The sequence below is a fragment of the Actinoplanes sp. NPDC089786 genome, from assembly GCF_040684855.1.
In the GTDB taxonomy this organism is placed as follows: Bacteria; Actinomycetota; Actinomycetes; order Mycobacteriales; family Micromonosporaceae; genus Actinoplanes.
On record NZ_JBFBGU010000001.1, the window covers coordinates 2094051 to 2209393 of the forward strand.

The 115343-nt window shown below is 71.3% G+C and carries 97 protein-coding genes and 1 pseudogene (1 of these 98 only partly in view); 48 read left to right on the forward strand and 50 right to left on the reverse strand.

The window, feature by feature from the left end:
• The first annotated feature begins 10 nt into the window (after positions 1 to 10).
• Positions 11 to 3835, forward strand: a complete 3825-nt coding sequence (locus tag AB0O15_RS10025) for a Calx-beta domain-containing protein (protein WP_364316495.1) — start codon at positions 11 to 13, stop codon at positions 3833 to 3835.
• Between the two features lie 64 nt (positions 3836 to 3899).
• On the opposite strand, the gene AB0O15_RS10030 is transcribed toward AB0O15_RS10025, so the two are convergent.
• Genes AB0O15_RS10030 through AB0O15_RS10040 form a run of 3 tightly spaced genes read right to left on the reverse strand, consistent with a single transcriptional unit; the run spans position 3900 to position 8294 of the window.
• On the reverse strand, positions 3900 to 5858 hold the full coding sequence (locus AB0O15_RS10030; RefSeq protein ID WP_364316498.1) for an ABC transporter ATP-binding protein: 1959 nt from the start codon (positions 5856 to 5858) through the stop codon (positions 3900 to 3902).
• 58 nt (positions 5859 to 5916) lie between these two features.
• Positions 5917 to 7653 carry an ABC transporter ATP-binding protein gene (locus AB0O15_RS10035; RefSeq protein WP_364316501.1) on the reverse strand — a complete coding sequence of 579 codons (1737 nt, stop codon included), beginning with the start codon at positions 7651 to 7653 and terminating at the stop codon, positions 5917 to 5919.
• Positions 7653 to 8294: a TetR/AcrR family transcriptional regulator gene (locus AB0O15_RS10040; protein WP_364316504.1), complete on the reverse strand. Its 642-nt coding sequence runs from the start codon at positions 8292 to 8294 to the stop codon at positions 7653 to 7655. The genes AB0O15_RS10035 and AB0O15_RS10040 overlap by 1 nt, the downstream gene beginning before the upstream one ends.
• Before the next feature lie 109 nt (positions 8295 to 8403).
• Between AB0O15_RS10040 and AB0O15_RS10045 the strand changes: the two genes are divergently transcribed.
• Genes AB0O15_RS10045 through AB0O15_RS10055 form a run of 3 tightly spaced genes read left to right on the forward strand, consistent with a single transcriptional unit; the run spans position 8404 to position 9988 of the window.
• Complete coding sequence (locus AB0O15_RS10045) at positions 8404 to 8808, forward strand: hypothetical protein (protein ID WP_364316506.1); 405 nt, start codon at positions 8404 to 8406, stop codon at positions 8806 to 8808.
• On the forward strand, positions 8802 to 9029 hold the full coding sequence (locus AB0O15_RS10050; protein ID WP_364316509.1) for a helix-turn-helix transcriptional regulator: 228 nt from the start codon (positions 8802 to 8804) through the stop codon (positions 9027 to 9029). Before AB0O15_RS10045 ends, AB0O15_RS10050 begins: the two co-directional genes overlap by 7 nt.
• Positions 9026 to 9988 carry an NAD(P)-dependent alcohol dehydrogenase gene (locus tag AB0O15_RS10055; protein ID WP_364316510.1) on the forward strand — a complete coding sequence of 321 codons (963 nt, stop codon included), beginning with the start codon at positions 9026 to 9028 and terminating at the stop codon, positions 9986 to 9988. The genes AB0O15_RS10050 and AB0O15_RS10055 overlap by 4 nt, the downstream gene beginning before the upstream one ends.
• Before the next feature lie 179 nt (positions 9989 to 10167).
• Here the strand turns inward: AB0O15_RS10055 and AB0O15_RS10060 are convergent, their stop codons facing one another.
• Both AB0O15_RS10060 and AB0O15_RS10065 read right to left on the reverse strand, forming a co-directional pair.
• Complete coding sequence (locus AB0O15_RS10060; RefSeq protein ID WP_364316513.1) at positions 10168 to 11319, reverse strand: hypothetical protein; 1152 nt, start codon at positions 11317 to 11319, stop codon at positions 10168 to 10170.
• A gap of 271 nt (positions 11320 to 11590) precedes the next feature.
• A complete protein-coding gene (locus tag AB0O15_RS10065; protein WP_364316516.1) occupies positions 11591 to 12592 on the reverse strand; it encodes an ADP-ribosylglycohydrolase family protein in 1002 nt (333 codons plus the stop codon).
• Between the two features lie 29 nt (positions 12593 to 12621).
• On the opposite strand from AB0O15_RS10065, the gene AB0O15_RS10070 reads away from it, so the two are divergent.
• Together AB0O15_RS10070 and AB0O15_RS10075 are read left to right on the forward strand one after the other, a co-directional pair.
• Complete coding sequence (locus tag AB0O15_RS10070) at positions 12622 to 12960, forward strand: DoxX family protein (RefSeq protein ID WP_364316518.1); 339 nt, start codon at positions 12622 to 12624, stop codon at positions 12958 to 12960.
• A gap of 66 nt (positions 12961 to 13026) precedes the next feature.
• Positions 13027 to 13542 (forward strand): DUF4262 domain-containing protein, encoded by a 516-nt coding sequence (locus AB0O15_RS10075; RefSeq protein WP_364316521.1) that lies wholly within the window; start codon positions 13027 to 13029, stop codon positions 13540 to 13542.
• 51 nt (positions 13543 to 13593) lie between these two features.
• Here AB0O15_RS10075 and AB0O15_RS10080 read toward each other — a convergent pair whose 3' ends face one another.
• Both AB0O15_RS10080 and AB0O15_RS10085 read right to left on the reverse strand, forming a co-directional pair.
• A complete protein-coding gene (locus AB0O15_RS10080) occupies positions 13594 to 14739 on the reverse strand; it encodes a PQQ-binding-like beta-propeller repeat protein (protein WP_364316523.1) in 1146 nt (381 codons plus the stop codon).
• A 59-nt stretch (positions 14740 to 14798) separates the two neighbouring features.
• Positions 14799 to 15494, reverse strand: a complete 696-nt coding sequence (locus AB0O15_RS10085) for a nicotinamide mononucleotide transporter family protein (RefSeq protein ID WP_364316526.1) — start codon at positions 15492 to 15494, stop codon at positions 14799 to 14801.
• Between the two features lie 98 nt (positions 15495 to 15592).
• On the opposite strand from AB0O15_RS10085, the gene AB0O15_RS10090 reads away from it, so the two are divergent.
• Positions 15593 to 16171, forward strand: coding sequence for a GNAT family protein (locus tag AB0O15_RS10090; RefSeq protein ID WP_364316528.1), 579 nt, complete (start codon positions 15593 to 15595; stop codon positions 16169 to 16171).
• Entirely contained in the window at positions 16168 to 16920 is a 753-nt protein-coding gene (locus tag AB0O15_RS10095) for a hypothetical protein (protein ID WP_364316531.1), read from the forward strand. Before AB0O15_RS10090 ends, AB0O15_RS10095 begins: the two co-directional genes overlap by 4 nt.
• Here AB0O15_RS10095 and AB0O15_RS10100 read toward each other — a convergent pair.
• A complete protein-coding gene (locus AB0O15_RS10100) occupies positions 16917 to 17282 on the reverse strand; it encodes a hypothetical protein (RefSeq protein ID WP_364316534.1) in 366 nt (121 codons plus the stop codon). The two genes, AB0O15_RS10095 and AB0O15_RS10100, sit on opposite strands and share 4 nt — an antisense overlap.
• 206 nt (positions 17283 to 17488) lie before the next feature.
• Between AB0O15_RS10100 and AB0O15_RS10105 the strand changes: the two genes are divergently transcribed.
• Entirely contained in the window at positions 17489 to 19744 is a 2256-nt protein-coding gene (locus tag AB0O15_RS10105) for a M4 family metallopeptidase (RefSeq protein WP_364316536.1), read from the forward strand.
• A gap of 240 nt (positions 19745 to 19984) precedes the next feature.
• Here AB0O15_RS10105 and AB0O15_RS10110 read toward each other — a convergent pair whose 3' ends face one another.
• Genes AB0O15_RS10110 through AB0O15_RS10135 form a run of 6 tightly spaced genes read right to left on the reverse strand, consistent with a single transcriptional unit; the run spans position 19985 to position 25714 of the window.
• Positions 19985 to 20563 carry a DUF1684 domain-containing protein gene (locus tag AB0O15_RS10110; RefSeq protein WP_364316538.1) on the reverse strand — a complete coding sequence of 193 codons (579 nt, stop codon included), beginning with the start codon at positions 20561 to 20563 and terminating at the stop codon, positions 19985 to 19987.
• 10 nt (positions 20564 to 20573) lie between these two features.
• Positions 20574 to 22673 carry a S8 family serine peptidase gene (locus AB0O15_RS10115; RefSeq protein WP_364316540.1) on the reverse strand — a complete coding sequence of 700 codons (2100 nt, stop codon included), beginning with the start codon at positions 22671 to 22673 and terminating at the stop codon, positions 20574 to 20576.
• Positions 22674 to 22726: 53 nt separating this feature from the next.
• Positions 22727 to 23770, reverse strand: coding sequence for an ABC transporter ATP-binding protein (locus AB0O15_RS10120; RefSeq protein WP_364316542.1), 1044 nt, complete (start codon positions 23768 to 23770; stop codon positions 22727 to 22729).
• Complete coding sequence (locus AB0O15_RS10125; protein WP_364317162.1) at positions 23755 to 24534, reverse strand: ABC transporter permease; 780 nt, start codon at positions 24532 to 24534, stop codon at positions 23755 to 23757. The genes AB0O15_RS10120 and AB0O15_RS10125 overlap by 16 nt, the downstream gene beginning before the upstream one ends.
• Positions 24531 to 25319 carry a molybdate ABC transporter substrate-binding protein gene (gene modA / locus AB0O15_RS10130; protein ID WP_364316545.1) on the reverse strand — a complete coding sequence of 263 codons (789 nt, stop codon included), beginning with the start codon at positions 25317 to 25319 and terminating at the stop codon, positions 24531 to 24533. The genes AB0O15_RS10125 and modA overlap by 4 nt, the downstream gene beginning before the upstream one ends.
• On the reverse strand, positions 25316 to 25714 hold the full coding sequence (locus AB0O15_RS10135) for a TOBE domain-containing protein (protein ID WP_364316548.1): 399 nt from the start codon (positions 25712 to 25714) through the stop codon (positions 25316 to 25318). The genes modA and AB0O15_RS10135 overlap by 4 nt, the downstream gene beginning before the upstream one ends.
• Before the next feature lie 130 nt (positions 25715 to 25844).
• Between AB0O15_RS10135 and AB0O15_RS10140 the strand changes: the two genes are divergently transcribed.
• Complete coding sequence (locus tag AB0O15_RS10140) at positions 25845 to 26843, forward strand: hypothetical protein (protein WP_364316550.1); 999 nt, start codon at positions 25845 to 25847, stop codon at positions 26841 to 26843.
• Between the two features lie 522 nt (positions 26844 to 27365).
• Here the strand turns inward: AB0O15_RS10140 and AB0O15_RS10145 are convergent.
• From AB0O15_RS10145 to AB0O15_RS10160, 4 genes are all read right to left on the reverse strand, one after another.
• A complete protein-coding gene (locus tag AB0O15_RS10145; protein ID WP_364316553.1) occupies positions 27366 to 28181 on the reverse strand; it encodes a PrsW family intramembrane metalloprotease in 816 nt (271 codons plus the stop codon).
• A gap of 83 nt (positions 28182 to 28264) precedes the next feature.
• Complete coding sequence (locus AB0O15_RS10150; protein ID WP_364316556.1) at positions 28265 to 29572, reverse strand: multidrug effflux MFS transporter; 1308 nt, start codon at positions 29570 to 29572, stop codon at positions 28265 to 28267.
• A 172-nt stretch (positions 29573 to 29744) separates the two neighbouring features.
• Positions 29745 to 31361, reverse strand: a complete 1617-nt coding sequence (locus AB0O15_RS10155; RefSeq protein WP_364316559.1) for a beta-1,3-glucanase family protein — start codon at positions 31359 to 31361, stop codon at positions 29745 to 29747.
• Positions 31362 to 31475: 114 nt separating this feature from the next.
• Positions 31476 to 33008: a ricin-type beta-trefoil lectin domain protein gene (locus tag AB0O15_RS10160; RefSeq protein WP_364316562.1), complete on the reverse strand. Its 1533-nt coding sequence runs from the start codon at positions 33006 to 33008 to the stop codon at positions 31476 to 31478.
• A gap of 186 nt (positions 33009 to 33194) precedes the next feature.
• On the opposite strand from AB0O15_RS10160, the gene AB0O15_RS10165 reads away from it, so the two are divergent.
• Genes AB0O15_RS10165 through AB0O15_RS10180 form a run of 4 tightly spaced genes read left to right on the forward strand, consistent with a single transcriptional unit; the run spans position 33195 to position 37790 of the window.
• A complete protein-coding gene (locus tag AB0O15_RS10165) occupies positions 33195 to 34346 on the forward strand; it encodes an NAD(+)/NADH kinase (protein WP_364317164.1) in 1152 nt (383 codons plus the stop codon).
• Between the two features lies 1 nt (position 34347).
• Positions 34348 to 34647 (forward strand): UBP-type zinc finger domain-containing protein, encoded by a 300-nt coding sequence (locus tag AB0O15_RS10170; RefSeq protein ID WP_364316565.1) that lies wholly within the window; start codon positions 34348 to 34350, stop codon positions 34645 to 34647.
• Between the two features lie 9 nt (positions 34648 to 34656).
• Positions 34657 to 36315, forward strand: coding sequence for an FAD-dependent oxidoreductase (locus tag AB0O15_RS10175; protein ID WP_364316568.1), 1659 nt, complete (start codon positions 34657 to 34659; stop codon positions 36313 to 36315).
• On the forward strand, positions 36312 to 37790 hold the full coding sequence (locus tag AB0O15_RS10180; protein WP_364316571.1) for an ATP-binding protein: 1479 nt from the start codon (positions 36312 to 36314) through the stop codon (positions 37788 to 37790). The genes AB0O15_RS10175 and AB0O15_RS10180 overlap by 4 nt, the downstream gene beginning before the upstream one ends.
• 9 nt (positions 37791 to 37799) lie before the next feature.
• On the opposite strand, the gene AB0O15_RS10185 is transcribed toward AB0O15_RS10180, so the two are convergent.
• Genes AB0O15_RS10185 through AB0O15_RS10195 form a run of 3 tightly spaced genes read right to left on the reverse strand, consistent with a single transcriptional unit; the run spans position 37800 to position 40448 of the window.
• The gene (locus tag AB0O15_RS10185; protein ID WP_364316574.1) at positions 37800 to 38306 is read right to left on the reverse strand and encodes a DinB family protein; all 507 of its coding nucleotides are present in this window, start codon (positions 38304 to 38306) and stop codon (positions 37800 to 37802) included.
• Between the two features lie 12 nt (positions 38307 to 38318).
• Entirely contained in the window at positions 38319 to 39089 is a 771-nt protein-coding gene (locus AB0O15_RS10190) for a hypothetical protein (RefSeq protein ID WP_364316576.1), read from the reverse strand.
• 51 nt (positions 39090 to 39140) lie between these two features.
• Positions 39141 to 40448, reverse strand: a complete 1308-nt coding sequence (locus AB0O15_RS10195; RefSeq protein WP_364316579.1) for an MFS transporter — start codon at positions 40446 to 40448, stop codon at positions 39141 to 39143.
• 174 nt (positions 40449 to 40622) lie between these two features.
• On the opposite strand from AB0O15_RS10195, the gene AB0O15_RS10200 reads away from it, so the two are divergent.
• Together AB0O15_RS10200 and AB0O15_RS10205 are read left to right on the forward strand one after the other, a co-directional pair.
• On the forward strand, positions 40623 to 42902 hold the full coding sequence (locus AB0O15_RS10200) for an ankyrin repeat domain-containing protein (protein ID WP_364316582.1): 2280 nt from the start codon (positions 40623 to 40625) through the stop codon (positions 42900 to 42902).
• Positions 42899 to 44452, forward strand: a complete 1554-nt coding sequence (locus AB0O15_RS10205) for a leucine-rich repeat domain-containing protein (protein ID WP_364316584.1) — start codon at positions 42899 to 42901, stop codon at positions 44450 to 44452. Before AB0O15_RS10200 ends, AB0O15_RS10205 begins: the two co-directional genes overlap by 4 nt.
• Here AB0O15_RS10205 and AB0O15_RS10210 read toward each other — a convergent pair.
• From AB0O15_RS10210 to AB0O15_RS10220, 3 genes are all read right to left on the reverse strand, one after another.
• Positions 44449 to 46215 carry a S9 family peptidase gene (locus AB0O15_RS10210; RefSeq protein ID WP_364316586.1) on the reverse strand — a complete coding sequence of 589 codons (1767 nt, stop codon included), beginning with the start codon at positions 46213 to 46215 and terminating at the stop codon, positions 44449 to 44451. The two genes, AB0O15_RS10205 and AB0O15_RS10210, sit on opposite strands and share 4 nt — an antisense overlap.
• A 19-nt stretch (positions 46216 to 46234) precedes the next feature.
• Positions 46235 to 48007, reverse strand: a complete 1773-nt coding sequence (locus tag AB0O15_RS10215) for an N-acetylglutaminylglutamine amidotransferase (protein ID WP_364316589.1) — start codon at positions 48005 to 48007, stop codon at positions 46235 to 46237.
• 131 nt (positions 48008 to 48138) lie between these two features.
• Positions 48139 to 50727 carry a carboxylate--amine ligase/circularly permuted type 2 ATP-grasp protein gene (locus tag AB0O15_RS10220; protein WP_364316591.1) on the reverse strand — a complete coding sequence of 863 codons (2589 nt, stop codon included), beginning with the start codon at positions 50725 to 50727 and terminating at the stop codon, positions 48139 to 48141.
• 319 nt (positions 50728 to 51046) lie between these two features.
• On the opposite strand from AB0O15_RS10220, the gene AB0O15_RS10225 reads away from it, so the two are divergent.
• The 3 genes from AB0O15_RS10225 (at position 51047) to AB0O15_RS10235 (ending at position 55920) form a co-directional block, all read left to right on the forward strand.
• Entirely contained in the window at positions 51047 to 52003 is a 957-nt protein-coding gene (locus tag AB0O15_RS10225) for a glycosyl hydrolase (RefSeq protein WP_364316594.1), read from the forward strand.
• 141 nt (positions 52004 to 52144) lie between these two features.
• Positions 52145 to 53743, forward strand: coding sequence for a serine/threonine-protein kinase (locus AB0O15_RS10230; RefSeq protein ID WP_364316596.1), 1599 nt, complete (start codon positions 52145 to 52147; stop codon positions 53741 to 53743).
• A gap of 68 nt (positions 53744 to 53811) precedes the next feature.
• On the forward strand, positions 53812 to 55920 hold the full coding sequence (locus AB0O15_RS10235) for a bifunctional SulP family inorganic anion transporter/carbonic anhydrase (RefSeq protein WP_364316598.1): 2109 nt from the start codon (positions 53812 to 53814) through the stop codon (positions 55918 to 55920).
• A 42-nt stretch (positions 55921 to 55962) separates the two neighbouring features.
• Here the strand turns inward: AB0O15_RS10235 and AB0O15_RS10240 are convergent, their stop codons facing one another.
• The 12 genes and pseudogenes from AB0O15_RS10240 to AB0O15_RS10295 all read right to left on the reverse strand — a co-directional run bounded on the left by AB0O15_RS10240 (position 55963) and on the right by AB0O15_RS10295 (position 70615).
• Positions 55963 to 56457, reverse strand: a complete 495-nt coding sequence (locus tag AB0O15_RS10240) for a helix-turn-helix transcriptional regulator (protein WP_364316601.1) — start codon at positions 56455 to 56457, stop codon at positions 55963 to 55965.
• 562 nt (positions 56458 to 57019) lie between these two features.
• Positions 57020 to 58199: pseudogene (locus AB0O15_RS10245) on the reverse strand (IS701 family transposase).
• 163 nt (positions 58200 to 58362) lie between these two features.
• The gene (locus tag AB0O15_RS10250; protein WP_364316603.1) at positions 58363 to 59106 is read right to left on the reverse strand and encodes an amino acid ABC transporter ATP-binding protein; all 744 of its coding nucleotides are present in this window, start codon (positions 59104 to 59106) and stop codon (positions 58363 to 58365) included.
• The gene (locus AB0O15_RS10255; RefSeq protein ID WP_364316606.1) at positions 59093 to 59884 is read right to left on the reverse strand and encodes an amino acid ABC transporter permease; all 792 of its coding nucleotides are present in this window, start codon (positions 59882 to 59884) and stop codon (positions 59093 to 59095) included. Before AB0O15_RS10255 ends, AB0O15_RS10250 begins: the two co-directional genes overlap by 14 nt.
• Positions 59881 to 60690, reverse strand: a complete 810-nt coding sequence (locus tag AB0O15_RS10260) for a transporter substrate-binding domain-containing protein (protein ID WP_364316609.1) — start codon at positions 60688 to 60690, stop codon at positions 59881 to 59883. The genes AB0O15_RS10255 and AB0O15_RS10260 overlap by 4 nt, the downstream gene beginning before the upstream one ends.
• Positions 60691 to 60753: 63 nt before the next feature.
• Positions 60754 to 64035 (reverse strand): CARDB domain-containing protein, encoded by a 3282-nt coding sequence (locus tag AB0O15_RS10265; RefSeq protein ID WP_364316611.1) that lies wholly within the window; start codon positions 64033 to 64035, stop codon positions 60754 to 60756.
• A gap of 8 nt (positions 64036 to 64043) precedes the next feature.
• A complete protein-coding gene (locus AB0O15_RS10270; RefSeq protein WP_364316614.1) occupies positions 64044 to 65621 on the reverse strand; it encodes a glycoside hydrolase family 13 protein in 1578 nt (525 codons plus the stop codon).
• A 37-nt stretch (positions 65622 to 65658) separates the two neighbouring features.
• Entirely contained in the window at positions 65659 to 66627 is a 969-nt protein-coding gene (locus tag AB0O15_RS10275) for a carbohydrate ABC transporter permease (RefSeq protein ID WP_364316616.1), read from the reverse strand.
• 10 nt (positions 66628 to 66637) lie between these two features.
• On the reverse strand, positions 66638 to 67519 hold the full coding sequence (locus AB0O15_RS10280; RefSeq protein ID WP_364316619.1) for a sugar ABC transporter permease: 882 nt from the start codon (positions 67517 to 67519) through the stop codon (positions 66638 to 66640).
• Positions 67520 to 67595: 76 nt separating this feature from the next.
• On the reverse strand, positions 67596 to 68945 hold the full coding sequence (locus tag AB0O15_RS10285; RefSeq protein ID WP_364316622.1) for an extracellular solute-binding protein: 1350 nt from the start codon (positions 68943 to 68945) through the stop codon (positions 67596 to 67598).
• A gap of 185 nt (positions 68946 to 69130) precedes the next feature.
• Positions 69131 to 70132 (reverse strand): LacI family DNA-binding transcriptional regulator, encoded by a 1002-nt coding sequence (locus AB0O15_RS10290; RefSeq protein WP_364316624.1) that lies wholly within the window; start codon positions 70130 to 70132, stop codon positions 69131 to 69133.
• 15 nt (positions 70133 to 70147) lie between these two features.
• Complete coding sequence (locus tag AB0O15_RS10295; protein WP_364316626.1) at positions 70148 to 70615, reverse strand: hypothetical protein; 468 nt, start codon at positions 70613 to 70615, stop codon at positions 70148 to 70150.
• A gap of 258 nt (positions 70616 to 70873) precedes the next feature.
• Between AB0O15_RS10295 and kynA the strand changes: the two genes are divergently transcribed.
• The 3 genes from kynA to AB0O15_RS10310 are packed head-to-tail and all read left to right on the forward strand — an operon-like array spanning position 70874 to position 73862.
• Complete coding sequence (kynA, locus tag AB0O15_RS10300) at positions 70874 to 71722, forward strand: tryptophan 2,3-dioxygenase (protein WP_364316628.1); 849 nt, start codon at positions 70874 to 70876, stop codon at positions 71720 to 71722.
• Entirely contained in the window at positions 71719 to 72930 is a 1212-nt protein-coding gene (locus tag AB0O15_RS10305; protein ID WP_364316631.1) for an aminotransferase class V-fold PLP-dependent enzyme, read from the forward strand. The genes kynA and AB0O15_RS10305 overlap by 4 nt, the downstream gene beginning before the upstream one ends.
• Positions 72927 to 73862, forward strand: coding sequence for an amidohydrolase (locus AB0O15_RS10310; protein WP_364316634.1), 936 nt, complete (start codon positions 72927 to 72929; stop codon positions 73860 to 73862). Before AB0O15_RS10305 ends, AB0O15_RS10310 begins: the two co-directional genes overlap by 4 nt.
• A gap of 797 nt (positions 73863 to 74659) precedes the next feature.
• On the opposite strand, the gene AB0O15_RS10315 is transcribed toward AB0O15_RS10310, so the two are convergent.
• Genes AB0O15_RS10315 through AB0O15_RS10325 form a run of 3 tightly spaced genes read right to left on the reverse strand, consistent with a single transcriptional unit; the run spans position 74660 to position 79020 of the window.
• Complete coding sequence (locus AB0O15_RS10315; protein ID WP_364316637.1) at positions 74660 to 76135, reverse strand: hypothetical protein; 1476 nt, start codon at positions 76133 to 76135, stop codon at positions 74660 to 74662.
• Positions 76132 to 78096 carry a GTP-binding protein gene (locus AB0O15_RS10320; protein WP_364316640.1) on the reverse strand — a complete coding sequence of 655 codons (1965 nt, stop codon included), beginning with the start codon at positions 78094 to 78096 and terminating at the stop codon, positions 76132 to 76134. The genes AB0O15_RS10315 and AB0O15_RS10320 overlap by 4 nt, the downstream gene beginning before the upstream one ends.
• Positions 78097 to 78156: 60 nt before the next feature.
• The gene (locus AB0O15_RS10325; protein ID WP_364316642.1) at positions 78157 to 79020 is read right to left on the reverse strand and encodes an IniB N-terminal domain-containing protein; all 864 of its coding nucleotides are present in this window, start codon (positions 79018 to 79020) and stop codon (positions 78157 to 78159) included.
• Between the two features lie 247 nt (positions 79021 to 79267).
• Between AB0O15_RS10325 and AB0O15_RS10330 the strand changes: the two genes are divergently transcribed.
• The 5 genes from AB0O15_RS10330 to AB0O15_RS10350 are packed head-to-tail and all read left to right on the forward strand — an operon-like array spanning position 79268 to position 85620.
• Positions 79268 to 80305, forward strand: a complete 1038-nt coding sequence (locus AB0O15_RS10330; RefSeq protein WP_364316644.1) for a hypothetical protein — start codon at positions 79268 to 79270, stop codon at positions 80303 to 80305.
• Positions 80302 to 82836, forward strand: coding sequence for a helix-turn-helix transcriptional regulator (locus tag AB0O15_RS10335; RefSeq protein ID WP_364316646.1), 2535 nt, complete (start codon positions 80302 to 80304; stop codon positions 82834 to 82836). Before AB0O15_RS10330 ends, AB0O15_RS10335 begins: the two co-directional genes overlap by 4 nt.
• On the forward strand, positions 82833 to 84443 hold the full coding sequence (locus tag AB0O15_RS10340; protein ID WP_364316649.1) for a nitrate- and nitrite sensing domain-containing protein: 1611 nt from the start codon (positions 82833 to 82835) through the stop codon (positions 84441 to 84443). The genes AB0O15_RS10335 and AB0O15_RS10340 overlap by 4 nt, the downstream gene beginning before the upstream one ends.
• On the forward strand, positions 84440 to 84817 hold the full coding sequence (locus AB0O15_RS10345) for a DUF742 domain-containing protein (RefSeq protein WP_364316651.1): 378 nt from the start codon (positions 84440 to 84442) through the stop codon (positions 84815 to 84817). The genes AB0O15_RS10340 and AB0O15_RS10345 overlap by 4 nt, the downstream gene beginning before the upstream one ends.
• A gap of 17 nt (positions 84818 to 84834) precedes the next feature.
• A complete protein-coding gene (locus AB0O15_RS10350; RefSeq protein WP_364316653.1) occupies positions 84835 to 85620 on the forward strand; it encodes a cellulose binding domain-containing protein in 786 nt (261 codons plus the stop codon).
• A 529-nt stretch (positions 85621 to 86149) separates the two neighbouring features.
• On the opposite strand, the gene AB0O15_RS10355 is transcribed toward AB0O15_RS10350, so the two are convergent.
• Both AB0O15_RS10355 and AB0O15_RS10360 read right to left on the reverse strand, forming a co-directional pair.
• Positions 86150 to 87391, reverse strand: a complete 1242-nt coding sequence (locus tag AB0O15_RS10355; RefSeq protein ID WP_364316656.1) for an NAD(P)/FAD-dependent oxidoreductase — start codon at positions 87389 to 87391, stop codon at positions 86150 to 86152.
• Positions 87388 to 88167 carry a TetR/AcrR family transcriptional regulator gene (locus AB0O15_RS10360; protein ID WP_364316657.1) on the reverse strand — a complete coding sequence of 260 codons (780 nt, stop codon included), beginning with the start codon at positions 88165 to 88167 and terminating at the stop codon, positions 87388 to 87390. Before AB0O15_RS10360 ends, AB0O15_RS10355 begins: the two co-directional genes overlap by 4 nt.
• A gap of 242 nt (positions 88168 to 88409) precedes the next feature.
• Between AB0O15_RS10360 and AB0O15_RS10365 the strand changes: the two genes are divergently transcribed.
• From AB0O15_RS10365 to AB0O15_RS10410, 10 genes are all read left to right on the forward strand, one after another.
• Positions 88410 to 89606, forward strand: coding sequence for a monooxygenase (locus AB0O15_RS10365; RefSeq protein WP_364316660.1), 1197 nt, complete (start codon positions 88410 to 88412; stop codon positions 89604 to 89606).
• Between the two features lie 210 nt (positions 89607 to 89816).
• Positions 89817 to 90035: a Rieske 2Fe-2S domain-containing protein gene (locus AB0O15_RS10370; protein ID WP_364316662.1), complete on the forward strand. Its 219-nt coding sequence runs from the start codon at positions 89817 to 89819 to the stop codon at positions 90033 to 90035.
• A 139-nt stretch (positions 90036 to 90174) separates the two neighbouring features.
• Positions 90175 to 90870, forward strand: a complete 696-nt coding sequence (locus AB0O15_RS10375) for a TetR/AcrR family transcriptional regulator (protein ID WP_364316664.1) — start codon at positions 90175 to 90177, stop codon at positions 90868 to 90870.
• A 422-nt stretch (positions 90871 to 91292) separates the two neighbouring features.
• Complete coding sequence (locus AB0O15_RS10380; protein WP_364316666.1) at positions 91293 to 91718, forward strand: DUF6069 family protein; 426 nt, start codon at positions 91293 to 91295, stop codon at positions 91716 to 91718.
• Positions 91719 to 91742: 24 nt separating this feature from the next.
• Entirely contained in the window at positions 91743 to 92093 is a 351-nt protein-coding gene (locus tag AB0O15_RS10385; RefSeq protein WP_364316669.1) for a YciI family protein, read from the forward strand.
• Positions 92094 to 93278 (forward strand): RNA polymerase sigma factor, encoded by a 1185-nt coding sequence (locus AB0O15_RS10390; protein WP_364316672.1) that lies wholly within the window; start codon positions 92094 to 92096, stop codon positions 93276 to 93278.
• Between the two features lie 117 nt (positions 93279 to 93395).
• Positions 93396 to 94232 (forward strand): SDR family oxidoreductase, encoded by an 837-nt coding sequence (locus AB0O15_RS10395; protein ID WP_364316674.1) that lies wholly within the window; start codon positions 93396 to 93398, stop codon positions 94230 to 94232.
• A 190-nt stretch (positions 94233 to 94422) separates the two neighbouring features.
• A complete protein-coding gene (locus AB0O15_RS10400) occupies positions 94423 to 94629 on the forward strand; it encodes a DUF5999 family protein (RefSeq protein WP_364316677.1) in 207 nt (68 codons plus the stop codon).
• 46 nt (positions 94630 to 94675) lie between these two features.
• Entirely contained in the window at positions 94676 to 97009 is a 2334-nt protein-coding gene (locus tag AB0O15_RS10405) for a LuxR C-terminal-related transcriptional regulator (RefSeq protein ID WP_364316680.1), read from the forward strand.
• 35 nt (positions 97010 to 97044) lie between these two features.
• Positions 97045 to 97416 carry a VOC family protein gene (locus AB0O15_RS10410; protein ID WP_364316682.1) on the forward strand — a complete coding sequence of 124 codons (372 nt, stop codon included), beginning with the start codon at positions 97045 to 97047 and terminating at the stop codon, positions 97414 to 97416.
• A gap of 138 nt (positions 97417 to 97554) precedes the next feature.
• Here AB0O15_RS10410 and AB0O15_RS10415 read toward each other — a convergent pair whose 3' ends face one another.
• The 4 genes from AB0O15_RS10415 to AB0O15_RS10430 are packed head-to-tail and all read right to left on the reverse strand — an operon-like array spanning position 97555 to position 99480.
• Positions 97555 to 97740: an antitoxin gene (locus AB0O15_RS10415; RefSeq protein ID WP_364316684.1), complete on the reverse strand. Its 186-nt coding sequence runs from the start codon at positions 97738 to 97740 to the stop codon at positions 97555 to 97557.
• Between the two features lie 17 nt (positions 97741 to 97757).
• Entirely contained in the window at positions 97758 to 98363 is a 606-nt protein-coding gene (locus tag AB0O15_RS10420; RefSeq protein WP_364316686.1) for a DUF3618 domain-containing protein, read from the reverse strand.
• Positions 98339 to 98755: a phage holin family protein gene (locus AB0O15_RS10425; protein ID WP_364316689.1), complete on the reverse strand. Its 417-nt coding sequence runs from the start codon at positions 98753 to 98755 to the stop codon at positions 98339 to 98341. The genes AB0O15_RS10420 and AB0O15_RS10425 overlap by 25 nt, the downstream gene beginning before the upstream one ends.
• Positions 98752 to 99480 carry a hypothetical protein gene (locus tag AB0O15_RS10430; protein ID WP_364316692.1) on the reverse strand — a complete coding sequence of 243 codons (729 nt, stop codon included), beginning with the start codon at positions 99478 to 99480 and terminating at the stop codon, positions 98752 to 98754. Before AB0O15_RS10430 ends, AB0O15_RS10425 begins: the two co-directional genes overlap by 4 nt.
• A gap of 361 nt (positions 99481 to 99841) precedes the next feature.
• On the opposite strand from AB0O15_RS10430, the gene AB0O15_RS10435 reads away from it, so the two are divergent.
• On the forward strand, positions 99842 to 99988 hold the full coding sequence (locus AB0O15_RS10435; protein WP_364316694.1) for a hypothetical protein: 147 nt from the start codon (positions 99842 to 99844) through the stop codon (positions 99986 to 99988).
• On the opposite strand, the gene AB0O15_RS10440 is transcribed toward AB0O15_RS10435, so the two are convergent.
• Positions 99978 to 101654, reverse strand: a complete 1677-nt coding sequence (locus tag AB0O15_RS10440) for an alpha-glucosidase (protein WP_364316697.1) — start codon at positions 101652 to 101654, stop codon at positions 99978 to 99980. The genes AB0O15_RS10435 and AB0O15_RS10440 overlap by 11 nt on opposite strands.
• Positions 101655 to 101751: 97 nt before the next feature.
• Between AB0O15_RS10440 and AB0O15_RS10445 the strand changes: the two genes are divergently transcribed.
• The 4 genes from AB0O15_RS10445 to AB0O15_RS10460 all read left to right on the forward strand — a co-directional run bounded on the left by AB0O15_RS10445 (position 101752) and on the right by AB0O15_RS10460 (position 106555).
• Complete coding sequence (locus AB0O15_RS10445; RefSeq protein WP_364316699.1) at positions 101752 to 102753, forward strand: glycosyltransferase family 4 protein; 1002 nt, start codon at positions 101752 to 101754, stop codon at positions 102751 to 102753.
• Positions 102754 to 102843: 90 nt separating this feature from the next.
• A complete protein-coding gene (locus AB0O15_RS10450) occupies positions 102844 to 103989 on the forward strand; it encodes a glycosyltransferase (protein ID WP_364316701.1) in 1146 nt (381 codons plus the stop codon).
• Positions 103986 to 105068, forward strand: a complete 1083-nt coding sequence (locus AB0O15_RS10455; RefSeq protein WP_364316704.1) for a glycosyltransferase — start codon at positions 103986 to 103988, stop codon at positions 105066 to 105068. The genes AB0O15_RS10450 and AB0O15_RS10455 overlap by 4 nt, the downstream gene beginning before the upstream one ends.
• A gap of 8 nt (positions 105069 to 105076) precedes the next feature.
• The gene (locus AB0O15_RS10460; RefSeq protein ID WP_364316707.1) at positions 105077 to 106555 is read left to right on the forward strand and encodes a glycoside hydrolase family 130 protein; all 1479 of its coding nucleotides are present in this window, start codon (positions 105077 to 105079) and stop codon (positions 106553 to 106555) included.
• 77 nt (positions 106556 to 106632) lie between these two features.
• Here AB0O15_RS10460 and AB0O15_RS10465 read toward each other — a convergent pair whose 3' ends face one another.
• Together AB0O15_RS10465 and AB0O15_RS10470 are read right to left on the reverse strand one after the other, a co-directional pair.
• Positions 106633 to 107622 carry a hypothetical protein gene (locus AB0O15_RS10465; protein ID WP_364316710.1) on the reverse strand — a complete coding sequence of 330 codons (990 nt, stop codon included), beginning with the start codon at positions 107620 to 107622 and terminating at the stop codon, positions 106633 to 106635.
• Positions 107619 to 108134 (reverse strand): SigE family RNA polymerase sigma factor, encoded by a 516-nt coding sequence (locus tag AB0O15_RS10470; RefSeq protein WP_364316713.1) that lies wholly within the window; start codon positions 108132 to 108134, stop codon positions 107619 to 107621. Before AB0O15_RS10470 ends, AB0O15_RS10465 begins: the two co-directional genes overlap by 4 nt.
• Positions 108135 to 108602: 468 nt before the next feature.
• Here AB0O15_RS10470 and AB0O15_RS10475 point away from each other — a divergent pair, with 468 nt between their 5' ends.
• Positions 108603 to 109286: a hypothetical protein gene (locus AB0O15_RS10475; protein ID WP_364316715.1), complete on the forward strand. Its 684-nt coding sequence runs from the start codon at positions 108603 to 108605 to the stop codon at positions 109284 to 109286.
• A 14-nt stretch (positions 109287 to 109300) separates the two neighbouring features.
• Here AB0O15_RS10475 and AB0O15_RS10480 read toward each other — a convergent pair whose 3' ends face one another.
• On the reverse strand, positions 109301 to 110131 hold the full coding sequence (locus tag AB0O15_RS10480; RefSeq protein ID WP_364316718.1) for a methyltransferase domain-containing protein: 831 nt from the start codon (positions 110129 to 110131) through the stop codon (positions 109301 to 109303).
• A 115-nt stretch (positions 110132 to 110246) separates the two neighbouring features.
• Here AB0O15_RS10480 and AB0O15_RS10485 point away from each other — a divergent pair, with 115 nt between their 5' ends.
• The 5 genes from AB0O15_RS10485 (at position 110247) to AB0O15_RS10505 (ending at position 115098) form a co-directional block, all read left to right on the forward strand.
• Positions 110247 to 111623, forward strand: coding sequence for a GGDEF domain-containing protein (locus AB0O15_RS10485; protein ID WP_364316720.1), 1377 nt, complete (start codon positions 110247 to 110249; stop codon positions 111621 to 111623).
• 122 nt (positions 111624 to 111745) lie between these two features.
• On the forward strand, positions 111746 to 112780 hold the full coding sequence (locus tag AB0O15_RS10490) for a Gfo/Idh/MocA family oxidoreductase (protein ID WP_364316722.1): 1035 nt from the start codon (positions 111746 to 111748) through the stop codon (positions 112778 to 112780).
• 43 nt (positions 112781 to 112823) lie between these two features.
• A complete protein-coding gene (locus AB0O15_RS10495) occupies positions 112824 to 113582 on the forward strand; it encodes a class I SAM-dependent methyltransferase (protein ID WP_364316725.1) in 759 nt (252 codons plus the stop codon).
• Between the two features lie 114 nt (positions 113583 to 113696).
• Positions 113697 to 114263, forward strand: coding sequence for a sigma factor-like helix-turn-helix DNA-binding protein (locus AB0O15_RS10500; protein ID WP_364316727.1), 567 nt, complete (start codon positions 113697 to 113699; stop codon positions 114261 to 114263).
• Between the two features lie 247 nt (positions 114264 to 114510).
• On the forward strand, positions 114511 to 115098 hold the full coding sequence (locus tag AB0O15_RS10505; protein WP_364316730.1) for a hypothetical protein: 588 nt from the start codon (positions 114511 to 114513) through the stop codon (positions 115096 to 115098).
• A gap of 40 nt (positions 115099 to 115138) precedes the next feature.
• Here the strand turns inward: AB0O15_RS10505 and AB0O15_RS10510 are convergent, their stop codons facing one another.
• On the reverse strand, positions 115139 to 115343 hold the end of the coding sequence (locus AB0O15_RS10510) for a PIN domain-containing protein (RefSeq protein ID WP_364316732.1). 362 nt of this gene lie beyond the right edge of the window; the window shows 205 of its 567 coding nt (coding positions 363-567); the start codon falls outside the window, past its right edge — the gene reads right to left on this strand; the stop codon is at positions 115139 to 115141.

Consider the following 115343-nt stretch of genomic DNA (forward strand, 5'->3'; position numbering starts at 1 on the left):
GAGTGTGACCGTGCGGATCGACGACGTCGACAGCGGTGCCAAGCCGGTCCTCAACCAGCTCGCCGCCCCGGTGACCACGGTCAAGGAGGGTGTGACAACCACCGCCGGCTTCACGATCCAGCTCAACCGCCCGGCCTCCGAAGATGTCGACGTCAAGGTGACGGTCACCGACGGCAGCGCCACCCACGGCGTCAGCGGAGCGGGTAAGGACGACTTCGAGGTGCCCACCAGCCCGGTCACGGTGCACGCGGGCGACACCTCGGTGGTGGTCCCGATCACGGTGAAGAACGATGGTGTGTTCGAGCAGACGGAGACGGCGACGGTGGGTATCGAGCTGGCTCCGGGGGAGGCCGACGCGGTGAACGCGCCGCAGCCGGTGTCCGCGACTCTGACCATCGTCGATGATGACCCTGAGCCGACGGTGGTGCTGAACACGGTGAACGGCGCTGAGGGCAGCACGGTGCCGGTGACGGGCACGATGACTGGTGTCACGCAGGACCCGATCGCGATCACGCTGGCGGCGGCCGGTGCTGTCGACAGCGGTAGCCACCAGGCGGATCCGCAGGACTTCACCGCGACGTTCACCGCGACCAACCTGCCCGGCGGCGCGTTCAGCAACCCGATCGCGTTGGGTTCGATCGTGCTGGAGAACGACACGGTCGACGAGTACGACCAGACGGTCAAGGTCACCCTCACCGGCCTGACCACCACTCCCACCCCGGCCTGGGTGACCATCGCGGACGCCGCCGGTGACAAGGCGCCGACCGTGGTGCCGGCCGGAGCCCAGGTGAACGAGGATGTCGGTTCCGCTGCGGTGCCGGTGACCCTCGACTTCGGGCAGAACGGCAACCAGGCTCAGACCACCGAGCGGAAGATCACCGCGTCGTACGCCACGGCGGACGGGACTGCCAAGCAGCCGGGTGACTACCTGACCGCGGCCGGCACGGTCGAGTTCAATCCGGGTGACACCGGCAAGTCGATCCCGGTGACGATCAAGACCGACGGCGTGTACGAGCTGAGCGAGACCTTCGCGGTGAACCTGTCCAGCCCGTCGCCGGGTGACGCGCCGATCGCTCCGATGAGTGTGACCGTGCGGATCGACGACGTCGACAGCGGTGCCAAGCCGGTCCTCAACCAGCTCGCCGCCCCGGTGACCACGGTCAAGGAGGGTGTGACAACCACCGCCGGCTTCACGATCCAGCTCGACCGCCCGGCCTCCGAGGACGTCGACGTCACGGTGACCGTCACTGATGGCACGGCCACGCATCAGTCCAACGTGCCCGGCAAGAACGACTTCGAGGCGCCGGCCGTACCGGTGACGATCCTGGCCGGCGCCAGCTCGGCCGTCGTCCCGATCACCATCAACAACGACGACGTCTACGAGCTCACCGAGACCGCCACGGTCAAGGTGGTGGTCGCCGCCGGTGAGCTGGACGCCGTCGACGCACCGTCGCCGGTGACCGCCACCCTGTCCATCGAGGACGACGACGCGGCGCCGGTGATCACGGCCCTGAGTGGCGTCAGTTCCGCCGCCGAGGGCAATGCTTCGGTCGCGGTGCAGGGTGCGATGACCGGTGTGGCGCAGGATGCGTACCCGATCACCGTCACGGCGGTCGGTGCGGCCAACCTGTCCGGCAGCGATCCCGCGGAGCCCGGCGACTTCACCAAGACCGGTCTGGTGACCACCCTGCCGGCCGGTCTGCACGGCCCCGTGGTCCCGCTCGGCACGATCAGCCTCCTGAACGACAAGGCCGACGAGTGGGACGAGACGATCCGTGTCTCGCTCACCGGCGCCGGCACGCCGGCCCCGTCCTGGCTGACCATCACCGACGACCCGGACGACCTGCCGCCGACGGTGGGTATCGACAGCCCGGCCCAGCCCGCCGGCGAGAACGCGGGCCCGGCGCTGGTGCCGGTGACCCTCGACTTCACCGACAGCGAGGACGCCGACTCGACCCAGAAGACGGTCACGGTCAAGTACGCCACGGCGAACGGCACCGCCCACGCGCCGGGTGACTACACCGCCGCCGTGACCAACGCGAGCGTCTCGTTCCCGGCGGGGACCACCGCGAAGAACATCTCCGTGCCGATCATCAACGACCTGATCTTCGAGCGGACCGAGGACTTCACGGTGACCATCACCGAACCGGGCCCGACCGGGGTGGCGCTCGGCGCCGACGTCGCCACGGTCACGATCGACGACGACGACAGCACTCGCAAGCCGACCTTCTCGATCTCCGACGCGTCGTTCGCCGAGGGCTCGTCCGGGAACGCGAACTTCACGATCACCCTGTCGTCGATCACCACCCAGCCGGTCGCCTTCGACGTGTCGGTCAACGACGGAACCGCGACGCACGGCGTGAACGTGCCCGGTCCCGGGCAGAACGACTTCACCGAACCAGCCACCACGGTGACCGTGCCGGCCGGCTCGGCGACGGTGTCCATCCCGGTGCCGGTCGCCAACGACAGCGCCTACGAGGGCGACGAGGAGGCGACGCTGACCGTGTCGCCGGTCACCGGTGAGAGCGATGTGGCCGGGCAGTCCGACTCCGGTGACCTGACCATCACCGACAACGATGCCCGGCCGACGATCGAGCTGACCGGGTCGTCCGGCAGCGAGGGCACCGATCTGCAGATCCGCGCCACCGTCACCGGCGTCGCACAGCGGGATCTACCGTTCGATGTGGCCTTCGACGCGGACAGCTCGGCCGAGGTCAACCCGGCTGAGAGCGAGGACTACACCGACAACGAGGTCTCCGGGGTGATTCCGGGCGGCTACTACCCGGTCAAGCCGCTCACCCTGGGCACGGTGACGCTGAACCAGGACGAGATCGACGAGCCGGCCGAGTTCTTCCGGATCAGGGCCACCGACACGGCCGACGCGGACGTGTCAGTGTCCGCCAACTACCGGATCAACGACGACCCGAACGACCTGCCGCCGACCGTCGCGATCGACGACACCACGACGATCGACGAGGATGTCGAAACGGTGGACGTGCACGTCAAGCTCAACTTCGACAGCGACGCGACGTCGACCGAGCAGACTCTGTCGGTCGGCTGGAAGACCGCTGACGGAACGGCCAGGGCGGGCTACGACTACCTGTCGAGGACCGGCGTGCTGACCTTCGAGCCGGGCGTCACCGACCTGAGCGCCAACGTGCCGATCGTCAACGACACCGTGGACGAGCCGTCGCAGAGCTTCTCCGTCACCCTGCTCAACGCGTTGCCGAAGGGCGTCGGGATCGATCAGGACACAGGTCAGGTCCAGATCAACGAGAACGACAACGAGGCGGATCCGACGCTGACCGCCCCGCCGAGCCGGGCGGGCACGGGCGCCATCCCGATCACCGGCAAGGCGAGGGAAGGCGCGCAGGTGCGGATCTACGCCGCGGCCGCGTCCACCCCGACGAAGTGGTTCCTCGCGGACACCGCCACGGCCAACGTGTACGGCATCTACGTCGCGTCGGTGCCGTTCGACATGGGCTACTACCTGCAGGCCCGGGTGGGCAGCGCCACCTCGGAGGCAGTGCTGGTGCGGGTGACCCAGGTGCCCGTCCTGACCGCGACGTCCACCACGGCCGGGGTGGTCAACCTGACCGTGGCCGGTAACCCGAAGCAGGCCGGCCTCGGGGTCACCATCCAGCGGAAGAACGCCAACGGAACCTGGTCGAACGTGATCACCGGCACGACCGCCGGGACCGCCAAGACCTTCGCCTACGCGCTGAAGGGCCAGAAGTCCGGGACCACGATCACGTTCCGGGCGACGATCGCGGCCAACGCCACGTGGGGCACGCTCCTCGGCACCTCGGTGGAGAAGCCGGTCCGCGTGCGCTGATCTACCGGTAACAAAACCGGGGGCGGCCGATCGGCCGCCCCCGGTTCCTTTCTGTCTCCCGGTGTCAGTCGACCTCGGCCGTGGCCTGGGCGAACTGGGCCGAGTAGAGCCGGGCGTACGCGCCGCCGGCCGCCATCAACTCGTCGTGCGTGCCCTGCTCGACGATCGCGCCGGAGTCCATCACCAGGATCACGTCGGCGTCGCGGATGGTCGACAGCCGGTGCGCGATGACGAAGCTGGTCCGGCCCGCCCGCAGCGAGTTCATCGCCCGCTGGATCAGCACCTCGGTGCGGGTGTCGACCGAGCTGGTCGCCTCGTCCAGGATCAGGATGCTCGGCTCGGCCAGGAAGGCCCGGGCGATGGTGATCAGCTGCTTCTGCCCGGCGCTGACGTTGGAGCCCTCCTCGTCGATCACCGTGTCGTAGCCGTCCGGCAGCATCCGCACGAACGAGTCGACATGCGCCGCCTCGGCCGCCCGCTGCACGTCCTCGAGCACGAACGAGTCCGCCCCGTACGCGATGTTCTCGGCGATCGTGCCGCCGAACAGCCAGGTGTCCTGGAGCACCATGCCCATGTGCTCGCGAAGCTGCTCGCGCGGCATGCTCGCGATGTCCACCCCGTCCAGGGTGATCCGCCCGCCGGTCACGTCGTAGAACCGCATCAGCAGGTTGACCAGCGTGGTCTTGCCGGCGCCGGTCGGGCCGACGATGGCCACCGTCTGCCCCGGCTCGGCGGTCAGCGAGAGACCGTCGATCAGCGGGGTGTCCGGCGCGTACCGGAACGAGACGTCCTCGAAGGCAACGCGGCCGCGTACCGGAGGCATCTCGACGTGCGCCGGGTCGGTCGACTGCTCGTCCGAATCGAGCAGCTCGAACACCCGCTCGGCCGACGCCACACCGGACTGCACCAGGTTGGCCATGCTCGCCACCTGGGTGAGTGGCTGGCTGAACTGCCGCGAGTACTGGATGAAGGCCTGCACGTCGCCCAGCGACAGCGAGCCGGTCGCCACCCGCAGGCCGCCGACCACGGCCACCAGCACGTAGTTCAGGTTGCCGATGAACATCATGGCCGGCTGGATCAGTCCCGACACGAACTGCGCGCGGAAGCTGGACGCGTACAGGCCGTCGTTGTGCTCCTTGAAGGTCTGCACCGCCTCGTGCTGCCGGCCGAAGACCTTCACCAGCGAGTGCCCGGTGAACATCTCCTCGATGTGCCCGTTCAGCTTGCCCGTGGTCGCCCACTGCTTGACGAACTGCGGCTGCGACCGCTTGCCGATCTGGGTGGTCACCCAGATCGAGACGGGTACGGTGACCAGCGCGATCAACGCCAGCAGGGGCGAGATCCAGAACATCATGGCCAGTACGCCGATGATCGTCAGCAACGCCGTGATCAGCTGCGCGAAGGTCTGCTGGAGCGTCTGCGCGATGTTGTCGGTGTCGTTGGTGGCCCGGCTCAGGACCTCGCCGCGGGCCTGCTTGTCGAAGTAGGACAGCGGCAGCCGGGACAGCTTGTTCGACACGTCCTGCCGGAGCCGGAAGACCACCAGCTGCACCAGGGTGGCGACGAGCCGGCCCTGGAACGCGGCGAAGACCGACGCGAACACGTAGACCAGCGCCACCCAGGCCAGGATGTGCATCAGCCGGTCGAAGTCGATGCCCTGCCCCGGCACGAAGTCGATGCCGGACAGCAGGTCGGCCCGGTTGGTCTCGCCCCGGGCGCGCAGGTTGTCGACCGCCTGCTGCTTGGTCACGCCGGCCGGGATCATCTTGCCGACGACGCCGGAGAACACGATGTCGGTGGCCTTGCCGAGCAGGCGCGGGCCGAGCACGGTCAGGAAGACGCTGGTGATCCCCAGCGCCAGGACCGCGGCGGCCATGCCCCGATGGGGTTTGAGCAGGCCGAGCAGGCGCAGCAGCGATCCTCGGAAGTCCTTGAGCTTCTCGGTCGGCTGACCGCCGGCCATCATCATCCGCCCGGGCCCGCCGATCGGCGGCCCAGCGGGCCTGCGATTAGGAGCGGTCACGCTGTGCCTCCAAAACCTGAGAAGAACAAGGACGCGATCATGAACTCGCTCCGCTCGCTCATGCCGCGGCCTCCTGCTCAGTAAGCTGGGACAACACGATTTCGCGGTACGTCTCGTTGGTGTCCATCAGGTCGGAGTGGGTGCCTTCGCCGACCACGCGGCCGTCGTCGAGCACGATGATCCGGTCGGCGTCGCGGATCGTGCTGACCCGCTGGGCCACGATCACCACAGTGGCGTCGGCGGTCTGCTCGGCCAGGGCCGCCCGCAGCGCCGCGTCGGTCGCGTAGTCGAGCGCCGAGAACGAGTCGTCGAAGAGGTAGATCTCCGGCTTGTGCACCAGCACCCGGGCGATCGCCAGGCGTTGCCGCTGGCCGCCGGAGACGTTGGTGCCGCCCTGCGCGATCGGCGCGTCGAGCTGCCCGTCCATCCGCTCGACGAAGTCGCGGGCCTGCGCCACCTCGAGCGCCGCCCACAGGTCGTCGTCGGTGGCGTCCGGGTTGCCGTACCGCAGATTGGAAGCCACCGTCCCGGTGAACAGGTAGGGCCGCTGCGGGACCAGGCCGACCACCCGGGACAGCAGCCCCGGGTCGAGCTCGCGCACGTCCATGTCGTCGACCAGCACCGTGCCGCCGGTGGCGTCGAACAGCCGCGGCACCAGGTTGAGCAGCGTGGTCTTCCCGGAGCCGGTGCTGCCGATCACCGCGGTCACCTCGCCGGGGTGGGCGGCCAGCGAAACGCCGCAGAGCACCGGGGACTCGGCGCCGGGGTAGTGGAATTCGACCCCGCGCAACTCCAGCTCACCGTGCAGGTTCAGGCTGGTGATCGGCTTCGCCGCGATGCGTACGGAGGACTCGGTGTCGAGCACCTCCTCGATCCGCTCGGCGCACACCTCGGCCCGCGGGATCATCACGAACATGAAGGTGGCCATCATGATCGACATGAGGATCTGCATCAGGTAGCTGAGGAAGGCGGTCAGCGCGCCGATCTGCATGTCGCCGCTGTCGATCCGGCCCGCGCCGAACCACAGCACGGCCACACTGGACAGGTTCACCACCAGCAGGACGACCGGGAACATCAGCGCCATCAGCTTGCCGACCCGCAGCGCCACGTCGGTCACCTCGGCGTTGGCGTCGTGGTAGCGCTGCTGCTCACGATCGTCGCGGACGAACGCGCGGATCACCCGGATGCCGGTGATCTGCTCGCGCATCACCCGGTTGATGTTGTCGATCTTCACCTGGAGAGTGCGGAACAGCGGCCGCATGGCCCGGATGATCAGGCCGACCAGCAGGATCAGGATCGGCACGATGACCAGGATCAGCCCGGACAGCGGCACGTCCTGGTGCAGCGCCAGCAGGATGCCGCCGAGGCACATGATCGGCGCCGACACCATCAGCGTGAAGGTCAGCAGCACCAGCATCTGGACCTGCTGCACGTCGTTGGTGGTCCGGGTGATCAGCGACGGCGCGCCGAACTGGCCGACCTCGCGGGCCGAGAACTCCTGCACCCGGTCGAAGATGGCGCCGCGGATGTCGCGGCCCACCGCCATCGCCGTGCGGGCGCCGAAGTAGACGGCCACGATCTGCGCCGCGATCTGCAGCAGGGTGATGCCGAGCATCTCGCCGCCGACCATCATCACGTAGCCGGTGTCGCCGTTGACCACGCCGTTGTCGATGATGTCGGCGAACATGGTCGGCAGGTAGAGCGTCGCCAGTGTCTGCACCAGCTGGAAGGCAACCACCAGCCAGATGTCTCTGCGGTACGGCCGCAGATGTGTCCGTAGGAGCTTGAGCAGCACTACTGTTCCCCGTTCCCGATGATGGGTACGACCAAGGAGCCGACCTGGCTGACCAGGAGGCCGTCGAGCAGGAGCGAGACCAGTTCGTCGGCCCGGAAGTTGTCCGGGTCGGCGTACGGGCCGAAGATGTTGGCGCCGGTGAACATCAGCACCATCCGGGCCGTCTCACCGGGCGACCGGCGTAGCTCGCCGGCGTCCGGTTCGATCAGCTCGGTGACCGCCGCGTGCAGCCGCTCACGCACCTGGTGCATCTGGGCGTGCGCCTGCTCGGCGTGATCGGTGGCCATCGCGAGCATCCGGGCCGCCTGGAGCAGCCGGGCGCTGCCCACCGACCGTTCGTGCACGATCTCGGTCGCCTGGATCAGCCGCTCGCGCAGGCTCAGCGACCGGTCGATGGCGGCCAGCCGGTCGAGCGCGGGCTGCGGGTCGACGGCCCGCAGCAGCGCGGCCACGATGAGCGAGTTCTTGTCCTTGAAGACGCCGAAGATGGTGCCCTCGGCGACGCCGGCGGCGGCCGCGATCTGTTTGGTGCTGACATCCGTCCCGTGCTCATGCAGCAGCGGGACGCACGCCTCGATGAGCGCGGCCCGGCGTTCTTCGGGCGCCAGCGCGGGCACGCGCCGACGGCGGTTCTCGTTCACGCTGACACTCTAATGAGCGAGCACTCACTCAGCCACTGACATTTGTCATGGGTCTACTTATTTTTACTTCAAGTCCGATTCTCTTGACACCATGTATAGAATATTTGACATGGGAGCGGAAGAGAGACGGGTCTGGATCCTCGGCGGCGTCGCGGTCGTGGGCTATGCGGCCTACTGGATCGTGGTCGCGGCCGGCGCGAACTACCGGGTCGCCATGCTGTGGACGGTCGGCGCCGCCATCCTGGCCGGCATCGCCGGACACATCGCGGCGACGGCCGTCTGGCCCGAGGGCGCGAACGAGAAAGATCAGCGCGACCGCGAGATCGACCGGTTCGGGCAGGCCGTCGGCCAGTCGATGCTGGTCATCGGCGGGGTCGTGGCGCTCGCCCTGTCGCTGGCCGAGACCTCGTACTTCTGGATCGCCAACACGCTCTACCTGGCGTTCGTACTCTCCGCGGTGCTCGGCTCCGTCGCCAAGCTGTTCGCCTACCGCCGGGGGTTCCACCCGTGGTGAAACCGACCCGCATCACCAACTCGATCCGCGCGCTGCGCTTCGCGCACGACGAGATGACCCAGGCCGAACTGGCCAACCGCCTCGGCGTGACCCGGCAGACCGTCATCGCCATCGAGCAGGGCCGCTATTCGCCCTCGCTGGAGGTGGCCTTCCAGATCGCCCGGATCTTCCGGGTGCCGCTCGACGACGTTTTCCAGTATCCCGAGGGGGACGAACCATGATGAAGGCCATCACCCAGCATCGGTACGGCTCGTACGAGGCGCTGACCTGCGAGGAGATCCCGAAGCCGGAGCCCCGGGCGGGCGAGGTGCTGCTGCGCGTGGCCGCGGCCGGCGTCGACCCCGGCCAGTGGCACCTGATGGCCGGGCTGCCGCTGGCCGCGCGCCTGGCGTTCGGCCCGCGGGCGCCGCGAGACAAGGTCCGCGGTCGTGACGTGGCCGGCACCGTCGTCGGCGTCGGCCCAGGGGTGACCGGCCTGGCCGAGGGTGACGAGGTGTTCGGCGTCGCCGACGGTTCGTTCGCCGAGTACGCGGTGGCGTCGGCCAAGCTGGTCGTACCCCGCCCGGCCTCGGTGTCGGCGGAGGTTGCCGCCGCGACCCCCACCTCGGGCTACACGGCTCTGCGGGCCATCGCCAAGACGTCGGTCGGTGCCGGGCAGCGGGCGCTCGTCATCGGCGCGGGCGGCGGCATCGGCACCATGCTGACGCAGATCCTCGCCGCCCGCGGCGTGTCGGTGACCGGCGTGTGCAGCGCGTCCAAGCTCGAGCTGGTGAGTTCGCTCGGCGCCGACTCCGTGATCGACTACCGGGTGGACCCGCTGGGCTCCGGCTACGACGTGGTGTTCGACATCGCCGGCCTGCGAAGCCTGCACGACCTGCGCAAGCTCCTGACCCCGGCCGGCACCCTGGTCCTGATCGGCGGCGAGGACAACGGCCGCTGGCTGGGCGGCGCGACCACCCGGTCGATGCGCGCCAACCTGATGAACATGGTGACCGGCCACCGCCTGCGTCCCGTGCTGGCCCTGGCCAACCGGGCCGACCTCGAGCAGCTCGGGGCCCTGCTCGCCGCCGGCACGCTGACCCCACAGGTAGAAAGAACGTTCGTCCTCTCTGCGACCGCCGAAGCGCTCCGCCTGCTCATGGAGGGCAAGGCCCGGGGCAAGTTCGTCATCACGCCCTGAGCAGACTCGCGATGTCGGTAGCCGCTCCCGGCGTGACGCCCTTGGTTACCAACTAGTCGGTCGGTTGGCGCTGCCCCCTTCCTACCAACTAGTCGGTCGGTTGGGGACCCTTCCTACCAACTAGTTGGTCGGTTGGGCTGACCGGGGGGGCTCAGCGCCTGATGGCTGCCAGGCCGCGATCAGTTCCAGACGGCGGCGTGCTGGGCGCTGCCCACGTTGATCCAGCCGGCCAGCTGGTCGCGCCGGTTGACGGCGGTGACGGCGGCGGCCGGGTCACCCAGGACGGTACGGCCGTCGCGCCGGAGGAAGACGCGGCCCTGGGTGATGCCGGCGATCCGGCCCGGCGCGGTGATGCCGCTGACCGTGCCGGCGAACTCCTTGCGGACACCGTTCCGCCAGGTGAACCAGCCGCCGCCGGTGATCCACCCGACGACCTGGCCGTGCTCGTCGGCCCCGACGGCGCCACCCGGTCCCAGGTCGGTCAGCCGGCCGCGCTGCCAGAGGAACGCGTGCGAGACGCCGGCGGCGACTGTGCTCGTACCTACGATCTGCCCGCCCTCGGTGATGTCGGCCGGCACCGATTCGGTGCCACCTAGCGTGCCCAGGTCGGCCAGCCGGCCACGGTCCCAGACGAAGCCGCGCCGCCCGCCGCGGGTGTAGTGGACGCCGATCACCTGGGTGCGCTCGTTGAGGCCGGTGGCGCTGCGGGCGCCGCCGAGGTCGGTCACGACGCCGTGCCGCCAGAGGAAGGCGCGGGTTCCTCCGGTGAGCGTCTGGTTGTCGCCGACGATCGCGCCCCGGTCGTTGATCGCCAGCGCGATGCCCTGACCGCGGCCGTCGATCGTGGCCAGGGCGAGCGGCCGCCCCTGCCGCCACAGGCATGGCCGGACGTCGATCGCCGCGGACTGGCAGAACCCGGCGACCTCGCCTCGTTCGTTGATGTCCCGCGCCAGCGCCCCGATGCCGCCGGGCGGCGGCCGGAGCGCGGTGACCTTCCCGGCCCGCCAGACGAAGGCGCGCGGCGGCTGGATCTCCGAGCCCACCACCGTCGTCGCCGTGATGATCGCCTCGCCGGGTCCGTTCAGATCGGACACCCAGCTGTTGTCGAACCCGGCCGGATGGACATCCTTGACCGCAAGCGGCCGCGCCGCCCCGCCGCCCGGCGCAACGCGCGCCGTATCCGTGAGCGCCGCGCTGCCCGGTGCACCGCGCGCCGTATCCGTGAGCGCCGCGCTGCCCGGCGCAACGCGCGCCGCATCCGCGGGCGCCCCGCCGCCCGACGCGACGGCGACGAGCAGGACGCAGGCGGCCTTCGTCAATCCCTTGACCATGATCGTCATACCTGCCCAACGAGCGGCCGGGCCGTCGCGCGACGGCGGCGAGGCGGCACGTCGAGGTTCAGGCCGACCCGGCGTGGCTCAGCCGGGCGGCGATCGACGCGGGTGGGCCGCGCAAACGGGCGGACGCGGGTGGGCCACGCCATCGGGCCGGGGAACGATGGCGGCCGGTGGTGGTGAGCGTGCGGTTCACGCGGTGACCGGGCGGCGCCGGCCGCCGCGATGGCGATGGGCGTGGTGCTGATTCTGGAACGAGGCGGCGCGCTCAGTCCCAGGCCGCGCCGAGGGTGGTGAGCTGGTCGGCGTACTCGATACGGGTCGCCCAGGCGGCCGGCCAGGCGGCCATGCCCTGTGCGGCGCCGAGGAAGGCGCCGGCCAGGCAGGCGATCGAGTCGGAGTCGCCGGCCGTGGCGGCGCCGCGGGCCAGGGCCGCGACCGGGTCGTCGGCGTGGCGGATGGCGCACAGCAGGGCGGTGGCCAGGGCCTCCTCGGCGATCCAGCCCTCGCCGGTGACGCGGCACGCGTCGTCGCCGTCGTCGGGGCGGCTCAGCGCGAGGTCGAGGCGGTCGAGGGCGTGCAGGCACTCGTCCCAGCCGCGGCTGATGAAGCCGGCCGGCGTCTCGACGCCGGGCTGCTGCCACAGCGGGCCGAGCCACGCCTCCCGGTAGACCTCACGCTGCTCGTGACACCGCTCCCGGAGCAGGGCCGGCAGGTCGGGGACGGCGGCGCCGTCGCGGAGGACCCGGATGGTGAACGCGGTCAGTTCGGAGGCGGCCAGCGCGGTCGGGTGCCCGTGGGTCATGGCCGCCTGGAGCTGGGCGACCCCGGCCAGCGCGTCGTCGTCGTAGGCGGCGACCAGCCCGACCGGCGCGACCCGCATGTTGGCGCCGCACCCCTTGGAGCCGGTCACCGTGGCCTCGACCCACGGCTTGCCGAGCGCCAGGTCGCCGCAGGCGCGCAGGCAGGTCATGCCGGGCGCCCGGTTGTTGTCGGGGCTCATCGCCCAGGCCAGGAACTCCTGGCGCAGCAAGGGTTCCAGGGTCTCGGCGGTCGGCGCCGGCGCGGCCAGCAGCGCCCGGCCGACGGCGATCGTCATCTGCGTGTCGTCGGTGACGAGCGCGGGGTCGCCGGTGAGCTCGCGGGGCCCGTCCGGCCCGTACCGCGACCGGATGTCGGCGTAGGTCATGAACTCGGTCGGCTTGCCCAGCGCGTCGCCGTACGCCAGCCCGAACAGACTTCCCGAAGCGCGCCCCGTCACGGGTGTCACATTACGGTGCGGCGGCTCGTCCCCCTTGCATGTATGTCGCCATCACCGTCGTTGTCGCGGTCTTCGCCGGGATCGCCGCCGTCAGTTATCTCGCCGGGCACGCCTATCCGCGGGCGCAGCTGGACATGAAACGGCTGCCGCACTCGTGGATGCCGATGCTGGGCGGGTTGCTCGCGGCCGGGTCGCTCGGGCTGCTCGCCGGGTTGGTCATCCCGGTCCTGGGCGTGGTCGCCGCCGGTGGGCTGGTGCTCTACTTCGCCGGCGCCCTCGTCGCGCATCTGCGGGTGGGCTCGGTCAAGCTGGCCGGCTGGGGGGTGTTCTTCGTCTCGTCCATCGCGGCGCTGGGCGTCAGCCTGGCCCGCTTCTGAGAAGGACAGGCAATAGACTCGCGGACGGTGGACAGGGACGGGTGCGGCTGCGAGGTGTGCGCTGACGTGCGTGGGCCGACGGACGAGACCGCGGCCATCGTGCGGCAGCACGGCTGGTGTGCCCTCCGGGTGGCCGGCGGGGACGTTGAGTTCGCGTACACCGTCGGTTTATGGCATTCGTTCCGGTTGCCGGAGATCGCGATGTTCGGGCTGGACGGCGACGCCATGCAGTCGTGGCTCAACCGGTGTGCCGACATCGTGCGCACCGCCGGCTGGCCGGCCGAGGGCGTGCCGTTCCCGGGCGTCATCGACGAGGTCGAGGTGCAGCTGCGGCCGATCGACGAGTCGTGGCGGGAGGCCTTCTTCGGCACGGCCCGCCAGTTCTACCGGGGCCGCGCGGTGCCGGTGTGGCAGCTGGTCTGGCCGGACGAGACCGGCCGGTGGGCGTGGGACGAGGGGTCGAGCGACGGCTCCCGGGTCCACCAGCCGCGGGCCTGGCTCCCGGTGACCGAGCATCCCGTGGGCCGATGGCGGCTGACGGCCGAGTTCCTGAGTGGCCTCGGCGCCATGCGCCCGCAGTGACGCGAAAGGCCGGCCACGGTGACCGGGCCGGCCCTCCACATCGAAGAACAACTACGGGGTGTACGCCCGGACGGTCGAGCCGCTTGTCGTGTAGAGCCGGCCGCCGGTGGCGATGACGTTGTCGGTCAGCATGCCGTAGGCGGCCCCCGAGACGACCGGCTTGCCGGTGGGCGGGGACAGGATCTGGAGCTTCTTGCCGGACAGCACGTAGAGCAGGCCGCCCGCGCGGATCAGGTTGTTCGGGTTCGGCATGGCCCGGGTCCAGTAGAGCTTGCCGGTCGCGGCGTTGTAGGCGTTGACCCGGTTGGCCGAGGCCACGAAGACCCGCTTGCCGTCCGAGACGAGCGCACCGGACTCCTTCTTCACCGTCCATGCGGCCTTCAGCGTCTTGGCGTCGAAGGCGCCCATGGCCGAGGTGTTGTAGAGGTAGAACTGGTCACCGGCCGGGTTCGCGGCGGCCACGTTCCAGACGCCGCCACCGGCCAGCCCGCCGCCGGTCTTGATGTCGGCCACCTGGACCTGGGGCACGACCATGTCGCGCAGCACGATCCGGCCGTTGGCCGACACCGGGCCGGCCAGGACGTAGTTGATCCGCTGCCACAGGCGCTTGCCGTCGGAGATGCGGAACGCGGTCACGCCGTACTTCTCGCCGTCGCAGATGCCGCAGAAGCCGGACACCACGAAGACGCCGGCGTCGGCGACCGAGCTGGTGATGCTGTAGCCCTGGAGCGCGTCCCAGACCATCTTGCCGGTGTTCGGGTTGATGGCCACCACGTTGGTGTCGTAGTTGCTGTTCGAGAAGCAGTTGACCTCGGTGGCCAGGACCAGGCCGCCGGCCACCGCGATGTGGTTGGCGTCGAGGTAGGCCGGGCCGGCGTTCCACAGCCTCTTGCCGGTCGTGTTGTCGTAGCCGGAGACCGTGCCGTTGTCCAGGAGGAACATCTTCCCGTTCTGGACCAGCGGCGGCTGCGGCTTCGGCTCGCAGCCCTCGGGCAGAAGCGAGGCCTTCACGGTCCAGCGCTGCTCGAGCGTGGCGATGGTCCCGGTGTTGATCACCGATTCGGACGGGTTGTATCCGGTGCGGCCGGGGCCGTAGCCGTCCTGGGTCCACAGGTCGGGACCGGCCGCCTGGGCGGGCGCGGCCGCGGCGAGTGCGGCCAGCACGCACGCGGCAACGAGAGAGTTCCTGAGTCGCATGCGCGAATGAAACCGCACTCCATGCGACAAAAGCCGCGAAAGGGCGAAAACTCAGCCGTTCAGCCGACCGCTTCCAGGCGAGGCGGGGCCAGGCGCACCCGCTGGGAGATCCGCAGCCACACCACGAAGCCCCAGATGACGAACGCGGCGTAGAACGCGTACAGCAGGGCCGAGGGGTAATACCCGAAGTGCAGCAGCTCTGGCACCCCGACCAGATCGACCGCGATCCAGCAGAGCCAGAACTCGACCCAGCCACGGGCCATCGCGTAGGTGGCCAGCATGGACCCGACGAAGATCCAGGAGTCGGCCAGGTAGTACCACCACGGGACCGGGAAGCCGGCGCCGATCGCCCGGAAGGTGAAGAAGCAGGCCACCACCGCGACCAGGGCCACGCCGAGCAGCGCCACCCGCTGCCGGGCGCTCGCCCAGCGCGGGGTGACCGCCACCCCGTCGGCGACCCGCCGGTTCTGCCGCCAGCGCCACCAGCCGTAGACGCTCGCGATCAGGAAGAACACCTGGCGGGAGGCCTGGCCGTAGAGCGGGGTGCCCTGGTCGTTGCCGACCGCCTGGCCCATGAACACGGTGAACAGCAGCACGTTGCCGACGATGCCCACCGGCCAGGCCCAGACCTGGCGCCGGAGCCCGAACAGCGCCGAGCCGAGACCGAACGCGTTGCCGACGATCTCGCGCCAGTAGATCGACTGCGTGTCGGTGACCTGCCAGGTCGCGTGGTAGAAGGCGTCGAGCCAGTCCATGAGCGGAAGTCTGCACCGCGCTCGATCAACCCGCCACGAGTTATCGGCCACACGTCACCTCGACTACCCGCGGCTGACGTTGCCCTAGGCTCCGCAGTGTGTTCGTGACCGATCTGGGCGAGGGGGCGCGGCTGCGCCCCCTCGAGCCGTGGCAGGCTCCGGAGTTCCTGGAGCACATCGACCGCGCCCGCGACTACGTGGACCCGTGGATCCCCTGGACCTCCCGCAGCACCGACCTCGCCTCGGCCCGCGCGGTCCTCCAGCGCTACGCCGACCAGCAGGCCCAGGACAAGGCCCGGCTCTACGGCATCTGGCTGGACGGCACCCTGGTCGGCGGCGTCATGCTGATCAACATCGACGCCGACGGCGGCCAGTTCGACGTGGGCTGCTGGCTCGAGCCGGCCGGCGCCGGACGTGGCCTGGTCACCCGGGCCGCGGCCCGGCTGCTCGACTACGGCTTCACCGAGCGCGGCTGGCACCGGGCGAACTGGAAGTGCCGCCCCGACAACGAGGCGAGCCGCGCGGTCGCCCGGCGCCTGGGCATGCGGCTGGAGGGCACCCTCCGCGAGGACTTCCCGCACCTGGGCCGGCGCCACGACACCGAGATCTGGGCGATCCTGGCGCGCGAGTGGACGTCAACGGCTCAGCTCGCGCGGGAGAAGCGCGGCGCCCGATGAGCTGGCGGGGCAGGGCGGTGGTCGCGGCCGTGGCGGTGCTGACCGGGTTCGCCGGGTCGGCGCTGGCCGTGCGGGTCAGTGGCTACCCGGGACCGCCCGAGCAGGTGGCCGCCGTGGCCGCGGTGTCCTCATCGGTCGGCCGGGCGCCGTCCGCCACCACCGGGCCGACCGTCCACTGTTCCTTCTGGTGCCTCGATCCGGCCGTCCCGGTCGAGGGCGTCGTCTCCTACGATTCGCCGCCGGACCGCACGGACGTGACCACCGTGACCTTCACCTCGCCGGGCCCGTCCGGCCCGCCGGGTACCTCCGGCGCGCTGGACACCAGCCCGCGGGCCGGCCTCACCCTGGCGCTGGCCGACGAGCCCGGCAACGGCGCCGCGTTCTCGGTGATCGTGGCCAAGAGCCTGAGCGTTCCCGCCGTGGTCCTGGCCGTGGCCGGCCTGCTGATCGGCGGCGCGGCCGGCGGTCTGGCCAGCCACCGTCTGCTCCGCCGTCACCGCCGCCACAGCCGCGGCCGCCGGGCGATCACCGAGGTCCTCATCTCGATCACGGCGGCGGCCGCAGCCGGCTACGCGGCCCTGACCGTCATGCTGATCGCCAACAACACGGCCACCGGCCGCTGGCGGCCCACCGACGTGCAGACCGCCGAGTTCATCCTGACCGCGTTCTGGCCCGCGACCCTGGCCGCCGTGGTGGCCGGCGCGCTGGCCGTGCTGTCGGTGCTGGTGCGGGCGCGCCCTACCGGCTAACCCTCGTCCGGCTCGGTGAGGCGCACGGTCACGACCACCCGGCCGCGATCGTCCTGCCGCGCGAGCGCGTGGCCCGCCCGGTCGGCGTCGTCGAGCCGGAGGGTGAGCGGCCCGCCCTCGCCAAGGAAGTTCCGCCACCACGATTTTGCGCCCGGCAGCCGCACGTCGATCGCCACCCCGCCGTCGACCCGCCGATAGGCGACCGGCGTGCTGAACGTCTGGCCCGACCGCCGGCCGGTGTACGAGATGACGGTCATCCGCCGCCGGACCAGCTTCCCGACCCGGGGCGAGGCCTGCCATCGCACCGCGCACGCGTTGAACCGCGCCACGCCACGTTTCACCAGCTCATTCTCGGTACGCATAGGAGGACCGTAGCCCGCCTCACCGCGCGGTGACCGGAAGCGGAACGCGGGTCGGCGAAGTGCTCCACTTCCGTCCGGCGCCGCCGTGAAACCGGCCCGAAACGTAAAAACTTTTATTGACCTCAGTCAATGTCTTCCCTTTGATCGTTGAACCTTCCATGATGTCCGAATCGAGGAAGTTTCACCTTCTCTGTGGGGAGACTAGCTTGAAATCGGCTCTCGCCCTGGTCGGCATCACCCTGCTGACCGGCACCAGTCTCGTGGTCACCGCCGCGAGCGCGTCCGCTGCTCCGCCCGCGCCGACACCGCCGTCGCTGCAGGCCGCCGCCGACACCGCCCTCAAGACGCACACCGCGGCCGTCCGTGGGTCCACCAAGGACGCCTACGCCGTCTACAGCAGCAAGACCGACAGCACCGGCCTCGGTGTCACCCGCTACACCCGCACCTACAACGGCCTCCGGGTGTACGGCGGCGACCTGATCATCCGCACCACAAAGGACGGTGGCTTCGCCGGCTCCTCGGTCGGCCTGGCCGCCCCGCTGTCGCTCGACACCTCCCCGGCGTACGCGCAGAGCAAGGCCCGCAAGGCGGCCACCGCCGGCTTCAAGGGCAAGGTGACGTCGACCGGCAAGCCCGAGCTGTTCGTCGACGCGAGCAGCGGCACCGGCCGGCTGGCCTGGGAGACCGTGGTGACGGGCTGGGCGCCGGACGGTCAGACCCCGTCCAAGCTGCACGTCATCGTGGACGCCGGGACCGGCGCGGCGATCGGCTCGTACGACGAGATCGAGCAGGTCGTCGGCAGCGGCACCGGCATCTACACCGGCACCGTGGACGTGGACGCGACGCAGTCCGGTTCGTCGTACTCGCTGGTCGACCCCTCGCGCGGCAGCGGCCGTACCTGCGACATGGGTAACCGCACCTCGGGCACCTGCGCCACCTTCACCGACGCCGACAACGTGTGGGGGACCGGCGCCAACAGCGACCGGGCCTCCGCCGCGGTGGACGCGCACTACGGCGCGGCCACGACGTTCGACTACTTCACCAACGTGCACGGCCGCAACGGCATCTTCGGCAACGGCACCGGCGTGCCGTCCCGGGTGCACTACGGCAGCGCGTACGTGAACGCCTTCTGGGACGGCGCCCAGATGACCTACGGCGACGGTGAGGGCAACGCCCGCCCGCTGGTGGCGATCGACGTGGCCGGCCACGAGATGTCGCACGGCGTCACCGAGAACGTGGTGCCGGGCGGCCTGACCTACTCCGGCGAGTCCGGCGGTCTCAACGAGGCCACCAGCGACATCTTCGGCAACATGGTCGAGTTCTACGCGGACAACGCCACCGACCCGGGTGACTACGACATCGGCGAGAAGATCGACATCTTCGGTACGGGCGAGCCGCTGCGCTACATGTACAACCCGACGCTGGACGGCGCCTCGCACAGCTGCTGGTCGACCTCGACCCGGAGCGTCGACGTGCACTACTCCTCGGGTGTGGCCAACCACTTCTTCTTCAACCTGGCCGAGGGCAGCGGCGAGACCGAGTACGGCACCTCACCGCTGTGCGGCGCCGCGTCCCCGGTGACCGGCATCGGCCGGGACAAGGCGGAGAAGATCTGGTTCCGGGCGCTGGACACGTACTTCGTCTCCAACACCGCCTACGTCAACACCACCACCCCGGCCAACACCGCCCGGGCCTACTCGCTCTCCGCGGCGACCGACCTCTACGGCCTGTGCAGCCCCGAGTTCAAGGCCGTGCAGTCGGCGTGGAACTCGGTCAACGTGGCCGGGACCGACAACGACGACTGTGTGGCCAACAACTTCAGCGCCGCCGCCTCGCCGACGTCGCTGTCCGTCGACCCGGGCGACTCGGCCACCACCACGCTGAGCACCACGGTGGTCGCCGGTGAGGCCGAGGAGGTCACCTTCTCGGCGACCGGGCTGCCGGCCGGCGTCTCGGTGGCGTTCGACCCGGCGTCGGTCACGGCGGGCGGCGAGACCACGGCCACGATCAGCACGACGGACGCGGTCGGCTCGGGCAGCTACCCGCTCACGCTGGTCGCCACGTCGCCGTCGGTCGCGCGTACGGTCACGGTGACCTTGACCGTGAACGGTCTGCCCGGCTGCGACAGCAGCACGGTGGCCAACCTGCCGATCGGCGACAACACCACGATCGAGAGCACAATCGTGATCAGCGGCTGCGAGGCCACGCCGTCGACGGTGAGCACGGTGACCGTGGACATCGACCACACCTGGATCGGTGACCTCGTCGTCTCCCTGATCGCGCCCGACGGCACCGCCTACGTCCTGCACAACCGTGAGGGCGGCAGCGCCGACAACATCAAGAAGACGTTCCCGCCGATCAACCTGAGCGGCGAGACCGCGAACGGCGCCTGGAAGCTGCGGGTGCAGGACGCTGCGGCTCAGGACACCGGCAAGCTCAACAGCTGGGGCCTGACGCTCTGACGTGAGACAGCCGGGCCTGACGCTCTGATGCGAGACAGGCGGCCCTGACGTTCTGACGCGAGACAGCAGGGCCTGACGCTCTGACCCGAGCCGGTGCACCCGCCCCTGACGCTAGGGGCGGGTGTACCGGTGTTTGACACCCGCCGGGAACCACGAGGGGCCATCGGCCGGCCGCAGCTCGACCTCGGGCGTAGGCCGGCACCTGTCGGGCCGCGGACCGAAACAGGGCGAGGACGTCCATCAGTGGTATTTGAGCTCGCCCGCGCGGATCTCGGCGGCGACCGTGTTCTCCGGCGGCGCCAGGGGACAGAGCCACTGGTCGTCGTACGCGCAGCTCGGGTTGTAGAGGTAGTTGAAGTCGAGCCGGACGCGGTCGGCGGCGAGCGGGACCACCCCGCGGCCGTGCGTGCCCTTGACCGTGTCGGTCAGATAGCGGCCGCCGCCGTACGACGACGGGCCGCACGTGGCGTCGCGGACCGGGAGGAACAGGCCGCCGCCGTAGGCCGCGTACCACCACAGCGACAGCTCGCCGAACGGTGTGTCGAGGATGCCGACGCGGGTGTAGCGGCACACGCCGTCGGGACCGCCGGTGTCGATCTCGATCTCGCCGTCGGCCGGCTTGACGACCGCCTCGACGACGGCCTCATCGCTGGGCGGGAAGTAGGGCAGACCGTCGAACGCCGACCCACGCGGGATGGGGGACTGCGGGTGGTCGCGGAACAGCGCGTCGCGGGCCGCCCGCCAGCCGAGGACGTCGGTGTCGGCCAGGTACATGCTCGCGACGGCGGCCCGGAAGCCGGCCAGATCCAAAGCGTCCATCCGAACCAGGCTAGCTGCCCGGGTACGCCCGCAGCAGGGTTTGCCGCACCTCGTTGCCGCGGCCGTCGGCCGACGTGGTCCGCAGTGACACCGCGGCGCCGGCCGGGGGTTTGAGGTAGGCCACCCCGCGGTCGCCGACCCGGGTGTAGAACGGCTGCCGCCACGTCGCGCCGTCGTCGTACGAGACGTCCAGCCGGAACGTCGCCGGGAGCGGCGTGGTGAAGGCGAGCGCGCCGCCCGCCCGCTTCTCGAAGCGCACCGGCCCGGCCCGCAGCGGCGCCTCGGTGGACCGGAACGACCACTCGCTCCCCCCAGCCGTCCAGCGCGCGGTCGCGACGGCGGGGCCGGGTGTGGCCGTGAAGATCTGCGCGGAACTCGCCGTCTGCACGCCCAGCGCGAGGTCGGCGAGCGTGACCGCGGCCTCGGTCGGGGTGGCGTCGGGCCGCGGCGGTGGCATCGCGGCGGTCCGGCCCGCGCGGGCGTCCAGCGTCACGTGGCCGGTCGAGGCGGCGGTGACCGTCACGCCGCTGCGGCGCAGCAGCGTCACCGTGCCGTCCGCCTCGGCGATGGCCGCGTCGATCCGCCAGCGGCCGGGCGGCATCGCGACGATCCCGCCCCGGGACAGGTCGACGAACCGGGCGCCGTCCGACGCCCCGGCCAGCACCCGACGCGTCGCGACGCCGCCGCGGTCCCGGAAGTCGACCGCGAGGGCGGCCGTGGCGGCAGGGGGCGGGACGGGGAACGCGGGGGACGGGACCGTGGCCGTGGCGATCGCCTTGGCCACGTCGAGCCGGCCCACCCCGCCGCGCAGGGGCGTGGCCGAGCCGATCAGCGCCGCCTTGATCTGCCCCGGCGCCCACTCCGGGTGTTGTTGCGCGAGGATCGCGGCGGCGCCGGCCACGTGCGGCGCGGCCGCCGAGGTGCCGCTGAGAGTGGAGTACGCCGACCCGGGCAGCGCCGAGTCGCCGGACCGGGCGGCGGTGATGTCGACACCCGGCGCCACCAGGTCGGTCCGGCCCTCGGCCGCGCGCACGAGTTCATCGTCCTCGGTGGACGCGCCGACCGACACCGCGGACGGCGCCGACGCCGGCGACAGGACCCGTCCCTCGTTGCCGGCCGCGGCGACGAACAGCGTGCCGTACGCCGAGGTGAGCTTCTCGACCGCCTCCTCGAGCAGGTCGGCGCCCGGCGTGTCGGGCTCGCCGAGGCTGAGGTTGACCACCTTGGCGCCGCGGTCGCGCACCGCCCAGGACATGCCGTCGAGGATCGCCGACTCGGGACAGCCGCCCGCCGAGCACACCGTCGCGCTGTAGAGACGCGCGTCCGGCGCCATGCCCCGGTACCGGCCTGCCGACGCCGCGCCGGACCCGGCGAGGATCGACGCGACGTGGGTGCCGTGGCCGGACCGGTCGACCGTGCCGTCGCCCCTCGTGCCGGTGAAGTCGGCCGTCTCGGCCACCACGCCGGCCAGGTCGGGGTGGTCCACGTCGACGCCGGTGTCGAGCACGGCCACCCGGACGCCACCGCCGGTCAGTCCCTCGGCCCAGGCGGCGGGCGCGCCGACCAGCGGGATGCTCACGTCGCTCTGTGGCTCGGCCAGCGCGTCCAGCCACACCTTGCGATAGCTGACCGTGCCACGGACCAGGGCCGACCACAGCGCGGCCTTCTGCGCGTGCGGTACGCGTACCGCGGAACCGTCGAGCGCGGCCAGCTCGCGGGCCGGCGCCCCGGCGAAATCCGGGCCCATCGCGGCGCGGCCGGAATAGGTCACGATCAGCGGCAGGTCGGCCCGGCGGTCGTCGTAGCCGGCCGCCAGCAGCCCGGTGACGTCGAACAGCCGCGGGTCGAGCCGGTCGTCGTTCAGCAACGGCAGCGCGTCGACCGGCAGCACCGAGAGGCGCCCGTCGACATAGCGGGACAGCAGCGCGACGCCGGACCGGGCGCCGCCCGCGACCCGGCCGGCCGTACGCCCGTCGGACGCCACCCGCACCTGGTCACCGCTGATCAGCGTGACCACGCGGGCCTCGGCCGCGGCCGGTTCGGGAGCGGGGGACGGCGCGGCCAGCAGGCCCGCCACGAGGACGCTCAGCACCGCGAAACCGGCCTGCACGTTCACCTCGCTCCGGTTGCCGCGACGTCCACGGTCGATTGACGACGGTGAGTCTACGCGGTGTAACTATGGGCTTCGGAAGCCTTGACGCTAGCCCAGATGCGCCCGCCCGGCGCCAGCCCGAGTTCGACCGCCGCGGCCGGGGTCACGTCGGCCGCCACGGGCACCGGTCCGGTCAGCTCGATCCGCAGGCTGTCACCGTGTCGCGCGATCGCCGCGACCTCGGCCGGCCAGGTGTTCCGCGGGCTGCCCGCGGGCCGTTCCCGGTACAGCGCCACCGCGGACGGCGGGAACGCCACGAACACGTCGCCCTCCTGCGGGTCCCGCGTCGTCAGATCAAAATCGTCGGCTACGCGTACGGAGTGTCCGTGCGCCACGCCCCGGTACAGGTTGAGCCCGACCAGCCGGGCCACGTAATCGGTCCGCGGCCGGCTGGTGATCGCCGCCGCGTCCCCGACCTGCACCACCGCGCCGTCCTCGACGATCACCAGCCGGTCGGCCAGCATCATGGCGTCCAGCGGGTCGTGGGTCACCAGCACCGTGGCGCCGGGATGGGCCGCCAGCCGGGTCCGCAGGTGGGCGCGGGTGTCCACCCGGGTGCGCGCGTCCAGGGCGGCGAGCGGCTCGTCGAGCAGCAGCAGGCGTGGCTCGGTGGCCAGGGCGCGGGCCAGCGCCACCCGCTGCGCCTGGCCGCCGGAGAGCTGGCGCGGCTTCTTCCGGGCATGCTCGGCCAGCCCGACCCGGGTCAGCCAGTCCAGCGCGGCCGTCCGCGCCTCGGCCTTGGCCACGCCCCGGCAGCGCGGGCCGAACGCCACGTTCTCGAGCGCGCTCAGGTGGGGGAAAAGCAGATAGTCCTGGAACACCACGCCGATCCGGCGGTGCTCCGGCGGCGCGTCGTCGAGCCGTTGACCGTCCAGCGTCACGTGACCACCGGTCTTCTCCAGCCCGGCCAGCGCCCGCAGCGCGGTGGTTTTGCCGGCGCCGTTCGGCCCCAGCAGCGCCACCACCTCACCCGGCTCGGCCGTGAGGGTCAGGTCGAGCGTGAAGCCCGGCCGGCGCACGACCAGATGCGCATCCAGGCTCACGTGGTCAGCCACCGATCGCGCAGCGCCGCCAGGATGACCACCGAGACCACGAGCAGGACCAGGCTGAGCACGATGGCCGCGTCGATGTCCTGTTCCAGGGCGAGATAGACGGCCAGCGGCATGGTCTGGGTGCGGCCCGGGAAGTTCCCGGCGAAGGTGATCGTGGCGCCGAACTCGCCCAGCGCCCGGGCCCAGCAGAGCACCGCGCCGGCCGCCACCCCCGGCGCGATCAGCGGCAGCGTCACGCGGCGGAACGCGGTCCACCGGCCCGCCCCCAACGTCGCCGCCGCCTCCTCGTACCGGGCATCGGCCGCGCGCAGCGCCCCCTCGACCGAGATGATCAGGAACGGCATGGCCACGAACGCTTCGGCCAGCACCACCCCGGCCGTCGTGAACGGCAGGCTCACCCCGAACGTGTCGTCCAGCCACGACCCGAGCAGCCCGCGCCGGCCGAACACCAGCAGCAGCGCGACGCCGCCGACCACCGGCGGCAGCACCAGCGGCACGGTGACCAGCGCCCGCACGAACCGCAGGGCGGGCAGCTCGCTGCGGGCCAGCACCCAGGCCAGCGGCACGCCGAGCACCAGGCACACCGCGGTGGCCAGCGTCGCGGTCAGCAACGACAGCCGCAGCGCGGCCAGCACGCCCGGCTCGGTCAGCCGCTGCGGCAGCGTCGTCCAGGGCGCCCGGACCAGCAGCCCGAGCAGCGGCAGGACGAGGAACGCCAGCCCGAGCAGCGCGGGCAGCGCGAGGGCCAGGGGAGCACGCCGTTTCAGGGCGTCTGGAACCCCGCGCCGGCGAGCACCTGCTGAGCGGGCTCGGACTGGACATAGGCCACGAACACCGCGGCCGCGGCCGGGTTGCTCGCGTTCTTCAGGGCGACGATCGGGTAGTCGTTGATCGCCTGCGCCGACTCCGGGAACTCCACCCCGTCGACGTCGGCGGCCGCCGCCTTCGCGTCGGTGCGGTAGACCAGCGCCGCGTCCACCTCGCCCAGCTTGACCTTGGACAGCGCCGCCTTGACATCCTGCTCCAGCGTCACCGGGGTGACCTTGACGTTCGCCGCGGCCAGCGCCTTCTCCGCGGCGGCGCCACAGGGCACCTGCTCGGCGCACAGCGCCACCTTCAGCTCCGGCTTGGCCAGCGTGGCCAGCGAGGTCAGGCCCTTCGGGTTGCCCTTGGCGGTGGCGATCACCAGCTGATTCCTGACGAAGGTGACCGGTTGGCCCGCGCCGTCGCCGGCCTCGGTCACGGTCTTCATCGTCGCCGGGCTGGCCGAGGCGAAGACGTCGGCCGGGGCGCCCGAGGTGATCTGCTGGGCCAGGGCCGAACTTCCGGCGTACGAAAAAGTGACCTTGACCCCGGGGTTGGCTCTCTCGAAGTCCTGGCCGATCCGGGTGAATGACTCGGTCAGCGAGGCCGCCGCGAGCACGGTCAGCGGGCCGGTGGCGCCGCTGCTGCCCCGCGGACCCGGTGGGGTCGCTCCGGCCTGGTTCGAATCCGGCGAACCGCAGCCGGTGAGCATGAGCAGACCCGCCAGGGCGACGATCCGCTTCTTCATGAGCTGTCCCCTCGTTCCACCACGACCGTGGTCGACTTGATCACCGCGGTCGCCCGCGAGCCGACCTCGAGCCCGAGCTCGTCGACCGCCTCCCGGCTCATCAGCGACACCACGCGATGGGGGCCCGCCTGGATGTCCACCTGGGCCATCACGGTGTCGCGGGCGATCGCCGTGACGATGCCGGGCAGCCGGTTACGCGCCGAGGACCGGCTCGCGCCGGAATCGGGCTGGTCGGCCAGCGACCGCGCGAACGCCGCCAGATCGGCGCCGGCGATCTCACGGTGCCCCTGCCCGTCGCGAGCCGCGCCGAGCCGCCCCGCGTCGATCCACCGGCGCACCGTGTCCGGACTGACACCGAGAAGTTCGGCCGCCTCACCGATGCGATACGTCGTCACAAGGTCACCTTACGGTCGCATCTGCCACCAGGACAGGCCTCCGCCACTCGCATCTGCCGGAATCCTCGTCGAGGAAATTCGGTGCCGCCCGGCGTGGTAATTCGAGACCCGGAAAGGGTAGGAACGAGTCATGCCCGTCAGAGACGACCGTCTGGAGTTGGCGGAGCCCGCCCGGAACCTCGCATCCCACCCCCTGGTCCGGCTGCGAGCCGCCGTGCCACCCCCGTCCGACCAGGCCGATCTGCCCCGATACCTGCGCGCCACCGCGGCCCGCGCCGACGCCGACGAGCTCGAGATGGCGTTGCGCAACTGCGGGGTGGCGATCGACGCCGCCGGCCGCTGGCGGTCCGGCCCCGCCCTGGCCGCGGCCTACTCCCTGCGCGCCTCGGTCGGCCGCCGCATGGGCCGGCTGTCCGGCGCCGAACGCGACGGCGAACTGGCCGCCCGCATGCTGAGCGACGACCCGTGGGACGACCCGGCCGTGCTGCTGCGCGCCCGCCGCGTCTCGACCCGCCTCGACGCCGGCGACGTCCCCGGCGCCGAGAAGCTGCTGATCGGCTTCCGCGGCGAGCTCTCCGACACCCCGAGCATGCTCGCGCTCCGCTACGCCCGTGGCCGCTTCTACGCCTGCGCCGGCCACGTCGGCGAGGCGCTGGCCGACCTCTTCGCCTGCGGTGAACGCCTCGCCGCCCGGCAGGCCGACCGCCCCGCCGTGCTGCCCTGGCGGTCGGCGGCGGCCGCGGCCCTGGTGGCGACCGGCGCCACTGAGGCGGCCGCCCGGCTGGTCGCGGCCGAGGTGGGCCTGGCCCGGCGAACCGGCCCGGCGTCGGCGCTCGGCCGCGCCCTGCGCGTCGAGGGAACGGTGCCGGGCGGCCCGGGGATCGGCGCGCTCGACGAGGCGGTCAAGGTTTTGCAGCGCTCACCCCGCCGCTTCGAGTACGCCCAGGCGCTCGTCGATCTGGGCACCGCTTTGAACACGGCCCGCCGCCGGCCCCAAGCCCGCCGGGTTCTGCGCGAAGGTCTCCAGATCGCGACCGAGTGTGGGTCCCCGGCGCTGGCTGCCCGGGCCCAGGCCGCCTACGTCGCCGCCGGCGGCAAGCAACGGCCGATCCCGGAACAGCGCCGCTGAGGCCCTTGCGCTGAGCCGGCCGCGCGCGCGGGGACGGGTTTCCGAGTGCTCGCGCCATGCGGGTGGTGGGGCTGGGTGTCCATGCGGCCGGGTTGCCCGCTCGCCCTTGTTGCGGCCGGTTGCGGTGGGCGGTGGTGGGGCTGGGTGTCCATGCGGCCGGGTTGCCTGCGCGCCCTTGTTGCCGCCGCTCGCGGTGGCGGCCGGAGCGAGCAGTGGTAGGTCCGTGCGGTGTCTGGGCGTGCGATGCCGTCTTGCGCTACCACCGTTTGCGACAGTGGTAGGTCCGTGCGGTATTTGGGCGTGCGATGCCGCTTTGCGCTACCACCGTTCGTCATAGCGGTAGGGCAGGACGGTATCCGGGGCGGCGACGGCCGCGAGCGGCGGCAGCGAGGGTGAGTGGGCAGCCACGGCGCCTGGCGCACCCGGCCTTACCATCGCCCGGCGAGAGCTGCCCGGCGAGAGCTGCCCGGGAAGGGCGGCCTGGCTAGCGCCGGCGCAGGCCTCGGGCCGGTTGGCGGGGCGTCACGGGGTGGGTGCGTTGGCGGGTAGGGGTGGGACGGCGAAGAGGCGTTCGCCGAAGGCTCGGTAGCGGTGCAGGGCCCAGAACAGCCAGCCGAGGCTGATCACGGCGAGGATCGCGAAGGTGACGGCGCCGGAGAAGGTGTCCCACAGGGTGTGCAGGATGACCGCGCCGAGGAAGGTGAGCGCGAACTCCAGGAAGCGTTTGCCCGACGGGGAAGCCAACAGGGCCCACAGGGCGCCGGCGGTCAGGCCGGTCCACGCGGTGTGCCCGGCCGGCGCGGTCAGGCCCCGGATGAAGAGTGTCTGCTCGACCGAGCCGATGTTGCCCTGGGAGGACAGGAGCGCGGTGAAGGCGTACCCCATCGTCTCGAGCGCGGCGAAACCCATGCCGGCCGCCACCCCGATGATCAGGCCGTCGGAGGGCAGCCGGCGCTGGTGCCGGGCGAGCACGGTGAACAGGAGGACGACCGGGACGATCAGCTTGGCGCTCTCCTCGATCAGGGCGACGAACAGCATCGGCAGGGCGCCCAGGTCGTGGAGCGTGTGGTATTCGAGCGATCCGGCCACCACGATGCCGATCACGCCGCCGAAGAAACCGGACACCACGAGCGCGGACGCGGGCACCTGCCAGTGCCCGGTGCGGGCCTGGGCGAAGGTGAGGAACGCCAGCGGCACCACCGTCGCGCCGAGCAGGATCAGGGCCGGCACGAAGTTGGGGTTCTGCGTGCCGACCAGCGTGCGCAGCACGACGAAGTAGAGAACCAGACCGACCACGAGCACACCGAGCCACGCCCACCGGCGCCAACGATCACGCATGCCCGTAGTCTCTGCCACCCGACCGGAAGAGGACAAGGAAGCGAGCGTCAGGATCGCTTCGCTCGGTCAGGCCGCGGATTACCTCAGTGGGCGACAGCCACGGCGGGCTCCTTCTCGTCGACGGCGATCTGCCACGGCCGGGCCACCAGGACCAGGACCACGTTCGCGGCCAGCATGCCGCCGGCGATGACCACGGCCATGCCGGTCGCGCCGGTGCCGAGGACGCCGACCAGCGGCGCCGCCAGCGCGCCGACGCCGAACTGGACCGCGCCGAGCAGGGCCGCCGCGGTGCCGGCGGTCTCGCCGTGCCGGGACAGCGCCAGCGCGGGCGCGTTGGGCAGGGCCAGGCCGGCCGAGGCGAGCACCACCCAGAGCGGGATCAGCAGGCCGACCAGGCCACCGAAGCCGGTCGAGGCGAACAGCAGCAGGACCACCCCGGCCACCGCGCCGACGACCAGCGCCGAGCTGAGCACGCGGGCGGGGCTCCAGCGCTTGAGCAGGATCGGGTTGGCCTGGGTGGCGGCGATCAGGCCGATCGCCCCGGCGCCGAAGACGAAGCCGAACTGCTGCTCGCTCAGGCCGTACTGGCCCTGGAAGACGAACGAGGAGCCGGAGACGTACGCGAACATCGCCGCCATGGCCAGGCCGGCGACCAGGATCAGCCCGATGTAGGACCGGTCGGCGAACAGCCGCCCGTAGTCGCGGAGCGTGCCCGCCACGCCGCCGCTGCGCCGGTTCTCCACCGCCAGGGTCTCGGGCAGCGCCAGCGCGGCCACCGTGATGATGCCGATGCCGTACACCGCCAGCACGACGAAGACGCCGCGCCACGAGGTCCAGGTCAGGGTGATGCTGCCCAGCGTGGGGGCGAGGATCGGCGCCGCGCCCATGACCAGCATCAGCCGGGAGATCAGCGTCGCCGCGGCGTACCCGGTGAACAGGTCGCGCACGATGGCCATCGCCACCACCATCGAGGCGGCCGCGCCGAGGCCCTGCAGGACCCGCAGCGTGCCGAGCATGGCGAGGTTCGGGGCGATCACGCACAGCACGGAGGCCAGCACGTGCACGGCGACACCGGCGAGCAGCGGGGTACGCCGGCCGAACTTGTCGGACAGCGGCCCGATCACGAGTTGCCCGAGCGCGAGGCCGAGCAGCGTGCCGGTGAGGGTGAGCTGCACCTGGGCCGCGGTGGCGCTCAGGTCGTCGGTGATCGACGGCAGCGAGGGCAGGTACATGTCGATGGTGAGCGGGCCGATCGCGATCAGCGCGCCCAGCACCAGCACGAGCTTGATGCGCTGGCGGGTGGTCATCCGCTCGCCAGGGGTCAGGTCGGGCGCGGGTGGCGCCTGCTCCGGGGCCAGGGTCATCGTCTCGTTCCGTCCGTCGCGGTGCATGTCTGACACGTTGACGAACAAGTCTCCGGGCTATCGGACAATTCCAAGAAATGATTTTTCGTGCTGCCCGTCACACCGTCGGAAAATCGCACATTACGTACAGGTAAAAAGCCCGGCGCGTCAAGCGACATTCCACGGAATGAAGCGACGCGCCGGGCTGTCCATGTCGTGCTCAGAAGGCCGTGAGCTCGATTCCCGCGGTCCGTGGGTCGCCCGAGTGCACCAGGGACTCCTGGTTCTGCACATCGTCGAAGGCGAAGCCGTACGCCTTACCGTCGACCATGTTCTGGTGAATTACCCGGGAGTAGTGATTGGTGAGTGACCCGTGGTAGAAGTCGGCCGCCGTACCCCCGGGCTGATTGTCGATCGTGCCGAGCGTCGACCGGTGCAGGGCCGCGCACAGGGTCCGTGCGATCGGGCCGACCACCTGGTCGTTCGGGGCGCCCAGGGCGCCGTCGCAGCCCCAGACGTTGCTGGTGCTGGGCCGGGTGAACGAGGCCACCGTGCGGCCCGACCCGTCGGTGAAGTTCATGACGTTCCCGGCGGTACGCCCGGAGTACTTCACCTCCGGCCGGTCACCGAACGGCGTCACGGTCAGCGTCCGGCTCGCGTACGCGTTCCAGGCCGAGGCGATGTACGGGTCCAGGTAGGTGGCCGAGAACTGCCCGGCGTCGGCCGCCTTGCCCGGCGCCAGCACCCGCAGCACCGTCCCGTCCGAGCGGGTCACCACGGTCTTCTCGAAGCCCGGCTGCGCCTTGATCGCGTCGATCACCCGCTGCCGGCCGCCCGGCTTGAGCTCGCCGGTCCGGATCGTCTTCCCGTCGCCACCCCGCACGCTGACCACGTGCGGCACCGCGAACATGTCGACCTGTGAGCTGTTCAGGAACAGGCCGCCGTCGTTCAGGGTGAACTCGGACCAGTCGAACAGGATGTCGCGGTTGGGGTCGCCGCCGGCCCACGGCGCGGGCTGCACCAGGCCGTCGGTGCTGAGCCGGAAGTCCAGCTTCTGGCCGAGCGACATGTAGAGCCGGCCGGAGAGACCCTTCGGGATCTTGATGGTGGTCGCGCCGCCGTTGCCCGGTCCGGCGATGGCGACATCAGGCGCGGGTACGGGTACGGGCTGGCCGCCGGTCCAGTTGTGGAAGGCGCCGGCCGAGTCGACGTAGCCGAGCTTGCCGGTGTTCAGGTTGGTGCCGAGCACGTACAGGAACACCTGCTCGCCGCGGCCGGTCTTGTTGGTGACCGTGAGCGGCAGCACGTTCGAGGCCGCGGGCGGCGGCTGGTCCTCGGTCGGAGCGGTCGTGGGCGGCGTGGCCGGGGGCTTGGTGGGCGCGGTCGCGCTCGGCGACGGCGCGGGCGGCGGCGCGGGCGCGGTCGTGGTCGGGACCGGCGCGGTCGCCCCGCCGGCGCACGGCGCGCCGTTCAGGGTGCAGTTCACCGGCTTGGCGCCGGAGCCGACGAAGCCGAAGGTCACCTTCGTGCCGGTCGGCACCGCGCCGTTCCAGGCCCGGTTCGTGAACGTGCGGTGCGCGCCGCTCACGGCCATGTCGGCCTCCCAGAAACTGCCGATCGCCGCGCCCGCGGGGAGGTCGAACTCGACCTTCCAGCCGGACATCGCGGCGCCGGAGTTGTCGATGACGACCTCGGTCTGCCAACCGGAACCCCAGTCGGAGACGGTCTTGACGGTGGCCGTGGCGGAGGCGGCCGAAGCGGGCAGGGCGATCCAGGCGGTGCCCGCGGCCGCGGCGACCGCGGCGACGGTGAGCAGGGTTGTTCTCAAGCGGCGCATGGCCATGGATTGTCCGAGAGAACGCTCTCTCGGCCCTTAAAGGAACATTAAAGAAGGTTGAAAGAGAGCCGAGGCCCGCCCCGAACGGGCGAGCCTCGGCCGGATAACGTCTTCTCAGCCTCGACGCCACTTCTGGTTGGCCCCGCCCACACAGTCCCAGAGGTGGAGCAGCGCGCCGTCGTTGCCGTTCCAGTCGGCGATGTCCACGCACTTGTTGGCCTGCGGGTTGACCAGGTCGCCGGCCGCGCTCAGCACGAACTGCTGGGCCGGGTTGCCGCTGCACCCGACGATCTGGATGGCCGCGCCGTTGGCGGTCGATCCCCAGGCCACGTCCAGGCACTTGTTGTTCTGCACCTGGAGCGTGCCGTTGACCGCCGCCCACTGCTGCGCGCCGGTCTGGTTGCAGGTGTACATCTGCACCCGTACGCCGTCGGAGAAGTTCGAGTTCGGCACGTCGACGCACTTGTTGTTCCAGTTGCTGATGATCGCCTGCCCGCCGCCGCCACCGCCGGTCGTGGTCAGCGACAGCCCGTACACGCCCAGGATCTCGTTGACCGGCTGGAACCACATGGTCGCGCCGGAGGTGCAGTTGCCGGAGCCGCCGGAGGTGACGCCCTGCGCCTGGTTGCCCGAGATCCACGAGCCGCCCGAGTCGCCCGGCTCGGCACAGGCGTTGCTGCGGCTCAGCCCGGAGACGGAGCCCTGCGGGTAGGTGACCGTCTCGTTGCGGCCGAGCAAGGTTCCACACCGCCACCCGGTGGTACGCCCGGAGCGGCAGATCGAGCTGCCGACGGCGGCGTCCTGCGACCCGGCCACGGTCACGTTGCCGCCCGAGTAGTTGTTCACCCACGGCTGCGAGACCCAGTTGCCGTTCGTGCGTACCCAGGCGTAGTCGTTGCCGGGGAACGACGAGCCGGCGAACGTGCCCTGCGCGACGTTGTTGTAGCCGAGCGTCGGGCTGCCCGCGCCGCCGCAGTGCCCGGCCGTGACGAAGCCGCCGGCCACCGAGAAGCCGACCGAGCAGAGCGTGTTGCCGTTGATCACGTACTGGTCGCCGCCGCGGGTGTCGTAGAGCGGCTGAGGCGGCTCGGCCAGGGTCTCGACCTGGACCGCGCCGGCGCCGCTGTCCGCCGCGAACGTCCGCGCCGCCGCCTCCCGGCCCGGCGCCACCCGCACCACCAGGCTGTTCGTGGCGACGTCGGTGTACCAGCCACGGATGCTCTTATCGGCCTTGGCGGCCCGTTTGTCGAGTTTGGCCTGGGCGGCGGCCAGCTCGTCGGCGCTACGGGACACGATCGTCACGTCGGCGCCCTCGGCCCGGGCCTTCCCGGCGGCCGCGGCCGAGGTCACCGCGACGGTGAGCTTCGTGCCGCCGGCCGGGATCCAGGCCCCGGCGAACGCCTTGCCGGTCCGGGCGCGGACGCGCTGCTCGACCACCGGCGCGGCCGCCTCGGTGGCCAGCCGGGCGCGGATCTGGTTGTCGTCGAGCTTCAGGTCGCGGCGCATCGCGGCGAGCATGCCGGGCGCCAGGTCGAACGAGGGGGTCGGGTTCGGGGCCGGCTCGGCGGCCTGACTGGGCGGGGCGATCATGCCGACCGCGACGAGAGCCGCCGCGGCGACCACGACCACCTTGAGGGGGCGGGCCATAGCTCACTCCTGGGGAGAAAGAGGGGATGGGAGAGCGCTCTCATCGGAGTCTGTCTATCTATTAACAATGTGTCAAGAAATCTCCAGGCAACATGGTGCGGGGACCGTACGAGGTGGCTCGCCGCTGAGCCGCCGACGTGCAAGGGTTGACGGCGGGCGCATTCACCACAGGGGGTTGTCGTGGGCATGGTCAAGGTGGTCGGTCTCGTGCTGCATCCGCGGCGTGACTGCGGCGCCGCGATCGACGCCATCGTGTCGTGGGCGAAGACGCGCGACGTCACCGTGCTCGGCCTGAAGGACGAGATCAACCGGATCGACTGCGACGCCGTCGCGGTCAGCTCCGAAGAGATGATCGAGCGCGCTCAGGTGCTGGTCAGCCTGGGTGGCGACGGCACCATGCTGCGCACCATGCGGCTGGTCGAAGGACGCAAGACCCCGGTGCTCGGGGTCAACGTCGGCCGGCTCGGCTTCCTGGCCGAGGTCGACCTGCCCGACCTGCCGTCGGCGCTGTCGGCCTTCGACGAGCACCGGTTCACCATCGAGTCCCGCACGGCCGTGCGCACCACGCTGCCCGGCGGCCAGGCGGTGTCCGCGTTCAACGACATCGCCCTGGTCCGGGTGCCCGGCGACGGGCTGGCCAACGTCGGCATCTCCGTCGAGGGCAAGAACTTCGTCAGCTACGCGGCCGACGCGGTGATCGTGGCCACGCCGACCGGCTCCACCGCGTACTCCTTCTCGGCCGGCGGCCCGATCGTCTCGCCCAACGTCGAGGGCCTGATCGTCTCGGCCTCGGCCGCCCACTCGTCCTTCAACCGCTCGCTCATGCTGGCCCTGGACGAGCGGCTCGACCTCGACGTGCTCCCGCGCAGCGGCCGCCTCGCGGTCGAGGTGGACGGCATCATCGAGGGGTACGTGACCGAGGGCGAGCAGCTCTCGATCGTGCCGGTCCCGGCCGCGGCCCAGGTCATCCGCCTCGGCAGCACCTCGTTCTACGAGCGGGCCCGGCGCAAGCTTCGGGTCGAGGGCAGCGCCCAGATCACCAGCGGCGACGCCGCCGACGCGGTGGTCGTCGACAGCTTCGAGCAGAGCCGGTACGAAGTGCTGCTCGGCGGCGAGGTGGCCGGCGTGCTCCACTACACCCGCCGGGGCGCCGCCGTCGACCTCACCCACACCGAGATCGACCAGGCGTTCGAAGGGCGCGGGCTGGCCGGGCGCCTGGCCACCGCCGCGTTCACCGACGCCCGCAACCGGGCGACCCCGGTCAAGGTCACCTGCCCGTTCGTCACCGGGTGGCTCGAGCGCCACCCCGAATACTCCGACCTTGTCGAAGGGACCTGACATGAGCAACAAACCGTGCGCGCACGTCGACGAGGTGCGGCTGGACGACGTGAAGCCGTCGGGCGACGGCTGCGTCGAGTGCCTCGCCGAGGGTGGCCGCTGGGTCCACCTGCGGCTCTGCGAGAACTGCGGCCACGTCGGCTGCTGCGACTCGTCGCCGGCCAAGCACGCGACCGCGCACTTCCACGAGACCGGGCACCCGCTCGTCCAGTCGTACGAGCCCGGCGAGGACTGGTGGTGGTGCTACGCCGACGACCTCGTCTTCACCGTTCCCGGCGCACCGACGTTCTCTCATCCCTGAGGTTGACACATGGGCCATCCCGCGATCCTGACCGTCGACGACGACCCCTCCGTCTCCCGCGCCATCGCCCGTGACCTGCGCCGGCGATACGGCGAGAACTACCGGATCATCCGCGCCTCGGCGGCCGCCGACGCGCTCGAGGCGCTGCGCGAGCTCAAGCTGCGCGGCGGCCGTGTGGCCGTGATGCTGGCCGACTACCGGATGCCCCAGATGAACGGCATCGACTTCCTGGAGCAGGCGATGGACCTGTTCCCGAACGCGCGGCGGGCGTTGCTCACCGCGTACGCCGACACCGACGCGGCGATCCAGGCGATCAACCAGGTCGACGTCGACCACTACCTGCTCAAGCCCTGGGATCCGCCGGAGGAGAAGCTCTATCCGGTGATCGACGCGCTGCTCGACGCGTGGCTGGAGAGCGGCGACCGTGACCTCGAGTCGATCCGGGTGGTCGGTCACCGCTGGAACGAGCAGTCCTTCCAGGTGCGCGACTTCCTGACGCGCAACCTGGTCCCGTACCGCTGGCTCTCGGCCGAGGAGCCCGAGGGCCGCCGGCTGCTCGAGGCGGCCGGGGTCGGTCCCGAGGCGGTCCCGCTGGTGGTCACCACCGACGGCCGGGCGATGTCCCAGCCGAGCACCACCGAGGTGGCCGAGGCGGCCGGGCTGTCCACCGCCCCCGACCGCGACTTCTACGACCTGATCATCGTCGGCGGCGGACCGGCCGGGCTGGGCGCGGCCGTCTACGGCGCCTCCGAGGGCCTCAAGACGCTGCTGGTCGAGCGGCAGGCGGTCGGCGGCCAGGCCGGGCAGAGCTCCCGGATCGAGAACTACCTGGGCTTCCCGGACGGCATCTCCGGCGGCGACCTGACCACCCGGGCCCGCCGGCAGGTCGGCAAGTTCGAGGCCGAGGTGTTGAATACCCGCGAAGTCACCGGGCTGCGGGTGGAAGGACCGGCCAAGACGCTGTCGTTCACCGACGGTGGCGAGGTGTCCGCCCACTCGGTGGTGCTCGCGACCGGTGTGGCCTACCGCCCGCTGGTGGCCGACGGCGTGCACGAGCTGACCGGCTCGGGCATCTACTACGGCTCGGCCTCCTCCGAGGGGCCGGCCTGCCAGGGCGCCGACGTCTTCATCATCGGCGGCGCCAACTCGGCCGGCCAGGCCGCGATGTACTTCTCCCGGTTCGCGAAGAACGTCACCCTGCTGGTCCGCGGCGATTCGCTCGAGGCGTCGATGTCGTACTACCTGATCCAGCAGATCGAGCGGAAGCCCAACATCCACGTCCGGACCCGCTGCGAGGTCGTCGGGGCGCAGGGCGAGGGCCACCTCCAGGCCATCACCATCTGTGACGGCAAGAACGGGCAGAGCACCACGGTCGAGTGCGGCTACCTCTTCGTCTTCATCGGCGCCGAGCCCCGGACCGACTGGCTGGACGGCGCCGTCGCGCGGGACGAACGTGGCTTCGTCTACACCGGGCCGGATCTTCTGACAAATGGCACCCGCCCGAAGGGATGGGATCGGGACCGCGATCCGTTCTACCTGGAGTGCAGCGTTCCGGGGATCTTCGCGGCGGGCGACGTCCGGGCCAACTCGGTGAAACGGGTGGCCTCGGCGGTCGGCGAGGGCGCGATGGCCGTGACGCTGGTGCACCGCTACCTGGAGGCGCAATGACCGACACCGGCACCGACACCGGGGAGATCACTCTCGAACCCTGTGAACCGGGCAAGCTCACCAACGACCAGCTCCGCACCCTGTTCCTGTTCGAGAAACTGACCGACGAGCAGCTGAGCTGGATCTGCGACCACGGGTGCACGATGCGGGCCAAGGCCGGCTCGTACGTGCTCCGCGAGGGCGACCCCGCGGAGAAGTTCTTCATCCTGCTCAGCGGCACCATCCAGCTCACCCGCATGGTGGGCCAGGACGAGGTGGAGACCAACCGCACCGAGCAGCGCGGCGTGTACATGGGCGCGACCAACGCCTACCTCCGCGACGACGGCGTGCAGCAGCAGTACATGGGCTCGATGCGCGCGCTCGACGAGTCGGAGTTCTTCGTCATGGAGGCCGCCGACTTCGGCCACATGATGCGCGAGTGGTTCCCGATGGCCGTACACCTGCTCGAGGGTCTGGCCATGGGGATGCGCAACTCGCAGGCCGCGGTCGGCGAGCGGCAGCGCCTCACCGCGCTCGGCGCGCTCACCGCCGGGCTGATGCACGAGCTGAACAACCCGGCCGCCGCGGCGTCCCGGGCCACCGGCTCGCTGCGTCAGCGGGTCGCCGGCATGCGTCACAAGCTGGGCATGCTGGCCGCCGGCAAGGTCGACCCGGCCCGCCTCGACGCGCTGGTCGAACTTCAGGAAGAGGTCATCGAGCGGGCCGCCAAGGCGCCCGTGCTGAGCGCCATGCAGACCTCCGACCTCGAGGACGAGCTCGGCGAGTGGATGGACGAGCACCACATCACCGGCGGCTGGGACATCGCGCCGGTCTTCGCCCAGGGCGGCCTCGACGTCGAATGCCTCACCGAGATCGAGCGCAAGGTCGGCGCGCCCGAGCTGCTCGACCAGGCGGTGCACTGGCTCGGGTACGCGCTCGAGACCGAACAGCTGATGAGCGACATCGAGGACGCCACCAGCCGGGTCTCCAGCCTGGTCACCGCGGCCAAGCAGTACTCGCAGATGGACCGGGCCGCACACCAGTGGATCGACGTGCACAGCGGCCTGGACAGCACGCTGGTGATGCTCACCCACAAGATCGGTGACGGCATCACCGTGGTCAAGGACTACGACCGCTCGCTGCCGCAGATCCCGGCCCACCCGGCCGAGCTCAACCAGGTCTGGACCAACCTGATCGACAACGCGGTCCAGGCCATGCAGGGCGTCGGCACCCTGACCATCAAGACCTACCTGGTCGGCAACCAGCTCGTGGTGTCGATCGGGGACTCCGGGCCGGGCGTGCCCGAAGAGCTGCGAAAGCGGGTCTTCGAGCCGTTCTTCACCACCAAGCCGGTGGGTGAGGGCACCGGCCTCGGGCTGGACATCTCGTACCGGATCGTGGTCAACCGGCACGGCGGCGACATCAAGCTCCAGTCCGAGCCGGGCGACACCCGCTTCCTGGTGCGGCTGCCGCTCAGCGAACCGTCCTCCGCCTGACCGCGGGGCTCACACCCCGAGCAGGCCGCGCACGTATGCGGCCTGCCCGGCGTGCTGCGCGTCGTCGTCGTAGACGCTGATCAGCCGGGCCATCATGGTGACCGGCGGATCCCAGTTCTTGTCCACGACCCGGTCGAGGTCGTCGTCGGACAGGCCGCGGAGGAACTCGATCGAGCGCTCGTGCACCGCGGTGTAATAGTTCAGCAGCGCCTGTGACGTCTCGGGCGCGACCTTCGCCACCTGCTTCGCCGAGTGGCCGTAGCCGGTGTCGTCCGAGCCGCCGGGCAGGCCGAACATCGGCGCCCAGCCGCCGGCGACGTAGACCTCCTGGCCGCCGATCAGCTCGGTGAGGTGGCTGTCCTGCACCCGGGTCAGGTGCCAGACCAGCCAGCCGATCGTGTTCGCGCCCTCGGCCGGCGTCTGGCGCAGCTGCTCGGGGCTCAGCCCCTCGACCGCGCCGGCCACCAGTTCCGGCAGCCGTCCGTACGCCTCGATCAGCACCTCGTTGGCCCGCACCGCTCGCTCCTTCTACTCGGTCGTGCTCGTGGTCGGGACGTCCGGCTCCCCGCCACCCTCACCGTTGCCCTCACCGGCGCCGCTGTCCGGGTTGGCCGGCTCGGTGGGCGCGTCGGTCGCCGGGGCGTCCGTCGTCGGCGCCGTGGTCGGCTCGGTCGCACCGGTCGACGGCGCGTCGGTCGGCTCGGTCGTCGGCGTCCCGGCCGGTGCGCTGCCCTCGTCGGTCGTCGGCTGCGTGGCCTCCGGCGACGGGGCCACCGGCGTCACCGGCTTCTCGTTGCGCGGTTCGCTCCTGCCGTCGAACGTGCTGCTCAGCGTCGTGCTGCCGGACGAGTTGCCGCCCACCATCGACGCCACCGACTTGCCGGCCATCAGCTCGATCAGGGACAACACCCCGATGGCGAGCACGAAGACGCCGGCCGTGATGAGCGCGACCCGCTTCCACCTGATCGTGCGCCCGGTCGTCCGCTCCGCTTCCGGAACGGTCTCCGACGGCTTGTCGTCCTCGGACGCCGCGGCCACGTCGGGCGTGCCCACCGCGGCGGGCGCCGTCACGAACGTGGGCGCGATCGTCTGGAGCTTCTGGGCCCCGCGCTTGATCGAACGGTGGTAGATCTCCGTCCCCACGGTGCCGATGATGCTGGCCAGGGCCGCGCCGATCAGGGTGCCGGCGACGCCCAGGAACGAGCCGATCACCGCCGCGCACACCGCGGCCAGCGCTCCGGCCAGGGTCTTGCCGATGTCGATGCCGGACCAGATCCGTTCTGCTGCCTGCTCGGACATGTCCTCCTTGCTCCACGCTCTAGTTCGGTCGCCGGAAGCCTCTGCCTTTACCTACCGGCGCATTGCTAAACCACGCCGCTCCGCCAGAATCTCGCGAATCGGGCGGACCACGACCCCGTCCTCGGCCATCCTTTGCCTGGCCAGCCGCCGGGTGCGCAGGATGCCCACGACCCCGATCGCACCGACCAGATACTGGACACTCAGCGCCACCCGGAAGTCGGCCAGGTCATAGCTCGCACCCCCACCGGTTCGCCAGTCGAGGATCAGCCCGACCAGCAGGATGGTCAGCAGCGAGGCGGTGAACCCGCCCACGTTGACGATGCCGGTCGCCGTGCCCAGCCGGGCCGGCGGGTTGAAGGTACGGGCCAGGTCGAAGCCGATCACCGACCCCGGGCCGCCCAGCCCCAGCGCCAGCACCAGCAGCACCAGCACGGGCAGCGGCGCCGGGCCCGGCCAGAGGAGCACCAGGCCCCACCCGGCGGCGGTGGTGACGACCACGCCGAGCACCAGCCACGACCGGCGCAACGGGAACCGCTGGGCCAGCACGCCCATCACCGGCCCCGCCGCCATGCCGGTCAGCACGAACACGGTCAGCAGCGCGCTGGCCGTGCCCCGGCTCAGCCCCTCGCCGGCCACCAGGAACGGGAACCCCCAGGTCAGCGCGAACACGGTGCCGGCGAACTGGGTGGTGAAGTGGGTCCACAGGCCCAGCCGGGTGCCCGGTTGGAGCCACGCCTGCTTGAGGTCGAGGGCGACCTGGCGCGGGGTGATCGCGGGACCGGCGCTCACGCGTACCTCAGGGGTATCGTGCAGCGCGACCACCGTCACCACCGCGACCAGCACGCCCAGCGCGGCCATGGCGACGAACGCGGCGCTCCACCCCTGGTAGGCGAGCAGGGCGGCCAGCGGCACCGCGCTGAGGATCTGGCCGAGCTGCCCGAGGATGCCGGTGAGCTGGGTCAGCACCGGCACCCGCCGGGCCGGGAACCAGCGCGGGACCAGGCGCAACACGCTGATGAAGGTCACCGCGTCACCCGCGCCGACCAGCACCCGGGCGACCACGGCGCCGGTGACGCCGTCGCTGAACGCCATCAGCACCTGCCCGGCCGCCATCGCGACGGCGCCGGCCACGATCATCCGCACCGACCCGAAACGGTCGAGCAGCAGGCCGGCCGGCACCTGAAGCGCCGCGTACACGAGCAGTTGAAGAACCGCGAACGACGCCAGCGCGCTCGCGCCGACCCCGAACCGGTCTTGCGCGTCGAGGCCCGCCACCCCCAGGGAGGTGCGGTGCAACACAGCGATCACGTAGGCGGTCAGACCAACGGCCCAGACGGCCCACGCTCGTCGCAGGGCCATCACAAACCTTCCAGCCGGACATCGGGGTACGTCCCCAACCCTTCTCCGGCCGCCCTCGACCTGCAACGAATCGGGCGCACGCCACACGTGTGCCTGGTCACCCCGAGTGACCCGCGCGACCGGCCGTCGTTGGGAACGGTGCGTCCCGCCGAGTGATCAACAGGAGTCGACGAGGTGCCGTACCGCGAGCTGATCGATCTGGTTCTCGCCGCACCGGGCCCGGCCGCCCCGGCCGGCGCCGTGACGGTGCTGCGTGAGCTCGCCGACGACGAGGACCTCGGGGCGGTGACGGCGCTCGGTGTGGTGCTGACGGCCGAGCTGGGCCTCGACGCCTGGGAGCCACCCGAGCTCGCCGACCCCGCGGACCTGCTGCACGTCCCCGGCGTCCCGGATCTGGTGCGGGCCTACCTGATCGGCTTCTATCCGCGGCTGTTCCACGCGAACGTCATCGAACTCAGCACGCCTGCCGCCGAGTGGCGTACCCCGGCCGGACTGATCCGGCTCCAACGGCTCGGCTGGCGCGGCGCGGCCATGCGGCACGAGGCGCTGCTTGCCTATCTGACCCAGGCGCTGACCGACCACGCGGTGTTCCGTCGCGACGTGCTCGGCATCGCCCCGGACGCCCTGGTCCAGGTCATTCTGCGGCAGATCCATCAGGGCGCGCGGATCGTCGACGGGCACAGCATCGACCACTCCTTCGAGGCCGGCCTGGAGTGGCTGCTGTCCGTCGACGCCGACACGTTCAGCCTCGCGATCCAGCACGAGTTCGGTCACTACCACACGGATCTCCTCGCGGCGGCGCCCGATGTGCCGGTCGAACCCGAGGACCGGCGACGCTTGATCGCCGAGGTGCGCCGCCTCGCCGGCGGGGCGCCACCCTTCGAACTGGTCAAGTCCGGGGCCGGGCCGGTTCAGATGCTCTGGAGCAGCGGCCCCTATCTGCACGTGTCGTTCAGCCGCTTCGGCCGGCCCATCGGCGTCGACGAGGCGGCGGAACTGGCCCTCCTGACCGGCGCCGTGGCCGGGGCCGATCCGGAGCTCGCGGCCGCCGCCTACTCCAAGGCGGGGATCTTTCACGTCGGCTTCGCCGGCGGGACCGCCCTCCGGACGGCCGGCCTCTGGTGGCCGCGTCGGAAGCAGGAGGAGCAGCGGCTGATGGACGAGGCGCGGGACCGTGCCCCCGGCTGGCTGGCCGGCCTCCGGGCCCGCGGCCGGGTCGGGCGCACCGAGCGCGACGTGTCGATGATCCTCGGCGCCACGCCACGCCAGGCCCGCTGGTTCGTCTCCGGTCCGCTGGCCCACGCCGACCTGCACGCGAGCGCATCGGGCCGGCCGCACCGCGCGAGTGTCCGGTGCGCCGACGCCGCGACGCTCGGCCGGCCGGATCCGGCCGAGGCGGGACGGTTGTTCGGTGAGCTGGCGTCGGCGAGCGGCGTGGTCCGGGACGGTTCGTCCACGCGGTATGCCGGCGCCACCGCGAACGGCGCACGCTCGGTGCTCTCCGCGCTGTGCGATGCCGGGTTCGACATCGACACGACGCTCGACGGGACCGGGACGACCTTGCTCGTCGACGCGGCCGGGCGGAACTCGGATCTGGTGGAGTTCGTCCTCGGCTGCGGTGCCGACCCGGACCGGGCGGATCGGCGCGGCCGGACGGCGCTGGTCACCGCGACGCTCGCCGGCCGGGCCGCGTCCGTCCGGCGGCTGCTCGAGGCCGGCGCCGATCCCGATCGGTGCGACGGCGACGGACGGACCGCGCTGGTCGCCGCCGTCGTCCGCGACGAGCTGGAGATCGTCGCTGTCCTGCTGGCCCTCGGCGCGCGCCCGGACGCCGCGACCGCCACCGGTCAGACGCCCCTCGCGATGGCCCGGTCGACCGGAGCGGTCGCGGCGCTGTGCCGGGCCGGGGCCTCCGTCCACGCCGCCGACCCGGCCGGGGTGTCCGCCCTGACGTCGGCCGCCGCCGCGGGCTCCACCGAGGCGGTCGCCGAACTGCTGCGCCGGGGAGCCGACGTGGACCGGCCGACGGCCCTGGGTCAGACGGCCCTGCACGGCGCGGCCGGCTGCCGGGCCGAAGGCCCGTCCGGCCAGATCATCGACCTGCTGATCGCGGCCGGCGCCGACCCGGACGAGGAGGACTCCGACGGCCACACCCCCCTGATGTACGCCGCCCGGGACATGAACCCGACCGGCGTCGAGCGGCTCGTCGCCGCGGGCGCGGACGTCAACCGCGAGGCGAAGAGCGGCAGTACGGCCATCATGTGGGCCGTCACCGCGGAGACCGGCTGGTCGCGGGACTTCATGACGGTCTTCGCGCGGCAACGGGCCACCGTCGAAGCGTTGCTGGCCGCCGGTGCGGACGTGATCGCGACCGATACCGAGGGGCGCACCGCCGCCGACCTCTCGACCTCGGCCGCGATCACGGAACTACTGCGCGAGCACGCACGCGGATGACCGATGCGAGCCGGGCGGCACCCGGCGTGGCGGAGCGGGTCGCCTCGGCCGGCCGGGACGGGACCGGGCGGGTCGACCTGAACGGTCTCGGTCTGCGCGAGGTGCCCACGGAGATCCTCGGACACCCCGGCATCCGCCGCCTCGACCTCAGCGGCAACCGGTTGCGCGAGGTGCCGGGCGAGATCTTCCGGCTGCCGGGGCTTGAGGGCCTCAACCTGGCCGGCAACCGGCTCACGGCGCTCCCGCCGGAGGCCGGCTCCGGCGCCGCCCTCCGGCATCTCGACCTCTCCGAGAACCGGCTGACCGCGCTGCCGGCCGAGCTCGCCGGCACCGGTCTCGTCGACCTTCGCCTGCGGGACAACGCTCTGGCCGACGCCGCGCCGCTGACCGGCCTGCGGCGCCTGCGCCTGCTCGATCTGTCGGGCAATCGGCTGCGCGCCCTGCCCCGGCTGGACACCACCGAACTCACCCGGCTCGATCTCAGCGGCAACGCGCTGGAGACGCTGCCCAGCTGGTTCGGCGCGTTGCGCGGGCTCCGGGTGCTGGATCTGTCCGGCAACCGGCTCGCCGACGTCCGGCCGCTGGCCGACCTGCCGCTGCGTGAGCTCTTCCTGGACGACAACGCCCTGGCCAAGGTGCCCGTGGCTCTCGCCGGGTCGCCGACGCTCCGCCGCCTGTCGATGCGGCGGAACCCGTGCGGCCCGCCGCGGGCCACCAGCCCCTCGTGCGCCGCGTGGCGGGCGGCGGCCAGGGCCGAGGAGACCGCGGGGGCGGTCCGGGCGCTCACCGCGGGGGAGAACGATCCCACCCGCCAGTACTTCGACGCGGCGATGCTCACGTTGCTGTGTGCCCTGCACGTGACCGGCCTGGGCGGCATGCTCGTGGTGGCCCGGCTCCACTACCGCCGTTACCGATCCTGTGCCCTGACCATGCGGTTCGCGGACGGGAGCCAGGTCGACCTCACGCACGTCTCGCTGAGAACCGCCACCGAACTGATCCGGCGGCACTACCGCGAGACCGGCGGGAAGCCGGCCGACGTCCGCTTCCAGCCGTCGCGATCGCGCGCTGACGTCGCGGTCGCGGCCGAGCTCGCGGTCGACGCGGTGTCCCGGTCCGCCGACATCTCCCTCCGCTCGACCGACGCGGCCGGGATCGTCATCAATCAGCACTTCGGAGATCAGATCATGGGCGACAACTACACCATCGGCGACGTCACCAACTCGAACTTCGCCATCCGGTCCAGCCTGGAGCGAGTCACGCAGACCATCACCGCCGGCGTCGCCGACGACGGCGCGCGGGCCGAGCTGAACCGGCTCCTCACCGAGCTCGCCTCGGTGGTCCAGGCGCTGCCGCCGGCCGAGCGCGCCGACGGCGAGACGGTTGTCGAGGCCGCCGAGGACCTCGTCACCCGCGCCGCCGGTGACCGCCCGAATCGAACCCTGGTCGAGCTGTCCTGCGAGACCCTTCAGACCGTCGCCGGCGGGCTGACCTCGGTCGCGCCCATCGCCGCGGCGATCGCGCAGGCGGTGAACAAACTGGTCGGGGGCTAGTTCCTCGCCCGGAGGTGGTGGGTGAGCCAGGCGACCGTCTCCTGGAGGTACTCGGCGCGCGAGTGGCGGTGCAGCAGCTCGTGGCCCTCGTCGCGGAAGAGCAGGTACTTGTGCTCGGCGCCACGGGCCCGCAGCGCGGCCACCACCTGCTCGGCCTCGATCACCGGGACGTTGCTGTCGTTCTCGCCGTGCACGACCATCAGCGGGGCGCGGAGGCGGTCGATCCGGGTGATCGGGGAGAGGTCGCGCAGCAGGTCGGCGTCGTGCACCGGGTCGCCGTACTTGCTGACCGCGGCCGCCGCGATCCACGGCTCGGTGTGCTCGTAGAAGGTGGCGAAGTCGCTCATGCCGCAGACGTCGATGCCCACCGCGAACAGCTCCGGATAGGTGACCAGCGCGGCCAGGGTGAGGTACCCGCCGTACGACCGGCCCATGATCCCGATCCGGGCCGGGTCGGCCACGCCGCCGCCGACCAGGTGCTTCACGCACGAGGCGACGTCCTCGATGGCGTCGTAGCGCAGCGGCCCGTTGTCGGCGTTGACGAACGTGCGGCCGAAGCCGGACGACCCGCGCACGTTCGGCGCGAACACCGCGATGCCCCGGTCGACCAGGGACTGGAACAGCGGGCCGTGACCGGGGCGTTCCTGCGCCTCCGGCCCGCCGTGGAACCACAGGACGGTGGGATGGGGCCCGGGCCCGGCCGGGCGGAACAGCCAGCCGGTCAGCGCCAGCCCGTCGTGCCCGGTGAACTCCTCGAGCACCGGCCGGACCGCGCCGGGCGCCGTCGCCTCGACCGACACCGGCGAGAGCTTGCCGTCGGTCCAGGCCCAGGTGCCGTGCGGCTGCCCGGGGCCCTCGACGGTGAAGGCGAGCGTGCTGCCGTCGGTGCTCCACGACGGCCCGGCCGCCACCAGGCCGGGCAGCGGGATCTCGGCGCCGCCGGGCAGGACGGTCAGCCGGGACAGGCCGCCGCGCACGTTCCACAGCACGGCCGCCCGGCTGCCGTCGGCGGTCAGCGCGAAGGACTCCACCTCGTCCGTCGGCGACGACGCGACCACCGAGACCTCGCCGTCCCGCACGTGGATCAGCACCGGGAACTCCCCGGCGTCGCAGCGGGCCCAGATCGACCCGTCCGGCCCGAAGACGGCCTCCTCGCCGCTGGCCACGTGCTCCTCGACGCCGGTCGCGAGGTCGAGCACCGCGATGTGCCGGTCACCACGGGGACCGCGCCGGATCAGCGCCCGGGAGAAGTCGGGGCTGACGTCGAACAGCGAGATCAGGTCGCCCGAGGCGATGACCCGGCGCTCACCGGTGACCGGGTCGATGACCAGGGCCTGGGTCAGGTTCTCGGTGACCGCCAGCAGCGACCGGCCCGGCAGCCAGCGCATGTTGTCGGCGGTGTCGGCGCCGAAGCCGGCCACCTGGTGCAGCTCGGAACCGTCCGGCCGGACCAGCCAGACCTCGTGCCGGGGCGCGCCGCCGGGCGCCAGCAGGCAGGCCAGCCAGCCGCCCCCGGTGGACCACTGCACCGCCATCACCGGCTGCTCGCCGGTGTCGACCAGGAAGGTCAGCTCGCTGCCGACCGGCTGGACCCAGACCTTGGGAACCCCGCTCCGGTCGGACACGTACGCGGCGTGCCGGCCGTCCGGCGACAGGGCCGGGGACCAACTGCCACTGACCTCCGTCGGGAAGGAACCCGGATCCCGGGTCATCCATCCCATCGGCAGAACAGTGACGTCGACACGGTTGAGCTGACCGGTCATCCAGGTCTCCCTTCGTGGTCTAAATCCCCTTGTCCTGCAGCCACATCTCAAGCAGTGCCAGCTGCCAGAGCTGGTTCGCGCCGAGGGTGGTGCGAGGAGTATTGGGGTCCGCGAGGAGCGCGTCAACGTACTCCGGGCGGAACAATCCGCGTGTCCGGGCCTGGGGGGCATAAAGGGCATCCCGGACCAGGTCCAGCATCGGTCCTTCCAGGTGCCGGATGGCCGGAACCGGGAAGTAGCCCTTGGTGCGGTCGATCACTTCGTCGGGCACCACGCCCCGGGCGGCGTCCTTGAGCACGCCCTTGCCCCCTGATGCAAGCTTTAGCTCGGGCGGGCACGCGGCCGCCAGTTCGACGAGCTCGTGGTCGAGGAACGGGACCCGCGCCTCCAGCCCCCAGGCCATGGTCATGTTGTCCACCCGCTTGACCGGGTCGTCGACCAGCATCACCTGCGAGTCGAGCCGCAGCGCCGCGTCCACGCTGGTGGTGGCCCCGGCCCGGCCGAAGTTCGTCTCGACGAACACGCGGCTCTCATCGGTCGCGAGCATCCACGACGGGCTCAGCTGCCGTGACAGGGTCTCGAAATCACGATCGAAGAACTCCGCCGCGTACGCCGTGACGGCACCGTCCCGCGGAACGTTCGCGAGCGGCGGGTACCAGCTGTAGCCGGCGAAGATCTCGTCCGCGCCCTGCCCCGACTGCACCACCTTGACGTGCTGCGAGACGTCCTCCGAGAGCAGGTTGAAGGCGACGCAGTCGTGGCTGACCATGGGCTCGCTCATCGCGGCCACGGTGCGCGTGACCGCGGGCAGGAACCGGTCGCGCCCGATCCGGATCTGGTGGTGCTCGGTGTCGAACTGCTTGGCGATCAGATCGGAGTACGCGAACTCGTCGCCCTGCTCGCCGGCCGCCGCCTCGAACCCGATGCTGAACGTGGTCAGCCCGCGCTGACCCTGCTCGGCCAGCAGCGCCACGATCAGGCTGGAGTCGAGCCCGCCGGAGAGCAGCACGCCGACCGGCACGTCGGCGACCATCCGCCGCTCGACCGCGACCCGCAGCTTCTGCCCGACCTCGTGGGCCCACTCCTCGGAGCTGAGATCGCGGGCGCGGGTGAAGCCGGCCTCCCAGTAGACGCGCTCGGTGCTGGTCCCGTCGGCCTTGATCACGCGTACGGTCGCCGGCGGCAGCTTGCGCACCCCGGCGACGATCGTCCGCGGCGCCGGGACCACCGAGTGGAACGTCATGTAGTGCTGGAGGGCGACCCGGTCGAGCGACGTGTCGACGTCCCCGGCGGCGAGCAGCGCCGGCAGCGTGGACGCGAAGCGCAGCCGGCCCGGGGTCTCGGCCAGGTAGAGGGGCTTGATGCCGAGCCGGTCGCGGGCCAGCATCACGGTGCCCGAGCCGTGCTCGACGATCGCGAAGGCGAACATGCCGAGGAAGTGGTCGACACAGCCGGCGCCCCACCGGTGGTACGCCTTGAGGATCACCTCGGTGTCGGAGGTGGAGAAGAACGTGTAGCCGTACCCCCGGAGCTCGTCCCGCAGCTGCTGATAGTTGTAGATACAGCCGTTGAAGACCAGGGTGAGGCCGAGTCCGTCGTCGGTCATCGGCTGCCGTCCGGCGTCGGACAGGTCGATGATCTTGAGGCGGCGGTGGCCCAGCACGACCGCGCCGCGGGTCTCCAGCCCCTCGCCGTCCGGGCCGCGGGATTCCAGGCAGGGCAGCATCGCGCGGACGGCGTCGGCGTCCGCGGGCCGTTGGTCGAACCGGAGCTCTCCGGCGATGCCGCACATGATGGGACCTCCCAGGGTCATCAGATTGTGGGTCGGATGTTGCGGATCCATGTCGTAGCCGTAACGGCCTTATCCCGTTGCCTATATGCGCTCAGAGCAAGGGCCCTGCTCTGAGCGCATATAGGCAACACTCAGCTGAGCAGCCACGTGTCCTTCGAGCCGCCGCCGCGGGACGAGTTGACGATCATCGAGCCGGCCGGGGCGACGCGGGTCAGCGCGGCCGGGGCGACCACCGACTCGCGGCCGGTGAAGACGAACGCCCGCAGGTCGACGTGCCTCGGGGCGAGCTGGTGGCCGTCGAACACCGGGTGGGTGGAGAGGTCGACGACCTCCTGGGCCACCCAGCGGTGCGGCGCGGCGTTGATCTGCCGGCGTACCGCGGCCAGGTCTTCCGGCCGGGCGTGCGGGCCGATCACGATCCGGTCGCCGCCGTAGCCGTCGACCGGCTTGCAGACCAGCTCGTCCAGCCGGTCGAGCACCTCGGCCCGCTGCTCGGGGATGCCGCAGAGGTACGTCGGCACGTCGGCCAGCAACGGCTTCTCGCCCAAGTAGTACTCGATCAGCCGCGGCACGTACGCGTACACGGCCTTGTCGTCGCCGATCCCGTTGCCGAGCGCGTTGGCCAGCACCACGGTGTCGGCGTGCAGCGCCGCGACCAGGCTGGGCCCGAGCGGCATGCCGTCGGCGCCGGGGGAGTGCATCAGACTGTCCTCGCCCATCCGCAGGTAGATCACGTCCACCCGGTGGCGTTTGCCGTCCCGGAGCCGGTGCACGATGCCGTCGTCCACGAACAGCTCGGTGCTGCGGACCAGCGGGATGCCCATCTCCTCGGCCAGCATCCGGTGCTCGAACCAGGCCGAGTCGTCCGGGCCCTGGCTGAGCAGCACCACCTTGGGGTCGTCGCCGGCCGACGGGCCCGCCGCCTCACGCAGCGCGGTGCGCAGCAGGGCCGGGGTGCCCTCGACGCTGAGCAGGCCCTCGGGCCGGGGCAGCTCGGGCAGGACGCTCTCGGTGAGCCGGCGGTTCTGCATCGAGTAGCCGATGCCCGACGGCACCCGCAGGTTGTCCTCCAGCACACACCAGCGGCCCTCGCCGTCGCGCACCAGGTCGACGCCCGCGACCTGCGCGCGTACCCCCGGCCGGGCGATCAGCGCGCCGCTGGGCCGCAGCTCGGGCGAGCCGTCGATCACCCATTCCGGCACCACGCCGTCCTTGACCACGAGCCGGTCGGCGTACACGTCGCCGACGAACGCGTCCAGCGCCCGGACCCGCTGCACCAGACCGGCCCGCAACCGCCGCCAGTCGTCGGCCGGGACCAGCCGCGGCACCAGGTCGAACGGGAACAGCCGGGTGGCCGCCTCGCCCGCCACCGAGAACGTGATGCCGCGGGCGCGCTGCTCGTCGTCGCGGGCGTCCTCACGCTTGCGCAGACCGGCGCTGCCCAGGGCGGAGAGAACATTGACGATCCCGGTGTACGAGTGAGCGACGTCCCCGCCCGGGAAGGCTTCGTCGCCCTCGGCCGCGTACGGGAACAGCCCGGCCGGCACGGTCTGCCCGTCCGGCCCGATGCCGGTCGCGCCGCCCCGGGTGTCGGCCACCACCAGGTCGATCACGTCGGAGAGCCGGCCCCGGCGCTGCATGGCCCGCCGCTGCCGGGACGCCGAACTGCCCCGGCTCAGCGCCTGCACGCTCAGGTCGAACACCTGCTCCCAGTCGCCCAGCTGCTCGAGCTGCGGGCGCAGGTCGGTGATCAGCCGCTCGACGGCCACCGCGGCCGGCACCGGCACCGGCGAGCGGGGCAGGTCGAGCAGGTCGCCCTCCAGCCCGGAACGGGCCGCCCGCCACATCGCCGCGCGGTGCACCGGCGGCCGGACCCGCGTCTGCGGGCGGCCGGCCCGGTAGTCCTGCTGGGCCCGCAGCACCAGGCCGCGGAACAGGCCGGCCAGCAGCACCACGGTGTCCGCCTCGGGGCAGGCGTCGGTCACCCGCAGCTCGACGGTGGGCAGGTGGGCCGAGGGCCGGACGTCGAAGTAGACCATCTTGGGGTCGGTGATCGTGCCGGACGCGATCAGGTCGGCGACCAGTTGGTCATGGTCGGCGGCCGAGCTCACCTCGCCGCTGTCGCCGGCCGTCGGCCAGCGCAGCCAGACCAGCGAGCGGACGCTGGCGTAGCCGGAGTCCTCGCCCATCCAGTACGGCGAGCTGGCCGAGAGCGCGAGCAGCACCGGCAGGGCGGGCGCCACCCGCTGGGCGACCGACACGGCCTCGTCGCGGTCGGCGATGCCGACGTGCACCTGCGCGCCGCAGATCAGCTGCTCGCGGGCGAGCATCTGGTATTCGTCGAGCATCCGGCGGTAGCGTGAGGTCGGCGTGACCGGCAGCGAGTCCAGGTCGACGAGCGGGACGGTGCCGGCCGCGACCAGCCCGAGGCCGAGCGACTCGGCGACGCCGATGGCCTCCCGGCGCAGCCGGACGATGCCCTCACGCAGCCCGTCGAGGGTCGCCGTGACCGGGGTGTTCGTCTCCACCACCGAGCGGTGCAGCTCGGCCGAGAAGTGTTCCGGGTCGAGCCGGTCGAGCACGTCGGGGGCCCGCGGTACGAGCTCACGGGTCTTGAGATCGACGACGTGCAGCTCCTCCTCGACCCCGAGGGTCAGATCAGTGCCGTTGCCGATGCCCTCCTCCCCGTCGTCCGCGGTGACCTTCAGTGACTCCGTCATGCGTCCGCCTCTGTACGTCCGGATGCCATCTCCGGAGCCTCGCCAAAACGTGTTCCAGGCATGTGACGTGCCCATTTCCACCGGTAGTCAAGCACCTCGCCGCACGCGAAGACCTTGATCAATGTGTGGCTGGAGGGGTATTCGTGCAGCTCAGGGGACTGTAGCGTCGGGTGATGTGACCGACGATTTACGCCTGCGCCGCCGTGGAGTGTTAACCCTGGCGGCGCTGACCGCATCGATGGCCGCGTGCTCGCGAAACGCCCCCGAGGCGGCCGCGCAGCCACGCACCGTGATCCCACCGGTGTCCACCCCTCCGGATATGCCCGTTCCGTCCCTCTCACCGTCGGCCACGCCGTCGCCCAGCGCGACCAGCAAGGCCGCGGCCCCGAAGGAGGACGGCGACGAGGCCGAGGACAAGCCGGCCGCCAAGAGGACCGGCAAGGGCGGGCCGGTGCCGGCGCTGGACCGGGTGATGCTCGGCTCGTACCTGGCCCTGGGCGGGAAGTCGCTGTCCGAGAGCCTGGCGCTGCGCCGCCGCCAGCTGGGGCGCGAGCAGAAGATCGTGCACCAGTTCTGGGGCTGGTCCGAGCGGATGCCCTCGTCGGTGTCGATCGGCTCGTCGACCCTGATGGTGTCGTGGCACGGGACGAAGCTGGCGCCGGTGGCCGGTGGCGCGCGGGACTCGGTCATCGAGGCCGCGGCGAAGCGGCTGGCCGCGTACCGGAAACCGATGTTGTTGCGCTGGGCCTGGGAGATGAACGGCGACTGGTTCGAGTGGGGCGGCCCGAACAACGGGCGTGACCCCGGGCTGTACGTGACCGCGTTCCGCCGGATCCACCGGATCTTCCGGGCGAACGGGGCGGACAACGTCGCCTTCGTGTGGAGCCCGAACTGGAACTCCTCGCCGAACACATCGGCCAACGCGATGGGCAAGTACTACCCGGGCGACGCCTACGTCGACTGGGTCGGGGTGTCCGGCTACGACTTCTACTCCGAGTCGCCGTCGACGCTGTTCCGGCCGGTGGTCTCGGCCTACGGCAGGCGCAAGCCGATCATCGTGACCGAGACCGCGGCGATCGACCACGGTCGCGGCAGCAAGGCGTCCTGGATCGGCAAGCTCTCGGCGTACGTCCGGAGCACCCCGTCGATCGGCGCGGTGGTCTGGTTCGACACCGACGTGCAGGACGATTCGAAGCACAACTTCCGCTTCGACACGTCCAGCGACGCCCTGGCCGCCTACCGCTCGATGGCCCGGAGTGCCCGGTTCTCGGGCTGAGGAACGCATTTGTCCGGAAGCGAGCACAATGGACGGTCACGCTTCGCGTAGACGACGGCCTATCTCCGTGACGTTGCCGCGTCGATCAACGAACAGACCCTGGGGCTGTGCGGCTGGCGCGGGTAGGAGACACTTTCCTGCATGTCGGGTGTGATGGAGCTGGGCGCGCGGGACCCGCGCCAGGTCGGCCCCTACCGCCTGCTCCAGAAGCTGGGCGGGGGCGGTCAGGGCACGGTCTACCTGGGCACCGACGGCGGCGACGAGCGGGTCGCGGTCAAGGTGCTCAACACCGACTTCGACGACACCGGCCGGCTCAAATCGACGCTGAACCGCGAGCTGCTCAGCGCCCAGTCGGTCGCCGCGTTCGTCACCGCCGGCGTCATCACGTTCGACCTCGACGCCGACCCGCCGTACATCGTCACCGAGTTCGTGGACGGGCCGACCCTCCAGGAAGACGTGCTCTCCGGCCGCGGCCCGCTCCGCGGCAGCCGGCTCAACGACCTGGCCATCCAGACGGTCATCGCGCTGGAGGCGATCCACGGCGCCAACGTGGTGCACTGCGACTTCAAGCCGGCCAACATCATCCTCGGGCCCAGCGGCGTCAAGGTGATCGACTTCGGCATCGCCCGCGCCTGGGAACAGGTGCACCAGGCGGCCAGCCGGGTCATCGGCAGCGCCCACTTCATGGCGCCCGAGCAGGTCGAGAACCAGCCGCTCGGGCCGCCCGTCGACATGTTCGCCTGGGCCTCGACGATGGTGTTCGCGGCCACCGGGAAATACGCGTTCCCCGGCGGCAGCCCGGTCGCGGTCGGCGTGGCCGTGGTCCAGGCCGAACCGCGGCTGCACGGGCTGAACGGGCAACTGGCCGAGCTCGTCCGTGCCTGTCTGCGCAAGAATCCGCTGGAGCGGCCGACCGCGGCCCAGGTCCGCCAGGCGCTGATGGCGCCGCCCGGTCAGCGCCCGGCCACCGGCGATCCGGTCGCCTACCAGCCCGGGTCGGCGACGCCCTACATGCCGGTGCCCCAGTCGCCGGCGCCGCCGGCCCGGCCGGTCGAGCCGACGATCTACGAGCTTCCGGTGGCCACGGCGTACCCGACCGCCGCCGGCCGGCCGATGGCGCCGCCACCGCCGCCGCGCCGCAACGGCGGGAAGATCGCGCTCACCTTCTTCCTGGTGCTGCTGATCCTGGCCGGCGCGGGCGTGTCCGGTTACCTGTGGTGGGACCGGGCGCAACGCCGGGAAGCCACCGGTTCGCCGGGCGGCTCCGACCCGGTGAGCGGCGGCGGTACGGACGACCCGAACCTGGCCGTGCTCCAGGCGTTCGCCGGCGACCAGCCGTTGGCCGAATGCGTGGTGGGCACCCCGAACGACCGGCAACTCGCCCGGCGCGGCTGCACGGTCGACGGGATGTCGGTCACCTACGCGCTCTACAAGAAGACCTCCCTGCGGGACGCCGAGCGGGCGAAGGTCCAGAACAACCACGACCACAACTCGCCCCAGGAATGCCTGAGCCAGACCGGCATCAGCCCGGACAACCGGCGCGGGCGATACATCGAGTACACGTACAAGGCCGGGGACGACAACCGGTGGTACGCGGCCATCTGGTGGGACGACGGTGAGTCCCGGGCGGATGGCGCCACAGTGCTGACGATGCGTACGCCCTGGGACCAGAAGTCCGCCGACCCCGCCCAGTCGCTGCGTCAGGCGTGGCTGAGCTGGGGTTACAGATTGGCCGACTGAGACTGTGTCTTTGCTGAGCGCACACGTCGCGTAACCCGGGGTTAACCGACGGCCTATACGGTTCCGATATGCCGGATTTGTTCCGACGAGACCTGCCAGCTTCCGTGGTGGTCTTCCTCATCGCCATTCCCCTGTCCCTCGGCATCGCCGCCGCCTCAGGCGCGCCGCTCATGGCCGGTCTCATCGCCGCCGTCTGCGGCGGCCTCGTCGCCGGCGCCCTGAGCGGCGCACCGCTCCAGGTGAGCGGCCCCGCCGCCGGCCTCACCGTGATCGTCGCCGGAGTCGTCGCCGACTTCGGCTGGGCCGGCACCGCCGCCGTGGTCGCCCTGGCCGGCCTGGTGCAGATCGGCCTCGGCGCGGCCCGGCTCGGCCGTACCGCCCTGGCCCTGTCACCCGCCGTCGTGCACGGCATGCTGGCCGGCATCGGCGTGGTGATCGCCCTCAGCCAGCTGCACGTCGTCCTCGGCGGCGAGGCCCAGAGCCACGCGCCCGGGAACCTGCTCGACCTGCCGGCCCAGATCCTCGGATCCCACACGCCGTCGGTGCTGATCGGCCTGCTGGCCGGTGCGATCATGCTGATCTGGCCGAAGCTGGTGCGCACCTCGCTGCTGCCCGCCGCCCTGATCGCGGTGGTCGCCGCGACCCTGACCGCGATGCTGGCCGGCCTCGACGTGGCGCGGGTCGACCTGCCCGACCAGCCGCTGGACGCGATCGTGCTGCCGTCGTGGCCGTCCGCCTCCGTGGGCGCCATCGCCATCGCCGTGGTGACGATCGCGCTGGTGGCCAGCGTCGAGTCGCTGCTGTCGGCGGTCGCGGTCGACAAACTGCACGAGGGCCGCCGGGCCCGCCTCAACAAGGAGCTCGTCGCCCAGGGCGTCGCGAACAGCGTGTCGGGCCTGCTCGGCGGCCTGCCGGTGACCGGGGTGATCGTGCGCAGCTCGGCCAACGTCGCGGCCGGCGCCCGTACCCGGGCCTCGGCGATCATGCACGGCATCTGGGTGGCGGCGTTCGTGCTGCTGTGCGCCGGGCTCCTGGAGCAGATCCCGCTCGCGGCCCTGGCGGCGGTCCTGGTGGTGGTCGGCCTGCGCCTGGTCGACCTCGGCCACATCCGTGCGTACGTACGCCATCGCGAACTGCCGACCTACCTGGTGACCGCCCTCGGTGTGATCGCCTTCGACCTGCTCACCGGCGTGGCCCTGGGCATGGCCGTGGCGGCCCTGTCGATGCTGTGGCGGGTGGCCCGCTGCGACGTCCGCAGCACCGAGATCCGCCCCGGCCACTGGCTGGTCAACGTTACCGGCACCGCCTGCTTCATCGGCTCGGCCCGGCTGGCCCGCGAACTGGCCGCGCTGCCCGAGGCCCACTCGGTCGAGGTGGAACTGCATCTCGACTACCTCGACCACGGCGCCTTCGAGACGATCCGCGACTGGCGCGACGCCTACGAACGAACGGGCGGCCGCGTCGCCGTCCGCGAGGTCCACGACAGCTGGTTCCACCGGGCCACCGCCGGCCGCCTCGGTTCCGCCCGCAGCCGCCCGCCACGCTTCCTCGGCTCCTGGTCCCGCTGGCAGGCCCACGACCGCGGCGGCCGCGACGCCATGGCCGCCGGCATCGACGAGTTCGAACGCTCGGTCGCCCCGCTGGTCCGCCCCCACCTGGCCGGCCTGGCCCGGGCCGGCCAGCAGCCCGAGCAACTCTTCATCACCTGCGCCGACTCCCGCGTCGTCCCCAACCTGATCACCGGAAGCGGCCCCGGCGACCTCTTCTGCGTCCGCAACGTCGGCAACATCGTCCCGGTCTTCGGCGCCCCCGATTCGTCAGTGGGCGCCGCGATCGAATACGCCGTCGACGTCCTGGGCGTCTCGGTGATCACCGTCTGCGGCCACTCGGGCTGCGGCGCCGTCCGAGCCATGATGTCCGGCGGCGCGCCGCTCGACACATCCTTGGGCCGCTGGCTCTCCAAGGCCCGAACCGACGTCGCCGACGACAACGAGGAGTCCTGCATCGCCGCCAACGTCGTCCAGCAACTGGCCAACCTGCGCACCTACCCCAGCGTCGCCGCCGCCATCACCGAGGGCCGTCTCCGCCTGGCCGGCCTCTACTTCGACCTGGCCCAGACCCGCATGTATACCGTGGACGAGGAACAAGGCCTGCAACGCCCGATACCCGCCGCCTGACAGCCTTGCCGCCCCGGGCTGGCCGCCTCCGACCTCACGCGGTCAGCCCGCCTGTTTCATCCGCCACCAGTACTCCGGCGACGGCGGCCGGGGCTCGTACCGATACTTGGCGACCCGCACTTCCCACTGGCTACGCCTTCGGCAGACATCCCGCCACTCCCGGTCCCGATGAAAGGTCTCCGGAGGCCGGCTCAGCCCGTAGATGTCCCCCCACCACTCGCCCCGCTCCGGATCGAGAATCGTGTCCAGGTGACTGGGATAGCGCCGCTCCGCGCCGTCGCGGGTGTTCTCCCAGTCCTCCATCGGCAGCACGATCCGCCCTGCGGCGTCAACCGCCACCAGCCACAGCCCCGCCGACCGCAACAGCGCGAACATCACGCCCAGGCTCGGCGTCATGGTGCCGGCCTCGATCCGGCTGACCGTCGCGCGTGAGACGCCGGCGTCCCTGGCGATCTCGCGCTGGCTGTAGTCCGCGATCCGCCGAGCACGCCGGACAAGCCCCGCAGCGGGGTAGGCGTCGGGTCTCCGATGTGGCATGCCCCCGATGCTGGCAGATCCGCGGCCCCGCCCCTCCCACCCCTGTGGACAACCCCCTCACCGCTTTGCTCTGCGCACCCATACTCACCCCCTGCCGGCGCGGGGTCGTCGATCTCGCGTCACCAGGCGGACGAACAATTCTGCCGGCGCGGCGCCGTTGACGTCGCGCCGTGGCGACCTTTGGCCAGGTCAAGCCGGGGGTTCGTATGGGTGCGCAGAGCGGGAACGGTGCGGTGCCGTTCTGTCAGACGCCGGAGCGTCACCAGCAGCGACCAAGCGGGCCTCAAAGGCTGAACGGGTCGGCCTCAACCCCAGGTGGGAGCGTGGGTGAGTATGAGTGCGCAGAGCAAAGCGTCGTGGGGTGTTAGGGGAGGATGCCGGGAGGTGACGGAACGTGTGCGTGCCCGACCTCGGATGGTCACTGTTAATACTGCAACCGCACCTATGTTGATCTTCGGTGCCAGTGGGCTTGCTGGGCTTGCCATTTCCGGTCGCGGCGGAACAGTGACCCGGCTTTGGTGTGGTCGTTGTCCGGGTGACGCTGGTTGAGGGAGGGCGCCGATCAGACGGCGGGTTTCGGGCACGGTGATGGGTATGAGCTGCTGATTCTCTGTCCGGGTACCCCTTTTTGATGTTCGGTGGCGCGGATGGGCGGCGAGCCAGGCCAGGGCGAGCATCGATAAGGTGATGTGGGCGTACCAGCCTCGCCAGGTGCGGACCTGGTAGTCGTCCAGGCCGGTTTCCTGCTTGGCTTGTTTGAAGCATTCCTCCACGGCCCATCTGCGTTCGGCGACCCAGGTCAAGGTGGCCAGGGTGGTTCGCCAAGGTGCGTAGCAGATGTAGTGGGCGATCTCGGTGGGGTCGCTGATACTGCGCCGGGCGAGGAGCCAGTACCCGCGTCCCGGCGCCCAGTAGGGCCGGATCGCGACGCGTATCCAGTCGTAGACGCGGGGTCCGTGGGCGCCGTCACCGCAGGACAGGCGTTTCCACGCCCTCGCCGGGAGTCCGGCGATGATGGTGTCGACCCGGCCGTAGCCGATGCCGGTGGACGGACACGTCGTCGTTGCAGCGGGTCGCCACCACATAGGACACATCGTGCTCCTCAAGCCAGACCCGTAGGTATTTGACCTGCCCGAAGGCTTCATCGGCGGTATACCAGGCGAACGGCACCCGCGCGTTGATCGCGCGTTGCGGCATGTCGATCGCGGCCCGCGGCTTGGTCTGCAGTTCGATGTCCTCGGGGATCCCCGCCGCGCGGCAGCGATCCGGATCACTGGTCCAGGACTCGGGCAGATACAGGTGCCGGTCGATCAGAGCGTGTCCGGCCGGAGCGACATAGGCCAGGAACGTGCCGATCTGGCAGTTGTCCTTCTTGCCGCTGGTGCCGGTGTATGCCGTTGCACCCCGGCGGATTTCACGCCTTTCTTGACGAAGCCGGTGTCGTCGTTGACCAGCACGGCCCCGGTATGACCGAGCCGGTCGACCACGTAGTCGCGGATGTCATCACGCACACCATCGATGTCCCAATCCGCACGGCGCAGTAGTCGCTGCATCCCGTCCGGGCTGAGTTCGCCGGCCTGTTCCGCGATGGTCCAGCCGTTCTTACGTTCCAACCCGGCGATCAACCCACCCACATACCGGCCTACTCGCTCACGCGGCTCTGACCTGCCGAAACGAGCACCCACCACATCCAACAGCCCGTCCAGCTCAGCCTGCCAGCCCTCGACATCAACGTCAGCCACAAGCAGCCAACGCGCAAGCGGCCCAACCCGAAACGCCAGGTGCCGTTGCAGTATTAGGGCAGGACTGAGGCGGTCACGGCGCTGTGGTGGGCGGCCACGACGATGTCGCAGGGAACGACTGAGTCGCGACGAGCGGGTCGGTCGGGGGCGCGGGAACGGGCTGTCAGCCGCGACCGGGCTGGAGGACTCGCTGGAGGAAGGTGCGGGTGCGCTCGTGTTGGGGGTTGGCCAGGACGTCGGCGGGTGGGCCGGTCTCGATGATGCGGCCGGCGTCCATGAAGACGACTCGGCTGGCCACGTCTCGGGCGAAGGACATCTCGTGGGTCACCACGATCATGGTCATGCCCTCTTCGGCCAGTTTTCGCATCACCGTGAGGACGTCGCCGACCAGTTCGGGGTCTAGGGCCGAGGTGGGCTCGTCGAAGAGCATCAGGCCGGGGTGCATGGCCAGGGCCCGGGCGATGGCGACTCGCTGTTGCTGGCCGCCGGAGAGCTGGCCGGGGTAGGCCGTCGCGCGGTCGGCCAGGCCGACGCGGGAGAGCTGGGTGCGGGCCTCGGCGGCCGCCGCGGACGACGAGCGGCGGAGGACGCGGCGCTGGGCCACGGTGATGTTGCCCTGCACGGTCAGGTGGGGGAAGAGGTTGAAGTGCTGGAAGACCATGCCGATGTGGCGGCGGGCGGCGTCGAGGTCGGTGTCGGGGTCGGTCAGCTCGACGCCGTCGACGGTGACCGAGCCGGACGTCGCCGCCTCGAGGGCGTTGACGCAGCGCAGCAGGGTGGACTTGCCGGAGCCGGACGGGCCGACCAGGCAGACCACCTCGCCGGCCTCGACGTCGAAGTCGATGCCGCGCAGCACCTCGTTGTCGCCGAACGACTTGTGCAGGTCACGGATCTCAACGAACGGCACGGGCCGACCTCCGCTCCAGCAGCCGGACCACCTGGGACAGCGGCAGCGTGATGACCAGGTAGAGCAGGCCCGCCACGACCAGGGGAGTGGCGTTGACCTGCTGGTTGAGGGCGTCGCCGGCGTACTTGGTCAGCTCGATGGTGCCGGCGGTGACGCCCAGGACGTACACCAGCGAAGTGTCCTTGGTCAGCGAGACGAACTCGTTGGTGAGCGGGGGCAGGACGATGCGCAGCGCCTGCGGGAGGACGATCGAGATCATCGCGCGGGTCGGCGACATGCCCAGCGAGCGGGCCGCCTCGGTCTGGCCGCGCGGGACGGCCTGGATGCCGGCGCGCAGGGTTTCGGCCGTGTACGCCGCCGCGGTCGCGCCGAGCCCGACCGTCACCGAGCCGAAGAGGCCGCCGGGGATCTCGCGGTCGGGGAAGGCCAGCGGGATGCCGTAGCCGACCAGGAAGAGCACCAGCAGGGCGGGCAGGCCGCGGAAGATCTCGATGTACGCCGTCGCGAACCACCGGTACGGCGCCACCGACGACAACCGGGCCAACGCCAGGGCCAGGCCCACGACCAGGCCGAACACGAACGCCAGCAGGGTGTAGATCAGGGTGTTGACCAGGGCCGTGGTGACCACGCCGGGGAACATGGAGCCGGCCACGTCGGGGCGCAGGAACGCCTCGGCGAGCCGGCCCCAGTCGGCGGCCAGCACCACGAGGAGCAGGACGCTGACAAAGACCGCGTATGCGATGCCTCGGGTCAGCCGCCGCCGGGCGCGAACCTTCACTTGGCCGCCGGCTTGGGGCCGATCCATTCGGCGTAGAGCGCGTCGTACGTGCCGTCGGTGCGGGACGCGGTGAGCACCTCGTTGACCGTCTTCAGCAGGTCGGGGTCGCCGGTCTTCTTGAGCGCGAACCCGTACTGCTCGCCGGTGTCGAAGCCGGTCGGCACCTCGACCTTGCCGGGGTTCTTCTTGATGTAGTCGTTCCACACCGGCAGGTCGCCGACGGCCGCCTCGATCTGCCCGGTGCTCAGCGCCTGCTGTTCGGAGCCGAGGTCCTTGTACGACACCACCTCGACGTCGAGGCCGTCCTTCTTCACCTGCTCCTTGACGTACGCCTCACCGGTCGTGTCGCCCTGCACCCCGAGCCGCTTGCCCTTCAGGTCGGCCAGGGATTTGTACGGTTTGCCGGTGAGCACGACCAGCGCCTGGGTGGCGTCGAAGTAGGGCTCGGAGAAGTTGAGCACCTTCTTGCGCTCGTCGGTGATGGTCATACCGGCCGCGGCGATGTCGCATTTGCCGGTGTTCAGGTCTTGACCCGACTTGATGCCCTCGAACGGGGTGTCGACGATCGCCTGCGTCACGCCGAGCTTCTTGGCCACCAGGTCGATCAGGGCGACGTCGAAGCCGACGACCTTGCCCGAGGCGTCCTTCGACTGGAACGGCGGGTAGGGCAGGTGGGTGCAGGTGGTGATCGTGCCGGCCTTGACCAGGGTCACCCCGCCGGACTCGCCGCTGGTGTCCTTCTTGGCGCAGCCGGCCGGGATCAGCAGGACCGCCACGGCGGCCGCGGAAAGAAAGTATCGACGCATCTGATCACCCTACCGATCACATAGGGATTCCGGGGGTGGCCTGGGCCACCCCCGGAGAACGATTCAGTTGCGGTTGATGGTGAATGTCGACGTGGTGTTCTCGATGTCCCGCCAGTTGTTCGAGAGGCGGAGACCGGTGAAGGTGGCCGAGCCGACCGCCGGGCCCTGACCCTGCTCGGGGCCGGGGTTGGCCCAGATGCCGAAGCCGGACTTGGCGTCGAACTCGTCGCCGCTCTTCTGGGCGCCGCTCACCGACACGTTGGTGAACACGGTGTCGGTGATCGGCTGCAGCGGCGTGGTCGGGCTGGAGTACTTGGTCTGGAACATGATGCCGTGGTAGGTCGGGTCGACGATGTCGACGTTGCTGATCCGGATGCCGCGGAGCTCCTTCTCACCGCTGTGCACCCAGAGCGCGGGGAAGGTCTGCTGACCCCAGAAGTGCCCACCGGCCCGGACGATCGAGATGTTGTCGAAGTTGGTCGTCGGCGTGGACCCGAAGCCGAGCATCGGGATGCCGAAGTCGATCGACGCGATCGTGACGCCCGAATAGACCAGGGTGTCGGCGATGTAGATGTTCTTGAACGTGTTGCCCTGGCCGCCGTAGACCGCCAGCCCGGCCGCGCGCCAGGTGAGCGTGCTGGACAGGTTCTGGAAGACGTTGCCGGTCTGCTGCTGGTTGTTGGAGTCGATCGCGGCGAACAGCGCGAAGCTGTCGTCCCCGGTGGCCCGGGCGTCGACGTTGTCGATCAGGTTGCCGGTGCTGCCGTTGGTCATGTTGATGCCGTCGGCGAACATGTTCCGGATCCGGGAGTTGCGGACCACCATGTTGTCGACGTTGGCGCCCCAGTAGAGGCACATCTGGTGCTCGGTCCAGATGTTGTCGACGGTCATGTTGGCCACGTTGTTGAAGTCGAACACCTTGCCGGGGCCGTCCTGGCGGATCGTCCAGTTGCCGAAGAACCCGAAGTTCTTGAACGTCGAGCCGTTGGCCGAGGCCTCGGCCCGGAACCCGGCGTCGGTCTCGGTCTGGTTCTGCGGCGTGAAGAACCGGGTGTACCAGGGCCCGGCCCCGACCACCTGGATGGCCCGGCCGTACACGCTGAACTTGCTGTTCGTCGCGTAGTCACCGGCCGGCAGGTAGACGCCGGCCTTGCTGGTGTCCTGACGGGCGGCGTCCAGCGCGTTCTGCACCGACTGGTGGTCGAAGCCGGCCGGCACCACGAAGGTCGACGGGTTCGGGTTGGCGATCGGGGCGACCTGCTCGGTGTTGATGAAGTCGATGGTGATGGTTCCCGCGTTGCCGCCGTCCTTCTGCAGCTTGATCGTGCTGCCGCCCGGGAACGAGCCGGTCAGCATGATGTTCGCCTCGTCGTAGATGTGCCGCGGCCCGGTGCCGGAGTTCTGCGGCTGTGCCTCCGGTCCGTAGAGCCACGCGTACTTCGAGGTCAGCGGCAGCGTCTTGTTGAGCGAGCCGTTGACGTACACGTTGATCGAGCTGGTCGTGCCGTCCGGGATGGAGAACCGGGCGACCACCGTGTTCGTGCTGGCCTTGGTGGTCCACTGCACGTACGAGCCGGTGCTCGGCAGGGTCACCGCGCGCCGCCCGGACGCCTCGCCGGCCAGGTCGCCGATCCGCCGGTTCGCGGCCAGCACCTGGGCGCCGCCGCCGGTCTGGCCGTCCTCGGCCTCGTACATGTCGTACGGCATGTTGGCGCCGCGCCCCACGAAGAACGTCCGGTCCGACGTGTTGTTGGCCTGCTTGACCGGCAGCTCGTTGGCGTCGTTGGCGAGCACCACGCGAACCGTGTACTTGCCGTTGGCCGCCGTCCAGCTGCCGAGGCTGATGGCCGGTGACGAGGCGCCGGGCGCGAGCGTGCCGGTGTACGAGCCGGTCATCGTCTGCACCGTGCCGCCCGACTCGTTGAGCAGGGTGAGCGTGATGCCGTGGGCGCCACCGGCCGAGGCCGAGGTGCCCTGGTTCTGGATGGTCACGCTGAACGCCACCGAGTTGCCGGCCGACGGGTTGCTCGGCGACCAGGTGACCACCGAGGCGACCAGGTCCGAGCTGGCCACCGGGGAGACGGTCAGGGCGGAGCCGGTGAACGCGTTGTTCGCGTCGTTCTGCTCGACCACGGTGTTCGCCTCGTCGACGACCGCGCGGAGGGCGTACGTTCCCGCGTTCCGCGCCCCGATGTTCGCGGTCACCGTGGCCGAGGCGCCGGCCGCCAGCGCGCCGACGTTGGTGGTGCCGACCTTGGTCGTACCCAGATAGAAGTTGACGTTGCTGGCCGGCGACCCGGCGTTGCCCGCGTTCCGGACCGTGGCCGACAGCGTGATCGCGTCGGTCTCGACCGGCGCCGACGGCGACGCGGAGAGGGCGGTGACGGTCAGGTCGGGGTTCGGCGCGGGGGTGCCGAAGACCTGGAACTCGGCGACCTGGCCGCTGGGCGCGCCCGAGTTGCCGGTGAAGCTGAGCCGCAGGTCGGCGGCGGTCGCGCTGACCGGAACGGTCACGGTGTTGCCGGTGGACGGATTGAACGTGTACGTCGCCGAGCCCACCAGCGTGGTGAAGGCCGACGCGTTCTGTTCCCGCCCGAGCACCGAGAACGTCTGCGTCCGCTGCCCCCAGACCGGGTCCGGGTTGAGCTTGACCACGATCGACGACGTGCCGACGTTGGCGCCGAGCTTGACGGTCAGGGTCGCCGGGTACGCGCCACCCTCCCAGTAGGTGCCGGTGTTGTCGTCGTTGGCGTTGGCCGCGACGAAGTTCTGCGTCACCGACGAGGCTTCGATGGGCTTGCCGGCGGCCAGGTTGCTGCCGGCCGGCGGCGGCGGGTCGGGGTCGGTGCCGCCGGGACCGTAGACCTCGAGCTCGGACAGCTGCCCGGCCGGCCAGCCGGTGTTGGCGGTGATGGCGACCCGGACGAATCGGACGGCGGCCGAGCTGAGGTCGATCGTCACGGCGTTGCCGGTGGCCGGGTTGAAGACCCGCCCGGCCGAGGGCGACAGAGTGCTGAACGACGACCCGTCGGCGCTGCCCTGAATGCTCAGCGTCTGCGTGCGGGTGTCCCACGCGGTCGCCGGGGGAAGCTTCAGGACGGCCTGGTTGACGCTGGTGGAGGCGCCCAGGTCGACCTGGAGGTACTGCGGGAAGGCGTTGCTGGTGCTCTCCCAGTAGGACGACGTGTTGCCGTCGCCCGCGTTGCCGGGTTGGTAGGCCTGGACCGAGCTGCTGGCGGTGAAGGCCTTGCCGGCGGCCAGGTTGGGACCGGCGGCGTGGGCGGCGGTGGGGACGAGGAGGACGGTGGCGGCCGCGACGGAGGCTGCGACCAGGGAGCGGATCATGGGGGTACCTACTTCCCGGGGTGGAGGCGGAGCCAGACGGCCGCGTCCGGCGGCAGCAGGGTGCCGTCGAGCGGGCCGCTGGCCAGCAGGCAGGAGTGGTGATCCGGCAGGGGGACGGGAATGCCGGACATGTTGAGCACACACGCGAACGCGGATCCGCGGGTGTAGGCGAGCACTCCGGGCGCGGCGTCCAGCCAGGCCATCGTGCTCCGATGCAGTCCCTCCTCCGTACGGCGAAGATGGATCGCCGCGCGGTAGAGCTCCAGCATCGAACTCGGGTCGCCGGACTGGGCCTGGACCGTGCGGTCCTTCCACTCGGCGGGTTGGGGGAGCCAGGGCGTGCCGGTGCTGAAGCCGAACGGCGGCTCGTCACCGGACCAGGGCAGCGGCACCCGGCAGCCGTCCCGGGAGTGGCCGCGCCGCTGCCACATCGGGTCGACGAAGGCGTCGGCCGGAATGTTCTCGTTCTCCCAGAGGCCCAGCTCCTCGCCCTGGTAGATGTAGGTGGCGCCGGGCAGCGAGAGGGACAGCAGCGCGGCGGCCCGGGCGCGGCGGGTGCCCAGCTCCAGGTCGACCGGGGTGCCGTCGAGGTTCTCCTCGAAGCTGAACGTGGTCTTCGCGCGGCCGTACCGGGTGACGTGCCGGGTGACGTCGTGGTTGGACAGCACCCAGGTGGCCGGCGCCCCGATCGTCTCGTGCGCGGCGAGGGTCCGGTCGATGCACTCGCGCATCAGCTTGGGTTCCCAGGCGCAGCCGAGGAAGTCGAAGTTGAACGCGGCGTGCAGCTCGTCCGGCCGCAGGTACTTCGCGAACCGGGAGACGTCCGGCATCCACACCTCGCCGATCAGCGCGCGGTCGGGATAGGAGTCGGCCACCCGCCGCCAGGCCCGGTAGACGTCGTGCACCCCGTCCAGGTCGTGGAAGGGATGCGGCTCGCCGTCGATCACCTCGGGCAGGGTGCCGTCCTTGAGCAGCAGCGCCGCCGAGTCGATCCGGATGCCGTCGACGCCCCGGTCGAACCAGAACCGCAGGATGCTCTCGAACTCGGCCCGCACGTCCGGGTGCTCCCAGTTGAGGTCGGGCTGCTCCGGGGTGAACAGATGCAGGTACCACTGGCCGTCCGGCGCCTGGGTCCAGGTCGTGCCGCCGAACTCGCCGACCCAGTCGGTGGGCATGCGGTCGCCCCGCCCCGGCCGGAACCAGAAGTACTCGCGTTCCGGCGCATCCGGAGAAGCCAGCGCCGCTTGGAACCACGGGTGAGCGGACGAGATGTGGTTGGGCACGATGTCGACGATCATGCGGATGTTCACAGCGTGCGCCTCGGTGATCAGCGCTTCGGCCGCGGCGAGGTCACCGAACACCGGGTCGATGTCCCGGAAGTCGGCCACGTCGTAGCCGGCGTCGGCCATCGGGGAGGGGTACCACGGGCTCATCCAGATCGCGTCGACCCCGAGGCCGCGCAGGTGCTGGAGGTGGGCGCGGATGCCGTCGATGTCGCCGACGCCGTCGCCGTCGGAGTCCGCGAAGCTGCGGGGATAGATCTGATAAATCACAGCATTTCGCCACCACGGGTCATGGTCAGCCACTGCTACCTCTTTCCTTGTTGTGGAACCAGGAAGGGACTCAGCCCTTCATGGACCCCGCGGAGAGCCCGCCGATGATGCTGCGCTGGAAGATCAGGAAGATGACGATCATGGGTACGGAGGCGATCACGAGCCCGGCCATGAACTCGGTCTGCGGCACCTGGCTGGTGTTGGCGAGCCGGGCCAGGGCCACGCTCAGCGTCTGTTTCTCCGGGTCCTGGAGCACCAGCAGCGGCCAGAGGAAGTCCTTCCAGATGCCGATGATCGCGAAGATCGACACCACGCCGAGGACCGGGCGGGACAGCGGCAGCACGATCGACCACAGCACCCGCAACCGGCCGGCGCCGTCGATCGCCGCGGCGTCCAGCAGGTCGTTGGGGATCTGGTCGAAGAACCGCTTGAGCACGTACACGTTGAAGGCGTTGGCGGCGGCCGGCAGCCAGAGCGCCCACGGGGTGTTCAGCAGGTTCCACCCGAAGATCGGCAGGTCGGCGACGGTCAGGTAGGCGGGCACCAGCAGCGCCGAGGCCGGCAGCATCAGGCTGGCGAGCATCCCGCCGAGCACGATCCGGCTGAAGATCGGCCGGAGCTTGCTCAGCGCGTACGCCGCGAGCACGTCGACGACGAGCTGGATCAGCCAGCCGCCGAGCGCGTAGAACGCGGTGTTGAGGAAGAACTTGCCCATCCGCATGGTGGTCCACGCGGTGGCGTAGTTCTCCGGGTGCCAGGACGACGGCAGCACGATCGCCTTGCCCTCGGCCAGCTCGGCCGGCGTCTGCAGCGCGCTGGTGGCCATCCACCACATCGGATAGAGGAAGACCGCCGCGAACAGCAGCATGGTCACCGTGATCGCCACCAGATAGGCGACCCGATGGCGCTTCAGATCAATGGCCGAGATGAGGGTACGGGTGCCCGAGCCGTTTCCCCGGGTGCGGCGCCGGCGCCTGGGGCCGGTCGGGGCGGCCGCCACCTCGGTGAGCGCGGGCGGGGGCGGTGCGGTGAGCGTCATGTCGGGCTCCTCAGTCCGCGGACCGGGTCAGGCGCAGGTAGAGCGCGGAGAAGGCGCCCAGCACGACGAAGAGCAGCACGCTCATCGCGGCGGCCATGCCGAAGTCGTTCTGGACCTTGAACGCGTAGCGGTAGATCAGCACCATCACGGTGATCGTGTCGGGGCTGGACGTGCCGGTCAGCAGGAACGGCTCGATGAACACCTGCATCGTGGCGATGATCTGGAGCAGCAGCAGGACCAGCATGATGAAGCGCATGTGCGGGACGGTCACGTGCCGGATCCGCTGCCAGACGCTCGCGCCGTCCAGTTCGGCCGCCTCGTAGAGGTCGCCCGGGATGCCCTGCAGCGCGGCGAGGTACATCAGCGTCGCGCCGCCCATGTTGGCCCAGGTGGAGACCAGGACCAGCGAGATCATCGCGGTGCTGGAGCCCTGCGCCCACTGCGACGGCGGCAGGCCGACGCCGCCCAGCAGCGTGTTGAACAGGCCCTCGCCCGGGTCGTAGAACGAGCGCCAGAGCAGCACCGCGACCGCCGGCGGGAGCATCACCGGCAGGTAGACCAGGACCCGGAACAGGCCGGTCAGGTGGCGGAACTCGTTGAGCAGGATGGCGATCACGAACGGGACGGCGTACCCGAAGACCAGCGCCAGGCCGGTGAACAGGATGGTGTTCTTCCAGGCCGTCCAGAACAGCGGGTCGTCGAGCACCGCCCGGTAGTTGTCGAGGCCGACCCAGAACGGCGGGATCACGAAGTTGTCCTGCTGGAAGCTCAGGACGACGCCCTTGACCAGCGGGTACCACGAGAAGAAGCCGAAGCAGAGCAGGCCGGCCGCGAGGAACGCGTACCCGAGAAGGTTGTCCGCCATCCGCCGGCGCGCCCGCGCCGCCGTCATCACCGCCACGGTTGTTGCCTTTCTACGAAGTGGAGACGGGCCGCCGCCGGTCGGCGTGCCGACGGCGGCCCGGGTATCACTTGACGCTCTGCAGGATCTGGTTGACCTGCGTCTCGGCGTCGGCGAGCAGCTTGGCCGGATCGGCGTTGGCGTCGGTCAGCACCTTCTGCATGGCGACGTCGAGCACGGCGTAGACCTGCTGCGCGTTCGGCGGCTCGAGCTTGACCGGGATCTTGGCCATGCCGGCCACGAACGGCGCGTAGTTGGCCTGCGGAACGTTCGCGTACTGCTTGTCCGCGGCCGCCTGCTTCTCGGCCGCCGCGCCGGTGTAGATGGCCGGCTCGGGCAGGCCGACCGGCTGGTCGGTCTCGCCGGCCCACTTGTTCTCGTCGGCGAACTTGTCCGCGGAGGTGAACCAGAAGGTCAGCCACTTGAGGCCGGCCCGGATCTTCTCGGGGCTCAGCCCGGCCTTGAACATGTAGCCCTCGCCGCCGCCCAGGGTGCCCTGGCCGTCCGGGATCGGGCCCAGGCCGTACGTCTCGTACTCGCCCTTGTACTGGTTGACGATGGTCGGGATGTTGTCGGCGGTGGCCACGTACATGCCGAGCTTGCCGGAGCCCATCTGGTTGAGCAGGTCGGCCCACTCCAGCAGCTGCTTCTGGCCCATCGTCTTGTCCGTCCAGCGCATGTCCTTGAGCTGCTGGAGGACCTGCTTGCCCTTCTCGTTGTTGAACGCGGCCTTCCAGGCGCCGTTCTCGTTGACGGCCATCTCGCCGCCCAGCGAGTTCAGCTCCGCGGTGAAGTGCCAGCCGCCGGTGTTGCTCTTGCTGTAGTCGCCGTACCCGACGGTGCCGTTGCCCAGCGCGGTGATCTTCTTGGCCGCCTCGCGGACCTCGGCCCACGTCGCGGGCGGCTGGTCCGGGTTCAGCCCGGCCTTGGTGAACAGGTCGCGGTTGTAGAGCAGGCCCATCGAGTAGTTCTTGTACGGCAGCCCGTACGTGCCGCCCTTGTCGTCCTGGAACACCCTCAGCACCTCGGGCTTGAGCTGCGAGGTGATCGGGAAGTCCTTGAGGTACTTGCTGACGTCGGCGACCTGGCGCTTGGCGATCAGGTTGGCCGGGTCGGTGAAGTAGACGTAGAAGACGTCTTCCAACTGGCCGCCGGCGAGCTTGGCCGGGAACGTCTGCGGGTCCATCTTGCCCTCGCGGACCTCCAGCTTGATCGTCGGGTTGGCCTTCTCGAACGCGGCCACGTTGGCCAGGAACCGGTCGTGGGTCGCCTTCTCGGTGGCCGGCGGCAGACCGTTGATGACCAGGGTGACCGGGCCGTCGGCCTTGTCCTCGCCCGCGTCGTCGTTGCCGCAGGCGGCCGCCGACAGGGCGAGCCCGGCGATCAGCAACGCGCCCAGCAGCCTCTTTCTCAGCATGGGGAGCAACCTTCCGTTTATGTGATGGGCGACGTCTCATGTTTCGTAGCGGTGACGGTAATTGGTCTCTTCTTGTTACGCAAGAAGTTCACTGAGCTACGAAAGAACCTGACTTTCGTGGCCCAGGGCACAAAAAAGACGGGCGGACCTCTCGGTCCACCCGTCGAAGCTTGCGAATGTGCTGGTCAGCTGGCCTTTGCCGGCCCGGTGCTCCCTCGGACGACCAGCTCCGGCTCGAAGAGGAGCTCGTCCGGCTGCACGCCGGACCCCTCGATCTGGTTGACCAGCAGGTCGACCGCGGCCTGGCCCATCATCTCGATCGGCTGCCGCACCGTGGTCAGCGGCGGGTCGGTGCAGGTCATCAGGGCCGAGTCGTCGAAGCCGACCACCGACACGTCGCCGGGCACGTCCAGGCCGAGCCGCCGGGCGGCCCGGATCGAACCGAGGGCCACCACGTCGGACACGCAGATCATGCCGGTGATGCCGCGCTGGATCAGCCGGGCCGCGGCCAGCCGGGCGCTCTCCATCGAGAAGTTGGTGCGTTCCACCCACTCGTCCGGGCGGTCCCAGCCGGCCAGCTTGGCCACCGCGGCCAGCTTGCGGCGCGACGGGATGTGGTCCTCGGGACCGAGCACCAACCCGATCCGTTCGTGGCCCAGCGAGCGCAGATGGCCGTACGCCTGCTCGACCGCGACCGCGTCGTCGGTCGAGATGTGCGGGAAGCCCAGCCCGTCCACCCCGGCGTTGACCATCACCACCGGCATCCGGCGGTCGAGCAGCTGGCGGTAGTGCCCGTGGTCGGCGGCGGCCAGCGCGTACGACCCACCGGCGAACACCACGCCCGACACCTGATGGTCGAGCAGCATCTCGATGTAGTCGCTCTCGGGCACGCCGCCGATCGTCCGCGCGCACAGCGCCGGCGTGAACCCGCGCTGGGCCAGGCTGGCCGTGACCACCTCGGCCAGCGCGGGGAAGATCGGGTTCTGCAGCTCGGGCAGCACCAGCCCGACCAGCCGGCCCCGCTCGCCCCGCAGCTTGGTCGGCCGCTCGTAGCCGAGCACGTCGAGCGCGGTCAGCACCGAGGCCCGGGTCGCCTCGGAGACACCGCTGCGGCCGTTGAGCACCCGGCTGACGGTCGCCTCGCTGACCCCCGCCTTCTTGGCCACCTCGGCCAGTCGTTTTGTCACAGCCGGAAGCTTACGTCAGCTTCCTGCAAGAACTGAACTCTGCTTCGCCCGTGCTTGCAAGAACCGACCCCACGGCTTGTAAGTGGACAGCACGGTCGCGAAGATCATCAGGCTGGTGGACACGGCCGGCGCCACCACCAGGTTGATCCGGTCCGGCCCCTCGGGGATCACGCCCGTGCTCAGCTGCGGGTAGAGCAGGAACGTGACCAGGAACAACATCAGCGTGGTGACGGCCAGCTTGACCACCACCCACCAGTGCTTGACCAGGCCCCACGGGGTGAGCAGCGCGTTCAGCACCCCGACCAGCCAGACCACCGCGCTCAGCGGCGTGAACAGCACCCGCCCGATCAGGCTCTGCGCCGGGTAGACCAGGTCCGGGTCGGCGCCGGCCAGCCCCGCGATGCCGAAGGTCAGCATCACGAGATCAACCCCGAGCCACCCCACCGCGGTGACGACGTGGACGGTCAGAACCAGCTTCCGCATCGGCGGCCTCAGCTTCATGCCCCCAGGCTGTCCTGGCCCCGGCCGCCCGTCGTTCCGCCCGCGACGTAATCCGTCATACGTCAGCGGGCGTAGTTCTTTCCACGCACGCAGAATGAAGGGTGCGCGGCTCCGTTCTGGCCGCGCCAGCGGCCTGGAGCCGCGCGCCCGCCCTCGGCGGGAGCTGCGGTCAGCACCACCCACCCGGCTACGACATCAAGCTCTTGATCTTGATCTTGATGATTGGCCTACCCTCGGATCATGGAGAGACAGCTCGAAGACGGGATCGTCCGCGACTTCAAGGTCAATCTGTCGTACGGGCGCTATCTGCACCTGGACGAGATCCTCGGCGCGCAACATCCGGTGAGCACCCCCGAACACCACGACGAGCTGCTGTTCATCCTGCAACATCAGACGTCCGAGCTGTGGCTCAAGCTGATCCTGCACGAGCTGCGCGCGGTGCTGCGGCAACTGGCCGGCGACGACCTGCGGCCCGCGCTCAAGGGGCTGGCCCGGGTCAAACACATCCAGCGCACGCTCACCGAGCAGTGGTCGGTGCTGGCCACGCTCACCCCGAGCGAGTACGCCGAGTTCCGCAGCTTCCTCGGCACGTCGTCCGGGTTCCAGAGCTACCAGTACCGCGCCGTCGAGTTCACCCTCGGCAACAAGGACGCCCGGATGCTGTCGATCTTCGACGACGACCCCGCCGCCAAGACGATGCTGACCGAGGCCATCGAGGCGCCCAGCGTGTACGACGAGTTCCTGCGCTACCTGCACCGCCGCGGCCACGACGTGCCGGCCGAGATCCTGCAACGGGACGTCACGCTGCCGTACCGCTACAACGCCGACCTGGTTCCGGTGTTCGTGAAGATCTACGAGCAGGCCGATCAGTACTGGGAGGCGTACGAGGCCTGCGAGGAACTCGTCGACCTCGAGGAGAACTTCCAGCTCTGGCGGTTCCGCCACCTCAAGACGGTGGAACGGACCATCGGCTTCAAACGCGGCACCGGCGGCTCCAGCGGCGTCGACTTCCTGCGCAAGGCCCTCGACCTGACGTTCTTCCCCGAGCTCTACGCGGTCCGGACCGAGATCGCGGTGCCGGCCCGGTGACCGACGACCTCGCCGCCCGCGCGGTGGCCCTGGACGCCGCCGACCCGCTGGCCGGCTACCGCGACCGGTTCCTGCCCGCCCCCGGCGTGCAGGCCTATCTGGACGGCAACTCGCTGGGCAAGCCGCTGGCCGAGACCGCCGCGCGGATGGATCGCTTCATCCGTGCCGAATGGGGAACGCGGTTGATCCGGGGCTGGGACGAGGCGTGGCTGGAGTGGCCGGGCCGGATCGGCGACCGCCTCGGGTCGCTCGCCCTGGGCGCCGCGCCCGGCCAGACCGTCGTCGCCGACTCCACCACGGTGCTGATCTACAAGCTGGCCCGGGCCGCCGTCGACGCCCGCCCCGGCCGCCGCGAGGTCGTCCTCGACACCGACAACTTCCCCACCGATCGGTACGTGCTGGAAGGTATCGCCGCGGAACGGGGCCTGACCCTGCGCTGGATCGAGACCGACCCGTTGACCGGCGTCCACCCGGCCCAGGTGGCCGACGTCGTCGGTCCGCAGACCGCGCTGGTGCTGTTCAGCCACGTCGCCTACCGGTCCGGGTGGATCGCCGACGTTCCCGCGATCACCCGGATCGCGCATGAGGCCGGGGCGCTGGCCATGTGGGACGTGTGCCACTCGGCCGGTTCGGTGCCGATCGAGCTGGACGCCTGGGAGGTCGATCTCGCGGTCGGGTGCTCGTACAAATATCTGAACGGCGGCCCCGGCGCACCCGCCTTCGCCTACCTCCGCAGCGGTCTTCAGGACGAGCTGCGCCAGCCGATCCGCGGCTGGATGGGCCACCGGGCGGCGTTCGAGATGGGCCACGGCCACGAGTACGCGCCCGGCATCCGCGCCCTGCTCAGCGGCACCCCGCCGATCCTCGCCATGGTCCCGCTGGAGGCCGGCCTCGACCTGCTGGCCGAGGCCGGCGTCGAGGCCGTCCGGGCGAAGTCGACGCTGCTCACCGGTTACGTGCTCGACATCGCCGACGAGTGGCTGGCGCCGCTCGGGGTGACCGTCGCCTCGCCCCGCGACCCGGCCCGGCGCGGCGGCCACGTGACCCTGTCCCGCCCCGGCTTCGGCGACCTGCTCCAGCCCCTGTGGGACGACGGCGTGATCCCCGACTACCGCCGCCCCGACGGCCTGCGGATCGGCCTGGCCCCCCTGAGCACCAGCTTCGCCGAGGTCCACCAGGGACTGTCCCGCCTGCGCGACCTCGCATGACCCTCCTCGCGCCGGACACCCTCTGGTGGGACGGCGGCTTCGTCCCCGGCGGCCTCCTCTCGGTCCTCCCGTCGGGCTGCACGCCGGTCGCCGCCGGGATCCCCGACCGCCGTCTCCCCGGAACGCTGCTGCCCGGCCTGACCGACGCCCACGTGCACCTGGCCCTGACCGACCTCGACACGATCCGCTCCGGCGGCATCACCGAGGTCTGGGACCTGGGCGGATTCGCCGACCCGGTTCCCGGCGTCCGATACGCCAGGCAGTTCCTGACCGCGCCCGGCGGCTACCCCAGCGACCGCCCCTGGGCGCCACCCGGAAGCTCCCGCTTCGTCCACTCTCCCGCTGACGGCGCCGAAGCGGTGGCCGAGCAGACCGGCGCCTCGTTCATCAAGGTCACCCTGCACACCGGCGGCCCCTTGCTTTCCCGGCCTACAGTGACGTCGATCGCGGACGCCGCGCATGCGGCCGGCCTGCCGCTGATCGTCCACTGCGAAGGCCCCGGCACGGTCGAAACGGCCCTCGCCGCCGGCGCCGACCTGCTCGCCCACACCCCCTGGACGTCACTCCTCGACGACGGTGTCCTCCGCGCGGCCGCCACCCAGACCACGTGGATCAGCACCCTGGACATCCACGGCTGGGGCACCCCCACCCCCGCGTGCGAGACCGCCATCGCCAACCTGCGGCGCTTCCTCTCGTACGGAGGAAAGCTCCACTACGGCACCGACCTGGGCAACGGCCCTCTCGTACCCGGCATCAACCCCCGCGAGATCCGCGCCCTCCAACACACCGGCCTGCCCCCCGCCGACATCCTCACCGCCATGACCCCCTCAGCCGCCACCCTCCCGCCCACCTGGATCCCCACCGGCCTGAACCTCGACCCATCCCACTTCGCCGATTCCCTGTCCACCGCCCGCCCCCTGCCCCCGCCTTAGCCCCCGCCTTAGCCCCGCCTCAGTCGCCCCCTTAGCCGCCCGTCGCGCCGGGTCGGGTCGATCCTGGCCGTGTCGGTCGCGTCGCGGCGCGATCGTGCCGGTTGGGACTGCCGTGCCGTGCCTGCCTCAACCAAGCGGTGCCGCTGTGTAGTCGCGCTGATTCGGCCGAGCTATTTCGTTCAACGTTCCCTTTGCTCTGAGCGCATATATGCATACCCGCAGTTGCACGTAACCGGAGGCTGCATCGAAGTGATGCGTATATGTGCTCAGAGCAAGCGAGGTTGTTCGGGTGGAACGCAAATTGCGGTGGTGCCTATATGCGCTCAGAGCAAAGGGCTGGACTCGGACATGAAGTCGCCGGCTTTGATGCGCGGCGGGGCGTCAAGGTGTTGGCTATGCGCGTTTAGAGCAGCGCCCAGTTCTGTTGATGCGGAACGCAAAAGTGTGTCGCGCGTCGAGGATGGGCGGGCTGTCCCGCGCGCTCAGAGCGAGAGCAGGCCGGCGAGTCGTTGTTGCGGAGCGGTAGGGCGTTGGGCCGGGTGTTGCCCATACGCGCTCAGAGCAAAGGGGCCGGTGTGGGTTGGCGCGGAGCGCCGCAGGGGGTTGCTTACGCAGAATGAAGGGTGGGCGGCTCTGTTCTGGCCGGTCACGGCCTTGGAGCCGCGCGCCCGGCCTCGGCCGGGAGCGACGGTCAGAACCACCCACCGACGTGCGACATCAAGTTCTTGATCTTGATCTGGGATGGTGAGCCGAAGAGGTGCGACATCAAGCTCTTGATCTTGAGGTGAGGAGGAGCGTCAGAGGTTGGTTTCGTCGAGCCAGGTGAGGATCATGTCGCAGCTGCGGAGGACTATTTCGGCGGCTCGGCGCTGGGCGGGGGTGGTGCCTGGGCGGTTGGGCTCGTGGCGCCAGCGGTCGGCGGCGGCGTAGGCCTCGGACCAGATGTCGTCGGCGGTGGCCTCGGCGGGCATGTTGAGGCGTTCGCCGACGCTGGTGCCGGCGCCGCCCAGCAGGCGGCGGGCCTCGGCGGCCGACTCCGCGGGCAGGTCGACGCGGCCGGAGCGCAGGGCGGACAGCAGGCGCAGCTCGCGGAAGGGGTGCACCTCGGCCATCAGGAGTTCGATCTCGGCCAGGTGGTCGCCTTGACCGGGCGGGGGTTCGGTGCGCAGCAGGTGGTCGAGCACGGTCAGGGTGGATCGTGCTTTCAGGGTGGCTCGGCGGGCGGTGAAGAGTTCGGCCACGGCCGATTGCAGTTCCTTGAGGCCGCTGTACTCCTGGAGGCGTTCGGACAGGTCGGCCCGGGTGGTGCAGCCGGTGCGGACCAGGGTGATGGCCAGGCGGACGCCGCCCAGGCCGAGGCGGCGGAGCAGGCGGTCGCGGTTCTCGACCGGGACGCCGGGGATGGCGTCGGTGGCGGTGAAACGGTCGGCCGACAGCAGGTAGGGCTCCAGGTCGGTCCGCTGGTATCGGGCCAGCTCGGCCAGGGCGCGGAACTCGTCCTCGTGCAGCATGCGGGCGGCGTGGCCGATCAGGGGGGACGCGGCGATCACGTCCTGGCAGAGGGCGCCCACCCTCGGTTCGCGGCGACGGCGGCGGGCCACCTGGCGGGCGGTGATCATGGCGTCGGGGCGGCCGCCGGAGGTGGCGTCGGCGCGGGACAGGACGACGATCACGTGCACGGGGAACACCGACGGGCCGCGCAGGCCGCGGCCGGCCCAGAGGAAGTTCAGGTCGGACTCGTCGAGGTGGCCGGTGAGGTAGAGGACCGCGTCGGCCTCGTGGAAGACGCGCTGCGCGCCGGTCTGGTCGTCACCCTCGGCCAGGCCGCCCAGGGTGTCCACGATGCGGGTACGCCGCAGCGCGCGGCTCGGCCACTCGACGATGGCCCGGCGCGTCTGGTCGGGACCGGGCGGGGAGGAAGCCGCGCCGGTGCTCAGGCTCAGGCCGGGCGTGGTGCGGACCATCGACACCTGGTGTGGCCGTTGGTCGTCGGCGAACCACCAGGCCCGCGGCTCGGGGCCGTCCTGGTAAGAGGCGAACGTGACCGGGCCGTCGGTCGGCGCGGCCGGCGCCACGTCGTCGCCGATCAGGGCGTTGACCAGGGTGGACTTGCCGGATCGGGGCGGGCCGGCGACGGCCAGGCGCAGCGGCTCGGCCAGGCGTACGGCGGCCTCCTCGAGCCGGGCGGACGCCGCGAGGTTGCCCCGGTAGGCGTGTTTCGCCTGGTCCAGCTGCCGGTGGACGCGTTGCTCGAGCTCCTCGTCCTCGATCACGACGCGCTGCGCTGCGCGGGGATCGCCTGGCGTTTCGGGCCGGCGGCGAGCGCGCGGGACTGCTGGGACAGGGCGGAGAGCTGGGCCAGCTCGTGCTGGACGGTGCGGGCGCGCTGGTCGCGGGCCGCCACCTCGCGGTCGGCGTCGGCCTTGGCGCTGCGCAGGGACTCCATGACGGCTTCCTGCAGGTCTTCGGTCACGGCCGTGAAGTGGTCACGCAGGGTGCGCTGGATGCGGCGCACGGTGTCGCGGGCGTCCTTGGTGAGGCGTACGAAGATGTCGTCGACGTGGCGCTGCACCGCCGTCCGCGCCTCGACCTGGCGCCGTTTCAGCAGCGCCTTGCTCTCGTCGCGGATGCTCTTGCCGCCGAACAGCGCGCCGCCGCCGATCGAGATCGGGTTGATCAGCGACATCCCGGTGAGGCTGGTGACCAGGCCGAACATGATGACGCCGCCGTACGAGCCGCGCAGCCCGATGAACAGCTTCTGGCTGGCGCTGAACGTGGCCACCGCCGGCGCGTCCAGGCCGCCCGGACCGTCGACCAGTTCGTCGGGCACCGCGAACATCTCGGCCGGCAGCACGTCACCGGCGTCCGGGGGGAACTCGTCGGCCACCTTCCGCGCCATCCACTGCGCCCGCTCGACCAGCCAGGTCAGGCTGGTCCGGGTCAGGTCCTCGATCGACTCGCGCAGCCAGGGCTCGAACTCGTCCCAGTTCTTGGCCGGGTCGGCCGTGGTGAAGAACTCGTCGACCTCGGACAGCACCGCCCGGGTCCGTTCCCGCAGGTCGTGCTCGATGTCCGACATCAGGTCGCCGACCTCGTCGGCCAGTTTGTTCTGCCACCGGCCGGTGCAGCGCCGCAGGTCGTCGAGCCGGCGCTGGGTGGCGTGCAGCCGGGCCACCGCCTCGGATGCCTCGCTGGCCTGGTCGGCGGTCAGTTGTGCCCGCAACGGCTTGGCCAGGCGTTCGAGCACGGTCCGGCTGAGCACCGCCGCCGTGGCCGTGGCCAGCTGGTCGGGCTTGGCCGCGAGCAGCTGCTGGAGGCGGACGATCAGGTCGGGGAAGCCCGACTCGGTGTTCAGCCCGGCGTCACCGGCCTTGACCGCGTGCAGCCGCAGCGACGCGGACACCGCGGCGATCGAGGCCGGCACCCCGGCGCGGCTCAGCCGCTCGCGGTTGCGGGTCAGGTGGTGCCGCCAGTCGGGGGCGTAGTCGGCCTTGGTCAGCACGACCATCAGGGTCGGGAAGAGGCGGGCCAGGTCGGTCAGCACCACCATCTCGGCGTCGCTCAGGTCGCGGTTGGCCTCGCAGGTGAACAGGACCAGGTCGGCGCCGGCGCCGGTGGTCAGGTCGCGGGCCTGGGCGACCGCGTCGGCCCCGCGGCCGGGCAGCCCGGTCAGCGGCGGGGTGTCGATCAGCACCAGCCCGCCGGCGAGCAGCGCGCGCGGGACGCCGATGTCGGCGTGCAGCGGTGTCGCCGCGGGCAGGCGGGCGGCGGTCTGGAGGATCGCGGTGTCCAGCTGTTCCAGCGCCAGCGGGATCCGGTCACGCAGCGCGACGTCGCCGATCCACTCCGCGCTGGGGGAGTCGCGACGGACCAGGTCGGCGACGGGCGAGTCGGCGTGCCGGATCACCGCCGGCACCGTGGTGCCGCCATGGTCCGGGACGCCGCACACGGTCGCATTGATCAAAGCGTTGATAAGCTGGCTCTTGCCCTGTTTGGCGGCCCCGGCCACCAGCACCCTCAGCTGCGGTTCGAGCATGCGGGTGCGGCGCCGGGCGAGCCAGTTGGCGATCTCCGCGCGACCGTGCGCGGAGCAGGCGCGGATGGTCGCGTCCATGACGTCCAGCCACGACAGCGGCGCGTCGGCCGCCCGCAACGGGTCGGGCATCGCCCGGTTCAGCGGGATGAGGGAGGTCGGACCCGCATACGCCGTGGGTCCGGCCTCCCAGTTACCCATCCTCGCCAATCCTGCCCTTCCGGCCTGTCATGTCGGGCTGTCCGCCGGACGGGCCACCGATCAGAGGTGCAGGTCGGTGAGACCGCCGAGGGCGCCGTGCCCGGTGTCCGTGTCGGCGTGCGCGTCGGTGCCACCGAGCAGCCCGCCGGTGACGCCGTGCACCGTGTCGACGGTTCCGCTGACCGTGCCCGCGACGGTGCCGTGCACGGAGTGCACCACATCGTCCGTCAGGTCCGGCTTGACCACAGACGATACGACCGAAGAGGTTGCCCCCTCGACGCCCGACACGTCAAGGCCCGTCACGTGGCTCAGGTCGAGCGACGTCGGAACATTGGCCACGTTGTCCAGCGTCTCGATCGGGCGCAGGTCGGTGTCCGGAAGGACGTGACCGGCGGCCGGGAGGACCGCGTCGACCGTGCCCTGGACGGCCACACCGGCGTCCAGGTCGAGGGCCGGGTCGTGGTCGACGGAGAGATCGGCCACAGTGCCCGTGTTGACGCCGCCGACACCCGGGATGTTGAGGCCGCCGCCGGAGAACACCGAACCGGTCAGCAGGTCGTCGCCGCCCAGGCCGACGGCCGCGGTGTGCACGCCCGCGACGCCCACGTTCAGGTCCTGCACGGTGCTCTGCACCGGCGAGAGCGCGGCGTGCGCGGTGATGGTCTGGAGGTGGGCGACCGCGCCCGCGACATCCAGGTTCGCCACCCCGTGCGACAGGTCGTCGACGCCGCCGAGCTCGGTGACACCGGAGACCGGCGCGTAATCGACGACGAGCGGGAGCACCTGCTGCACGTCGACCGGGCTGATGTCGCCGAGGCCCGCCTGCTGAAGGGCCGCCTGCGGGTCGGCCTCGAAGGCCGTCCGGGCTTCCGGACGGTAGAGAAGATCCAGGACGAAATCCTGCAACGTCGGCGACGCATCCATTCGAGATTTTCCTCCACTGTGGGTGGTGCATGAGTGGCGCCGGTCATCAGCGCCGGGGCAACCGTACGGTTCCCGGCAACCCCCGGGCATCGGGGCCGAGCCCCCTATCGGCCGGAGGCGTACGGTACTCGGCAACCCCATTCCGATTAGGGGATTAGGGGATTCCGGGGCCGGATTTACGGGGGCGGCCCGGGTCGGTTCTTCTGGTACGAAGGGATGTCCCATCCGGCCGAGAAGAGAGGCTGACGTGCCCTACCTCCTGGGTATCGACATCGGTTCCGGCAGCACCAAGGCTGCCGTCACCAGGCCCGGCGCCGCCCGCGACGCGCGCGGTCCACTGTGGGAACCGTTGTCGCTCGGCGTACGCACACGAACCGTGCCGTCCGCCCTCGCGACCACCCCGGAGGGCGCCGTCGCCCCGGCCGAGGCACACCGTGACAACTCGGCTGCGGTGAGTGGCTACCTGGCCCGGGTCGGCGACAGCCTGCCGATGCGGGTGGGCAGCGCCTACTACCCGGCCCACGGTCTGGTCGCGGCGATGGCCCGCTGGGTCGTCAACCAGGCCTGGGAGCTGCTGGACGAGGCGCCGGAGCGGGTCGCGCTGGCCTGCCCGACCGGCTGGGGCCCGGGCCGGGCGCGGCTGGTGCACGCGGCGCTGGCCGAGGCCGACCTGGCCGGCGCCGCCCTGGTGACGCGGGCCCGCGCGGTGGTGGAGAGCTTCCAGGCGGCCGGCCGGGTCGCGGCGTCCGGCGGGATGCTGGTCGTCTACCGCCTCGGCGAGGCCGGCGTAGAGGTCTCGGTGGTGCTCACGCACGGCCCCGGCCGGCTCGAGCTGCTGGGAAGTTCGGAGATCGAGGAGATCAGCGGGTACGAGCTGAGCGGCGCGACCCCCGACGAGGCGCGCGCGGTTCTGCGGTCCACCGTGGACCTGGCCGAGCACACCGTGCGGAGTTGCGGGGGAGTGCGGGCCGAACTTGCCGCCGTACTGATCGCCGGAGGCTCCGCGGCCGTACATCCCATCGTGACCGATCTGCTCAGTGCGGCCTTCCCGGTTCCCGTGCTGGTGGACCACGACGCCGAGATGACGGTGGCCGGCGGCGCCGCGCTCGCGGCCCGGCCGCAGATGCGTGCGGCGCCGCCCGCCGCCCCGCCGTCCGCGGCCGCCCCGGCCGTCGTCGGCACCACGCCGGCCTGGCCCGAGACGGCCGGTGGCGTGCGGGTGGTGCCGGAACGCCCGCCGCGCCCGCCGGTCCGGGTCAGCCCGGTGCGGGTGGAGGCCAAGTGAGCGCGCCCGTGCTGCCCGACCCGATGCTGAGCCCGTCCGCCCTGGTCAGCCGCCTGACCTCCGACCCGCGGGCCCCGTTGCGGCTGAGCGTCGGCGCGCCCGGCGGATACGGCAAGACGACGCTGCTGCGCGAGCTGGAGCGGGCCGGCCGCCGCGCCGGCCTGACCGTGGCGACACCCTGGCCGGCGGCCGGCGCCGCGGACGCCGACCTGCTGCTGGTCGACGACGCCCACCTGCTCGACGAGGACCGGCTGGCCGAGATCAGCCGGCTGGCCGAGCGGCCCGAGGCCCGGCTGGTCGTGGCCCACCGGCCGTGGCCCCGCTCGGCCGCCCTGCTGCGGCTGCTCGACCTGCTGCGGCGTACCCATCCTCCGGTGACGCTGACGCCGCTCGGCGCCGACCAGATCCGGGCCCTGCTACCCCCCTCGTCCACGCCGGAGCTGGTCGCCTTCGTGGCGGCGCAGACGCACGGCATCCCCCGATACGTGGAACGCGTGGCGGCCGGCCTGAGTGCGGCAGATCCCGCGTTGCCGCCACGCGTTCCCGCAGCTTCCCTGGCCCCGTTCGCGGCCGACCTCGACGAGCTGCCGGCCGCCCTGCGCACGCTGCTGCTCGCCGTGGAGGCCGGCGCCGGCCTGTCCTACGACCTGATCGCCGCGCTGCTCGGCCAGGACGCGGACCGGGTGGCCGACCTGGCCGACGCCGGCCGGGCCACCGGCATGCTGGCCGTCGACGGCACCCTCGTGCCGCTGGCCCGGCTGGCCATCGCCGCGCTCGGGCCGATCGCCCAGCGCATCGACGTGCGGCAGCGGCTGGCGGCGTCGCAGCTGGCCCGCGGCGGCCCAGTCCTGCCCCTGGTCCGGCCGCTGCTGGGCACCGCGTCCGGGGTGGGGCTGGTGCCCGGGGCGGCCGGCAACGACCTCGGACCGGTCTACGAGGCGGCCGGTGAGGAGGCGCTCGGCGACGACCCGGCGCTGGCCGCGCAACTGTTCGCGGCGGCGGCCGGCGCCGGGCGGACCACCGCGGCCCGGCGCGCCCTGGCCACCGCGCTCTCCGGCGACCTCGACCTGGCCTCCCGCCTGGCCGACCAGGCCCTGGTCGCGGGCACGACCGACCAGCGGTCCGAGGCGGCGTACGTCTCCGCGGTCGTGCTCACCCACCGCGGCCAGCCGGCCCAGGCCGTGGCGCTGTACGACTGGTCCCGGCACGGCGCCGCGCCCGGCTTCGGCGCCATCGGGCTGCTCGCGACCGGCCGCCTCGCCGACGCGCAGCAGCGGATGGCCGCGGCCGGCGCCTCGCCCGAGCCGCCGACCTCGCTGAGCGCCACCGCGTCGCTGATGGCCCGGGGCGTGCACGACTCGGTCACCGCCTCGCCCACGGCCGCGCTGTCCGCGCTGGTCCAGGCGTCGGCGCTGATCGAACCGGCCGGCCAGGGCGTGCTGCTGGCGGACAGCCCGGCGGCGCTCGGCGCGATCATCGCCGTCCAGGGCGCCGAACTGGACACCGCCGACATGCTGCTGTCCCGGGCGGCCCGCTCCGGCACCGGCGGCGCCCTGCTCCAGCCGCGGCACCGGCTGCTGCAGGCGTGGATCCTGATGCTGCGCGGCCGGCCGGTGGCGGCGGAACAGCACGCCCCCGCGGCCGAGGCCGGTGACACGGCGGTGCGGTCCGGGCGCGACGTCCTGCTCGAGGCGGCGCTGCGGGCCGGGCTCGCCCGCCGCAACAGCGACCTGGTCGCCCTGCGCGCCACCTGGCCCGACGCCTGCCAGGCCCTGATCGGCCACCCGGTCGATCTGTTCGGGCTCCTCCCGCTGGCCGAGCTGACCGTGGCGGCGGCCCGGCTGGGCGAACGACACCGGGTGGCCGACCACCTGGCCCAGGCCGACCAACTCCTGAGCAGCCTCGGCGACCCGCCGCTGTGGAGCACCCCGCTGCACTGGAGCCGGCTGCACGCGGCGATCCTGGCCGAGGACCACGCGTCGGTCGAGCGCCACGCCGAGGCGCTCGACCGCAACCGCGACTTCAGCCCGTACGCGGGCGCCACCGCCGCGGCCGCCGCGGCCTGGCGGCAGGTGCTGGCCGGGCGGATCGAACCGGAGCCGGTGATCGACGCCGCCCGCCGGCTCGGGGCGCTCGGGCTGACCTGGGACGCGACCCGGCTCGCCGGGCAGGCCGCGATCCGCACCCCGGACCGCAAGGCGATGACCGTGCTGCTCGACTGCGCGCGCACCCTGCAGGCCCCGGCCGAGGTCCGCGGCGCCCCCGAGCCCGGCGCCCCCGCCCGCACCCGGTCCGCCGACGGCGGGCAACACCTGCTCAGCGAACGGGAGCACGAGGTCGCCGCGCTGGTCCTCGAGGGGCTGACGTACAAGCAGGTGGCCGAGCGGCTCTACCTCTCGGCCAAGACCGTGGAGCATCACATGGCTCGTATCCGCCAGCGGCTGGGCTGCACCGACCGCCAGGAACTGCTGTCCCGCCTGCGCTCCCTGATCGGCGGCGCCTCCGAACCGGTGTCGGGAGCCCGCCGGTGAGCAGGGGGAAGTGGTGGGCCGGCCTGGCGCTGCTCGCGGTGCTGTGGGCCGCGGCGGCCGTGCCCGCGGTCGCCGCGGCGGTCCGGGTGATGTCCGACCGCGCCGCCGCCGACCGGCTGGAACCGCTCATCGGCCGGGCCGTCCTGGCCCTCGAGGCGGAACGCCGGCTGTCGGTCGCCGAGAACACCCGGCCGGGGACGAGTGCGGCCCCGGCCGGGCTCGCGGCCCAGCGGGCCCGCACCGACCAGGCCGGTGAGCTGCTGCGCCAGGGCGGCGACGGGCTGCTCGACCGGCTGCGGGCGACCGACACCACCCGCGCGGCCGATGCGCTCACCGAACGCATGGGCGGGCTGGCCTCGGTCCGCGCGGCGGTGGACGGCGGCCGGATGGATCGCCACGGGGCGCTGGCCGCGTACACGAAGATCATCGCTTTTGACGGGGTTGACCGCAGCCCGCTGAGCCAGGCCCGGGAGCTGCTGTCCGAGGAAGACGCCCTGCTGGCGGCGGTCGCGGGCACGCCCCGGCTGGCCGACGCCGACCGGGCCCGCCTGGCCGAGCTGGCCGGCGCCCGCCGCACGCTGATGACCGGCGCCGACATCCCCGGCGACACCCGGCTGCGGTCCATGGAGGACGCGCTGATCCTCCGCCCCGGCGCGGTCCCGGGCGGCTGGTCGGTGGCGTTCAACCAGGTCAACAACGCGCTGTGGGAGCGGTCGACCAACGCCGATCAAGAGACCCGATCCTCGGGTACGCCGTACGCGATCGCGGTGATCGCCTGGGCCGCGCTGACCGGTGGCGGCGGGCTGATCGCGGTCGCGGCGCTGCTCGTCTTCCTCCGGCGCAACCGCCGCGCCCCCGGCCTGGGCCGGGCCGCACGCAACGCCGAAACCCAGGCACTGCCGCAGGTGACCGCCCGCGGCGTCGACTCGCTGCTGCGCGACCTGGAACGCCGCAACCAGAGCCTGGTGCACCGGTTGCTGCGCCAGCTGGACGGGCTGGCCCGGCACGAGACCGACGACGCGACCCTCGGCGACCTGTTCCGGGCCGACCACCTGGCCAACCGCATGCGGCGCAACCTGGAGAAGGCGGTCCTGCTCAGCGGCGACCTGCCCGGCCGCCGCTGGAGCCGGCCGGTCCCGCTGGCCGACGTGGTCCGGGCCGCCGCGTCCGAGGTCCCCGAGTACGAGCGGGTCTCCACCAGCCGCATCGCGCCGGTCAACCTGGAGGGCGACGCGGTGACCGCCACCATGCACCTGCTCGCCGAACTCATCGAGAACGCCACGACCTTCGCCCCCGCCCAGACCCGGGTACGCGTCTCCGGCGAGCCGACCCCCGACGGCTACGAGATCACCGTGGCCGACGTCGGGCCCGGCATGACCGACGACGACCTGGCCACCGCGCACGCCGTGATGACCGACCCCGCGCCCCGGCCCGGCGGCACCTGGTGGGGCCTGTACAGCGCCGGCCGCTTCGCCGACCGCCTCGGCGTCACGATCCGGCTGCACAACGCGCCCGGCGGCGGGCTGGTCGCCACGGTGACCGTCCCCGCGAACCTGCTCGAGGTCCCCGCGGAGTTCCCCGTCGAGGATCTGGTGGGCCAGTCATGAGTCTGTGGACCGAGACCTGGTACGACGAGGAGAGCGGCCCCCTGGTCCGCCGGTACGCGCGGATCGGCGACCGGTCGGCCACCGTCGGCGACGACGATCTCGAACTCAACGCGCTGGTCACCCGCCTGCCCACCCCGGTCGAAGAGCCGCCGTCCGGGCTGTCCTCGACCGAGTCGGCGATCCTGCGCCTGTCCAGCCGAGCGGTGTCCCTGTCCGAGATCGCCGCACACCTCGATCTCCCGATCGGCGAGATGCGTAGTCTGCTCTGCGGCCTGCGCGACGCCGGCCTGGTCGTCGTGCGGCGACCGTCCGACGACGGCGACTCCTCCCCCGACGTCCTGCAGCAACTGCTCGTCGGGCTGCGCTCGCTCTGAGAGACCGGAGGCACCCCATGGCCGACAACACCCGCGGACAACGCCGTACCGTCACGGTCGTCGTCCTTGACTGGCTGCTGGGCCTGGCCGCCCGGGTGCAGGCCGGCCCGACCCCACAACCCCGCGTCCGCACGGCCGCGCTCTCCCGCCGCTCCCGGCTCTGGCGCGTCCTCCTGGCCGCCGGCGTGGCCGCCGCCCTCGGCGGCACCGCCATGCTGATCACGGTCCTGGTCCGCACGCCGGACGCGTCGCCCCTCCGCCCCGAGACCGCGGCCGGCCTGCCCGGGCCACCGTCCCCGCCGCCCGGCACGGTTGTGGCGCAGTCACCGTCGGCCCCACCGACCCGCACCGACTCCGCACCGTCCCTGCCGCCGCTGCCCTCGGTCTCCGCCTCGGCATCCTCGGGCAAGGCCGCGGTTCCCTCGTTCCCCCTGCCCGGCGGCGGCGCCCCCTCCGCCTCGGCGGGCGGCAGCGCGCCGGCCCTGACGGCCCGCTATGCGACGTCGTCGCTGCTGGTCGGGTTGCTCGGCTATCACATGGTCGTCACGGTCACCAACCCCGGCGCGGCTACCCGCAACGGGTGGACGCTGGTCGTCACGCTGCCCCGCAAATCGCTGTCGGTCGGCGGGGTCTCGGGGGCGTCGGCCGATCAGGATGGCGCGGCCTGGACCTTCACGCCGGACGACTCCACGTCGCGCATCCCGGCCGGGAAGTCGGTGAGCATTGCCTTCGACGTGCGGGGGGCCACGCTGCTCAACGCGGCGCCGGCCGGCTGCACGATCGACGGCGCTCCCTGCTCCTGACCCTTCTGCTCTGAGCGCGTATAGGCACCACCTTGTCGGTGTGGATGCGCTTCGCCTCTGGGTGGTGCCTATACGCGCTCAGAGCAAAGGCTTGCATGCGGCTTCTGTCGCCACGTGCGGTTGGTGGTTGGTCAGGTCGAGCGGCGGTGGCGGTGAGGTGCATGCTCGCGGCTTCTGGGCTCTGGCGCAGATTGTGTGATGGACGCCGGCCGATGAGTCGTTGTCCGGCTGTGCGATGCCGTCGAGCAACTCCTCCCGTACCTGGCCGGTATCAAGATCGAGGAGGTGCAGACAGGCGCTGAAGTTGTCATCACGGCCGCCGTGCGCGGTGACAAGGGCACGTGCCCTGCCTGCTCGAGGCCGTCTTTCCGGGTGCATTCGCGTTATGGCCGAACCTTGATCGGTGCTGTTCGCCATTCTGGGAACCGTCGTGTGGCACGCCGTCTGGCCCCTCGGGGCGGGTGCTCTGCTCGGCGGCCTGATCGGCCCGGCGATCGCCCGCCGGGTCCGGCCGGCGTCATGCGGATTCTCATCGCCGCTTGCGGGTTTCGTCCTCGCCGGCTGGTTGCTCTTGAGGTAGGAGTTGTCCACCCCGCGGTCCGGGCGCCTTCTTCGCGAACACGCGCTCGAACGGGCGGGTCACCTTCTGCAGCAGGAACATGCCGCGGAACAGTGCGACCAGCTTGCGGGGCGGACCGTCGGCGAACATGAGGTCGAGGCTCCTGGCCGAGCTTCCCGCGGCCTTCGCCCCGCGCCGGAACATCTTCAGCTCGTAGGCGGCGATCGCCTCGTCGACATCGGTGCGGCCGAGGATCTCCCGGGCGAGGTCGGCGCCGTCGATCATGGCCATGTTGGCGCCCTCACCGGCGAACGGCGACATCAGATGCGCGGCGTCGCCCAGCAGCGTCACTCCCGGCACGCGGTCCCACGTGTGACCGGTCGGCAGCGCGTAGATCGGGCGTGGCCAGATCGTGTCGTCGCAGTCGCGGATCAGATCGGTCAGAGCGGGAGCCCAGTCGGAGAACTCCCGCAACAGCGCTTCGCGGGCCGCCGGCGGGTTGTCCCAGTCGATACCGCTGGCGGTGACCCAGTTTTCCGGCACGCGCAGGCCGCAGGCGAACGCGATCTGGTTTCCGCCGTGCCCGCCGATGTACTTGTTGTCCGACAGCGCGAAGAGGTTTCCCGTACCCGTCGTGGCGAGTGCCTCGGGATGCCTGGTGGCCGCGTCGGACAGCCGCATCTCCACCACCGTGATCCCGGTGTACTCGGGCTTCACGGACGTGAGCAGCTCCCGGACCTTCGACCACGCCCCGTCGGCGCCGATCAGCACGTCGGCGTGGGCTGTCCGGCGATCAGCGAACTCCACCTCGTACCCGTCGCCGGCCGACCGGACCGCGGCGACCTTCCGGCCCCACCTGATCGTGCCCGGCGTCAGCGAGTCGACCAACATCTTGCGCAGGATCTTCCGGTCGATCTCCGGGCGGCCGTTGCCGCCCTCCGGCTCGCCATGGTTGAGGTAGACACGGGCCGTCTTGTCGAGCATCCGGATCGCCTCGCCTCCGGGGTGGGTGCGTTTGCGGAACTCGTCGTAGAGGCCCGCTTCCCGCAGCGCGATCTGACCTGAGTTGTCGTGGATGTCCAGGGACCCGCCCTGCTGCCGGGCCGTGTCGGACGGATCCATCTCGTAGACGACGACGTCGATGCCGTGCTGTTGCAGAATGCGGGCGCAGATCAGGCCACTGAGGCCGGCACCCACGACGGTGATGGTCATGTACCGCTCCTCTCGGTCGTTCCGCGGTTTCCGGCCGGTGGGCGTGCTGAGCCGCCGTCGGCCACGATCTGCTGGGGTCGGTGGGTCGGCCGGGTGGCCGCTGAACGCGCCAGGATGCCGTCCAACAGGACGTCCAGGCTCCAGTCGGCCCGGTCTGGCCCGGTCCCCGAGACCAGTTCCGGTCCAAGCCCGCTGATGTTGGGGTACAACCGCGGATCGAGATGATCGACCCGGTTGGCCATCTCGTACACCCGGTCGTCCTCCTGCGCGGGGGGCACCTCCACGTTGTGCTCGATGGCCGTCGCGGCGGGCAGCAGCAGAAGAAGATCGACTCCCCATGCCGCGGCGCGGTCATCGGCTCCGCCCTCGCGCAGCAGGGCGAGGATCTGCTCGACGATGCTGGTGAAGTTCGGGCCCGGAGGCTGCGTGGACAGCGCCATTCGAGCCATTTCGGGATGGCTGCGCAGCACCTTGCCGTAGCTGGTCACCAACGCCTTCAGTCGCTCGCGCCAGCCTCCCGTCCCGTCCCGCGTGACGGAGGCGAGCAGCCGGTCGAGAACCTGAGCGTGCACGTCCTCGGTGTCCCGTACGTACACGTAAAGCGAGGCGTGTCCGGTGTCGAGCACGGCGGCGATCCGCCGCATGGTCACCCGCTCCAGGCCTTCGCTGTGCATGAGGCCGAGCGCGGCGTCGATGATGCCTTGCCTGGTCAGAGGTGGTTTAGCGGGCCGATCGCGTCGGCTGCGCGGGGCCGATCCCGGCGTGTTCGCGGTCATGCGATCAACGTGACACGACCATGGTTGTTACGACCACGGACGAAGCGACCGCTGTCGTACCGACCATGGTCGTGTTATGGTTCGCCCTGATCCGTCCCTTCAACCGGCCACGCCGACCTGTCATCCGCCGGCCGGCCGAAGCCCGAAAAGGAGCCCTGTTCAACAGTGCCGACCGGCGCTACCGCATCGGATCGCAGGAAGTACCGCATGCGGCGAACGAACCCCTCGACAAGGAAGTCACCATGCCGACACCGACACCTCCCCGCCGGATACTCGCTCTGGCAACCGCAACGCTGACCGCGACGCTGACCCTCGCCGCGTGTTCATCGAGTTCCGACGACTCCGCCACAACCACCGACGGCGCCTCGGCGAGCCCGCACGGCGGTCATAGCAGCGGGCCGCCGGCACCGGCCGTGCCGTTGCGAGCCGGCGAGCGGTTCGTCAACCTGAAGACGCCCGAGCCGTACACGCCGTCGCCCCCCAGCGGTGGCACGGACGAGTACCGCTGCCTGCTGATTGATCCCCAGTTCACCGAGCCTGGGTTCCTGACCGGCACGCAGTTCGATCCGCAGAACAAGACGATCCTGCACCACGCCCTCATCAACCTCGTCAGACCCGAGGACGCCGCAGTCGCGCGGGCCAAAGACGATGCCGACCCCGGACCGGGCTGGACCTGTTTCGGCAGCCAAGACCTGGGCCCCGACCGTCCCACCTCGTGGGTCGACACCTGGACCCCCAACGGGATCGAAACCGTTCTGAAGCAGGACGTCGGTTTTCCCGTCAAGCCCGGCGGCCTGGTGCTCCTGCAGGTGCACTACAACCTGCTGGCCACGGACGGCCGCCCCGGCGAGACAGACCAGTCCGGCGTTCGGCTGCGCCTGACCAAGGGCACCGCGGCCACCACACCGCTGGAGACGACGCCGGTGCAGGCCCCGATCGAGCTACCCTGCGCCACCGGTGAATCCGGCCCGCTGTGCGACCGCGCCACCGCCATCGCCGACGTCACCAAACGATTCGGCGCCGAGGTCGGCGAAACCGAAGGACAACTGCTGCAGCAGTGCAGCAACGGCAAGCCCGTGCCGGGCAACACCCAACGCTGCGACTACCCGGTGCCGCAACCCGTGCGGGTCTACGCCGGCCTGGGACACATGCACCTGCTCGGACGCTCGATCAAGGTCGAGGTCAACCCCGGCACCCCCAACGCGAAAACCCTGCTCGACGTGCCGGCGTTCAACTTCGACGACCAGAAATACCAGGTACTCCCCACCCCCTACGACGTCAAGGCCGGAGACATCGTCCGGGTCACCTGCACCCACGACGCGAGCCTTCGAAAACTCCTGCCGCAGCTGAGCAAGCTCCCGCCGCGGTACGTCGTCTGGGGCGACGGCACCAGCGACGAAATGTGCAGCGGCATCCTCACCACCTCCGCCGTCGTCTGACCCACACCACCTCCACACCGCCCAGGAAACCCAGGTAACGGCGTCAACCCGACGTGAGACGCCGTCACCTGGGGTTCGGGCGCGCCCACGAAAGCGACTCCTCGTGTCCCTCACGCCCTCACCCGCCACCGGCGGGACAACACCGCGGCGCACGCGATCGGTCCGCTGGGCCCGGTTCCGGACTGACGCACCACCACAGACGCCGGCCTGTTGTCCATCACCGCCGCGATACGTCGTCGAAAAGGCATCGCCTCCGGCGACGACGAACGACGTACCCTGCTCTGGGCCGGCCTGATCACCGCGACGACCGCCGTCCTCGGCAGGGCCATCGCCCTGATCCTCGCCGCCTGCACCCACCAGGGCTGTCCCGTCGCCTCCACCGGCCCGGGCTTCCGCTGCCCGTGCCACGGGGTCCACCTTCGACGGTGACGGTCAGGTCACCGCCGGGCCGGCGACAAGTCCCCTCGTCAAGGTGCCCGTACAAGTCGTCGACGGGCAGGTGGTCACCAGATAGCCCGGCCATGTACGACCGTGGTCGTAACGACCATGGTCGTGCTACGATTTTCCGATGACGTCGCTGACTCCGGAACCTGTCTCGCGAAGCCGCCGGGAGCGGCCCGCGAAGCCCGCCCTGACCAGGCAGGGGATCATCGATGCCGCGCTCGGCATCCTATCCGAGGAAGGCCTGGCGAAGGTCACCATGCGACGCATCGCGGGAGTGCTCGACACCGGTCACGCGTCCCTCTACGTGTACGTGCGGGATACCGAGGATCTGCACGCCCAGATCCTCGACGCGATGCTGGCCGACGTCGAGCCGCCGAGCAGCGGGAACTGGCGTGACCGGCTGAAGGGTCTGCTGGGCAGCTACGGCGAAGTGCTGCGCAATCATCCGGAACTCGCCCGCATGGCGCTGTCGACCCAGCCGAACGGCCCGCACTTCACCGCGATCGTCGAGCAGGTGCTCGCGCTGCTGAGGGAGGGTGGCGCCGACGACCGTTCGGCGGCCTGGGGAGTCGACCTCCTGCTGCTGCTGCCGACGGCGCTGGCCGTCGAGCACAACGTCGAAGTCTCGCCGAAGCGGGAGGCCGAGCGGATCTCCGACATGGAGACCCGCATCAAGGCCGCCGACCCGGAAAAATATCCGAACATCGCCCGGCTCGGCGCCGACCTCGTCTCGGGCGACGGCCGGCTCCGCGGCATCTGGGCACTGGACGTGGTGCTCGACGGAATTCTCGCGCGCGCCGCCGCAAACCGCACGCCATAGCCGGACCACGGAACTCGCCCGGAAGGCCGCTTGTACGCTCCGCTCACCCCGGCTGCCGCCGCTCACGCCCCCTGCCCCGGGCGACAGTGATGACCGGGGCAGGCGATGCCGTGCTGTCCTACCGCTGTTTGTGGTGGTGGGCTGGGCTGCGCGGCAGGGGGAGTGGGCGGCGGCGAGGATGAGTGGGCAGGTGGGGGTGCCTGGTGCGCTTGAAGCTCCACTTCTCATCAGCGCGAGCCATGCCGGCTGGAACGAGCAGGGGAGGGCGCCGGGAATGGTGGAGGGGCTCTGAGCTGGGGGTTTGGTTGGGCGCGAAAAAAGTTGGGGAGAAAGTTGGCGAGGGTGTCGATTGGGGGTGGGGGCGTTCGTAGCCAGGGTGAGAGACCGGCACGAGGTCGGTCGCCGCCTCATCGGAGGAAGCAATGACCACCACCACTGACACCCGCATCGCTGCTGTTCGCGCTGACCGCGGCTCGATCCGGTCGGTCGTCGGGCATGGGCTGGTCGCCGCCCTGGTCGCCGGGGTCGCCACGTCGGCGGTTGCCGCTGCTGGGAGTGCGGCGGGGATCAGCCTCGACGTCGCGGGGGCGCCGATCCCGGTGACCGGGTTCGCCACGCTGACCGTGATTTTCTCGCTGGTGGGGCTGGTGCTCGCGGCGGTGCTGCAGCGGGTTGCCCGGCGGCCGCGGCTGGTGTTCGTGCGGACGACGCTGGTGCTGACGGGGCTGTCGCTCGTGCCGGATGTGCTGGCCGACGCGGCTACTGGTACCAAGGTTCTGCTGATGGTGACGCATCTCGTGGCCGCGGCCATTGTCATTCCGGCGGTTGCTCGCCGGCTGTCCGTCTGACCACCGTTGAAGAGGGAGACGATCATGAAGCAGTACATGCTGGCCGTGCAGTTCGACTACACCGCGCCGTCGCTGCCGGACGATGAGGTTCAGACGTTGTACGGCGACGTCGAACGGGTCAACGAGGAGTTGCGGAAGGCGGGGGCCTGGGTGTTCGGGGGTGGTCTGCTGGCTCCGTCCAGTGCCACCGTCGTGCGGGTCGAAGGTGGGGACACCACGATGACCGACGGGCCGTACGCCGAGACCAAGGAGACGATCGGCGGGTTCTGGGTGCTGCGCTGCGCCGACCTGGACGAGGCGCTGGCCTGGGCCGAGAAGTGCTCGCGGGCCTGCCGGGGCCCGATCGAGGTGCGGCCGTTCGAGGACGAGGACTGAGTGGACCTCGAAGGCATCTACCGCGCGGAGTACGGGCGCTGCGTCGCCACGCTCGCCCGCCTCCTCGGTGACATCAGCCTCGCCGAGGAGGCCGTGCAGGACGCGTTCACGGTGGCGCTCCAGAAGTGGGACGTGGCGCCGCCCAACCCGGGCGCCTGGATCGTGACCACGGCCCGGAACCGGGCCATCGACCGGTTGCGCCGGGAGTCCACCCGCGAGGCCCGCCACGCGCAGGCCATGTTGCTGAACCAGGCCGACGAACCCAGGGAGGTGGGACCGGTGCGCGACGACCAGCTGCGACTGATCTTCACCTGCTGCCACCCCTCACTGGCGCCCCTGGCGCAGACCGCCCTGACGCTGCGGCTGCTGGGCGGGCTCGAGGTGCCTGAGATCGCGCGGGCCTACCTCGTCCCGGAGGCCACGATCGCCCAGCGCATCGTCCGGGCCAAGAAGAAGATCCGCGACGCCGGCATCCCCTACCGGGTGCCGGGCGAGGCCGAACTGCCGGCCCGCCTTCCGCCGGTGCTGACCGTGCTGTACCTGATCTTCAACGAGGGCTACACGTCCACGGCCGGGAGCCTGGTGCGCACCGACCTGTCCGCCGAGGCGCTGCGGCTGGCCCGCGAGCTGGCCGCCCTGATGCCCGACGAGCCCGAGGTGCTCGGGCTGCTGGCCCTGCTGATGCTGATCGAGGCGCGGCGCCCGGCCCGGGTCGGCCCGTCCGGCGAGCTGGTGACGCTGGCCGAGCAGGACCGGTCGCGGTGGAACCGGCCGCTGATCGCCGAGGGCCACGAGCTGGTGCGCCGGTGTCTGCGCCGCAACCGGCCGGGCCCGTACCAGATCCAGGCCGCGATCAACGCCGTGCACACGGACGGTCCGGCCACCGACTGGAACCAGGTGCTGGCCCTGTACGACCAGTTGCTGGCCTTGACACCGACGCCGATCGTCGCCCTGAACCGGGCGGTCGCGGTCGCCGAGGTGCATGGTCCGGCGATGGCGCTGGCCGTCCTGGCCGACGTCGACCTGCCGGGCTACCACTTGCTGCCGGCGACCCGGGCCGCGCTGCTGGCCCGGCTGAACCGGACCGACGAGGCGCGCGCCGCCTACGACGAGGCGATCGCCCTGACCGCCAATGACACCGAGCGGGCTTTCCTCCGCGGCCGTCAGGCCGCTCTCGGAGGGTGACCACTCCCGCACGTGGAGCGGAGCGACCCTCGGCGGGAGCGACGGTCTGAACCACCCACCCGGCTACGACCTCAAGATTGTGACCTTGATCTGTGGTCCGCGGACGACACTGGTCAGATGACTGTGACTGTGGTGTCGGGAGCGACCGGGCGGCTGGGTGGGCGGATCGCGCGGCTGCTGGATGATCAGGGTGTTCAGCAGCGGCTGCTGGTGCGGGACGCGAGCCGGGCGCCGAGGCTGGGCAACGCCGAGGTGGCCGTGGCCGAATACGCCGACCGGGAGGCGATGCGGCGGGCGCTGGACGGCGCCGGCACCGTGCTGATGGTGTCGGGGGCGGAGAGCGCCGACCGGATGGACCACCACCGGGCGTTCGTCGACGCGGCCGCGGACGCCGGGGTCGGGCACATCGTCTACACGTCGTTCTACCGCGCCGCGCCCGACGCCACCTTCACGCTGGCCCGCGACCACTGGGCGACCGAGGAGTACCTGCGCGCGAAGGGGCTGACGTTCACCAGCCTGCGGGACAACCTGTACGCCGACTTCCTGCCGATGATGGCCGGCGACGACGGGGTGATCCGCGGGCCGGGCGGGAACGGGCGGGCCTCGCTGGTGGCGCAGGACGACATCGCGTCCGCCGCGGCCGCGGTGCTGCTGGCGCCGGAGGGCCACGCCGGCCGGGTGTACGACCTGACCGGGCCCGAGGATCTGTCGTTCGCGGAGGCGGCGGCGATCATCAGCCGGGTCACCGGGCGGCCGGTGCGGTTCCACGACGAGACCCTCGAGGAGGCGTACGCCTCGCGCGCGGTCTACAACGCCCCGGGCTGGCAGGTCGACGCCTGGGTCAGCACCTACACGGCGGTGGCAGCGGGCGAGCTGGCCGGCGTCTCGGGGGCGGTCGAGGAGCTGACCGGACATCCGGCGATGTCGCTGGAACAACTTCTGACATCGAAGTGATCACCTATCCGACAGTTACCTTGCGCTGATGTTCGAGGCAGGGATCGAGAAGAATCTTCGTCTCCGGGGTTACGCGGAGTAATGATCAGTGCCAGACTGAGCGTCACCATTAAACGGGTAGCGCGTAGGTAGTTCACCCGTGTCCACTGGAGAACGAGCGCCTCATAGTTGCAGCCAGAAAGGAGTGACCATGTGCGAGCACCTGCCGACCTGCCCCCAGGCGGCCGAACCCGGCCACGACGCCGCCCGGGTCGTGGCTGCTCACCCTGAGCAGGGCTGGAGCCTGCTCTGTAACGGTGTGGTGACCTTCGATGACACCGGCGAGTTGATGCCGGACGGTAGTGCCGTCGCCCCCCACCCGCCCAAGATCAGGATGGAAACCGCCGTACCCGCGTGATTCCGGCCATCCCGGCAGCGGTGCGCACCCACTAACGTGCTCTCCTATGAGCACTGCCACGACCGCGCGTGGTTCCCTCGGCAACCTTCCCGCCGAGGTGACCAGCTTCGTCGGTCGTCGGCAGGAAGTGACCGGCATCCGCCGGCTGTTGTCGACCAACCGCCTGGTCACGCTGACCGGCGGCGGTGGGGTCGGCAAGACCCGCCTCGCGCAACGCGTCGGCGGCGAGATGCGCCGGGCCTTCCCGGACGGCGTCTGGTTCGTCGAGCTGGCCGAGCTGCGCGACCCCGACCTGGTGGCGGTCACGGTCGCCGAGGCCCTGGGCATCCGTGAGGAATCGATCGGCGCGGCCGCCCCCGGCCTGGCCGAGTTCCTCGCCGACCGCCAGGCCCTGATCATCCTGGACAACTGCGAACAGCTGGTCGCCGCCTGCGCCGACCTCGCCGCGCTGCTCCTGCGCAGCTGCCCCGAGGTGCGCATCCTGGCCACCAGCCGGCAGGCCCTGCGGGTGGCCGGCGAGGCCACGCTGGCCGTGCAGCCGCTGTCGGTGCCCGACCCCGAGGTTCCGGCGACCCCGGCCGAGCTGGCCCGCAACGAGTCGGCCAGCCTGCTCGCCGAGCGCGCGGCGGCGGTGCTGCCCGATTTCACGGTGACCGAGGAGAACTCGGCCACCATCGCCCGGCTGTGCCAGGCGCTGGAGGGTCTGCCGCTGGCGATCGAGCTCGCGGTGGCCCGGCTGCGGGTGCTGTCGCTCGATCAGATCCTGGAACGCCTCACCGACCGTTACCGGCTGCTGACCAGTGGAACACGGAACGCACCCGCGCGGCAGCAGACGCTGCGTGCACTGATCGACTGGAGCTGGGATCTCTGCTCGGACGCGGAGCGTACCCTCTGGTCGCGGGTCTCGGTCTTCTCCGGCGGGCTGGAACTCGACGCCGCCGAGCAGGTCTGCGCCGACGACGCCCTGCCGGCCGAGCAGATCCTCGACCTGATCGCCTCGCTGGTCGACAAGTCGGTGCTCAACCGGATCGGTGACGGGCCGCGGGCGCGCTACCGGATGCTCGAGGTGGTCCGCGAGTACGGCGCCCTGCACCTGGCCGAGGCCGGCGAGCAGGACCGGGTCGCCGGGCGACACCTGGAGTGGTTCGCGCGGCTGGCCACCTACGGCGACCGGAACTGGGTGAGCCCCGACCAGGCCGCGGTCATGCAGCGGCTCAAGGACGAGAAGGCCAACCTGCGGGTCGCGCTCGAGTTCGCCGTCTCACACCAGCTCACCAACGTCGCCTGCCGGCTCGCCGCCGACCTGGAGAACCACTGGTTCGTCCGCGGCTTCCTGTCCGAGGGACGCCACTGGCTCGAGCGGGCCCTGGCGCTGCCGCCCCAGAAGCACTGGACGCGGGTGAAGGCGCTGCGGGTGGCCGCGTTCATCGCCACCGTGCAGGCCGACCTGACCCGGGCCGAGCGCCTGCTCATCGAGACCCGTGCCCTGGTGAACGAGCTGCCGCCGTCGATCGAGCGGGCCTACGTGCCGCTGATGGAGGGCCAGATCGCGATGTTCAGCGGCGACAACATGCGCGCGCTGGAACTGTTCGGCCGGTCGCTGATCACGTTCCGCGAGTTCGGCGCGCGCGGCGGCGAGATGTGGACGCTGTGCTGCCTCGGGCTCACCCGGGGCCTGTCCGGAAGACCCTCCGACGGGTACGCCGACCTGGCCGCCAGCCTCGACCTGGGCTCGGCCAGCGGCGAGGTGTGGTGGCGTTCGTTCGCGCTGTGGGCGTTGAGCGTGCTGCGCTGGCTGGACGGCGACAACGCCGGCGCCGCGGCGGCCGCCAAGGAGGGCCTGGACGTCCGCCGGCTGGTCGAGGACGAGCAGTTCGGGGTGGGCCTGTCGCTCGAGTCGCTGGCCTGGGTGGCCGCCGTCGAGCAGCGCGACCAGCGGGCGGCCCGGCTGCTCGGCGCGTCCCAGCGGGTGTGGCACGCGATGCACACGTCGCTGGCGGCGTTCCACCGCCTTGGCGACTTCCACGACCAGACCGTGGCGTCGGTGCGTTCCCGGCTGGGCGGCCGCGCCTTCGACGCCCAGCTCCAGCGTGGCCTGGCGCTGAGCGCGGCCGACGCGGTGGCCTACGCCCTGGAACGCACCGCGGCGCCGGCCCAGCGCACCGCCGCGGCCCCCGACGACTCCGGCCTCACCAAGCGCGAACGCGAGGTGGCGGCCCTGATCGCCGAGGGCCTGAGCAACCGCGAGATCGCCGCCCGCCTGGTGGTCGCCCAGCGCACCGCCGAGGGCCACGTCGAGAACATCCTCAGCAAGCTCGGTTTCACGTCCCGCTCCCAGGTGGCCGGCTGGCTGGCGGCTCAGTCGACGCCCGATTCCTGACGCGCCCTGTCAGCCTCTGCCCGCAGACTGGGGCCATGACCACGTCTGGATTCGCCACGTTGGCAATGCTCAACCTCGACGCCGACAACCCGGCCGAGCTGGCCCGGTTCTACAGCCAGGTGCTGGGCTGGGAGGTCCTGCACAGCGCCGACGAATACGCCATGATCGGCGACGGCTCGTCCAGCATCGGCTGGGGCAAGGTGCCCGGCCACTCGGCCCCCGGCTGGCCCGACGAGCAGTCCCCGAAGCGCTTCCACCTCGACCTCTACGTCGAGGACCTGGACAAGGCCGAGGCCGAGGCGCTGGCCCTGGGCGCGACCAAGCCGTCCACCCAGCCGGAGCCCGATCGCTGGCGCGTGCTCCTCGACCCCGGCGGCCACCCGTTCGACCTCTGCCTGAAGAGCTGAGATCAAGAGCTTGATGTCGTAGCGCGGTGGGTGGTTCAGACCGTCGCTCCCGCCGAGGGTCGCTCCGCTCCACGTGCGTGAGCGGTCACCCTCCCGAAGGCCCGCGGCGCCTGAGCGCCGCGGGCCATCGGAGAAAAGTTACTGCTGCTGCTGGCTGTCGCCGGCGCCGGTGCGCTGCTGGGCGGCGTCGACACCCTTGTCGATCTGGTCCGAGTGCTTGTTGCCGGTGCGCTGGTCGACCTGGTCGCCGGCCTTCTCGAGACCCTGGTCGACCTGCTCGTCGTGCTTGTCGGCGAAGTTCTTCGCCTGGTCCGCGATACCCATGATCGAGTTCTCCTTCGCTACTGCTGTGCGGCCTGCTTGGTCTGCTGGGCCGACGAGGCGGCCTGGTCCTTGGTGGTCTGAGCCGCGTCCTGGGCGGTCTCCTTGACCTGGGCCACCGCCTGCTGGGCGTTGTCCTTGAGCTCGGCGCCGAAGTCGCTCGCGGTCTCCTTCACCTTGTCGGTGAGGTCGCCGCTGTTGTCCCGGATCTGCCGGCCGGCGCGCTGCTCGGCGTCGGTCACCGGGATCAGCGTGGCGGCGAGCATGCCGACGCCGAAGGCGATGACCCCGGCGGCGATCGGGTTGCCCTGCGCCTTCCGGGCGACGGCGTGCGGCGCGGCGCGCACCGAGCCGGCGGCCTCGCGGACCGAGTCGGCGGCCGAGCTCGCGCCGTCACGGACCGAGTCGGCGGCGGAATGGGCCGCCGAGCCGGCCGAGTGGACGGCGGAGCCGGCGGCGTCACGGGTGGACTCCGTCGTACCCATCACCTTCTCGCGTACCGCGGTCCACCGGCGCCGGGCCACCTGACGCGGGCTGGTCTTCTCGGCCAGCAGGTCCACGTCGCGGGTGAGCGAGGCACGGGTGCCCTCGATGTCCCGCCTCAGCCGGTCGGGTTCTTCAGCCATTTCGCGTCCTCCTTCAGGGTGTCGACCGTGCGGTGCGGAACCGGGTCCACGGTCTTGAGTCGTTTGCGGCCGGTGGTGTAGAGGACGGCGCCGATGGCGGCCCAGACGACCGCCACGATGAGCGCCGCCCATCCGGCGTCGATGACGTTCGCCAGCCCGAAGACCAGCGCGAAGCTGAACAGCACGACGGCCAGGTAGCCGGCGAACCCGGCGCCGCCGAGCAGCCCGGCGGCCTTGCCGGCCTTGGCCGCCTCCTGCCGGATCTCCGCCTTGGCCAGGTCGACCTCCTGGCGGAACAGCTGCGACAGGTCGTTGCTGATGTTGCCGATCAGTTCGCCGACCGAGGTGTCGCCCGGATCCGGCCGCGTGTCGTCCGGGTAGGGCGCGGTCACAGCCCACCACCCGGACGCTCGGTGAACGGGCGCTCGGGGACCGGCGGGACGGCGTCGGGCGTGCCGGTTCCGGTCGACACGTACTCGGTCGCGACCGGGGCGGCCGGCTCGGCGTAGACCGGTTCGGCGTAGGCAGGTTCGGCGTACACCGGGGCCGGGTCGACCGGCGGGGTGGTGGCCGGGCCGGGGTCGCGGGAGACGTACGCGTCGGTCTCGGGCTTGTCGTCGGCCTTGGCCACGCTCTTGCCCAGCCGGCCGACCACGAAGCCGGCGGCCAGGGCGGTGGCCAGGAACGCGCCCGGCCGCCGCCGCGCGAAGTCCTGCACCTCACGCAGCACGCCGTCGGGTCCGTGCCGGTCGAGGTAGTCGGCGAACTGCCGGCCGCCGTCGGCCACCCGGGAGACGACCGCCGCGGCCGGCCCGTCGGTGCGCTCGCCACGCATCTCGTCGAGCTGGTCGGCGGTGTCCCGGATGGTCCCGACGAGCTTGTCGTTCTGGGTACGCGCCTGCTCGCCGACCCGGCCGCGGACGTCGGACGCCAGGTTGCGGGCCTGGGCCCCGGCCTCCTGGACGACCCGCTGGGTCTGTTCCTTAGCGGTCTCCTTCACGTCACCGGCGGCCTGCCGGCCCTCGTGTGCGACCTGCTTGGCACGATCACCCGCGGACGGTGTGTCGCGATAGGACCCCGGTGCGTCGATCCCGACGCCGGGGGAGACGTCACTCATGGTGCCCTCCAAGGGGGTGTGATGTGTCCTCGCTGGAGGCTGGCTACCCGCCGCCCTGGCCCGCAATCGTGTTGTGCCAATGAAAATCGGTCACCCCGGATGAGGAATAGTGCTGGTCATCGGGGGTACACGCGCTCGACTGCCATCGCTCTGCGACGGCGCGAAGACTCCACGCTTGTCCCCTGGAGTCGCCGCGCCGGCCGGAACGCAGAGTGATCGCCGACCCGGTGGCGCCGCCGCGCCCTCGCTCACGCGCTGCGACCGCGGCTGCACGCGCGCCGAAGAAGATCGGGATCGGGTTTGGCGCTCCTCGTCGGCGGGGTAACACCGGCGCCGCAACCCCACCGATCGAGGAGTTTCCATGGCCATTCAAGGCGTCTTCTATTTGATCGCTGTCATCCTGCTCGTGCTCGCCGCGCTGCCGATCGGCACCCGCGGTGTGTCCCTGGCCCTGCTCGGCGCCGCGTTCGCGCTGCTCGGCTACTCGTGGGACACGATCACGGGCTGACCGTGCGGCGGTACACCACGGCCTGCCAGGGGCCGAGGATGCGGTCGGACGGCGCCTGCCCGGTGTTGTTGAGCACCAGTTCGGCGTCGTCCCAGCCGGCCAGATCGTCCAGCGCGGCGGGCGTCGCGCCGAAGTTGCCGGCCACCAGCAGTTCGGTCGCGCCGAGCCGGCGGGTGTAGGCGTACACCTGCTCGTCGTGCGGCGCCAGCATGGTGAAGTCGCCGCTCACCACGGCCGGCTCGGTGTGCCGCAGGTCGATCAGCTTGCGGTAGTGGTGGTAGACCGAGTCGGGGTCGGCCACGGCGGCGGCGGCGTTGATCTCGGAGAACGAAGGATTCACCCGGAGCCAGGGCGTGCCCGTGGTGAAGCCCGCCTGCGGCGAGGAATCCCACTGCATCGGCGTGCGCGCGTTGTCCCGCCCGCGCGCCCGCAGCACCGTCAGCACCTCGTCCGGCCTCCGGCCCTCCTTCTCGACCGCCTGCGCGTACTGCCCGAGCGCCTCGATGTCCCGGAAGTCCTCGATGGTGTCCCAGGGCGCGTTCGTCATCCCGAGCTCCTCGCCCTGGTAGACGTACGGCGTCCCGCGGTGCAGGTGGAGCACCGTGCCGAGCATCTTGGCCGACTCGACCCGGAAGTCGCCGTCGTCGCCGAAGCGGGACACCACGCGCGGCTGGTCGTGGTTGTTCCAGTAGAGGCTGTTCCAGCCCACCTCGGCCAGCCCGGCCTGCCAGCGCCCGAAGATCGCCTTCAGGGCGGTGAGTTTCAGCGGTACGAGCTGCCAGGGGTCGGCCCCGCGGTCGATCCACACGTGGTCGAACTGGAACACCATGTCGACCTCGCCCCGGGCCGGGTCGGTGTAGAGCTTGGCCTCGTCGACCGTGACGCCGGGCATCTCGCCGACGGTCAGCAGCGCGTCCCGCCCGGCGAACACCTTCTCGTGCATCTCGTGCAGGAACTCGTGGTTGCGCGGCCCGTTCAGGTAGTGCGGGGCGCCGTTCGCGTACGACTGGCCGACCGACAGCACGCCGTCGGGCAGCGCCGGGTCCTTGGAGATGTGGTCGATGACGTCCATCCGGAAGCCGTCCACGCCCCGGTCGAGCCACCAGCGCATCATCTCGTACACGGCCTCGCGGACCTCGGGGTTCTCCCAGTTCAGGTCGGGCTGCTTGCGGCTGAAGAGGTGCAGGAAGTACTCGCCCGTGGCCGGGTCGTACTCCCAGGCCGAGCCGCCGAAGACCGAGCCCCAGTTGTTCGGCTCGGCGCCCGGGGTGCCCGGATCCATGCCGTCGCGGGCCGGCCGCCACCAGTACCAGTCGCGCTTGGCCGGGTCGCGGAACCAGGCGTGCTCGTCCGAGCTGTGGTTCACCACCAGATCCATGATTAGCTTCATGCCGCGGGCGTGCGCTTCGGTCAGCAGCTCGTCGAAGTCGGCCAGGGTGCCGAACAGCGGGTCGATGTCCTGGTAATCGCTGATGTCGTAGCCGTTGTCGTCCTGCGGGGACGGGTAGACCGGGGACAGCCAGAGGACGTCCACACCCAGCTCGGCCAGGTAGTCCAGGTGCTGGATGATGCCGCGCAGGTCACCCATGCCGTCGCCGTCGGAGTCCGCGAAGCTCCGCGGATAGATCTGGTACACCACCGCGCTTTTCCACCAGGGATCCGTCATGCCTCTTCCCTAACACGGGAAGTCCGCGAAATCCCCTCGTAACAAGATCAGGCCGTCACATACTGGCTGAGTGATTTAGACCACTTCGGGAGGCGACATGAAGATTGCCCTGCTGGGACCGATCGCCTGGCGTACGCCGCCGCTGCACTACGGCCCATGGGAGTTGATCACCAGCCTGCTCGCCGAGGGCCTCGCCGCCCGCGGCGTCGACGTCACCCTGTTCGCGACGCTGGACTCGCTCACCAAGGCCACCCTGGACGGAGTCTGCCCGACCGGGTACGCCGAGAACGACGAGCTGGACGGCCGCGTCTGGGAGTCCATGCACGTGGCCCACGCGCTGCGCCGCTCCGGCTCGTTCGACCTGGTCCACAACCACCTCGACTGGCTGCCGCTGGCCTTCTCGCAGCACTGCGCGGCGCCGATGCTGACCACGATCCACGGCTTCTCGGGCAGCCGCATCCTGCCGGCCTACCGCAAGGCCGAGAGCTCGTACGTCTCCATCTCGGACAGCGACCGGTCGCCCGACCTGGACTACGTGGCCACCGTCTACCACGGCGTCGACCTGGAGGCGCTGCCGTTCGACCCGGACGGCGGCGACGGGCTGGTCTGCTTCGGCCGGATCCACCCGGACAAGGGCACGCACGAGGCGATCGAGATCGCCCGGCGCTCGGGCCGGCGGCTGACGCTGTGCGGGATCGTGCACGACGACGCCTACTTCCGCGAGCTGGTCGAGCCGCACATCGACGGCGACCAGGTGGTCTACCTGGGCTCGGTCGGCCCGGCCGACCGCGGCCGGATCCTCGGCGGCAGCGCGGCGCTGCTGCATCCGATCTCGTTCGCCGAGCCGTTCGGGCTGTCGGTGGTGGAGTCGATGGCCTGCGGTACGCCGGTGATCGCGTACCCGCTGGGGTCGATGCCCGAGGTGGTGGACGAGGGTGTCACGGGACGGCTGGTCGGCGGCGTGGACGAGGCCGTGGCCGCGGTGCGGGCCATCGAGGCGATCGACCGGGGTGGATGTCGCGTACGGGCTCGGGAGCGCTTCGGCGCCGATCGCATGGTCGACGACTACCTGCGCGTTTATCAAAAAGTAATCCGATAACAAACTATTTTGGTACGCTCAAAATCAGCTCAAATCGGACACCCTAATGCTGCTGCGGGGAGGCAGCCCCGAGTCCAGGAAAGGCCGGCCATGCCTGCGTCGTACGGCTTTCTCAGCACCTATCCACCGACCCAGTGCGGTTTGGCGACCTTCAATGCGGCACTCGCCACGCATTTGAACGCCGGACATCTGGGCAACGGCGTGGTCCGGCTGGTGGCCGGCGACGACCAGGGCGGCCTGGCCGTGGACAAGGCGGCGCCGCGGGTGACGCACACGTGGCACACCGACCAGCCGGGCGGCTGGGTCGCGGCGGCCAACGCGCTGAACCGGTTCGACGTGGTGATCGTCCAGCACGAGTACGGCATCTACCCGGGCGACGCCGGCGAAGAGGTGCTGCCGCTGCTCCGGGCGCTGAAGAAGCCGAAGATCGTGGTCCTGCACACCGTGCTGGCCAGCCCCGACCCGCTGCAACGCGTGGTGCTGGAGCGGATCGTGGCCACGGCCGACGCGGTGGTCACGATGACCGACACCGCCCGCCGCCGGCTGACCGAGTGCTACCGGGTCGAGCCGCGCAAGATCTCGGTGATCCCGCACGGCGCCAACAGCCACGCCACGTCGGCCAAGGGCCGCACCGAGGTCCCGCACCTGCTGACCTGGGGTCTGCTCGGCCCCGGCAAGGGCATCGAGTGGGCGCTGCGCTCGCTGGCCGAACTGGCCGAGCCGAGGCCGGTCTACACGGTGGCCGGGCGTACCCACCCGAAGGTCCTGGAACAGCACGGGGACGTCTACCGCGACGGGCTGAAGAAGCTCGCCGCCGACCTGGGCGTGGCCGACGTGGTGCGCTGGGAGGACCGCTACCTCGACCAGGCCGAGCTGAGCGCGCTGATCCGGTCGGCCGACGTGGTGGTGCTGCCGTACGACTCGACCGAGCAGGTCACCTCGGGCGTGCTGATCGAGGCCGTCGGCGCCGACGTGCCGGTGGTGGCGACCGAGTTCCCGCACGCCGTCGAGCTGCTCGCCGACGGTCCCGGGCTGCTGGTGCCCCACCAGGACCCGCCGGCCATGGCGGCGGCGATCAAGCGGCTGCTCGCCGACCCGGACACCACCAGCCGGCTGACCGGGCTGGCCGGCGGGCCGACGCTGCGCTGGCCCGCGGTGGCCGCCCGCTACCAGGCCCTGGCCGGCAAGCTGCTGGCCGTCCGTACGCCCGCCACCGCGGCGAGCGTTCCGGCGTGACGCAGACATTGCGGCTGGTGCCGCCGCCGCCCCGACTCACCGACGCGCCCGCTCCGAGCTGGGCGCAGATCGCCCGGCTGTCCGACGACGTCGGCCTGCTGGAGCACGCCCGCAACGCGACGCCCCGGCGCGAGCACGGCTACTGCGTCGACGACGTCGCCCGCGGCCTGCTGGTCGCCTGCCGGGAGCGCCAGCCGACCGGCGCCGTGGTCACACTCACCGAGCGCTACCTGGCCTTCTGCGCGCACGCCCTGGGCCCGGACGGCGGATGCCGCAACCGGCTGAGCTACGAGCGGCGGTGGCTCGACGAACCGTCAACCGGCGACTGGTGGGGCCGGGCGCTCTGGGGGCTGGGCACGGCCGCCGCCCGCAGCACCGTCCCGTGGATCCGGCGTGAGGCGATGGAGGCGTTCCTGATCGCCGCCCGGCAGCGGTCCCCGTGGTCGCGGGCGATGGCGTTCGCCGGGCTGGGCGCGGCCGAGGTGCTGCGGGCCGACCCGCGCCGGACCGAGGCGGCCGACCTGCTGGCCGACGCGGCCACGGTGATCGGCGTGCCCGGCTCGGGGGAGTGGGCGTGGCCCGAGCCCGAGCTGACCTACGCCAACCCGGCGCTGCCCGAGGTGCTGATCGCGGCCGGTGACCTGCTCGGCGACGAGCACCTGCTGGCCGACGGGCTGCGCATGCTGGCCTGGCTGTGCGCCGAGCAGCAGAACGACGGGCACCTGTCGGTGGTTCCGGTGGGCGGCTGGCGGCCCGGCGTACCCAAGCATCGGTTTGATCAGCAGTCGATCGAGGTCGCGGCGACCGCCGACGCCTGCGCCACCGCCGCCGCGGTCAGCGGGGACGAGGGCTGGGACGCGCGGCTGTTCCAGGCGATCGCCTGGTTCCTGGGCGACAACGACACCGGCACGGTGATGTACGACCCCCAAACCGGTGGAGGTTATGACGGGTTGACACCGGATGGTCCAAATCTGAACCAAGGTGCCGAATCCACCCTCGCCCTGCTCTCCACGCTGCAGCACGCTCGTGCCCTGGCGGCGCGGAGATGCGCGACCCGACCCTCAGGCGGCTTAGCATGACCGCAGCCATGAATCCTCCACAGCTCGCCACCCGGCTCGACCTCACCATGGCGCCCGACGACCGGCGCACGGTGATCAAGCTGTTCGTGCCCGGCGAAGACGCCCAGCTCGTGCAGAACCGCGCCTCCGGCCTGATCGAGCGCATCCTGCAGCTCGACGAGGAGCAGATCGGCCGGATGCTGGAGGAGGTGCTGTCCCGGTTCGCCGGCCGGCACCACGACCTGACCGGCGTCTTCGCCCACCACTACGAGCTGGTCAGCCACCGCGTCCCGGCCGAGATCGAGCTGTCGCCGGCCGCCCGGACGCTGATCGGGGCCTACTTCAGCCACGAGTACTCGGTCGAGGCGGCGGCGCTGTGCAACCCGTCGATGGTGCCGCACCCCGACCAGTCCGACATGCGGGCGGGTGAGCTGCGCGCGGCGATCAGCCTGCGCCAGATCGGCGAGGGGCACATCTCGTCGATCGGGTTCGCCACCGCGATCCTCGGCCCCGGCCCGCAGATCCAGCTCGAGGACCGCGGCGGGCCGCTGATGATCGGCCAGCGGGTCGGCGCCAAGCACCTGCTCGAACAGCTGGCCGCCGGGCTGGCCGACGCCGAGATGGACAACGAGGCTTCGGCGTACGTGCTGTCGGCGCTGCCCGACCGCTACGACGACGAGGAGTTCGAGGACGTCCTCGGCCACCTGCCGTCCGAGCTGATGTCCCGGCCCACCACCCAGGAGACGCTCGAGGTCATCCGCCGGATCGTCAGCGCCGACTACGCGGTCGCCTTCCCCTGCACGGTCGGTCTGGACCAGCGGGTGCTCTGGCCGTCCACGCCGGCCGAGAGCAACGGCATGGAGGACGCCCGGTTCGTGCAGGAGATCGAGCCGGACGGGCGGATCATCTACCACGCGACCTACACCGCGTACGACGGCCGGCAGATCGGCGGCCGCCGCGTCACCACCCGCGACCTGCGGCACTTCGAGGTCACCGCGCTGTACGGCCCGGCCGCCCGGAACAAGGGCATGGCCCTGTTCCCCCGGCCGGTCGGCGGCCGCCGCCTCGCCCTCTGCCGCTCCGACGGCGAGACCCTCGGCCTGACCGTGCTCGACGAGCAGAACCGCTGGCAGCCGGCCGAGCCGCTGCTCCTCCCGCACCGCGGCTGGGACCTGATCCAGGTCGGCAACTGCGGCTCACCGGTGGAGACCGAGGCGGGCTGGCTGGTGCTCACCCACGGGGTGGGCCCGATGCGGCGGTACGCGATCGGCGCGATGCTGCTCGACCTCGACCACCCCGAGCGGGTCCTCGCCGACCTCCCCGCCGGCCTGCTGGAACCGGACGAGGAGGAGCGCGAGGGCTACGTGCCGAACGTGCTCTACTCGTGTGGCGGCCTGCTCCACGACGGGATGTTCTGGCTCCCGTACGGCGCCAGCGACGTCCGCGTCGGCTTCGCCTGCATCGAGCTGGACCGGCTCCTCGAAGCGATGGTGCCGGTCCAGCACTGATGCCGTTCGCCGGCCTCGATCTCCGTGCGGGCGCCGGCCTCCTCCTTGCGGTCGGCGGCCTACTTTCCGTCGCCGGCCTACTTTCCGTCGGCGGCCTCGACCAGGCTGAGCAGTTGCCGGCCGAGCCCGGCCGGCGCCTTGACGCGACCGCCGGCGGTCGAGACCGCCTGCGGGCAGGTCGCGTCGCCGAGCACGACGGTGATCGAGTCGGCCCGCTTCTCCCGTGACTCGTTGATGGCGAGCGCGACCGTGCCGGATCTCTCCAGGACGCATTCCTCACCGGCGGGCACGGGTTCGCGCAGCTGGGCGAGCTTGGCCCGGATCTGGGACAGGGTGGCGGCGTCCTGCGCGGTGACCATCTGCGGAGCTTCGCCGAGGACGCTGTCGAAGGTGGCCGGCAACACCAGACCGCCGGAGCGCGGGGCGGGCGCGCCGGCCGGCCAGGTGACCCGCGGCAGCAACTGCTCGTGGCCATCGTCGTCCCCGGCGGAGATGCCGGCCGTCGTCGCCTCGACGTCGTTGCCGAACGCGGTGTAGGTCCACATGGAGTCGACCATGCCGAAGCCGCCCCGCTGAACCTGGATCGGCTGACCGTCCTTCACGATCAGCCGGTCCGGGGTGAGGCTCCGGCCCATGCCCGTCCGGACGACGACCATCCACGCCCTGCCCTCCGACTCGCAGCCGCCGAGGCTGTCCCGGGGCTGCGGCGCCCGCCCGGCTCCCCAGTGCTGGGCGAGATAGACGGTGTTCGGTTGGGCCGTGCACGGCTCGAAGCCGTCGACCCGGCTGGTCTGCCAGCCCTTCGGCACGGCGACCGTCAAGCCGCCGAAGGTTTCCGTCGACCCGGGCGCCCCCGTGGCGTCGGGCCGGTTCGGAATCCCCATGACGACGGGCACGGCCACCACGGCCGCGACCGCGGCGGCGACGAAGCCGGCGGCTCCCAGGGAACGGCGGCGCCGCACACTGCGGCGGCCCAGATCCACCAGGCGGGCGGCGGGATCGGTCTCGGCCGGGGTCACCGACGCGGCCGCGCGGTCGAGCAGTTCGCTCACTTCGTTGTTGGTCACTGCATCTCCTTCGAGGTCTCCAGGAGCAGGCCGCCGGCCCGCAACGCGGCCAGGGCACGGGACGTGCGGCTCTTCACCGTTCCGACGGCGACGCCGAGGGTCTGCGCGACCTCGGACTCGGAGGCGTCGGCCCAGAACCGCAGCACGAGCACCACCCGTTGCTCGGCCGGCAGCCCGCGCAGCACGTCGAACATCTGCACGCTGAGATCCGACTGATCCGCGAAGCCCGGGCCGGACGCGTCCGGCATCTCCCCGGTCGGCACCTCACCGCTCCAGCGCCGCCGCCGCGCCCGCATCGCCGTCCGCACCATCACCCGACGCACGTAGGCCTCGGGCCTGCCGTCCGGCCCGCCGAGCTTGGGCCAGGACCGGTAGGCCGCGATCAGTCCTTCCTGCGCGAGGTCCTCACCCAGGCGGGGGTCCCCGGCCAGCAGCGCTCCGAAGCGGACGATCTCGCGGTACCGCCCGGCCACGAACTCCTCGTAGCCGCCGGTCTCCACTCTGCGAAACAAGCCCATGCCCTATTAAGGTCCCTGGACCCCCACTCTGGTTCCGCGCCCTTTGCTCTGAGCGCGTATAGGCAACACATCGATGGTGGCGGTATCCGGATGTCGCCCGCATCCAGGTGGTGCCTATACGCGCTCAGAGCAGAGGGCCGCGGGGTGGGGGTCGGGCGCGGAGCGCCGGGAGGGTGACCACGCGCGGTGCCTATACGCGCTCAGAGCAAAGGGCGGCGGGCTGGGGTGGGCGCGGAGCGCCCGTAGGGTGACCACGCACGCGGAATGAAGGTCGCGCGGCTCTGTTTTGGCCGCGCCAGCGGCCAGGAGCCGGGTGACCGGCCTCGGCGGGAGCGACGGTCTGTACCTCCCGCCGAGCTACGACATCAAGCTCTTGATCCTGGTGGGGAAGGGCCGAAGGTATACCTGGTGTCGACGAAGGTCGCTGGCGAAAGAGCGCCGGTCTGGCGTTGACTCGGCGCTGTGTATGACGGGGATGCCGTGACCACGCCGGTGGGGCTGCGGGTGTTGTTCTGGGCGCTGCCGCCGGTGCTCGGGGCGGCCGTGGTTTTCGGGGTCGAGCGGCTGGCCGATGTGGTGGTGGAGTGGCGCTGGGTACCGTGGAAGGGGCTGTTCCGGGTGATCCACGAGATCCCCGAGCCGTGGGCGACCGGCGGCGCGCTGGTGGTCGGGGCGCTCCTCGGGCTGGTGCTGGCCGCGATGGTCGACGCCGAATCGCTCGCCGTCCGGGTCGACGGGCCCGATCTGGTGCTGACCCGGCCCGGGGTGCGGCGGGTGGTGCCGCGGGGCGAGGTGGTCACCGCGTTCCGGGACAAGGGCACGCTGGTGCTGCTCGGCCGGAACGGGCGGGAACTGGCGCGGGAGCCGTCGAACACGTCACCCGCCCGGGTCGAGCCGTTGCTGCGGTCGTACGGGATCGCCTGGGCCGAGAAGGACCCGTTCGCGGACGCGTACCAGCGGTGGGTGCCGGACTCGCCGGAGGTGTCGGCCGCGGCCAACGCGGTCTTCGCGGCCCGGCAGAAGGCGCTCGAGTCGGACGACGACCGCGACGTGGCCGAGCTGCGTGAGGTGCTGGCCGGGCATGGCTACGTGGTGCGGGACGAGCGGAAGAAGCAGTACTGGCGCCAGGTCGGCCAGAAAAGCTAGAACGGCTAGAACGGTTAGAACGGCTCGAGGACGGTGCCGGTCACCACCCAGATGGTGAGGACGGCGAGGAAGTCGCCGCGCTCGCCGGCCGCCGCCACCTCGGTCAGCCACGGGTCGCGGTGCCCGTCCGGCCACATCCCGGCGTCGGCCGGCACGACCGGGTTGACCATCGGGAGCACCACGGCCGCCGAGGCCGGCGTACCGAAGAAGAGCGTGACCGGCACCGCCGAGACCTCGCCCAGGCCGTGCCGGACCAGGCGCGATCGCAGCGTACGGCCCATGTCGCGCTGTTCCGGGGCGAAGGTGCTCAGCGTGTGTGCCACCAGGGACCCGGTCAGCTCGGGGGACATCCCGTCGAAGGCCAGCGAGCGCCAGTCGGTGTCGATCAGGCAGATCCGGCCGCCGGGGCGGGTGACCCGGCGCAGCTCGGCGATCGTCTGCTCGGGGTCGGGCACGTGTTGCAGCACCCGCTCGCACCAGACGCCGTCCATGCTCGCGTCGAACAGGTCGAGGTCGGCGATGTCGCCCTGCTGGTAGTCGACGTTGCTGCCGTCGTGCCGGCTGCGCGCCGCCTCGATGTGCACCGCGGAGAAGTCGACCGCGGTGACCGAGCCGGTCGGGCCGGTCCGTCCGGCCAGCATCCGGGCCACCTCGCCGCCGCCGCAGCCCGCGTCGAGCAGGTGCTGACCCGGCCGTGGGTCGAGGGCGGCCATCGCCGCCGCGCGTACCCGCTTGATCTCCGGGTGGCGGGACATCGCCTCCAGCGACGTGATCAGCAAGGCCAGCATGGGCGCGGGCATTCGGTCGAGGTCGGCGAAGGGTGTGCCCACCGTTGCATGGTCCATTCCGCCATTGTGCTGATCCACCGGCCGTGATCCGGGCGCTCGTCGGCCATCCGACAAGCTTCCGGCGTATTAATGCCTCGCTCAGAAATGCCCGGTTTCGGCCGAACGGGGAAAGGTGAGGCGGCTACGCGCGTGGGTTCCGGACACCAGCCTGGGCCGGGTCCGGCTGGTGGCGACGGGGATCTCCGTGCTCGGGCTGGCCGGGCAGACCACCAGCATCGGCGGCGCCACCGGCTCCCCGGCCTGGGACCACGCCGGGCGGATCGCGCTGCTCACGCTCGGCGCCATCGTGCTGAGCACCTACGGACGGGACCGCGCCTGGCCGTGGGAGCCGGTGGTGACCCCGCTGCTCTGCGTCGCCGCCGGATCGGCGATGGACGGCCCGGTCCCGGTGGTCGGCCTGACCATCGCCATGCTGCTGGTCCAGTCGTTGTACGGGAGCCGGCGGGGCTGGGCCGTGCGGTCGGCCGGCGCCATCCTCGCCGTACCCGCCGCGCTCTGGTTGTCGCCCAGCCCGGCCCAGGACATCTCGTTCGACGCGCCCGGCGCGCTGAGCGTCATCCCGCAGATCACGCTGACCACGGTGATCGCCCGGATGATCTACCACGCGCTCACCACCCAGCAGTTCCTGACCGCCCGCGACGCCGTGCTGGCCTCGGCCGGCGCCGCGCTGCTGGCCGCCTCCGACGGCGCCGCGGTGCACCGCGCGGCCCGCGACGCCGCCGCCGAGCTGATCGCGCTGTCGCCCGGCACGGTCGTGCTGCTGTGCGCCCCGGACGCCGGCGGTGTCCTGGTCATCGGATGTGTCGGCCCGGCCACCGACCTGACCGGGCAGGTGCTGCCGGAACGGGTGCTCACCGAACCGGCCACGGTCCTCGAGGGGTTCGCCGACTGGCACGTCGAGCAGCTGTCCGGCGGCCGGCACCGGATGATCGGCCACCCGCGGCGGGTGCCGCCCGGCATGATCAGCGCGTTCCGCTCGCTGACCCGGGGTGTCGAGCTGAGCGAGGCGACCCGCCGCTCACACGACGAGCTGGACCGCCGGGCCAACCACGACCACCTGACCCAGCTGCCCAACCGGGCCAAGTTCTTCGCCGAGCTGGCCGTCGCGGTCGGCCGTGGCCCGGACGGCACGATCGCGCTGCTGAACATCGACCTGGACGACTTCAAGCAGGTCAACGACACCTTCGGGCAGGCCGCGGGCGACGAGCTGCTGGTCCGGGTGGCCGAGCGGCTGGGCGCGGCGGCCGGCGACCGCGGGGTGGCCGCCCGGTTCGGCGGCGACGAGTTCGCGCTGATGCTCGCCGGCGTGCGCGGGCCGGGCGAGGCGGAGCAGGTCGCAACGGATCTGGGTACGCGGCTCAGCGCGCCGCAGCGGCTCGCCACGGCCACGGTCACGGTCGGCGCCAGCATCGGCGTGGCCGTCCACGAGCCCGGCGTCAACGCGGCGGCACTGACCCGGCGCGCGCGACCTCGATCGTGCAGGGCGTGACGTCCCCCGAGCAGGTCGAGTCGCTGTGCCGGACGCGCGCCGTCGCAGCTCAGGGGCCGTACATCAGCCCGCCCGTGCCGGTGGATCGAATCGCGTCGGTGATTGCTGCTTAAGATCGTCACATGTCTGAAACCGCTTCGGTCAAGTTCGCTCTGGTCGGGTACGGCTCGGGCGGCCGGATCTTCCACGCCCCGCTGCTGTCCTCGGCCGAGGGCGTCGAGTTCGCCGGCGTGGTCACCACGTCGCCGGAGCGGCGCGCCACGCTGCCGGACGGGCTCAAGGCGTACGACTCGCTGGCGCAGGTGGCCGAGGACGGCGTACGCGCGGTATCCATCTCCACCCCGGTCGCAACTCACGCCGACCTGGCCAAGGAGGCCATCTCGCTGGGCCTGGCGGTGGTCGTGGACAAGCCGTTCGCGCTGGACGCCGGGTCGGCCCGCGAGGTGGTCGCGGCGGCCGAGGAGGCGGGCGTGCCGCTCACCGTCTACCAGAACCGGCGCTGGGACTCCGACTTCCGCACCGTGCAGCGGCTGGTCGGCGACGGCACGCTGGGCGAGACGCGGCGCTTCGAGTCGCGCTTCGAGCGCTGGGAGCCGGCCCGCGAGATCGGCGCGTCCGGCGGCGGCACGCTGCGCGACTTCGGATCGCACCTGGTCGACCAGGCGCTGGTGCTGAACGGCCCGGCCACCCGGGTGTACGCCGACGTGCGCTCCGCCTCTGAGCATGATCTGGACGACGACTTCTTCGTCGTGATCAACCACGCCTCCGGTGTCGAGTCGCTGCTCTGGGGGACCTGGCGGCAGGGCGCGCCCGGGCCGCGGTTCCGGGTCACCGGCACGACCGGCACCTACGTGGTCGACGGGGTGGAAGGCATGGACGGGCAGGAGGCGGCGCTGAAGGCCGGGCGTACGCCGGCCTCGCTCGGCGACCGCTGGGGTGTCGAGCCCGAGCACGCCTGGGGCCGGCTCTACCGGGGCCGGGCCGGCGCGCCGGTGCGCTCGGAGCGCGGCCGGTGGGATCAGTTCTACCCGCTGTTCGCGGCCGCGGTGCGCGGCGAGGGGCCGCTGCCGGTCGACCCCAACGACGCGGTACGCGCCCTCGAGGTGCTCGACGCCGCCCGGATCAGCGCGGCGACGGGCACGGCGGTCGAACTGTAAAAGACGTTGCCCGGTGGACGATTCCGGTCGAAGATCGTCCACTGTGCAGCAGACGTGGCGGCTCTTCGACCGGTTGGCGTCCTCGTACGACGAGGTGGTGCCGTTCTTCGCATCGTTCGGCCGGTCGATCGTCTCGGCGCTGGATCCGCCGCCAGGATGCCGCTTCCTCGACCTCGGGGCCGGGCGCGGGGCGTTGACCGATCCGGCCCTGGCACGCGGGTGCCGGGTCACGGCGGTGGACGCGGCGCCCGGGATGACCGAGCGGCTCGCGGCGGCGTACCCGTCGGCGACGGTTCTGACCTTCTCCCTGGGCTTCTCGGACGAGCTGCCGCTGCCCGCGGCGTCATTCGATCTGGTCGCGGCGGCGTTCGTCGTGCATGTGCTGGACGACCCGGCGGCCGCCGTCGCCTCGGCCCACCGGGTGCTGGCGCCCGGCGGACGGTTCGCGATGACCGGGGGCGGGCATCCGTCGTCCGGGTTCGTCAGCGGCCTCGATGACCTGTTTGCCACCTTCACACCCCACCTGCCGCCGGGCGGAAGCATGGGGGCGCTGCGGCCGCCGGCCGCGTTGCTGGCCGGCTTCGACGACGTCCACGAGGTAATCGTCACCTCCGAGGTGCACATCCCTGACAACGATGTCTTGTGGCGCTGGGTGATGTCGCGCGGTTACCGAGCGTTCGTGGAGGACCTCCCACCTGGTCCGCGTGCGTCCTTCGAAGATCACGTGCGTGAGCTGCCACTTGGTGACGGGATGCTGCGGCGCAGCAGCTCCCTGTGGATCGGGACCAAGCCCTCGGGGTGACCATCCGTATCAGGACGGCGAACACGGGTAGTGATGCGGGTAGTTTCCCCGTGTCCCCCGTGCCGGTGCTGACGAAAGATGGAAAACACCAATCGCAGCAGAGAGGGGAACGCCATGGGCCGCCATGCCGCCGGCCGCCCGCCTTTGCATGCCGACCTCTTCACCCCGCCGCCCGGCAGCAGCGCCCGGCAGGCCGGCGAAGCCCGTTCCTCGGCCGCGTTCGAGGCCCTGGTCCGGCCGCACCGCGCCAGCCTGCGGGACTACGTCCACAAGCTCACCGAGGGCGACGACGCCCTCACGGAGTCGATCGTCAAGGAAACCCTCTACCGAGCCTCCCAGGACCCGGCCCGCTATCCGCAGCGACCCTCCGCCGTCCGCCCGTGGCTGGTTCTGATCGCCCGCACCGCGCTCCGCGACGGCGAACGCCTGGCCCCCGCCGGCCATGACGACCGGCCCGACCTCGTCCCGTTCACCGCACCGACCTCAACCACCATCCTCGGTGCGATGGACGCCCTGGCCGACACCCACCGAGACATCCTCGTCGAACTCTTCTACCGCGGCGTCTCCCTCGAGGAGGCGGCCCACCACCGCGGCGTCCCCGTCGAAACCGTCAAGGCGTGGCTGTACTACGCGATGCGTGCGCTCCGCGGTGTGATCGATCGCCAGGTGGGCGATCAATAGACCTTCCCGCCGAGCCGGTCACGCCCTCCGACCGGCTCGGATCCGGAGAACAACCTTGCCCCCCAGGGTCGACTCCGGTGAATGGCGGGCCGGCGTCGTCGCGGCGGCGCCGGCCCCCCTCCAGGAGCCCGTTGCTCTCGAACGGGCTCCGGCGCGGGGCCGGGCTTCACCCCTCTGAAGCCCGGCCCACCCGCTCCCGTTGGCACCCATGGATGCGCTGGTCAAGTGGCGTTACACTGCCGCGGTCATGGCAGCTCGGAGCGGGAGTCGGACGCGGTCCTGGTGCACGGCGGCCGGGGTCGCGGTGGCTGTGCTGCTGCTGGTGGCGAGCAGTTCCCCGCCCGGGCGGCGGCCCGAACCGGCGACACCGAGGGACCCGGACGTCAGCCTGGTCGCTCTCCGCCGGCACGCTGTCGACGTCCTGGCCGCCGACGGCTCGACCCCGCCCACATGGGACGCCTGGGTCGAGGCTCCCGACGGTGTCAGTGTCGACGCCGTGGCGGGAACGCCGGCCTCGAACCGGCTGACGCTCAGGTTCATCGGCGCGAACGGGCCCGCGACGGAACCGTGCGGTGCCGACTACACCGCCACGGCGGTCGAGTCCGCCACCGCCGTCGCGCTGGTTGTCGTCGAGGATCGCGGCGGCGTGCCCTCGTCGCCGCGGAGCGAGTACGGCGACGACCTCGTCGAGATCTGCACCCTGGCGGGCTTCCCGCGTTCCGGCACGGTGACCCTGACCAGGCCGCTCGGTCATCGCGCCGTGCTGGACACGCAGAGCGGCGCCCGGCTACGCGTCTGGCCGGCCTTTCCCACCCGGGTTCCGCTTTCCCGCTGACGCGCCGCTTCCTCGAGCCGGCCACGGACTTGACGGAGGGCTACCAGGCTGGCGGGTCGAGGTGGCGTCGGACTTCAGCCGCGAATTTGGGTACGCCGGTTCGTTCGAGGAGGACCAGGATCTCCGGCACGGTGTTCGGCACTCGCCGGTAGGAGGCCGCCTGATGGCGGAGCACGTCCATGGTCACGCCGGGGTAGAGATCGAGTTGATCGAGGAGGAACTCGTCGGGGTGGATCGACGCGATG

Bases quoted from the DNA above. Each gene is read 5' to 3' on its own strand.
- AB0O15_RS10045 (WP_364316506.1), top strand. From the start codon at position 8,404: ATGGGAGCGGAAGAGAGACGGGTCTGGATCCTCGGCGGCGTCGCGGTC.
- AB0O15_RS10055 (WP_364316510.1), top strand. From the start codon at position 9,026: ATGATGAAGGCCATCACCCAGCATCGGTACGGCTCGTACGAGGCGCTG.
- AB0O15_RS10060 (WP_364316513.1), bottom strand. From the start codon at position 11,319: ATGGTCAAGGGATTGACGAAGGCCGCCTGCGTCCTGCTCGTCGCCGTC.
- AB0O15_RS10070 (WP_364316518.1), top strand. From the start codon at position 12,622: ATGTATGTCGCCATCACCGTCGTTGTCGCGGTCTTCGCCGGGATCGCC.
- AB0O15_RS10080 (WP_364316523.1), bottom strand. From the start codon at position 14,739: ATGCGACTCAGGAACTCTCTCGTTGCCGCGTGCGTGCTGGCCGCACTC.
- AB0O15_RS10085 (WP_364316526.1), bottom strand. From the start codon at position 15,494: ATGGACTGGCTCGACGCCTTCTACCACGCGACCTGGCAGGTCACCGAC.
- AB0O15_RS10095 (WP_364316531.1), top strand. From the start codon at position 16,168: ATGAGCTGGCGGGGCAGGGCGGTGGTCGCGGCCGTGGCGGTGCTGACC.
- AB0O15_RS10100 (WP_364316534.1), bottom strand. From the start codon at position 17,282: ATGCGTACCGAGAATGAGCTGGTGAAACGTGGCGTGGCGCGGTTCAAC.
- AB0O15_RS10110 (WP_364316538.1), bottom strand. From the start codon at position 20,563: ATGGACGCTTTGGATCTGGCCGGCTTCCGGGCCGCCGTCGCGAGCATG.
- modA (WP_364316545.1), bottom strand. From the start codon at position 25,319: ATGAAGAAGCGGATCGTCGCCCTGGCGGGTCTGCTCATGCTCACCGGC.
- AB0O15_RS10140 (WP_364316550.1), top strand. From the start codon at position 25,845: ATGCCCGTCAGAGACGACCGTCTGGAGTTGGCGGAGCCCGCCCGGAAC.
- AB0O15_RS10145 (WP_364316553.1), bottom strand. From the start codon at position 28,181: ATGCGTGATCGTTGGCGCCGGTGGGCGTGGCTCGGTGTGCTCGTGGTC.
- AB0O15_RS10150 (WP_364316556.1), bottom strand. From the start codon at position 29,572: ATGCACCGCGACGGACGGAACGAGACGATGACCCTGGCCCCGGAGCAG.
- AB0O15_RS10155 (WP_364316559.1), bottom strand. From the start codon at position 31,361: ATGCGCCGCTTGAGAACAACCCTGCTCACCGTCGCCGCGGTCGCCGCG.
- AB0O15_RS10160 (WP_364316562.1), bottom strand. From the start codon at position 33,008: ATGGCCCGCCCCCTCAAGGTGGTCGTGGTCGCCGCGGCGGCTCTCGTC.
- AB0O15_RS10165 (WP_364317164.1), top strand. From the start codon at position 33,195: ATGGTCAAGGTGGTCGGTCTCGTGCTGCATCCGCGGCGTGACTGCGGC.
- AB0O15_RS10170 (WP_364316565.1), top strand. From the start codon at position 34,348: ATGAGCAACAAACCGTGCGCGCACGTCGACGAGGTGCGGCTGGACGAC.
- AB0O15_RS10175 (WP_364316568.1), top strand. From the start codon at position 34,657: ATGGGCCATCCCGCGATCCTGACCGTCGACGACGACCCCTCCGTCTCC.
- AB0O15_RS10180 (WP_364316571.1), top strand. From the start codon at position 36,312: ATGACCGACACCGGCACCGACACCGGGGAGATCACTCTCGAACCCTGT.
- AB0O15_RS10190 (WP_364316576.1), bottom strand. From the start codon at position 39,089: ATGTCCGAGCAGGCAGCAGAACGGATCTGGTCCGGCATCGACATCGGC.
- AB0O15_RS10195 (WP_364316579.1), bottom strand. From the start codon at position 40,448: ATGGCCCTGCGACGAGCGTGGGCCGTCTGGGCCGTTGGTCTGACCGCC.
- AB0O15_RS10205 (WP_364316584.1), top strand. From the start codon at position 42,899: ATGACCGATGCGAGCCGGGCGGCACCCGGCGTGGCGGAGCGGGTCGCC.
- AB0O15_RS10210 (WP_364316586.1), bottom strand. From the start codon at position 46,215: ATGACCGGTCAGCTCAACCGTGTCGACGTCACTGTTCTGCCGATGGGA.
- AB0O15_RS10215 (WP_364316589.1), bottom strand. From the start codon at position 48,007: ATGTGCGGCATCGCCGGAGAGCTCCGGTTCGACCAACGGCCCGCGGAC.
- AB0O15_RS10220 (WP_364316591.1), bottom strand. From the start codon at position 50,727: ATGACGGAGTCACTGAAGGTCACCGCGGACGACGGGGAGGAGGGCATC.
- AB0O15_RS10225 (WP_364316594.1), top strand. From the start codon at position 51,047: ATGCCCGTTCCGTCCCTCTCACCGTCGGCCACGCCGTCGCCCAGCGCG.
- AB0O15_RS10230 (WP_364316596.1), top strand. From the start codon at position 52,145: ATGTCGGGTGTGATGGAGCTGGGCGCGCGGGACCCGCGCCAGGTCGGC.
- AB0O15_RS10235 (WP_364316598.1), top strand. From the start codon at position 53,812: ATGCCGGATTTGTTCCGACGAGACCTGCCAGCTTCCGTGGTGGTCTTC.
- AB0O15_RS10240 (WP_364316601.1), bottom strand. From the start codon at position 56,457: ATGCCACATCGGAGACCCGACGCCTACCCCGCTGCGGGGCTTGTCCGG.
- AB0O15_RS10260 (WP_364316609.1), bottom strand. From the start codon at position 60,690: ATGCGTCGATACTTTCTTTCCGCGGCCGCCGTGGCGGTCCTGCTGATC.
- AB0O15_RS10265 (WP_364316611.1), bottom strand. From the start codon at position 64,035: ATGATCCGCTCCCTGGTCGCAGCCTCCGTCGCGGCCGCCACCGTCCTC.
- AB0O15_RS10275 (WP_364316616.1), bottom strand. From the start codon at position 66,627: ATGACGCTCACCGCACCGCCCCCGCCCGCGCTCACCGAGGTGGCGGCC.
- AB0O15_RS10280 (WP_364316619.1), bottom strand. From the start codon at position 67,519: ATGACGGCGGCGCGGGCGCGCCGGCGGATGGCGGACAACCTTCTCGGG.
- AB0O15_RS10285 (WP_364316622.1), bottom strand. From the start codon at position 68,945: ATGCTGAGAAAGAGGCTGCTGGGCGCGTTGCTGATCGCCGGGCTCGCC.
- AB0O15_RS10295 (WP_364316626.1), bottom strand. From the start codon at position 70,615: ATGCGGAAGCTGGTTCTGACCGTCCACGTCGTCACCGCGGTGGGGTGG.
- kynA (WP_364316628.1), top strand. From the start codon at position 70,874: ATGGAGAGACAGCTCGAAGACGGGATCGTCCGCGACTTCAAGGTCAAT.
- AB0O15_RS10310 (WP_364316634.1), top strand. From the start codon at position 72,927: ATGACCCTCCTCGCGCCGGACACCCTCTGGTGGGACGGCGGCTTCGTC.
- AB0O15_RS10320 (WP_364316640.1), bottom strand. From the start codon at position 78,096: ATGGGTAACTGGGAGGCCGGACCCACGGCGTATGCGGGTCCGACCTCC.
- AB0O15_RS10325 (WP_364316642.1), bottom strand. From the start codon at position 79,020: ATGGATGCGTCGCCGACGTTGCAGGATTTCGTCCTGGATCTTCTCTAC.
- AB0O15_RS10345 (WP_364316651.1), top strand. From the start codon at position 84,440: ATGAGTCTGTGGACCGAGACCTGGTACGACGAGGAGAGCGGCCCCCTG.
- AB0O15_RS10350 (WP_364316653.1), top strand. From the start codon at position 84,835: ATGGCCGACAACACCCGCGGACAACGCCGTACCGTCACGGTCGTCGTC.
- AB0O15_RS10355 (WP_364316656.1), bottom strand. From the start codon at position 87,391: ATGACCATCACCGTCGTGGGTGCCGGCCTCAGTGGCCTGATCTGCGCC.
- AB0O15_RS10360 (WP_364316657.1), bottom strand. From the start codon at position 88,167: ATGACCGCGAACACGCCGGGATCGGCCCCGCGCAGCCGACGCGATCGG.
- AB0O15_RS10365 (WP_364316660.1), top strand. From the start codon at position 88,410: ATGCCGACACCGACACCTCCCCGCCGGATACTCGCTCTGGCAACCGCA.
- AB0O15_RS10375 (WP_364316664.1), top strand. From the start codon at position 90,175: ATGACGTCGCTGACTCCGGAACCTGTCTCGCGAAGCCGCCGGGAGCGG.
- AB0O15_RS10380 (WP_364316666.1), top strand. From the start codon at position 91,293: ATGACCACCACCACTGACACCCGCATCGCTGCTGTTCGCGCTGACCGC.
- AB0O15_RS10385 (WP_364316669.1), top strand. From the start codon at position 91,743: ATGAAGCAGTACATGCTGGCCGTGCAGTTCGACTACACCGCGCCGTCG.
- AB0O15_RS10395 (WP_364316674.1), top strand. From the start codon at position 93,396: ATGACTGTGACTGTGGTGTCGGGAGCGACCGGGCGGCTGGGTGGGCGG.
- AB0O15_RS10400 (WP_364316677.1), top strand. From the start codon at position 94,423: ATGTGCGAGCACCTGCCGACCTGCCCCCAGGCGGCCGAACCCGGCCAC.
- AB0O15_RS10405 (WP_364316680.1), top strand. From the start codon at position 94,676: ATGAGCACTGCCACGACCGCGCGTGGTTCCCTCGGCAACCTTCCCGCC.
- AB0O15_RS10410 (WP_364316682.1), top strand. From the start codon at position 97,045: ATGACCACGTCTGGATTCGCCACGTTGGCAATGCTCAACCTCGACGCC.
- AB0O15_RS10415 (WP_364316684.1), bottom strand. From the start codon at position 97,740: ATGGGTATCGCGGACCAGGCGAAGAACTTCGCCGACAAGCACGACGAG.
- AB0O15_RS10420 (WP_364316686.1), bottom strand. From the start codon at position 98,363: ATGGCTGAAGAACCCGACCGGCTGAGGCGGGACATCGAGGGCACCCGT.
- AB0O15_RS10430 (WP_364316692.1), bottom strand. From the start codon at position 99,480: ATGAGTGACGTCTCCCCCGGCGTCGGGATCGACGCACCGGGGTCCTAT.
- AB0O15_RS10435 (WP_364316694.1), top strand. From the start codon at position 99,842: ATGGCCATTCAAGGCGTCTTCTATTTGATCGCTGTCATCCTGCTCGTG.
- AB0O15_RS10440 (WP_364316697.1), bottom strand. From the start codon at position 101,654: ATGACGGATCCCTGGTGGAAAAGCGCGGTGGTGTACCAGATCTATCCG.
- AB0O15_RS10445 (WP_364316699.1), top strand. From the start codon at position 101,752: ATGAAGATTGCCCTGCTGGGACCGATCGCCTGGCGTACGCCGCCGCTG.
- AB0O15_RS10450 (WP_364316701.1), top strand. From the start codon at position 102,844: ATGCCTGCGTCGTACGGCTTTCTCAGCACCTATCCACCGACCCAGTGC.
- AB0O15_RS10460 (WP_364316707.1), top strand. From the start codon at position 105,077: ATGAATCCTCCACAGCTCGCCACCCGGCTCGACCTCACCATGGCGCCC.
- AB0O15_RS10480 (WP_364316718.1), bottom strand. From the start codon at position 110,131: ATGGACCATGCAACGGTGGGCACACCCTTCGCCGACCTCGACCGAATG.
- AB0O15_RS10490 (WP_364316722.1), top strand. From the start codon at position 111,746: ATGTCTGAAACCGCTTCGGTCAAGTTCGCTCTGGTCGGGTACGGCTCG.
- AB0O15_RS10500 (WP_364316727.1), top strand. From the start codon at position 113,697: ATGGGCCGCCATGCCGCCGGCCGCCCGCCTTTGCATGCCGACCTCTTC.
- AB0O15_RS10505 (WP_364316730.1), top strand. From the start codon at position 114,511: ATGGCAGCTCGGAGCGGGAGTCGGACGCGGTCCTGGTGCACGGCGGCC.